This is a genomic window from Streptomyces sp. NPDC012466, assembly GCF_042955215.1.
GTDB lineage: Bacteria > Actinomycetota > Actinomycetes > Streptomycetales > Streptomycetaceae > Streptomyces.
Genome location: NZ_JBIBEQ010000001.1, coordinates 1480379 through 1595721, shown reverse-complemented (window position 1 = coordinate 1595721; position 115343 = coordinate 1480379). Strand labels below are relative to the sequence as shown.

The 115343-nt window shown below is 72.1% G+C and carries 101 protein-coding genes and 2 pseudogenes (2 of these 103 running past the window's edge); 64 read left to right on the top strand and 39 right to left on the bottom strand.

What is annotated here, in order from left to right; genetic code table 11:
• Positions 1–258 carry the 5' portion of an HPr family phosphocarrier protein gene (locus tag ACFY9E_RS07005; RefSeq protein WP_033308341.1) on the bottom strand. 24 nt of this gene lie to the left of the window's left edge, so the window shows 258 of its 282 coding nt (coding positions 1–258); it begins with the start codon at positions 256–258; its stop codon lies beyond the left edge, outside the window.
• Positions 259–436: 178 nt separating this feature from the next.
• Here ACFY9E_RS07005 and ACFY9E_RS07000 point away from each other — a divergent pair, with 178 nt between their 5' ends.
• From ACFY9E_RS07000 to ACFY9E_RS06985, 4 genes are read left to right on the top strand one after another with little or no spacing between them, the layout of a single operon-like run.
• On the top strand, positions 437–3439 hold the full coding sequence (locus ACFY9E_RS07000; RefSeq protein WP_390980055.1) for a GNAT family N-acetyltransferase: 3003 nt from the start codon (positions 437–439) through the stop codon (positions 3437–3439).
• Between the two features lie 51 nt (positions 3440–3490).
• Positions 3491–4078, top strand: coding sequence for a DUF5998 family protein (locus ACFY9E_RS06995; protein WP_390980053.1), 588 nt, complete (start codon positions 3491–3493; stop codon positions 4076–4078).
• A complete protein-coding gene (locus tag ACFY9E_RS06990; RefSeq protein ID WP_390980051.1) occupies positions 4078–5274 on the top strand; it encodes an alkaline phosphatase family protein in 1197 nt (398 codons plus the stop codon). The genes ACFY9E_RS06995 and ACFY9E_RS06990 overlap by 1 nt, the downstream gene beginning before the upstream one ends.
• Before the next feature lie 47 nt (positions 5275–5321).
• Positions 5322–5972: a thymidine kinase gene (locus ACFY9E_RS06985; RefSeq protein ID WP_388247745.1), complete on the top strand. Its 651-nt coding sequence runs from the start codon at positions 5322–5324 to the stop codon at positions 5970–5972.
• Between the two features lie 18 nt (positions 5973–5990).
• Here ACFY9E_RS06985 and ACFY9E_RS06980 read toward each other — a convergent pair whose 3' ends face one another.
• Positions 5991–6794 carry a VOC family protein gene (locus tag ACFY9E_RS06980; protein ID WP_390980049.1) on the bottom strand — a complete coding sequence of 268 codons (804 nt, stop codon included), beginning with the start codon at positions 6792–6794 and terminating at the stop codon, positions 5991–5993.
• A 266-nt stretch (positions 6795–7060) separates the two neighbouring features.
• Between ACFY9E_RS06980 and ACFY9E_RS06975 the strand changes: the two genes are divergently transcribed.
• Entirely contained in the window at positions 7061–7912 is an 852-nt protein-coding gene (locus tag ACFY9E_RS06975) for a rhodanese-like domain-containing protein (RefSeq protein WP_390980047.1), read from the top strand.
• A gap of 61 nt (positions 7913–7973) precedes the next feature.
• On the opposite strand, the gene sepH is transcribed toward ACFY9E_RS06975, so the two are convergent.
• From sepH to ACFY9E_RS06960, 3 genes are all read right to left on the bottom strand, one after another.
• Positions 7974–9008 carry a septation protein SepH gene (gene sepH / locus ACFY9E_RS06970; protein WP_390980045.1) on the bottom strand — a complete coding sequence of 345 codons (1035 nt, stop codon included), beginning with the start codon at positions 9006–9008 and terminating at the stop codon, positions 7974–7976.
• A gap of 664 nt (positions 9009–9672) precedes the next feature.
• The gene (locus tag ACFY9E_RS06965; RefSeq protein ID WP_390980043.1) at positions 9673–10992 is read right to left on the bottom strand and encodes a D-arabinono-1,4-lactone oxidase; all 1320 of its coding nucleotides are present in this window, start codon (positions 10990–10992) and stop codon (positions 9673–9675) included.
• Entirely contained in the window at positions 10952–12190 is a 1239-nt protein-coding gene (locus ACFY9E_RS06960; RefSeq protein WP_390980041.1) for an MFS transporter, read from the bottom strand. Before ACFY9E_RS06960 ends, ACFY9E_RS06965 begins: the two co-directional genes overlap by 41 nt.
• A 168-nt stretch (positions 12191–12358) precedes the next feature.
• Between ACFY9E_RS06960 and ACFY9E_RS06955 the strand changes: the two genes are divergently transcribed.
• Together ACFY9E_RS06955 and ACFY9E_RS06950 are read left to right on the top strand one after the other, a co-directional pair.
• Positions 12359–13486, top strand: coding sequence for a ferrochelatase (locus ACFY9E_RS06955; RefSeq protein WP_390980039.1), 1128 nt, complete (start codon positions 12359–12361; stop codon positions 13484–13486).
• A gap of 8 nt (positions 13487–13494) precedes the next feature.
• On the top strand, positions 13495–14310 hold the full coding sequence (locus ACFY9E_RS06950) for an inositol monophosphatase family protein (protein WP_390980037.1): 816 nt from the start codon (positions 13495–13497) through the stop codon (positions 14308–14310).
• A 123-nt stretch (positions 14311–14433) separates the two neighbouring features.
• On the opposite strand, the gene ACFY9E_RS06945 is transcribed toward ACFY9E_RS06950, so the two are convergent.
• Positions 14434–14607 (bottom strand): hypothetical protein, encoded by a 174-nt coding sequence (locus ACFY9E_RS06945; protein ID WP_390980035.1) that lies wholly within the window; start codon positions 14605–14607, stop codon positions 14434–14436.
• A 415-nt stretch (positions 14608–15022) separates the two neighbouring features.
• Here ACFY9E_RS06945 and ACFY9E_RS06940 point away from each other — a divergent pair, with 415 nt between their 5' ends.
• The 4 genes from ACFY9E_RS06940 (at position 15023) to ACFY9E_RS06925 (ending at position 18602) form a co-directional block, all read left to right on the top strand.
• Positions 15023–15676 (top strand): response regulator transcription factor, encoded by a 654-nt coding sequence (locus ACFY9E_RS06940; protein ID WP_003993508.1) that lies wholly within the window; start codon positions 15023–15025, stop codon positions 15674–15676.
• Between the two features lie 6 nt (positions 15677–15682).
• Positions 15683–16915, top strand: coding sequence for an ATP-binding protein (locus ACFY9E_RS06935; RefSeq protein WP_390980034.1), 1233 nt, complete (start codon positions 15683–15685; stop codon positions 16913–16915).
• A gap of 405 nt (positions 16916–17320) precedes the next feature.
• Complete coding sequence (locus ACFY9E_RS06930; RefSeq protein ID WP_003993510.1) at positions 17321–17617, top strand: DUF4193 domain-containing protein; 297 nt, start codon at positions 17321–17323, stop codon at positions 17615–17617.
• Between the two features lie 13 nt (positions 17618–17630).
• Complete coding sequence (locus tag ACFY9E_RS06925) at positions 17631–18602, top strand: hypothetical protein (RefSeq protein WP_390980033.1); 972 nt, start codon at positions 17631–17633, stop codon at positions 18600–18602.
• A 45-nt stretch (positions 18603–18647) separates the two neighbouring features.
• Here ACFY9E_RS06925 and ACFY9E_RS06920 read toward each other — a convergent pair whose 3' ends face one another.
• A complete protein-coding gene (locus tag ACFY9E_RS06920) occupies positions 18648–19106 on the bottom strand; it encodes a DUF3093 family protein (RefSeq protein ID WP_390980031.1) in 459 nt (152 codons plus the stop codon).
• Positions 19107–19164: 58 nt separating this feature from the next.
• On the opposite strand from ACFY9E_RS06920, the gene ACFY9E_RS06915 reads away from it, so the two are divergent.
• The 6 genes from ACFY9E_RS06915 to ACFY9E_RS06890 all read left to right on the top strand — a co-directional run bounded on the left by ACFY9E_RS06915 (position 19165) and on the right by ACFY9E_RS06890 (position 23954).
• Positions 19165–19749, top strand: coding sequence for a hotdog domain-containing protein (locus ACFY9E_RS06915; protein WP_390980029.1), 585 nt, complete (start codon positions 19165–19167; stop codon positions 19747–19749).
• Between the two features lie 59 nt (positions 19750–19808).
• The gene (gene dut, locus ACFY9E_RS06910) at positions 19809–20360 is read left to right on the top strand and encodes a dUTP diphosphatase (protein ID WP_390980027.1); all 552 of its coding nucleotides are present in this window, start codon (positions 19809–19811) and stop codon (positions 20358–20360) included.
• 1 nt (position 20361) lies between these two features.
• The gene (locus ACFY9E_RS06905) at positions 20362–21114 is read left to right on the top strand and encodes a DUF3710 domain-containing protein (protein ID WP_184565594.1); all 753 of its coding nucleotides are present in this window, start codon (positions 20362–20364) and stop codon (positions 21112–21114) included.
• 158 nt (positions 21115–21272) lie between these two features.
• Entirely contained in the window at positions 21273–22466 is a 1194-nt protein-coding gene (locus ACFY9E_RS06900; protein WP_390980025.1) for an alginate lyase family protein, read from the top strand.
• Between the two features lie 354 nt (positions 22467–22820).
• A complete protein-coding gene (locus tag ACFY9E_RS06895) occupies positions 22821–23219 on the top strand; it encodes an OB-fold nucleic acid binding domain-containing protein (protein WP_363090172.1) in 399 nt (132 codons plus the stop codon).
• 3 nt (positions 23220–23222) lie between these two features.
• Positions 23223–23954, top strand: coding sequence for a DUF3159 domain-containing protein (locus ACFY9E_RS06890; protein ID WP_390980023.1), 732 nt, complete (start codon positions 23223–23225; stop codon positions 23952–23954).
• Positions 23955–24037: 83 nt separating this feature from the next.
• On the opposite strand, the gene ACFY9E_RS06885 is transcribed toward ACFY9E_RS06890, so the two are convergent.
• Both ACFY9E_RS06885 and ACFY9E_RS06880 read right to left on the bottom strand, forming a co-directional pair.
• A complete protein-coding gene (locus tag ACFY9E_RS06885) occupies positions 24038–24712 on the bottom strand; it encodes a TrkA family potassium uptake protein (RefSeq protein WP_142158687.1) in 675 nt (224 codons plus the stop codon).
• A complete protein-coding gene (locus tag ACFY9E_RS06880; RefSeq protein WP_033308364.1) occupies positions 24712–25383 on the bottom strand; it encodes a TrkA family potassium uptake protein in 672 nt (223 codons plus the stop codon). The genes ACFY9E_RS06885 and ACFY9E_RS06880 overlap by 1 nt, the downstream gene beginning before the upstream one ends.
• 248 nt (positions 25384–25631) lie before the next feature.
• On the opposite strand from ACFY9E_RS06880, the gene ACFY9E_RS06875 reads away from it, so the two are divergent.
• The 4 genes from ACFY9E_RS06875 (at position 25632) to ACFY9E_RS06860 (ending at position 30802) form a co-directional block, all read left to right on the top strand.
• Positions 25632–26570, top strand: coding sequence for a PfkB family carbohydrate kinase (locus tag ACFY9E_RS06875; RefSeq protein ID WP_390980021.1), 939 nt, complete (start codon positions 25632–25634; stop codon positions 26568–26570).
• A gap of 299 nt (positions 26571–26869) precedes the next feature.
• Positions 26870–28921, top strand: a complete 2052-nt coding sequence (locus ACFY9E_RS06870) for an amino acid permease (RefSeq protein ID WP_390980019.1) — start codon at positions 26870–26872, stop codon at positions 28919–28921.
• A 144-nt stretch (positions 28922–29065) separates the two neighbouring features.
• Entirely contained in the window at positions 29066–30394 is a 1329-nt protein-coding gene (locus ACFY9E_RS06865) for a TRAM domain-containing protein (RefSeq protein WP_390980017.1), read from the top strand.
• A 138-nt stretch (positions 30395–30532) separates the two neighbouring features.
• Positions 30533–30802: a hypothetical protein gene (locus ACFY9E_RS06860; RefSeq protein WP_390980323.1), complete on the top strand. Its 270-nt coding sequence runs from the start codon at positions 30533–30535 to the stop codon at positions 30800–30802.
• Between the two features lie 200 nt (positions 30803–31002).
• Here ACFY9E_RS06860 and ACFY9E_RS06855 read toward each other — a convergent pair whose 3' ends face one another.
• On the bottom strand, positions 31003–35514 hold the full coding sequence (locus tag ACFY9E_RS06855) for a DUF6531 domain-containing protein (protein WP_390980015.1): 4512 nt from the start codon (positions 35512–35514) through the stop codon (positions 31003–31005).
• 82 nt (positions 35515–35596) lie between these two features.
• Between ACFY9E_RS06855 and ACFY9E_RS06850 the strand changes: the two genes are divergently transcribed.
• The 3 genes from ACFY9E_RS06850 to ACFY9E_RS06840 all read left to right on the top strand — a co-directional run bounded on the left by ACFY9E_RS06850 (position 35597) and on the right by ACFY9E_RS06840 (position 37876).
• Positions 35597–36781: a DUF6183 family protein gene (locus ACFY9E_RS06850; RefSeq protein ID WP_390980013.1), complete on the top strand. Its 1185-nt coding sequence runs from the start codon at positions 35597–35599 to the stop codon at positions 36779–36781.
• Between the two features lie 194 nt (positions 36782–36975).
• Entirely contained in the window at positions 36976–37206 is a 231-nt protein-coding gene (locus ACFY9E_RS06845; protein ID WP_390980011.1) for a hypothetical protein, read from the top strand.
• A gap of 103 nt (positions 37207–37309) precedes the next feature.
• Positions 37310–37876 (top strand): isochorismatase family protein, encoded by a 567-nt coding sequence (locus ACFY9E_RS06840; protein WP_390980009.1) that lies wholly within the window; start codon positions 37310–37312, stop codon positions 37874–37876.
• A gap of 37 nt (positions 37877–37913) precedes the next feature.
• Here the strand turns inward: ACFY9E_RS06840 and ACFY9E_RS06835 are convergent, their stop codons facing one another.
• The 4 genes from ACFY9E_RS06835 to ACFY9E_RS06820 form a co-directional block, all read right to left on the bottom strand.
• Entirely contained in the window at positions 37914–38945 is a 1032-nt protein-coding gene (locus tag ACFY9E_RS06835) for a substrate-binding domain-containing protein (protein WP_390980007.1), read from the bottom strand.
• A gap of 64 nt (positions 38946–39009) precedes the next feature.
• The gene (locus ACFY9E_RS06830; protein WP_390980005.1) at positions 39010–39837 is read right to left on the bottom strand and encodes an ATP-binding cassette domain-containing protein; all 828 of its coding nucleotides are present in this window, start codon (positions 39835–39837) and stop codon (positions 39010–39012) included.
• Positions 39834–40847 (bottom strand): ABC transporter permease, encoded by a 1014-nt coding sequence (locus ACFY9E_RS06825; protein WP_390980003.1) that lies wholly within the window; start codon positions 40845–40847, stop codon positions 39834–39836. Before ACFY9E_RS06825 ends, ACFY9E_RS06830 begins: the two co-directional genes overlap by 4 nt.
• Before the next feature lie 181 nt (positions 40848–41028).
• Positions 41029–42063: a substrate-binding domain-containing protein gene (locus ACFY9E_RS06820; RefSeq protein WP_390980001.1), complete on the bottom strand. Its 1035-nt coding sequence runs from the start codon at positions 42061–42063 to the stop codon at positions 41029–41031.
• 282 nt (positions 42064–42345) lie between these two features.
• Between ACFY9E_RS06820 and ACFY9E_RS06815 the strand changes: the two genes are divergently transcribed.
• The 4 genes from ACFY9E_RS06815 (at position 42346) to ACFY9E_RS06800 (ending at position 46746) form a co-directional block, all read left to right on the top strand.
• Positions 42346–43308, top strand: a complete 963-nt coding sequence (locus ACFY9E_RS06815) for a PfkB family carbohydrate kinase (protein WP_390979999.1) — start codon at positions 42346–42348, stop codon at positions 43306–43308.
• A 221-nt stretch (positions 43309–43529) separates the two neighbouring features.
• Positions 43530–46091: a GH32 C-terminal domain-containing protein gene (locus ACFY9E_RS06810; protein ID WP_390979997.1), complete on the top strand. Its 2562-nt coding sequence runs from the start codon at positions 43530–43532 to the stop codon at positions 46089–46091.
• A 14-nt stretch (positions 46092–46105) separates the two neighbouring features.
• The gene (locus ACFY9E_RS06805) at positions 46106–46405 is read left to right on the top strand and encodes an antibiotic biosynthesis monooxygenase (RefSeq protein ID WP_390979995.1); all 300 of its coding nucleotides are present in this window, start codon (positions 46106–46108) and stop codon (positions 46403–46405) included.
• Between the two features lie 203 nt (positions 46406–46608).
• A complete protein-coding gene (locus ACFY9E_RS06800) occupies positions 46609–46746 on the top strand; it encodes a hypothetical protein (protein ID WP_390979993.1) in 138 nt (45 codons plus the stop codon).
• A 31-nt stretch (positions 46747–46777) separates the two neighbouring features.
• Here the strand turns inward: ACFY9E_RS06800 and ACFY9E_RS06795 are convergent, their stop codons facing one another.
• The gene (locus ACFY9E_RS06795) at positions 46778–47572 is read right to left on the bottom strand and encodes an ATP-binding cassette domain-containing protein (protein WP_390979991.1); all 795 of its coding nucleotides are present in this window, start codon (positions 47570–47572) and stop codon (positions 46778–46780) included.
• Between the two features lie 97 nt (positions 47573–47669).
• Positions 47670–48131 (bottom strand): annotated as a pseudogene (locus ACFY9E_RS06790) (ATP-binding cassette domain-containing protein); the annotation flags it as partial.
• A 211-nt stretch (positions 48132–48342) separates the two neighbouring features.
• On the opposite strand from ACFY9E_RS06790, the gene ACFY9E_RS06785 reads away from it, so the two are divergent.
• Positions 48343–49176 (top strand): SDR family oxidoreductase, encoded by an 834-nt coding sequence (locus ACFY9E_RS06785; RefSeq protein ID WP_390979989.1) that lies wholly within the window; start codon positions 48343–48345, stop codon positions 49174–49176.
• Positions 49177–49213: 37 nt separating this feature from the next.
• On the opposite strand, the gene ACFY9E_RS06780 is transcribed toward ACFY9E_RS06785, so the two are convergent.
• The gene (locus ACFY9E_RS06780) at positions 49214–49609 is read right to left on the bottom strand and encodes a hypothetical protein (protein WP_390979987.1); all 396 of its coding nucleotides are present in this window, start codon (positions 49607–49609) and stop codon (positions 49214–49216) included.
• Here ACFY9E_RS06780 and ACFY9E_RS06775 point away from each other — a divergent pair.
• On the top strand, positions 49602–49769 hold the full coding sequence (locus ACFY9E_RS06775) for an ArsR family transcriptional regulator (RefSeq protein WP_390979985.1): 168 nt from the start codon (positions 49602–49604) through the stop codon (positions 49767–49769). The two genes, ACFY9E_RS06780 and ACFY9E_RS06775, sit on opposite strands and share 8 nt — an antisense overlap.
• Positions 49770–49810: 41 nt before the next feature.
• Here the strand turns inward: ACFY9E_RS06775 and ACFY9E_RS06770 are convergent, their stop codons facing one another.
• Positions 49811–53047, bottom strand: a complete 3237-nt coding sequence (locus ACFY9E_RS06770; protein WP_390979983.1) for a BTAD domain-containing putative transcriptional regulator — start codon at positions 53045–53047, stop codon at positions 49811–49813.
• A 174-nt stretch (positions 53048–53221) separates the two neighbouring features.
• Between ACFY9E_RS06770 and ACFY9E_RS06765 the strand changes: the two genes are divergently transcribed.
• The 5 genes from ACFY9E_RS06765 (at position 53222) to ACFY9E_RS06745 (ending at position 57125) form a co-directional block, all read left to right on the top strand.
• Complete coding sequence (locus ACFY9E_RS06765) at positions 53222–53764, top strand: NAD(P)H-dependent oxidoreductase (protein WP_390979981.1); 543 nt, start codon at positions 53222–53224, stop codon at positions 53762–53764.
• Between the two features lie 84 nt (positions 53765–53848).
• Complete coding sequence (locus tag ACFY9E_RS06760) at positions 53849–54736, top strand: NAD(P)-binding domain-containing protein (protein ID WP_390979979.1); 888 nt, start codon at positions 53849–53851, stop codon at positions 54734–54736.
• A 507-nt stretch (positions 54737–55243) separates the two neighbouring features.
• Positions 55244–56305, top strand: coding sequence for an N-acetylmuramoyl-L-alanine amidase (locus tag ACFY9E_RS06755; protein ID WP_390979977.1), 1062 nt, complete (start codon positions 55244–55246; stop codon positions 56303–56305).
• A gap of 247 nt (positions 56306–56552) precedes the next feature.
• Positions 56553–56783 (top strand): HVA1 family protein, encoded by a 231-nt coding sequence (locus ACFY9E_RS06750; RefSeq protein WP_390979975.1) that lies wholly within the window; start codon positions 56553–56555, stop codon positions 56781–56783.
• A gap of 6 nt (positions 56784–56789) precedes the next feature.
• A complete protein-coding gene (locus tag ACFY9E_RS06745) occupies positions 56790–57125 on the top strand; it encodes a DUF3140 domain-containing protein (RefSeq protein WP_390979973.1) in 336 nt (111 codons plus the stop codon).
• A gap of 54 nt (positions 57126–57179) precedes the next feature.
• On the opposite strand, the gene ACFY9E_RS06740 is transcribed toward ACFY9E_RS06745, so the two are convergent.
• The 7 genes and pseudogenes from ACFY9E_RS06740 to ACFY9E_RS06710 form a co-directional block, all read right to left on the bottom strand.
• A complete protein-coding gene (locus tag ACFY9E_RS06740; protein ID WP_390979971.1) occupies positions 57180–57350 on the bottom strand; it encodes a hypothetical protein in 171 nt (56 codons plus the stop codon).
• A 212-nt stretch (positions 57351–57562) separates the two neighbouring features.
• Positions 57563–57793 (bottom strand): hypothetical protein, encoded by a 231-nt coding sequence (locus ACFY9E_RS06735; protein WP_390979969.1) that lies wholly within the window; start codon positions 57791–57793, stop codon positions 57563–57565.
• 388 nt (positions 57794–58181) lie between these two features.
• Positions 58182–59204: a CNNM domain-containing protein gene (locus tag ACFY9E_RS06730; protein ID WP_390979967.1), complete on the bottom strand. Its 1023-nt coding sequence runs from the start codon at positions 59202–59204 to the stop codon at positions 58182–58184.
• Positions 59201–60544: a CNNM domain-containing protein gene (locus tag ACFY9E_RS06725; protein ID WP_390979965.1), complete on the bottom strand. Its 1344-nt coding sequence runs from the start codon at positions 60542–60544 to the stop codon at positions 59201–59203. Before ACFY9E_RS06725 ends, ACFY9E_RS06730 begins: the two co-directional genes overlap by 4 nt.
• Before the next feature lie 263 nt (positions 60545–60807).
• A pseudogene (locus ACFY9E_RS06720) lies at positions 60808–61135 on the bottom strand (MarR family winged helix-turn-helix transcriptional regulator); the annotation flags it as partial.
• The gene (locus ACFY9E_RS06715) at positions 61134–62843 is read right to left on the bottom strand and encodes a hypothetical protein (RefSeq protein WP_390980321.1); all 1710 of its coding nucleotides are present in this window, start codon (positions 62841–62843) and stop codon (positions 61134–61136) included. The gene ACFY9E_RS06715 and the pseudogene ACFY9E_RS06720, both read right to left, overlap by 2 nt.
• 121 nt (positions 62844–62964) lie before the next feature.
• Positions 62965–66987, bottom strand: coding sequence for a molybdopterin-dependent oxidoreductase (locus ACFY9E_RS06710; protein WP_390979963.1), 4023 nt, complete (start codon positions 66985–66987; stop codon positions 62965–62967).
• 193 nt (positions 66988–67180) lie between these two features.
• Here ACFY9E_RS06710 and ACFY9E_RS06705 point away from each other — a divergent pair, with 193 nt between their 5' ends.
• The 4 genes from ACFY9E_RS06705 to ACFY9E_RS06690 all read left to right on the top strand — a co-directional run bounded on the left by ACFY9E_RS06705 (position 67181) and on the right by ACFY9E_RS06690 (position 69802).
• Positions 67181–67576, top strand: a complete 396-nt coding sequence (locus tag ACFY9E_RS06705; RefSeq protein WP_390979961.1) for a cell division protein SepF — start codon at positions 67181–67183, stop codon at positions 67574–67576.
• Between the two features lie 71 nt (positions 67577–67647).
• Positions 67648–68781, top strand: coding sequence for an ATP-binding protein (locus ACFY9E_RS06700; RefSeq protein WP_390979959.1), 1134 nt, complete (start codon positions 67648–67650; stop codon positions 68779–68781).
• Complete coding sequence (locus tag ACFY9E_RS06695) at positions 68774–69133, top strand: MazG-like family protein (RefSeq protein ID WP_390979957.1); 360 nt, start codon at positions 68774–68776, stop codon at positions 69131–69133. The genes ACFY9E_RS06700 and ACFY9E_RS06695 overlap by 8 nt, the downstream gene beginning before the upstream one ends.
• A gap of 198 nt (positions 69134–69331) precedes the next feature.
• Positions 69332–69802 (top strand): DUF6099 family protein, encoded by a 471-nt coding sequence (locus ACFY9E_RS06690; protein ID WP_390979955.1) that lies wholly within the window; start codon positions 69332–69334, stop codon positions 69800–69802.
• A 50-nt stretch (positions 69803–69852) separates the two neighbouring features.
• Here ACFY9E_RS06690 and ACFY9E_RS06685 read toward each other — a convergent pair whose 3' ends face one another.
• A complete protein-coding gene (locus ACFY9E_RS06685) occupies positions 69853–70026 on the bottom strand; it encodes a hypothetical protein (protein ID WP_390979953.1) in 174 nt (57 codons plus the stop codon).
• Positions 70027–70266: 240 nt separating this feature from the next.
• Here ACFY9E_RS06685 and ACFY9E_RS06680 point away from each other — a divergent pair, with 240 nt between their 5' ends.
• From ACFY9E_RS06680 to fxsT, 6 genes are all read left to right on the top strand, one after another.
• A complete protein-coding gene (locus ACFY9E_RS06680; RefSeq protein WP_390979951.1) occupies positions 70267–71190 on the top strand; it encodes a TIGR03560 family F420-dependent LLM class oxidoreductase in 924 nt (307 codons plus the stop codon).
• Positions 71191–71346: 156 nt separating this feature from the next.
• Positions 71347–72810, top strand: a complete 1464-nt coding sequence (locus ACFY9E_RS06675; protein WP_390979949.1) for a 3' terminal RNA ribose 2'-O-methyltransferase Hen1 — start codon at positions 71347–71349, stop codon at positions 72808–72810.
• Positions 72807–75383 (top strand): polynucleotide kinase-phosphatase, encoded by a 2577-nt coding sequence (locus tag ACFY9E_RS06670; protein ID WP_390979947.1) that lies wholly within the window; start codon positions 72807–72809, stop codon positions 75381–75383. Before ACFY9E_RS06675 ends, ACFY9E_RS06670 begins: the two co-directional genes overlap by 4 nt.
• 156 nt (positions 75384–75539) lie before the next feature.
• Entirely contained in the window at positions 75540–77090 is a 1551-nt protein-coding gene (locus ACFY9E_RS06665; RefSeq protein ID WP_390979946.1) for a hypothetical protein, read from the top strand.
• Positions 77087–78184 (top strand): AAA family ATPase, encoded by a 1098-nt coding sequence (locus ACFY9E_RS06660; RefSeq protein WP_390979945.1) that lies wholly within the window; start codon positions 77087–77089, stop codon positions 78182–78184. The genes ACFY9E_RS06665 and ACFY9E_RS06660 overlap by 4 nt, the downstream gene beginning before the upstream one ends.
• A complete protein-coding gene (fxsT, locus tag ACFY9E_RS06655) occupies positions 78185–82756 on the top strand; it encodes an FxSxx-COOH system tetratricopeptide repeat protein (protein WP_390979944.1) in 4572 nt (1523 codons plus the stop codon).
• Positions 82757–82799: 43 nt separating this feature from the next.
• Here fxsT and ACFY9E_RS06650 read toward each other — a convergent pair whose 3' ends face one another.
• Positions 82800–84128 carry a cation:proton antiporter gene (locus tag ACFY9E_RS06650; RefSeq protein WP_390979943.1) on the bottom strand — a complete coding sequence of 443 codons (1329 nt, stop codon included), beginning with the start codon at positions 84126–84128 and terminating at the stop codon, positions 82800–82802.
• Between the two features lie 151 nt (positions 84129–84279).
• Here ACFY9E_RS06650 and ACFY9E_RS06645 point away from each other — a divergent pair, with 151 nt between their 5' ends.
• From ACFY9E_RS06645 to ACFY9E_RS06615, 7 genes are all read left to right on the top strand, one after another.
• Positions 84280–85446, top strand: a complete 1167-nt coding sequence (locus ACFY9E_RS06645; protein ID WP_390979941.1) for a hypothetical protein — start codon at positions 84280–84282, stop codon at positions 85444–85446.
• Positions 85443–86549, top strand: a complete 1107-nt coding sequence (locus tag ACFY9E_RS06640) for a caspase family protein (RefSeq protein ID WP_390979939.1) — start codon at positions 85443–85445, stop codon at positions 86547–86549. The genes ACFY9E_RS06645 and ACFY9E_RS06640 overlap by 4 nt, the downstream gene beginning before the upstream one ends.
• Before the next feature lie 104 nt (positions 86550–86653).
• On the top strand, positions 86654–86881 hold the full coding sequence (locus ACFY9E_RS06635) for a hypothetical protein (RefSeq protein WP_390979937.1): 228 nt from the start codon (positions 86654–86656) through the stop codon (positions 86879–86881).
• 84 nt (positions 86882–86965) lie between these two features.
• On the top strand, positions 86966–88666 hold the full coding sequence (locus ACFY9E_RS06630) for an aKG-HExxH-type peptide beta-hydroxylase (protein ID WP_390979935.1): 1701 nt from the start codon (positions 86966–86968) through the stop codon (positions 88664–88666).
• A gap of 102 nt (positions 88667–88768) precedes the next feature.
• Entirely contained in the window at positions 88769–89992 is a 1224-nt protein-coding gene (locus ACFY9E_RS06625; RefSeq protein WP_390979933.1) for an arginine deiminase, read from the top strand.
• An 88-nt stretch (positions 89993–90080) separates the two neighbouring features.
• The gene (gene argF, locus ACFY9E_RS06620) at positions 90081–91088 is read left to right on the top strand and encodes an ornithine carbamoyltransferase (RefSeq protein WP_390979931.1); all 1008 of its coding nucleotides are present in this window, start codon (positions 90081–90083) and stop codon (positions 91086–91088) included.
• A gap of 103 nt (positions 91089–91191) precedes the next feature.
• Positions 91192–92631: an amino acid permease gene (locus ACFY9E_RS06615; protein ID WP_390979929.1), complete on the top strand. Its 1440-nt coding sequence runs from the start codon at positions 91192–91194 to the stop codon at positions 92629–92631.
• Here ACFY9E_RS06615 and ACFY9E_RS06610 read toward each other — a convergent pair.
• A complete protein-coding gene (locus tag ACFY9E_RS06610; RefSeq protein ID WP_390979927.1) occupies positions 92585–93043 on the bottom strand; it encodes an ATP-binding protein in 459 nt (152 codons plus the stop codon). The genes ACFY9E_RS06615 and ACFY9E_RS06610 overlap by 47 nt on opposite strands.
• Before the next feature lie 320 nt (positions 93044–93363).
• Between ACFY9E_RS06610 and ACFY9E_RS06605 the strand changes: the two genes are divergently transcribed.
• The 4 genes from ACFY9E_RS06605 to ACFY9E_RS06590 all read left to right on the top strand — a co-directional run bounded on the left by ACFY9E_RS06605 (position 93364) and on the right by ACFY9E_RS06590 (position 98862).
• Positions 93364–94191 carry an enoyl-CoA hydratase family protein gene (locus ACFY9E_RS06605; RefSeq protein WP_390979925.1) on the top strand — a complete coding sequence of 276 codons (828 nt, stop codon included), beginning with the start codon at positions 93364–93366 and terminating at the stop codon, positions 94189–94191.
• Complete coding sequence (locus ACFY9E_RS06600; RefSeq protein WP_390979923.1) at positions 94176–96578, top strand: bifunctional salicylyl-CoA 5-hydroxylase/oxidoreductase; 2403 nt, start codon at positions 94176–94178, stop codon at positions 96576–96578. The genes ACFY9E_RS06605 and ACFY9E_RS06600 overlap by 16 nt, the downstream gene beginning before the upstream one ends.
• A gap of 10 nt (positions 96579–96588) precedes the next feature.
• Positions 96589–97539 (top strand): RNA polymerase sigma-70 factor, encoded by a 951-nt coding sequence (locus ACFY9E_RS06595; RefSeq protein WP_390979921.1) that lies wholly within the window; start codon positions 96589–96591, stop codon positions 97537–97539.
• 114 nt (positions 97540–97653) lie between these two features.
• Entirely contained in the window at positions 97654–98862 is a 1209-nt protein-coding gene (locus ACFY9E_RS06590; protein WP_390979919.1) for an FAD-dependent oxidoreductase, read from the top strand.
• A 21-nt stretch (positions 98863–98883) separates the two neighbouring features.
• On the opposite strand, the gene ACFY9E_RS06585 is transcribed toward ACFY9E_RS06590, so the two are convergent.
• From ACFY9E_RS06585 to ACFY9E_RS06560, 6 genes are all read right to left on the bottom strand, one after another.
• Positions 98884–99966, bottom strand: a complete 1083-nt coding sequence (locus ACFY9E_RS06585; protein WP_390979917.1) for an ATP-binding cassette domain-containing protein — start codon at positions 99964–99966, stop codon at positions 98884–98886.
• The gene (gene modB, locus ACFY9E_RS06580; RefSeq protein WP_390979915.1) at positions 99963–100814 is read right to left on the bottom strand and encodes a molybdate ABC transporter permease subunit; all 852 of its coding nucleotides are present in this window, start codon (positions 100812–100814) and stop codon (positions 99963–99965) included. The genes ACFY9E_RS06585 and modB overlap by 4 nt, the downstream gene beginning before the upstream one ends.
• Positions 100811–101617: a molybdate ABC transporter substrate-binding protein gene (gene modA / locus ACFY9E_RS06575; RefSeq protein WP_390979913.1), complete on the bottom strand. Its 807-nt coding sequence runs from the start codon at positions 101615–101617 to the stop codon at positions 100811–100813. Before modA ends, modB begins: the two co-directional genes overlap by 4 nt.
• Before the next feature lie 143 nt (positions 101618–101760).
• Positions 101761–102531 carry a ribonuclease BN gene (locus tag ACFY9E_RS06570; protein ID WP_390980320.1) on the bottom strand — a complete coding sequence of 257 codons (771 nt, stop codon included), beginning with the start codon at positions 102529–102531 and terminating at the stop codon, positions 101761–101763.
• 175 nt (positions 102532–102706) lie between these two features.
• On the bottom strand, positions 102707–103519 hold the full coding sequence (locus ACFY9E_RS06565) for a PaaX family transcriptional regulator C-terminal domain-containing protein (protein WP_390979911.1): 813 nt from the start codon (positions 103517–103519) through the stop codon (positions 102707–102709).
• A 15-nt stretch (positions 103520–103534) separates the two neighbouring features.
• Entirely contained in the window at positions 103535–105145 is a 1611-nt protein-coding gene (locus ACFY9E_RS06560; protein ID WP_390979909.1) for an AMP-binding protein, read from the bottom strand.
• Between the two features lie 127 nt (positions 105146–105272).
• Here ACFY9E_RS06560 and ACFY9E_RS06555 point away from each other — a divergent pair, with 127 nt between their 5' ends.
• Positions 105273–106454: an acyl-CoA dehydrogenase family protein gene (locus tag ACFY9E_RS06555; protein ID WP_390979907.1), complete on the top strand. Its 1182-nt coding sequence runs from the start codon at positions 105273–105275 to the stop codon at positions 106452–106454.
• Positions 106451–106849 carry a Rid family hydrolase gene (locus ACFY9E_RS06550; protein ID WP_390979905.1) on the top strand — a complete coding sequence of 133 codons (399 nt, stop codon included), beginning with the start codon at positions 106451–106453 and terminating at the stop codon, positions 106847–106849. Before ACFY9E_RS06555 ends, ACFY9E_RS06550 begins: the two co-directional genes overlap by 4 nt.
• A 34-nt stretch (positions 106850–106883) precedes the next feature.
• On the opposite strand, the gene ACFY9E_RS06545 is transcribed toward ACFY9E_RS06550, so the two are convergent.
• On the bottom strand, positions 106884–107078 hold the full coding sequence (locus ACFY9E_RS06545; RefSeq protein ID WP_390979903.1) for a DUF5999 family protein: 195 nt from the start codon (positions 107076–107078) through the stop codon (positions 106884–106886).
• A gap of 244 nt (positions 107079–107322) precedes the next feature.
• Here ACFY9E_RS06545 and ACFY9E_RS06540 point away from each other — a divergent pair, with 244 nt between their 5' ends.
• From ACFY9E_RS06540 to ACFY9E_RS06515, 6 genes are all read left to right on the top strand, one after another.
• Entirely contained in the window at positions 107323–107763 is a 441-nt protein-coding gene (locus tag ACFY9E_RS06540; protein WP_390979901.1) for a DUF6299 family protein, read from the top strand.
• Positions 107764–107876: 113 nt separating this feature from the next.
• Positions 107877–109466, top strand: coding sequence for an ABC transporter substrate-binding protein (locus tag ACFY9E_RS06535; protein WP_390979899.1), 1590 nt, complete (start codon positions 107877–107879; stop codon positions 109464–109466).
• Positions 109467–109486: 20 nt separating this feature from the next.
• A complete protein-coding gene (locus ACFY9E_RS06530) occupies positions 109487–110455 on the top strand; it encodes an ABC transporter permease subunit (RefSeq protein WP_390979898.1) in 969 nt (322 codons plus the stop codon).
• Complete coding sequence (locus ACFY9E_RS06525) at positions 110445–111344, top strand: ABC transporter permease subunit (protein ID WP_390979896.1); 900 nt, start codon at positions 110445–110447, stop codon at positions 111342–111344. The genes ACFY9E_RS06530 and ACFY9E_RS06525 overlap by 11 nt, the downstream gene beginning before the upstream one ends.
• On the top strand, positions 111341–112330 hold the full coding sequence (locus tag ACFY9E_RS06520) for an oligopeptide/dipeptide ABC transporter ATP-binding protein (RefSeq protein ID WP_390979894.1): 990 nt from the start codon (positions 111341–111343) through the stop codon (positions 112328–112330). Before ACFY9E_RS06525 ends, ACFY9E_RS06520 begins: the two co-directional genes overlap by 4 nt.
• Positions 112323–112976: an ATP-binding cassette domain-containing protein gene (locus tag ACFY9E_RS06515; protein ID WP_390979892.1), complete on the top strand. Its 654-nt coding sequence runs from the start codon at positions 112323–112325 to the stop codon at positions 112974–112976. The genes ACFY9E_RS06520 and ACFY9E_RS06515 overlap by 8 nt, the downstream gene beginning before the upstream one ends.
• 6 nt (positions 112977–112982) lie before the next feature.
• On the opposite strand, the gene ACFY9E_RS06510 is transcribed toward ACFY9E_RS06515, so the two are convergent.
• From ACFY9E_RS06510 to ACFY9E_RS06495, 4 genes are all read right to left on the bottom strand, one after another.
• Positions 112983–113294, bottom strand: a complete 312-nt coding sequence (locus tag ACFY9E_RS06510; RefSeq protein WP_390979890.1) for a metalloregulator ArsR/SmtB family transcription factor — start codon at positions 113292–113294, stop codon at positions 112983–112985.
• A gap of 65 nt (positions 113295–113359) precedes the next feature.
• A complete protein-coding gene (locus ACFY9E_RS06505; RefSeq protein ID WP_390979888.1) occupies positions 113360–113659 on the bottom strand; it encodes a hypothetical protein in 300 nt (99 codons plus the stop codon).
• A gap of 148 nt (positions 113660–113807) precedes the next feature.
• Positions 113808–114572 carry a methyltransferase domain-containing protein gene (locus ACFY9E_RS06500; protein WP_390979886.1) on the bottom strand — a complete coding sequence of 255 codons (765 nt, stop codon included), beginning with the start codon at positions 114570–114572 and terminating at the stop codon, positions 113808–113810.
• Between the two features lie 91 nt (positions 114573–114663).
• Positions 114664–115343, bottom strand: the 3' portion of a protein-coding gene (locus ACFY9E_RS06495; protein ID WP_390979884.1) for an aminotransferase class V-fold PLP-dependent enzyme. The gene runs 517 nt beyond the window's last position; 680 of the gene's 1197 nt are visible here — the last part of the coding sequence; its start codon lies off the right edge, out of view; it ends in the stop codon at positions 114664–114666.

Here is a 115343-nt window from a genome sequence, read left to right as displayed (position 1 = left end):
GAGACCCTCGGAGACCAGCTTGGCCAGCCGGTCCAGGGCGGCGTCCGCGCCCTCGGCGTCGGAGGCGAGGACGATCTCCTCGCCGCCCTGGGCGCCGAGGCCCAGGACGGCCAGCATCGAGGCCGCGTTGACGGGCTTGCCGTCTGCCTTGGCGATCGTCACCGGGACGCCTGCGGCCGTGGCGGCTCGGACGAAGATGGAGGCGGGGCGGGCGTGGAGACCCTCGGCCCAGCCGACGTTGACGCGGCGCTCAGCCATGTGTTGCTGCCCTTCGCTTTTCAGGGTTGTCTAGACCAGTTTCCCATACGTGAAGCTGCGCCGGGAGCGGTCCTGAAGGACCGCCCCGGGGTGCCGTCGGATCGCGGCCTCGACCCGACTGACGCCCTCCACAGACTGCCTCGCGCCGCTGTCGGACGCTAGCCGTACTCTGGGGCCCATGCAGACCTCGCCGGACCGGCACGAGTATCCCGCCCACTGGGAAGCCGACGTGGTGCTGCGCGACGGGGGTACCGCGCGCATCCGGCCCATCACCGTCGATGACGCCGATCGCCTGGTCAGCTTCTACGAGCAGGTCTCCGACGAGTCGAAGTACTACCGCTTCTTCGCGCCGTACCCTCGCCTGTCCGCCAAGGACGTCCACCGCTTCACGCACCACGACTTTGTGGACCGGGTGGGACTCGCGGCCACGGTCGGCGGCGAGTTCATCGCCACCGTACGCTACGACCGCATCGGCGCTGACGGAACGCCCGCGTCCGCACCCGCCGACGAGGCCGAGGTCGCCTTCCTCGTGCAGGACGCCCACCAGGGCCGCGGAGTCGCCTCCGCCCTGCTCGAACACATCGCCGCCGTCGCCCGCGAGCGCGGCATCCGCCGCTTCGCCGCCGAGGTGCTGCCCGCCAACAACAAGATGATCAAGGTGTTCACGGACGCCGGCTACACCCAGAAGCGCAGCTTCGAGGACGGCGTCGTCCGTCTGGAGTTCGACCTCGAACCCACCGACCGCTCCCTCGCCGTGCAGTACGCGCGCGAGCACCGCGCCGAGGCGCGCTCCGTGCAGCGGCTGCTCGCCCCCGGCTCGGTCGCCGTCATCGGCGCCGGGCGCACGCCGGGCGGCGTGGGCCGCAGCGTCCTCGGCAACATCCGGGACGCCGGGTACTGCGGACGCCTCTACGCGGTGAACAAGGCCCTCCCCGAGGGGCGGAAGGAGCTCGACGGGGTGCCGGCGCACCGCTCGGTGCGGGACATCGACGGCCCGGTCGACCTCGCCGTCGTCGCCGTACCGGCCGAGCACGTCCCCGAGGTTGTCACCGAGTGCGGCGAACACGGCGTACAGGGGCTGGTCGTGGTCTCCGCCGGGTACGCAGAGAGCGGCCCCGAGGGGCGCGAACGCCAGCGCGCACTCGTACGGCAGGCGCGTACGTACGGGATGCGGATCATCGGCCCGAACGCCTTCGGCATCATCAACACCTCCCCGCGGGTACGGCTCAACGCCTCCCTGGCCCCCGAGGTGCCGCGCCCGGGCCGGATCGGCCTGTTCGCCCAGTCCGGCGCCATCGGCATCGCCCTGCTGTCCCGGCTGCACCGGCGCGGCGGCGGCGTCACGGGCGTGACCGGCGTCTCCACCTTCGTCTCCTCCGGCAACCGCGCCGACGTCTCCGGCAACGATGTCCTGCAGTACTGGTACGAGGACCCCGACACCGACGTCGTCCTCATGTACCTGGAGTCCATCGGCAACCCCCGCAAGTTCACCCGCCTCGCCCGCCGGACCGCCGCCGCCAAGCCCCTGGTCGTCGTCCAGGGTGCCCGGCACGGCGCCGCGCCCCAGGGACACGCCGTCCGGGCGACCCGGCTGCCGCACGCGACCGTCTCGGCGCTGCTGCGGCAGGCCGGTGTGATCAGGGTCGACACCATCACCGAGCTGGTGGACGCGGGCCTGCTGCTGGCCCGCCAGCCCCTGCCCGCCGGGCCCCGGGTGGCGATCCTCGGCAACTCCGAGTCGCTCGGCCTGCTCACGTACGACGCGTGCCTGGCCGAGGGCCTGCGACCGCACCCCCCGCAGGACCTCACCACCGCGGCCTCCGCGGCGGACTTCCACGCGGCCCTGTCCCGGGCGCTGGCCGACGACCGGTGCGACGCGGTCGTCGTCACCGCCATACCGGCGGTGGGGGAGGGCTCGGTCGGCGACGCGTCCCTCGCGCAGGCGCTGCGCTCGGCGGCGGCCGCGGCTCCGGCCAAACCGGTCCTGGTGGTCCACGTGGAGCTCGGCGGCCTGGCGGAGGCCCTGTCGGCGGCGGCGAGCACGGCGCCCCAGGCCGCGGCGGACCACGACGACGCCCCGCGCCCGGCGCCCCGGGCCGCGGCGGACCACGACGACGCCCCGCGCCCGGCGCCCCGGGCCGCGGCGGACCACGACGGCAACCCGCGCACGGCACGCCAGGCCGCGGCGGACCACGACGACAACCCGCGCACGGCACTCCAGGCCGCAGCGGAGCACGACGACGCCCCGCGCCCGGCACCCACCGGACAGCGCCCCCCGGCCCCGGAGGTCCAAGGAACCGCCGAGGCCCTCGAAGGCGCCCACCTCATCCCTGCCTACCCCGCCGCCGAGCGTGCCGTCCGCGCTCTCGGCCAGGCCTTCACCTACGCGCAGTGGCGGCGCGACGCCGTCGACCCCGGCAGGGTGCCCGAGTACGACGACATCGACGAGAAGGGCGCCGCCGCCCTGATCGGCGGCCTGCTCGCGCGCGGGCAGGGACTCACGCTCGGCACGGACGAGACCTGCGACCTGCTCGGCCACTACGGCGTCCAGGTCCACCGCGCCCTGCACGCCCCGACCCCCGACGCCGCCGCCGAAGCCGCCCGCGCCCTGGGCTACCCCGTCGCCCTCAAGGCCACCGCGCCGCACCTCAGGCACCGCGCCGACCTGGGCGGCGTCCGCCTCGACCTCGCGGACGAGGACCAACTGCGCCGCTCGTACGCCGAGTTGACCGAGCTGTTCGGTGCGCCGGAGGAGCTGCGGCCGGTGGTGCAGCGGATGGCGCCGCGCGGCGTGGACGTCGTCGTACGGGCCGTGATCGACCCCGCGGCCGGGGCCGTGCTCTCCTTCGGGCTCGCCGGGGCCGCCTCGCAGCTGCTCGGGGACACCGCGCACCGGCTGATCCCGGTCACCGACCGGGAGGCGGCCTCGCTGGTGCGCTCGATCCGCACGGCCCCCCTGCTGTTCGGCTGGCGCGGCTCCGCACCGGCCGACACCCGCGCCCTGGAGGAGCTGCTGCTGCGGGTGTCCCGGCTGGTCGACGACCACCCCGAGGTCGTCGCGGTCACCCTGGAGCCGGTCGTCGTGGCCGCGCACGGCCTGAGCGTCCTGGGGGCCTCCGTCCGCCTCGCACCCCCGCCCGCCCGCGACGACCTCGGCCCGCGCACCCTCCCCGCGTACTGACAGGGGGCGAGCTGTCCCTCGCAGTCAGTGGTCCCCCGTAGGATGGGCGTCATGGCCAAGACCAGTACGACGACCCAGGGGCTGCGGGCGGCGATCGAGCGCAGCGGCTACTACCCGGCCCTCGTGGCCGAGGCGGTGGAGGCCGCCGTGGGCGGCGAGCCCATCCGGTCGTACCTGGTCCACCAGGAGACGACGTTCGACCAGAACGAGGTGCGCCGGCACGTCACGGTGCTCATCCTCACCGACAACCGCTTCATCGTCAGCCACACCGACGAGCAGGCCGCCGACAGCACCTCCCCGACGCCGTACGCCACGACGTCGACGGAGTCCGTGAAGATCGGCCGCATCTCGTCGATCGTGGTCAGCCGTGTGGTCGCCAACCCCGAGTCGTACAAGCCGGGCACCCTGCCCCGTGAGGTCGTCCTCACCATCGGCTGGGGTGCCGTCTCCCGCATCGACCTGGAACCGGCCGCCTGCGGCGATCCCAACTGTGAGGCGGACCACGGCTACACCGGCAACTCGACGGCGGACGACCTCAGTCTGCGCGTCAGCGAGGCCGGGGACGGACCGGAGACCGTGCGCGAGGCGCTCGCCTTCGCACAGGCCCTCTCCGAGGCGACCGCGGACACGACCCGCTGATGGCACAGCCCAAGATGGTCTGGGACGACCACCCCGAACCGCTCACCGTCGCCTCCGCACCGGTACCCGAATACGGCAGTGGGTCGCTCGCCGACCTCCTGCCCACCCTCGCCGCCGGCCTGGGCGTACCGGACATGAGCGCCACGATCACCGAGCTGACCCCCGCCGACCGGAACTGCGTGTTCCTCATCGACGGCCTCGGCTGGGAGCAGCTGAGGGCGCATCCCGAGGACGCCCCCTTCATGACGTCCCTGCTCGCCACCTCCCGCGGCGGCACCGGGCGTCCGCTCACCGCCGGCTACCCGGCGACCACGGCGACCTCCCTCGCCTCCGTCGGCACCGGTCTGCCGCCCGGCGCGCACGGCCTGCCCGGCTACACCGTCCGCAACCCCGACACCGGCGAGCTGATGAACCAGCTGCGCTGGCAGCCGTGGACCCCGCCGGGCCCCTGGCAGCCGTACCCCACGGTCTTCCAGCTGGCGCACGCGGCCGGGGTGCACGCCGCGCAGGTGTCCTCCCCGACCTTCGAGAACACCCCGCTGACCAAGGTCGCGCTCAGTGGAGGAACGTTCCTCGGGCGGCTGTCCGGCGAGGACCGCATGGACCTGGCGGCCAAGCAACTGGCCGCGGGCGACCGCTCCCTGGTGTACACGTACTTCGCCGAGGTCGACGGCGCCGGCCACCGCTTCGGCGTCGACTCCGACGCCTGGCGCGGCCAGCTCATGTACGCCGACCGCCTGGTCCAGCGCCTGGCCGAGCAACTGCCGCCCCGCAGCGCCCTCTACGTCACCGCCGACCACGGCATGATCGACGTGCCCTTCGACGAGCAGCACCGCATCGACTTCGACGAGGACTGGGAGCTGAGCGCCGGAGTGGCCCTGCTCGGCGGTGAGGGCCGCGCCCGGCACGTCTACGCGGTGCCCGGCGCCGCGAACGACGTGCTGACCTGCTGGCGCGAGGTGCTCGGCGAGCAGTTCTGGGTGGCCTCGCGCGACGAGGCCATCGCGGCGGGCTGGTTCGGCCCGCGGATCGACGAACGGGTGTACGGCCGGATCGGTGACGTGGTCGCCGCGGCCCGGGACGACGTCCTGCTCATCGCCTCCGAGCGGGAGCCGAAGGAGTCGGCGATGGTCGGCAACCACGGTTCGATGACCCCCGCCGAGCAGCTGGTACCCCTGCTCGAAGTACGCTCCTGAAACGTGCCCCGCTCCGACCTGCCACGCCGAAAGGTGCTCATCTCCCCATGCCCGAGCTGGTGTTCTTCTGCGGAACGATGGACTGCGGGAAATCGACGCTGGCTCTCCAGATCGAGCACAACCGCTCGGCGCGCGGCCTGCAGGGCATGATCTTCTCGCGCGACGACCGCGCAGGCGAGGGCAAGCTGTCCTCGCGCCTGGGCCTGGTCACGGACGCGGTGGAGGTCGGGGACGGGCAGGACCTGTACGGCTACCTCGTCGACCACCTCTCGCAGGGTGGCCGTGCCGACTACGTGATCGCCGACGAGGCGCAGTTCCTCGCCCCGGAGCAGATCGACCAACTCGCGCGCGTGGTCGACGACCTGAGCCTCGACGTCTACGCCTTCGGCATCACGACCGACTTCCGCTCCAAGCTGTTCCCCGGCTCGCAGCGGCTGGTGGAACTGGCCGACCGGGTCGAGGTGCTCCAGGTCGAGGCGCTGTGCTGGTGCGGAGCCCGCGCCACGCACAACGCCCGCACGATAGGCGGGGTGATGGTGGTCGAGGGGGCCCAGGTGGTCGTCGGCGACGTCACCCACTCCGCCGACGAGGTCGGTTATGAGGTCCTGTGCCGCCGTCACCACCGCCGCCGGATGACCGCGGCGACGGCCCACGCCGCTGCCCTGTCGCCGGACGTGCTGCCGGTGACGTCCGCCTGAACCGCGGCTCGCCAGCCGTCAGCCCGGCTGCTGGAGCAGCGCGAACCGCGCCCCTTCCGGATCCGCCACCCTCGCCACCCGCCCCTGGGCGGTGTCGTGCACCGGCTTGAGGACGTGCCCGCCGAGGTGGACGAGATGGTCCAGTGCGTCGTCGACGTCGGCGACCTGGAAGTACGTGACCCAGTGCGGTCCCTGGTCGCGGGGCAGGGCGCGCCCCAGGCCGTGGATGCCGGCGACGGGCCCACCGCCCAGGTGCAGGGTCACGTAGTCGAAGTCGGCGGAGACCACCGGCTCCTCCTCGTAGCCGAACACCGTGCGGTAGAACTTGGCGACGCTCGCCGACTCGAAGGTCAGCAGCTCGTTCCAGGCGGGTGTGCCGGGAACGCCCGAGACGGCGGTGCCGAGGTGGGCGGCGGCCTGCCAGATGCCGAAGACCGCGCCCGAGGGGTCGGAGCCGATCGCCAGGCGGCCGGCGTCGGCGGCGTCCAGCGGACCCACGCCGATCGTGCCGCCACGGCTGCGTACCGTCTCGGCCGTCAGGTCCACGTCCTCCGAGGCGAAGTAGGGCGTCCACGCGATGGGCAGATGGCGGTCCGGCGGCAGCCGGCCGATGCCGGCCACCTCGCGTCCGTCGAGCAGCGCGCGCACATACGGGCCGAGCTGCTGGGGGCCCGGCTGGAACTCCCAGCCGAACAGCGCTCCGTAGAACTCCGCGGTCGCGGCCGGGCCGTGCACCATCAGGCTCACCCAGCAGGGCGTGCCGGGCGTGTGCCGAGCGGGTGTGTCACTGTTCGGTCCGGCGGACCCCCGTGCGTCGGTCATCGTCACTCTCTTCTCGGCCTCGCGGCGGCCGTGCTCTCCGCAGCCCTGGTGGGGGCAGCCTTGGTGGGGGCGGCCCTGTGGGGCGTCCCTTGTCCGGGAGAATGCCCGATGTGCGGGCCCCTGTCCCTCGCGGCGCGCTTGTCGGCGTATGTCGTTCAGCTGTACAGCATGTGCTTGTTCCCGTACGCCGTGTGATCGTCCCGCTTCGGCCGAGCAGAGTAGCCGGACACGGACGGCTCGGCCACCCCGTGCGCGAGGATGGGACCATGAACGCGATCATCTCCGCATCCGACCTCGCGAGGGACCTCGCGGGCGTCCACCCGCCGGTCCTGCTCGACGTCCGCTGGCAGCTCACCGCGGCCAAAGCGGCCGGCGAGCCGCCGTTCGACGGCCGGGCCGCGTACGAGGCAGGGCACCTTCCCGGGGCCGTCTTCGTCGACCTGGACCGGGAGTTGGCCTCCGCGCCGGGGGAGGGTGGCCGGCATCCGCTGCCGGACCTCGCGCACTTCGGTGCCGCGATGCGCCGGTCGGGCGTGTCGTCCCGGACACCGGTGGTGGTCTACGACGGCGGCCAGGGGTGGGCGGCGGCCCGGGCGTGGTGGCTGCTGCGCTGGACGGGTCACCCGGACGTGCGAGTCCTCGACGGCGGGTTGCCGTCCTGGGAGGGGCCGTTGGAGAAGTCCGTGCCGGCTCCGGCGGAGGGAGACTTCGTGCCCGAACCGGGTGCGACCGGACTGCTCGACGCCGACGCCGCCGCGGAGTTGGCGCGGTCCGGGGTGCTGCTGGACGCGCGGGCGGGGGAGCGCTACCGGGGCGAGGTGGAGCCGATCGACCCGGTGGCCGGGCACATCCCGGGCGCGGTGTCGGCGCCCACCACGGAGAACGTGGGGGCCGACGGGCGCTTCCTGCCCGCCGGGGAACTGAGGGCGCGGTTCGAGGCGCTCGGCGTGACCGAGGGGTCGAGGGTCGGCGTGTACTGCGGGTCGGGCGTCTCGGCCGCCCACGAGGTCCTGGCGCTGGCGGCCGCGGGCATTCCGGCCGAGCTGTACGTGGGGTCGTGGTCGGAGTGGTCCTCGGACTCGGACCGGCCGGTCGCCGTCGGGCCGGACCCCCGGTGACGTGACACGAGGAGAGGGCGCGCCCACAAGGCGCGGCCCTCGTCACTCGTCAGCCGTGCGGCTACTCCTGCTTCTTGCGCCGTGTGCCGAACACGATCTCGTCCCAGCTCGGGACGGCCGCTCTGCGGCCCGGGCGCACGCCGTCCGCCTCGGCCTGGCGGTCGGTGGCACCGATGAGCCGGTCGCGGTGGCTGCCCACGGACCGCGGCATGAGGACGTCCGCATAGGCGGAACCGGCCGAGGCCGCGGGAGCGGGGGGCTCCTCCTCCTCGACCTCGGCGACGACGGGCTCCTCCTCGGGCTCCGCCGGGGGGAGTTCCGGAACCACCAGGTCGCCGCGGAAGCTCGGCACCGCCTCCAGCAGGCTGGTCAGCGAGTCGCGCTCGCCCGTGGTCTCCTCGACCGGTTCGGACGCCTGCGCGGGCAGGCTGGGCCGCTCGCGCTCGGGGCGGTCCAGCGGTCTGTCGCGCGGCAGCCGTGCGATGCGGGGGACGAACGGGAAGCTGGGCTCGGGCGCGGCCAGGTCGTCGGACTCGCCGATCAGTGAGCGCGCCTCGTCGTCGACGGCCTGGACGAGCCGCCGGGGCGGGTCGTACGTCCAGCTCGCCGAGTGCGGCTCGCCCGCGACGCAGTAGACCAGCAGGACCTCCCACGTGCCGTCGTCGCGACGCCACGAATCCCACTGGACGGTGTCCTTGTCGGCGCCGCGCAGCAGCAGCCGCTCCTGTACGGCCTCGCCCAGCGGCGGACCGGAGTTCTCACCGGGGCGGCGGACGGGGGTCTTGCGAGCCCGCTCGGCCATGAAGGCACGTTCGGCGAGCACGGGGCCCTCGAAGCGGCGCACCCGGTCGACGGGGATGCCGGCCATCTGCGCGACCTCTTCCGCGGTCGCGCCCGCACGTATACGTGCCTGGATGTCGCGGGGGCGGAGGTGGCTCTCCACCTCGATCTCGATCTGGCCGAGGCGCGGACGGTCGCCGCGCACGGCGGCGCGCAGGCGTTCGTCGATCGGAAGCGTGTACTCCGTAGAATCGGCAGCCTTCAGCACCAGCCGTGTGCCGTCATTCGAGACGGCCACGACACGCAGTTCGGGCATGGGGACCTCCCGGGTGGTGCCTGCCGACGTCACGTGCGTCGCTGCTTCCGCTAGTCGAGTGTGGCCTGCCCGGGTGCAGCCTGCCACAACCTTGCCGAGTTGCCCGGCGTGTCGGGCACGGGCCCTGGATCGCCGTTATGGCACGGTTACCTATTCGCAACGCTAAGTGACGAACCCTGTCACCCTGTGCAACTAGCCCCCTCCCGGCGGTCCTCAAGGTCCTGTACACCCTCACGGGAGACCGGACCCAGGGCTCGCCACAGTACTCCATTTGGGCCACGTGCGTGGATTGGCGCGCCGTCCAACTTCTCGCAAGAGGGGGGACTTGGCCGCCTCTTGCCCCCGTTCCGCGATCTTGAACGTGGGGAACTTCACGTAATCGCCGGAATCGGAACGAAGGGCTTCGGACGCACGCCCCCTTCTTGTGCAGTTGAACGGCCGTGTACGGCAAAGGACCGCTCGCCCCGGCGAGTTCACCGAGGCCACCGTCCACCGTGTCGCGGGCCGCACGGTGGCCGGTGTGCGTGGCGGCCGTCGTCTTCGGTCTGACGATGGCCGGAATCATCACCTGCGAGCCGGCTTCGGGCCACACCCTCGGCGGGCCCGGCCCCCCGCCGAGCGCACCGGGAGCGAGGGCACCGGGAACACCGCCCCGGCGCGTCGCCTACGCCCCCAGAACCCTCCGCAAGTAGTCGTTCTGGAACCGCCGGTCGGGATCGAGGCGATCCCGCAGCGCCGTGAACTCGCCGAAGCGCGGATACACCCGGGAGAAGTACTCGGCGTCCCGCGTGTGGATCTTTCCCCAGTGCGGACGGCCCTCGTGGGCGGTGAAGATGCGCTCGGCCGCGGTGAAGTACCGCTGGTAGGGCGTGCCCTGGAACATGTGGACGGCGATGTACGCGCTGTCCCGGCCGGAGGCGGTGGACAGCGTGATGTCGTCGGCGGGGGCGGTGCGCACCTCGACGGGGAAGCTCACCCGGAGGCCGGAGCGGTCGACCATCGCCTTCAGCTCGCGCAGCGTCTCGACCACCGCCGCACGCGGAACGGCGTACTCCATCTCCACGAAGCGCACTCGGCGCGGGGACGTGAAGACCTTGTACGGGATGTCCGTGTAGGTCCGCGCGGACAGGGCCTTGCTGGAGATCTGGGCGATCGCGGGGATGGTGGCGGGCACCGCGCGGCCGACCCAGTTGGCCACCTGGAAGACGCCGTTGGAGAGGAACTCGTCCTCGAACCAGCTCTGGAGCTGCGGCACCGGCTTCTCCGGACCGGCGCTGCGGTTGTTGCGCTTGGTGTTGGTGCTGCCCGTGTGCGGGAACCAGTAGAACTCGAAGTGCTCGTTCTCGGCCCAGAGTTCCTCGAAGTCCGCAAGGACCCTGTCGAACGGCATCGGCTCCTCGCGGGCCGTGAGCAGGAACACCGGTTCGACGGCGAAGGTGATCGCGGTGACGATGCCCAGGGCGCCGAGGCCGATGCGGGCGGCGGCGAAGACCTCCGGGTTCTCCTCGTCGGAGCAGCTGAGGACCGAGCCGTCGGCCGTGACCAGCTCCAGGCCCTTGATCTGGGCGGCGATCGAGCCGGAGTCACGCCCCGTGCCGTGCGTGCCGGTGCTGGTGGCCCCGGAGACCGTCTGCTCCATGATGTCGCCCATGTTCGTGAGCGACAGACCCTCGCGCGCCAGGGCCATGTTGAGCCTCTTGAGCGGGGTGCCGGCCTCCACCGTGACCGTCATGTTCTCGCGATCGATGCCGCGGATGCCGGTCAGCAGATGAGGACGGATCAGCACTCCGTCCGTCGCGGCTATGGACGTGAAGGAGTGCCCGGCACCGACGGCCTTCACCTTCAGGCCGTCCTCGGCGGCCCGCCGCACGGCGGCGGTCAGCTCGTCGACGGAGGCAGGGGCGACTTCGCGCGCGGGACGCGCGGAGACGTTGCGGCCCCAATTACGCCACGTGCCGTTCTTTCCGTTCGCTGTGCTGCTCAACGGAGCCTCCCCGACCCGGTGCCGGTCGCTTGAGCCGGCGGAACCCGAGGAAACCCACCGCGACCGCGACGGCCCCGGCCACCGCCGGAACCCCGTACCCGGCACGCGCCCCGGCCGCGTCGATCACCCAGCCGGCCGCGGAGGAGCCGAGTGCGACCCCCACCGCGAGACCGGTGCTCACCCAGGTCATTCCTTCGGTGAGCTGCGCGCGTGGTACGTGCTCTTCGATGAGGGACATGGTCGTGATCATCGTGGGAGCGATGGACAGACCCGCAACGAACAGCGCCACGGCCAGAAACGGCAAGTTTCCGACCAGTAGGAGGGGGATCATACTCACGGCCATGGCACATACGCCCAGCAGCCACCGTCGTTCCGGTGCCCCGGCGAAGTGCAACAGCCCATAGACCATGCCCGCCACACACGAGCCCGCCGCGTACACGGCGAGGACGATGCTCGCCGCGGCCTTGTGGCCCTCCTCGTCGGCGAAGGCCACCGTGACCACGTCGACCGCCCCGAAGATCGCCCCGGTGGCGACGAAGGTGGCCACCAATACCTGAAGGCCCGGCGCGCGCATCGCGCTGCCGCCGCCCTTCCGCTCGCGCGGGTGCGGCTCGGGCTCGGTGGCGCGCTGCGCGGTCAGCCAGAACACGCCGACGGCCAGGAAGCAGGCGGCGAGCAGCGGGCCGGCCTCCGGGAACCAGGCCGTGGACAGGCCGATGGAGATGATGGGCCCGAAGATGAAGCACACCTCGTCCACCACGGACTCGAAGGAGTACGCGGTGTGCAGCTGCGGGGTGCCCCGGTACAGCGCCGCCCAGCGGGCCCGGATCATCGCGCCGACGCTCGGCACACAGCCGATGCCGGCGCAGGCCGCGAACAGCACCCAGTCCGGCCACCCGTAGTGCGCGGCGACCAGCAGGACGGCCGCCGCCGCGAGCGAGATCAGCGTGGCCGGGCGCAGCACCCGCCGCTGCCCGTACTGGTCCACCAGACGCGAGACCTGCGGCCCGGCCACCGCGGCGGCCAGGGCGATGGTCGCCGACAGACCACCGGCCAGTCCGTAGCGCCCGGTGAGCTGCGAGACCATCGTGACCACGCCGATGCCCATCATCGACAGCGGCATCCGGCCGAGAAAGCCCGCGGTGGAGAAACCCTTGGAGCCTGGGGCTGCGAACAGGGCGCGGTAGGGGCTGGGCACGGGTTCTCCGGAAGGCTCAGTAAGCTGCGAACGCAGTCGACACAGCTTACGGCCCGGAACGCCCCGACGCACCCGTCCGGCCCAGCCTCGGATCGCCCCGGGCCCGCATGGCACGCGGGTGTCCCCCGCCGTTTCCCGGCTGTCAGTGCAGGGTGGCAGGATCGACTCATGCCAGACGCGCGCGATGTCAGCCCCTACGACGCCCTGCTCCTGCTCTCGTTCGGCGGCCCGGAAGGCCCGGACGACGTCGTCCCGTTCCTGGAGAACGTGACGCGTGGGCGCGGCATCCCCAAGGAACGCCTCAAGGAAGTCGGGCAGCACTATTTCCTGTTCGGCGGGGTCAGCCCGATCAACGACCAGAACCGTGCCCTGCTGGACGCCCTGCGCAAGGACTTCGCCGACCACGGCCTGGACCTGCCGGTCTACTGGGGCAACCGCAACTGGGCGCCGTACCTGACGGACACGCTGCGCGAGATGGTCCGCGACGGCCGCCGCCGCATCCTGGTCCTCGCCACCAGCGCCTACGCCTCGTACTCGGGCTGCCGCCAGTACCGCGAGAACCTCGCCGACTCGCTCGCGGCCCTGGAGGCGGAAGGCCTGGAGCTGCCCGAGGTCGACAAGCTCCGGCACTACTTCAACCACCCGGGCTTCCTGGAGCCCATGATCGACGGGGTGCTCCGGTCCCTCGCCGATCTTCCCGAGGACGTCCGGGACGGGGCGCACCTCGCCTTCTCGACGCACTCGATCCCGACGGCGTCCGCCGACACCTCCGGCCCCGCCGAGGAGCACGGCGACGGCGGCGCGTACGTGAAGCAGCACCTGGACGTGGCGCAGCTGATCGCCGACGCGGTCCGCGAGCGCACCGGCGTCGACCACCCCTGGCAGCTCGTCTACCAGTCCCGCTCCGGCGCCCCGCACATCCCGTGGCTGGAACCCGACATCTGCGACCACCTCGACGAGCGGCACGCGGCCGGTGTCCCGGCCGTCGTCATCGCCCCCATCGGTTTCGTCTCCGACCACATGGAGGTCCTCTACGACCTCGACACGGAGGCCAAGGCCAAGGCCGAGGAGCTCGGGCTGCCGATGCGGCGCTCGGCCACCGTCGGCGCGGACCCGAGGTTCGCCGCAGCGATCCGCGAGCTCGTCGTGGAGCGCGCCGCCGCCGAGCGCGGGCAGGCCGTGACGCCGTGCGCCCTGGGCGCCCTGGGGGCGAGCCACAACCTCTGTCCGGTCGGCTGCTGCCCGGCCCGCGCCCCCCGGCCCGCCGCCGCGGGCGCCGACAGCACCTACGCGTGAGGAGCCCTGTGACCGACCCCCTGCACACGGACCTGCTCGACCTCGCCCAGGAGGCCGCCCGCCGCGCCGGCGCGCTGCTGCGAGACGGACGCCCGGCCGACCTCGCGGTCGCCGCGACCAAGTCCAGCCCGATCGACGTCGTCACCGAGATGGACATCGCGGCGGAGAAGCTGATCACGGGCCTGATCGCCGAGCACCGCCCGGACGACGGCGTCCTCGGCGAGGAGGGCGCCGCCACGGAGGGCACGAGCGGCGTCCGCTGGGTGATCGACCCGCTCGACGGCACGGTCAACTACCTGTACGGGCTGCCCACCTGGGCCGTCTCCATCGCCGCCGAGCAGGACGGCGAGACCGTCGTCGGAGTGGTCACGGCACCGATGCGCGGCGAGACCTTCCACGCCGTGCGCGGCCGGGGAGCGTGGGCCACCGGCGCCTGGGACGGCGAGCGCAGGCTGGCCTGCCGCCCGGCGCCGCCCCTGGAGCAGGCGCTGGTCTCGACGGGATTCAACTACGTCGCCGACGTCCGCGCCCACCAGGCCGACGTGGCCCAACGGCTCATCCCGCTGCTGCGCGACATCCGGCGCGGCGGTTCGGCCGCGGTCGACCTGTGCGACGTGGCCGCGGGACGCCTCGACGGCTACTACGAGCGGGGTCTGCACCCCTGGGACCTCGCGGCGGGGGACCTGATCGCCCGGGAGGCGGGCGCGCTGACCGGTGGACGCCCCGGAGAGCGCCCGTCAGGCGATCTGGCAGTGGCGGGTACTCCCGGCGTCTTCGAGCCCCTCCAGCGCCTCCTGGAGGACTTCGGCGCCTGGCACGACTGAGGAGACCGAAGCTCCCGGGCGACGGCCGGCCGACGGCGTGCCGGACCCCAGGTGAACACGCCCTCGCGAACAACGCAGCGGGCCCCGGCGCTGGATTCGCCGGGGCCCGCTCCGTACGGCCTGTCAGACGCTCGTGGCTCCGACCTGCACACCGTGCTCGGCGGCGAGACGGCGCAGGTCGTCGAGCTCGCCCTGCTCCACGTCGACGAGGAACTCGTCGCCCTCGTCGCGAGCCCGGGACAGATCGGTTTCGGTCGCCCTTATGCGCTGCAGAAGTCCTGCGGTGAAAGCGTCCATGCTGCGCCCCCTCGTCCTGGGTCGTGGGTCGATGGCACGGGGGTGTGCCGTTCGGAAGGGACGATCACGCCGCCTGTGGATGCCCAGCGCCGCTCGGCCGGGCGGCGACGGTGCCGGACACCCACGCCCGCCCTGCGCAAAAGCGGATTGATGCGCACCGCATGGTGGTGCGGCGCCAGCAGAGCGTGATCGTGGGATGTAAAGCCGTCCTCCCCAAGCTCCCTTCCGAGGAAACCTAACCGGACGAGAAAATCTCGTATTCCCCACGGGATCACCGCCCTCTCACCCGCCTTACCTCCGACTTATGACCGAAAAGGGCAGGATGGAGAGCACCACACCACGACACCGTCGAAGACCCCTGCCCGCGTGCGCCCAGTGAGGGCTGCGCGGGTGGACATCAGGAAGGACCAGGAACGTGCGCGTACTCGTCGTCGAGGACGAGCAACTGCTCGCCGATGCGGTGGCCACCGGACTGCGCCGGGAGGCCATGGCCGTCGACGTCGTGTACGACGGCGCGGCCGCCCTGGAGCGCATCGGCGTCAACGACTACGACGTGGTCGTCCTCGACCGGGACCTCCCGCTCGTGCACGGCGACGACGTCTGCCGCAAGATCGTCGAGCTCGGCATGCCCACCCGCGTGCTGATGCTCACCGCCTCCGGCGACGTCAGCGATCGCGTCGAGGGACTGGAGATCGGCGCCGACGACTACCTGCCCAAGCCGTTCGCGTTCAGTGAGCTCATCGCGCGCGTGCGCGCTCTGGGCCGGCGCACCAGCGTGCCTCTGCCACCCGTCCTGGAGCGCGCCGGGATCAAGCTCGACCCCAACCGCCGCGAGGTCTTCCGCGACGGCAAGGAGGTCCAGCTCGCGCCCAAGGAGTTCGCCGTCCTGGAGGTGCTGATGCGCAGCGAGGGCGCCGTCGTGTCGGCGGAGCAGCTCCTGGAGAAGGCCTGGGACGAGAACACCGACCCGTTCACGAACGTCGTGCGCGTGACGGTCATGACCCTGCGCCGCAAGCTGGGCGAGCCGCCCGTCATCGTCACCGTCCCCGGCTCCGGCTACCGGATCTGATACCCCGTGGCGACGACTCCCGCGCCCCCGCAGGCGCCCCCCAAGCCGACCTGGGACCCCAGGAGGCCCGTGCCGCCCTTCCCGTGGCTGCGCCCGACCATCCGCATAAGGCTCACGCTGCTCTACGGCGGCATGTTCCTGATCGCCGGCATCCTGCTTCTGTCGATCATCTATCTGCTGGCCGCCCAGGCCCTGAACGTGGGCAGCGTCCTGCCGTTCAAGATCGTCGAGGGCAAGGTCACCAGCGACATCTGCAACCTGCCCGACCAGGCCTCGCCCGCCGAGTTCAACAACGCCATGAACCATTGCGTCAACGAGCAGCGGCAGAACGCCCTGGACAACCTGCTCAGCCGCTCGCTCCTGGCCCTGCTGGGGCTCGCGGTCATCGCCTTCGCCTTCGGTTACGCGATGGCCGGCCGCGTCCTCTCCCCGCTGGGCCGGATCACCCGCACGGCCCGTGCGGTGGCGGGCTCCGACCTGTCGCGCCGGATCGAGCTGGACGGCCCGGACGACGAGCTCAAGGAGCTGGCGGACACCTTCGACGACATGCTGGAGCGGCTCCAGCGTGCCTTCACGGCCCAGCAGCGCTTCGTCGGCAACGCCTCGCACGAGCTGAGAACGCCGCTGGCGATCAACCGCACACTCCTCGAGGTGCATCTGTCCGACCCGAACGCGCCCATGGAACTCCAGCAGCTCGGCAAGACACTGCTGGCCACCAACGAGCGCAGCGAGCAGCTCGTGGAGGGACTGCTGCTGCTCGCCCGCAGCGACAACCAGGTCGTCGAGCGGGGGCCCGTGGACTTGGCCGAGGTCGCCTCCCGGGCCATCGACCAGGTGCACGGCGAGGCGGAGGGCAAGGGCGTGCTGATCCGTGGCGAGCAGAAGCCCGCGGTCGTCCAGGGCAACGGGGTGCTGCTGGAGCGGATCGCGCTCAACCTGGTGCAGAACGCCGTGCGCTACAACGTCGCGGAGGACGGCTGGGTCGAGGTCACCACCGAGGTCCAGCACGGCCAGGCGGTCCTGGTCGTCGCCAACACGGGCCCGGTCGTGCCGGCGTACGAGATCGACAACCTCTTCGAGCCGTTCCGGCGGCTGCGTACGGAGCGGACGGGCAGCGACAAGGGTGTCGGGCTGGGCCTGTCCATCGTCCGGTCCGTGGCCCGGGCGCACGGCGGGCACATCTACGCCCAGCCGCGTGAGGGAGGAGGACTCGTGATGCGAGTCATGCTGCCCATCTGAGATCATGTCGCCGATCAACTCGCGGCACACGGGGATGTTCGCTTTGCGCGGAATTTTTGAAACCGCGCCGGGCGTGTCCCATGTGTGATCGATCACAGAGACTTCTTTCCGGTCATTTACGTTCCGTGATCATGCACGCTGTCGGAAAGCCGGGAAAATCCCGGTTTCCGGGGGTCTTGATCACGGGAAGTACACGGTGAGACGCCTTTGTAGTGCGGCATTCGGACCGTGTACGGTCCCCATCGCCATCCCAGCCGATCACTCGTGAGGAGTCCGGTTGGGTGTCGATTGAGTAACAGACCTTGATGTGAGGCAAAATCTCCGCCTCAGGTCGGGCACAAGTCCGGCCTCTCACGCGTTACGTGCGCTGGAGACACCGCAGACACCCAGAGGGGGAGAGCGACCATGGCAACCGATTACGACACTCCACGCAAGACCGACGACGACGTCGACTCGGACAGTCTCGAAGAGCTGAAGGCTCGGAGGAACGACAAGTCGGCCTCCGCCGTGGACGTCGACGAGTTCGAGGCCGCAGAGGGCCTCGAGCTGCCCGGAGCCGACCTCTCGAACGAGGAACTGGCAGTCCGGGTGCTCCCGAAGCAGCAGGACGAGTTCACCTGCATGAGCTGCTTCCTGGTGCACCACCGCAGCCAGCTGGCCCGGGAGAAGAACGGTCAGCCGATCTGCCGCGACTGCGACTGAGGAGGGGTCGGCCGTGACTGGCTCGACCCCTCCCTGGAAGCGCCGCTTCTCCAAACGGAAAGCGGACGAAGGGCCGACGGACGGCCCGCGGTACGGCGCGCGTGAGGACGAGCGGGGCCCCACCGGTACGGGGGCGGCCTCGCTCGAGCCTGCAGCGGACCGGGGTGACCTCCCGGCATCCGTGGACGTCCCCGCACCCGTCGCGAGACGGCGGGCGGGGGCGATCCGGGAGCGGGCCAGGGAAGGCGCCCGCAAGGGCGGCGACCGGGCCCGGGCCGGGCTCGCCTACCTCGCCGACCGGATCATCGAACTGGCCCCGCGCGTCCCCGTACGGGACCTGGCGACGCTGCGCAGACAGTTCCCGGGCCTCGGGCCCGAGGAGCTGGCGGACAAGCTCGTGGCGGGCGCCGCGAACGCGACGGCGACCGTAGGCGCGGGTATCGGCGCGGCCGCGATGCTGCCCATCCCCCCGGCGATGCCGACGGAACTGGCCGCCGAGGTCACCGGCGTCGCCGCGATCGAGCTGAAGATGATCGCCGAACTCCACGAGGTGTACGGCGCACGGCCGCCCGGCAACCTCAAACAGCGCAGCACCGCGTACCTCGACTCGTGGTCGGGGGAGCGCGGGATCGACGCGTCCAAGCCGTCGACGTTCAGCACGGCGCTGAACAGCCGCATGAAACGCGAACTGCGGCAGCGGATCATGAAGCGGATGGTCCGCAACATGCCGAACCTGATGCCGTTCCTGGTGGGCGCCGCCGTCGGCGCGGTCATGAACCGAGGCGAGACGAGAAAGCTCGCCGGCCGGATCCGCAGGGACCTGCGCAAGATCCAGGTGCCCTGGGACGCCCTGGAGGCGCTCCCCGCCCTGGACCGTCCGGCGGACGCCCTGGAGATGGGCGAGATCACGCACGACCCCCTGGGCCGCCACGAGGACGACCGGCGCGACGGCCGGGGCTACGGCAAGCAGGGCGACGGGCGCTGACTCCGGCCCGTCACAAGCGGCGGGGTGATGCCCCGCGCGGGTGTGCTACGCGGCCTTCGCTGTCCTCAGCGCCTCCGCAAGGCGCTCCGGCTCCCGCGTGGACAGGTACAGGTACGGCGTCGGGTCCTGCGGGTCCGTGACCTCCACGCGCAGGGCCGTGGGGATGTACGCGCGCAGCAGCAGGAAGGCGCGCGGGTCGGCCTTGTACGTGCGCCAGGCGCGGGCCCCCTCCGCGTCCAGCACCTCCGCCTCGCCCAGGGCAGCCACCGGGATCTTCGCCTCGCCCGCGATCAGGGAGTCGCCCACCACGCGGATGCGGACCGAGCCGTACGAGCTCGCGGCGACGGCCGCGACCGCGGTGCCCCCGGCCAGGCCGCCGAGCATCGGCAGCGTGCCGAACGGGAGCAGGATCAGGGCCATGGAGACGCCCACGAGGAACGAGATCAGCCACCAGGTCCGCGGGGCGGTGAGGCGTTCTTCGTAGGGGGCGGCGGAGAGCTGCATGGGGCCAAGCTTGACACGGTGTCCGTAAGGGGCCGACGCGCGGGTAAGGTCTCCCGCTGTGAGTGGTACTTCCGCAGCTCTTCAGCCTCCGGCCGACGCCGTGCGACCGGTGCGGCACCCGGACGCGCCCGCGCCCGGTGAGCTTCTCGGCGCGCACTACGGCGCGTGCTTCGGCTGTGGTGGCGACCAGCCGCACGGGCTGCATCTGGAGGCGCGGGCCGGTGAGGGCGTGTCGCTGACCGCCGAGTTCACCGTGCAGCCCGCCCACCAGGGCGCACCGGGCCTCGCACACGGGGGTGTGCTCGCCTCCGCCCTGGACGAGACCCTCGGCTCGCTGAACTGGCTGCTGCGCACGATCGCCGTGACCGGGCGGCTGGAGACCGACTTCGTACGGCCCGTGCCCGTCGGGACCACATTGCACCTGGAGGCGGAGGTGACGGCCGTCGCCGGGCGGAAGATCTACTCCACCGCGACCGGCCGCGTCGGCGGCCCCGACGGGCCCGTCGCCGTGCGCGCCGACGCGCTCTTCATCGAGGTGAAGGTCGACCACTTCGTCGACCACGGCCGCCGGGAAGAGATCCAGGCGGCCATGAACGACCCGGACCAGGTCCGGCGCGCCCGTGCCTTCGAGGTGAACCCGTGATCCCGGAAAGCTCCCTGGGCGCGGTCGGCCCCACGGGTCCCGACAGCCCCACCAGCCCCGTGAGCCGGCAGCCGCTGGACGTGCTGATCCGGCGCATCGATCCGGACGTACCGCTTCCGTCGTATGCGCAGCCCGGGGACGCCGGGGCCGATCTGCGGACGACCGAGGCGTGCCAACTGGAGCCGGGTGAGCGGGCGGTACTGCCCACGGGGGTGTCTGTGGCGTTGCCGGAGGGGTACGCGGCCTTCGTGCACCCGCGATCCGGCCTGGCCGCTCGCTGCGGCGTCGCCCTCGTGAATGCCCCGGGGACGGTTGATGCCGGGTACCGTGGGGAGATCAAGGTGATCGTGGTGAATCTCGACCCGCGCGAGGCCGTGCGGTTCGAGCGCTTCGACCGGATTGCCCAACTGGTGGTCCAGCAGGTCGAGAGGGTCCGCTTCCAGGAGGTGGCGGAACTTCCCGGCTCCGCGCGGGCCGAAGGGGGCTTCGGGTCCACCGGAGGCCATGCCGCGGTGGACGGGACGAGCGGCACAAGCGGTCAGGCCGCCCTGGGCGGTCAGGCGGGTGGGAATCGATACGCTTCGGTCGTATCCGACCGGGAAGGACAGTGACGTGTTCGGACGTCGCAAGAAGAGGGATGCCGCCGAGGACGCGGCCGGCGAGGCCGAGCAGGTCGTCGACGGTGTCGACACTGAGGCGGACGAAGAGCGCGAGCGCCTGAGGCTCGAACCGGCGCCGCGCCCCGACGGACCCTGGGACAGCTCCGAGGTCCGTGACCCGAGCGAAGGCCGGGTCGACCTGGGCGGTCTGTTCGTGCCGGGCGTCGACGGCATGGAGCTCAGGGTCGAGGTCGCGGGCGACGCGATCGTGGCGGCCACGGTCGTGCTGCGCGACAGCGCCATCCAGCTCCAGGGCTTCGCCGCCCCCAAGCGCGAGGGCATCTGGGGCGAGGTGCGCGAGGAGATCGGCACCGGCATCACCCAGCAGGGCGGTATCGTCGACGAGGTCGAGGGGCCGCTGGGCTGGGAGCTGCGCGCTCAAGTGCCCGTTCAGCTGCCGGACGGCACCGGCGGCTTCCAGGTGGTGCGGTTCGTCGGCGTGGACGGCCCCCGCTGGTTCCTGCGCGGGGTCATCTCGGGCCAGGGCGCGGTGCAGCCGCAGGCCGCCGGGCTGCTCGAGCAGATCTTCCGGGACACCGTCGTGGTGCGCGGTGAGGGCCCGATGGCGCCCCGCGACCCGATCGTCCTGAAGCTGCCGAACGACGCTCAGATGGTCCCCGAGGGGGTCCAGCAGGAGGAGGGCTCCCGTTTCGCGGGCGGAATGGGCCAGCTCCAGCGCGGACCGGAGATCACCGAGGTCCGCTGACCCCACAGAGACACCAGGGCCGTACCCCACCGGGGGTGCGGCCCTTTCTCGTGCGCGGAACCTTGACGGCGTATTGGTCTGTACCTACGGTCTCCGTTCAACGCGTCTGTTCATAAAGGCGCTTCGCGTTCACATACGAGAACGGAAGGCCCCCACACATGCGCAGCACCGCACTCTTCGCCGCCTCCGCCGCCCTCGTCGTCGGTGTTCTCGCCCGGCCCGCCGACGCCGCAACCCCCGCTCCCCGCGCTCTCAGCGCCCCCGCTGCCTTCGTCCACCCCGGAGTGACCGTCTCCCAAGGTCAGTTGGACTTCACCCGGTCCAAGGTCGACGTCGGGGCACAGCCCTGGAAGGGCGCCTTCGACCAGATGATGGCGAGCAAATACGCCGACCTGAACCGCACGCCCAGGCCCCGGGCGGTCGTCGAGTGCGGCTCGTACTCCAACCCCAACCACGGCTGCACGGACGAGCGCGAGGACGCGATCGCCGCGTACACCCAGGCGCTCGCCTGGTACATCACCCGCGACGAACGGCACGCCCGCAAGGCGATCGAGCTGATGGACGCCTGGTCCGCCGTGATCAGGGACCACACCAACAGCAACGCGCCCCTGCAGACCGGCTGGGCCGGCTCCTCCTGGCCCAGGGCCGCCGAGATCATCAAGTACACGTACACCGGGAACTGGGCGAACTCCGGCCGTTTCGCCACCATGCTCCGCACCGTCTACCTGCCCGAGATCGTCAACGGCTCCAACTCCAACGGCAACTGGGAGCTGTCGATGATGGAGGCAGCCGTCGGCATCTCGGTCTTCCTGGAGGACAAGACGTCGTACGACAAGGCCATGGCGAAGTTCCGCACGCGCACGGCCGCCTACGTCTACCTGGAGTCCGACGGGGCGCTGCCGAAGACCGTGCCGAGCCAGAACCTGAACACCCGGGAGAAGATCGTCACCTACTGGCAGGGACAGTCGACCTTCGTCAACGGACTCAGCCAGGAGACCTGCCGCGACTTCACCCACACCGGCTACGGACTCTCCGCCATCTCGCACGTCGCCGAGACCAGCCGCATCCAGGGGCAGGACCTCTACGGCACCGACGTGGGCGAGCGGCTGCGGCACGGGCTCGGCTTCCACGCCAAGTACCAGCTCGGCGCCGGTGCGGAGAGCCGGCTGTGCGGCGGTTCGCTGAAGCTGGGGCTCGGACCGGTATCCGAGGTCGGCCACAACGCCCTGGCCAACCGTCTCGGGCACGCCATGACCAACACCGAGACGCTGACCCTGCGGGGCCGCCCCGCCGGCAGCAACAACCTCTTCGTCGCCTGGGAGACCCTCACCCACGCCGACAACCCCGCGTGACCCACTGACCGGCCGGGCGCCCGGGGCGGGGACCCCGGCGCCCGGTCCGCCCGGTGCCCCGGCGAGGCCGAAGGCCACGAAGCGGACGGCGATGTGATCGTCGGCCACCGGTGAGTCCACCGCCGAGTCGGCCGCGAATGAGGCCGAACGGGCCGGCAGGGACGTACGGCCGGCTCCCACCGAGTGGCATCCGCCGGAGGCGCTCGCGGGCGAGAGCGGCAGCCTGCCGTCGTGCGGCACCGAGAAGGACGCCTACGTCGCCGGAGACTGCTGCATCACCTTCCCGGGGACGGGGCATCGCTTCGGGAAACAGGCTCTTCGCTCTTCGTCACCACCCCCCGGTACGCTTCAGACATGAGTGCTGTTCCTCGTTCCGAAAAGCCGGTGGGCCGATTCCGGCGCATGCTCGACCGGCTCTCCTCGTCACAGGAGGACCTGGAGTCCGAGGAGCTGCGCGAGGACGCCGAGACGGCCGGCTGTACCCGGATCGGAGACTGCCAGGACCGCCAGATAGTGACGGTTACTGGTACCTTGCGCACGGTCACCCTTCGGCCGCGCGCCGGAGTCCCGGCCCTGGAGGCCGAGCTGTTCGACGGCTCCGCCGCGCTGGACGTGGTGTGGCTCGGCAGGCGCTCCATCGTGGGGATAGAGCCGGGGCGCAAGCTGATCGCATCGGGCCGGATCTCGATGAGCCGGGGCCGCCGGGTGCTGTTCAATCCCAAGTACGAACTGAGACCCCTCGGACGGGAGTAGCCGGTGACGTCGCTCGACAAGCCGACCGAAGAGACATCTGCGGACGACGCCCGGGCGGTGACCGAGGCCGCCCTGTTCGAGGCGTTCGGCGGCGTGCGGGGCATGGTGGAGACGGTGGTTCCCGGCCTCCTCTTCGTCACCATCTACACGATCAACAAGGACCTGCACCTGTCGGCGATCGCCGCACTGGCCGTGTCGCTGGTGCTGGTCGTGGTCCGGCTGGTGATGAAGGACACCGTCAAGCACGCCTTCAGCGGTGTCTTCGGCGTGGCCTTCGGTGTCGTCTTCGCGATGATGACCGGCAACGCCAAGGACTTCTACCTGCCCGGCATGCTCTACACGCTCGGTCTGGGCCTCGCCTACATCATCACCACCCTGTGCGGGGTGCCCCTGATCGGGCTGATCCTCGGCCCGGTCTTCAAGGAGAACCTCTCCTGGCGCACGCGGAACCCCGGCCGCAAGAAGGCCTACGCGAAGGCCAGCTACGCCTGGGGCGCGATCCTGCTCGCCAAGTGCGCGATCCTCTTCCCGCTGTACTGGTGGGCCGACACCACGCAGCTGGGCTGGGTCCTGGTCGCCCTGAAGATCCCGCCGTTCCTGCTCGCGGTGTACCTGACGTGGGTGTTCCTGGCGAAGGCGCCCGCGCCGATCGACGTGTTCGCGGAGATGGAGGCCGAGGAGAAGGCGGCCGAGGAGCGGGAGCGGCAGGCCGCCGCGGGATCCGCCGAGCAGTGACCCTCCGCACCTGACAGAAGGGGCGTCCCGGACACTCGGGACGCCCCTTCCGCTTGTTCTGCTCGTTCCCCGCGGGGACGTGCTCAGCTCGCCGCGTTCCGGCGTACCGACAGCAGGTCCTCCAGCTGCTCCTCGCGGGCCTGGGCGGCCACGAAGAGGAGTTCGTCGCCGGCCTCCAGGGAGTCCTCCCGGGAGGGCGTCAGCACGCGGTTGCCGCGGATGATCGTCACCAGGGACGTGTCCTGCGGCCACTCGACGTCGCCGACCTGCGTGCCGGCCAGGGCCGACTCCTCGGGCAGGGTCAGCTCGACCAGGTTGGCGTCACCGTGGCTGAAGCGCAGCAGACGGACCAGGTCGCCGACGCTCACCGCCTCCTCGACCAGGGCCGACATCAGACGAGGGGTGGAGACGGCGACGTCCACGCCCCAGGACTCGTTGAACAACCACTCGTTCTTGGGGTTGTTCACCCGGGCGACGACGCGCGGGACGCCGTACTCCGTCTTGGCGAGGAGCGAGACGACCAGGTTCACCTTGTCGTCACCGGTCGCGGCGATCACGACGTTGCAGCGCTGGAGGGCCGCCTCGTCCAGGGACGTGATCTCGCAGGCGTCGGCGAGCAGCCACTCGGCCTGCGGGACGCGTTCGACCGAGATGGCGGTCGGCGCCTTGTCGATCAGCAGGACCTCGTGGCCGTTCTCCAGCAGTTCGCCCGCGATCGAGCGGCCGACGGCGCCGGCTCCGGCAATGGCGACCCTCATCAGTGACCGCCCTCCTCTTCGGGACCCTTGGCGAACGCCGCCTCGACCTTGTCGACCTCGTCGGTGCGCATCATCACGTGCACCAGGTCGCCCTCCTGCAGCACCGTCTGCGAGGTGGGCAGGACCGCCTCGCCGAGCCGGGTCAGGAACGCGACGCGTACGCCCGTCTCCTCCTGGATCCGGCTGATCTTGTGGCCGACCCAGGCGGTCGAGGTGTGCACCTCGGCGAGCTGGACGCCGCCGGTGGGGTCGCGCCACAGCGGCTCGGCGCCGGAGGGGAGCAGACGGCGCAGCATCTGGTCGGCCGTCCAGCGGACGGTCGCGACGGTGGGGATGCCCAGGCGCTGGTAGACCTCGGCGCGGCGCGGGTCGTAGATGCGGGCGGCGACGTTCTCGATGCCGAACATCTCACGGGCCACGCGCGCGGCGATGATGTTGGAGTTGTCACCGCTGGAGACGGCGGCGAAAGCGCCGGCCTCCTCGATGCCCGCCTCGCGCAGGGTGTCCTGGTCGAAGCCGACGCCGGTGACCCGGCGGCCGCCGAACCCCGAGCCCAGCCGGCGGAAGGCGGTGGGGTCCTGGTCGACCACGGCGACCGTGTGCCCCTGTTGCTCCAGGTTCTGGGCCAGTGCGGAACCCACCCTTCCGCACCCCATGATGACAATGTGCATCGCGTCACACCGCGCTTCCTGCAGGCCCTCTGGCCCTCATGAATGTCGTGCTCATGTCTCTCTTTCGGCTCGCCGGGCATCACATCGCGGCCTGCGTGCGGGCCGCCGGGCAACATCATGCCGGTGGAATCACGTCATGATGCCCTCCGGGGGCGGTGCCGCGTTCGACTGCCGACTCCAACGTATCCGCAAAGTCGAGGGGGTTGCCCAGGGCCCTGCCGGGCCGTGGGCCGGGGGAGGAACCTGCCATGAGTACCGAGATCGACGTCCTCGTGCTGGGCGGCGCGGGTGTGGACACCATCGTCCACGTGCCCGAGCTGCCCGTGCCGTTCGCGGACAGCCACATGATCCGGCCCGGGATCGTGACCCGGGCGGGCCAGAGCGGGGACTTCGTGGCCCTCGGGACGAGCGCGCTGGGTCTGCGCACCCACCACCTCGACCTGCTCGGCGACGACCCCGAGGGCGACCTCGTCCGCGCGCTGCACCGGGAGCACGGCATCGGACTCACCGCCGTCCCGCAGCCGCTCGGCACCAAACGCGCGGTCAACCTCGTCGGCCCCGACGGCAGACGGTCCTCCCTCTACGACGCCACCCGGGCCGCCGACACCGACCGGCTGCCCGAGGCCACGGTGCGCGCGCTCGCGGCCGTCAGCCGGCACGCCCACGTCGTCATCACCCAGCCGTGCGCCCACACGCTGCCCGCCCTGCGCGCTTCAGGCCTCACGATCTCCACCGACCTGCACGACTGGGACGGCGACAACCCCTACCACGAGCCCTTCGCCCACCAGGCCGACCTGGTCTTCCTGTCCACCACCGCCCTCACCGACCCGGAACGGACCATGCGGCGGATCACCGACCGGGGCAGGGCCCGGATCGTCGTCGCCACCGCCGGGGCGGACGGGGCGTACCTGCTGGCCGACGGGGAGCTCACCCACGTGCCCGCCGCCGTGCCCCCGGCCCCCGTCGTCGACTCCAACGGCGCGGGCGACGCCTTCGCCGCCGCGTTCCTCTACGCCTGGCTGAACGGCACCCCACCCCTGCGCAGCGCCCTGCACGGCACTGTGGCCGGCGCCTACGCCTGCACGATCCCGTCGACCCGGGCCGCCGGCATCGGGCGGGAGGAACTGAGCGCGGGAGTGGCGGGGCTGGAGCGGTCCGGGCGGCCGGGCGCCTCCCCGTCCTCCTAGCGCGCCCCCGGTGACACGTCCTTGCGGCGGCTGATGCTGCGGACGCTCGCGAGCGTCAGGATTCCGAGGGCGACGAGGGTGGCCGCGGCGCCGATCAGCTGGGCGGGCGTGTGCATGGGACCTCCAGGGGCGGCAACGGCCGGGAGACGGACGGGGCTTAGTCATATAGGCATGGGAAGCAAGTGACCTGCGGAATCCGCAGCCGCACAGCCCTGTGAATTCACTCGGAGAGCAGACGGGACGCCGATGAGGGGTGGCGGGTGGGCGACCCCGCAATCGAAGGCCTACGATCCTCTGTTGTGTCCAAACTGACCGACGTGCCCAAACGGATCCTGATCGGGCGCGCACTGCGCAGCGACCGGCTGGGTGAAACGCTCCTGCCGAAGCGCATCGCACTCCCCGTCTTCGCCTCCGACCCGCTGTCCTCCGTGGCGTACGCGCCCGGCGAGGTGCTGCTGGTCCTGTCGATCGCGGGCGTGACGGCGTACCACTTCAGCCCGTGGATCGCCGTCGCGGTCGTCGTGCTGATGTTCACCGTGGTGGCCTCGTACCGGCAGAACGTGCACGCCTACCCCAGCGGCGGCGGCGACTACGAGGTGGCGAACACCAACCTCGGTCCCAAGGCCGGCCTGACGGTCGCGAGCGCGCTGCTCGTCGACTACGTCCTCACCGTCGCGGTGTCGATCTCCTCCGGCATCGAGAACCTCGGCTCCGCGATCCCCTTCGTGGTGGAGCACAAAGTGCTCTGCGCGATCGGCGTGATCGTGCTGCTGACCCTGATGAACCTGCGCGGGGTGAAGGAGTCGGGCTCGCTGTTCGCGATTCCGACGTACATCTTCGTCGCGGGCGTCTTCACCATGATCGCCTGGGGCGCCTTCCGCGGCCTGGTCCTGGACGACACCATGCGGGCCCCCACGGCGGACTACGCCATCAAGCCCGAGCACGGAGGCTTGGCCGGCTTCGCCCTGGTCTTCCTGCTGCTGCGCGCCTTCTCCTCCGGCTGCGCCGCCCTCACCGGCGTCGAGGCCATCTCCAACGGCGTCCCGGCCTTCCGCAAGCCCAAGTCGAAGAACGCCGCGACCACCCTCGCCGCGATGGGCCTGCTGGCCGTCACCATGTTCTGCGGCATCATCGCGCTGGCCGCCGCGACCGACGTCCGCATGGCCGAGAACCCGGCCAAGGACCTCGTCCACAACGGTGTGCCGCTCGGTCCGGACTACGTCCAGAACCCGGTGATCTCCCAGGTCGCCGAGGCCGTCTTCGGCAAGGGCAGCCTCCTGTTCATCGTGCTGGCCGCGGCCACCGCGCTCGTGCTCTTCCTCGCCGCCAACACCGCCTACAACGGCTTCCCGCTGCTCGGCTCGATCCTCGCCCAGGACCGCTACCTGCCGCGCCAGCTGCACACCCGTGGCGACCGCCTTGCCTTCTCCAACGGCATCGTGCTCCTCGCCGGCGCCGCCGGACTGCTGGTCGGCATCTACGGCGCCGACTCCACCCGCCTGATCCAGCTGTACATCGTCGGCGTGTTCGTGTCCTTCACACTCAGCCAGACCGGCATGGTCCGGCACTGGAACCGCCACCTGGCCACGGAGAAGGACCAGGCCAAGCGCCGCCACATGATCCGCTCCCGCGCCATCAACGCCTTCGGCGCCTTCTTCACCGGCCTGGTGCTGGTCGTCGTCCTCCTCACCAAGTTCACCCACGGCGCCTGGGTCGCCCTGCTCGGCATGGTGATCTTCTACGCGACGATGACGGCCATCCGTAAGCACTACGACCGCGTCGCCGCCGAGATCGCCGCCCCCGAGGGCCCGAGCGACGACAGCGTACGGCCCTCCCGGGTCCACTCGGTCGTCCTGATCTCCAAGATCCACCGCCCGACGCTGCGCGCCCTGGCCTACGCCAAGCTGATGCGCTCGGACACCCTGGAGGCGCTGAGCGTCAACGTCGACCCGGCGGAGACCAAGGCCCTGCGCGAGGAGTGGGAGCGGCGCGGCATCGACGTACCGCTGAAGGTCCTCGACTCGCCCTACCGCGAGATCACGCGGCCGATCATCGAGTACGTCAAGAGCCTGCGCAAGGAGTCGCCGCGCGACGCGGTGTCCGTGATCATCCCCGAGTACGTCGTCGGCCACTGGTACGAGCACCTGCTGCACAACCAGAGCGCCCTGCGGCTGAAGGGCCGGCTGCTGTTCACACCCGGGATCATGGTGACCTCGGTGCCCTACCAGCTGCAGTCCTCCGAGGCGGCCAAGCGGCGGGCCCGCAGGCAGCAGGACTGGAACGCGCCGGGGTCGGTGCGGCGCGGTCCCGCGCAGGTGCGGTCGAAGGAGTCCACCGAGCACAAGTCGTGAGACGACGGCTCCTGCGACGAGTGCGATCCGTGTGACGGAAGGCTCGTGTGAAACGGCCGGGCGGCAGCCACGTAGACTGGTGGGCTGTTGTCCGGCCGTTTCCGTTCGGCCCTTTCCCCTCACGCGTTATGGAGTCACCCCGCCATGCAGGCAGAACCGAGGAAGTCGCTGGTGGGGGAGGAGTACGAGGTCGAGGTAGGCCCCGTCGCCCACGGCGGACACTGCATCGCCCGCACGTCCGAGGGCCAGGTGCTGTTCGTACGGCACGCGCTGCCCGGTGAGCGGGTCGTGGCGCGGGTGACGGAGGGCGAGCAGGGCGCACGGTTCCTGCGCGCGGACGCCGTGACGGTGCTCGACGCCTCCAAGGACCGGATCGACGAGCCCTGCCCGTTCGCCGGCCCCGGCCGCTGCGGCGGCTGCGACTGGCAGCACGCCAAGCCGGGCGCGCAGCGCCGCCTGAAGGCCGACGTCATCGCCGAACAGCTCCAGCACCTCGCCGGACTCACCCCGGAGGAGGCCGGCTGGGACGGCACGGTGCTGCCCGCCGAGGGCGACAAGGTGCCCGCGGGCCAGGTCCCCGCGTGGCGCACCCGCGTCCAGTACGCCGTCACCGCCGACGGCCGGGCGGGCCTGCGCCGGCACCGCTCGCACGAGGTGGAGCCGATCGACCACTGCATGATCGCCGCGGAGGGCGTGAGCGAGCTGGGCATCGAGAAGCGGGTCTGGACGGGCATGGACTCCGTCGAGGCGATCGCGGCGACGGGCTCCCAGGACCGCCAGGTGATCCTCACGCCGAAGCCGGGCGCACGCCTGCCGCTGGTCGAACTCGACCGCCCGGTCTCCGTCCTGCGCGTGGACGAGCGCTCCGGCGGTGTCCACCGCGTCCACGGCCGCCCCTTCGTCCGCGAGCGCGCGGACGGCCGCACGCACCGCGTCGGCAACGGCGGTTTCTGGCAGGTCCACCCGAAGGCCGCGGACACCCTGGTGACCGCGGTCATGCAGGGTCTGCTGCCCCGCAAGGGCGACATGGCCCTCGACCTGTACTGCGGCGTCGGCCTCTTCGCCGGCGCCCTCGCCGACCGCGTCGGCGACCAGGGCGCGGTCCTCGGCATCGAGTCCGGCAAGCGGGCGGTGGAGGACGCGCGGCACAACCTCGCCGAGTTCGACCGCGTCCGCATCGAACAGGGCAAGGTCGAGAGCGTGTTGCCGCGCACGGGCATCGAGGAGGTCGACCTGATCGTCCTCGACCCGCCGCGGGCGGGGGCCGGCCGCAAGACGGTTCAGCACCTGGCCTCGCTGGGCGCGCGGCGGATCGCGTACGTGGCGTGCGACCCGGCGGCGCTGGCGCGGGATCTGGGGTACTTCCGGGACGGGGGGTATCGGGTGCGGACGCTTCGGGCGTTCGATCTGTTTCCGATGACGTCGCATGTGGAGTGCGTCGCCATTCTGGAGCCAGTCCGAGAGACCGTCTGACCTGCGGGTCTAAGGGAATGACCGTCGGTTCGAAACGGATTTCGAGTTCAGCACGGACATCGCCGAGAACCGCATTCTGCGCGCCGCGGTGGAACGCCTCCTACGCGTGCGCGGCGTGCCCGGAGCCGCGCTCTCCGCCTGGCGGGACTTGGACTGGACAACGCTTCTGTCGCACATCTGCCGTGCGGGGTGCGGATGAACGGCTTCCTTTTCGATATGAACACGGTCTTCGAGGACTTCGTCTGCGTCGGGCTCCGGGAGGCCTTGAGTGTGTACGGGGGGCACGCCGCGCTGCAGGCCAGGAATGTCTACCTGGATGAAGCCGAGCTCATCCGGATGCGACCGGACCTCGCACGCGGGCCATATGGTGAGACACTCAGGGATCGCACTGCATCAGCATGCACTTGATCTTGACCGGCCCTCGTCGATGCCATAAGAGACATCCATGCACTGGCCGCACGCATGGTGCGACCTGGACTGGCCTGAGCTCGGTCGCGCCGGTATGTGCGGTTCAGGCGTACCACGTCACCGTAACTCCCGGCTTCTTGAGAGCTTGCCCTGAAGGTGCTCCTGTCTGCGGTCTGCATATCCGTCACCGACCGGCCCTCTCAGACCGGATACGCCGTGTGGATATGGCCGTCGCGGACGACGACTTCCACGTCTCTGGTCTCCCGCCCGCTGCCGTTGATGCCCACGGGCTCGCCGTGTTCGAAGCGGTGCAGGTGGCTGTCCTGCCCGGCCCTGGCACGCGGGTTGGGTATGGCCGGGGTGCCGTCGACGCCCTCGCGGAGCCGGCGACCCAGGACGAAGTCGTCGCCCTCCCAGAAGAAGTCCTCGTAGAACTCACCTGGCAGCGAGGGTTCGGGCCCCGTGGGATCGGCATTGTCCCGCACGCGGTCCTGGGCGCCGGGGCCGTGCTGGCCCTCGATATGAGCCTCGCGTTCCTCCGTGATGCCGTGCCTGCTGCTCTCGCAGCTCACCAGCCCCCACGGGTCCGTCCAGCGAAGGGGGTCGGGGACGTACGCGTGGTGGTTCGGTGCGGGAGCGAGGCCCAGAGGGTCGGGGCTGATGTAGCGGGCGTTCTCGGGGTCGTAGTAGCGGCGGAAGTTGTAATGGAGGCCGGTTTCCGGGTCGTGGTACTGACCCGGGAAGCGCAGAGGGCAGTCGACTGCATTCTCTGAGCCGCCTACCGGCGTGCCCCACAGCGTCGTGCGTGCCCGCCAGGCGATCCGGCCCTCCTCGTCGACCAGTTCGGTGGGGGTGCCGATCAAGTCGGTGACGATGGCGTAGAAGCGCCGGTCGACCTCGTCCTGGTCGACCTGCAGCAGCGCACGGTTGGTGCCGGGAGCCCATTCCCAGTTTTTGGTGGGGCCGCCGGCGGAGCCGCTCTGCTCCACCAGATGGGAGCCGTCCCAGGTGAAGAGGGTCTCCTCGACGGGTCGGCCAGAGTCGGACAGCAGGCGCTTGGCGACTCGACGGCCGAGGGCGTCGTAGACGTACGCCCAGCGACGCCCGTCCGGGGTCGTGACCTGAGTGAGCCGGTCCTCGGCGTCCCACGCGTAGGTCCACTCCCGCGTTCCCCCGGACAGCAACTTGCGCGTCTGCCGGACCAGGCGCCCCTGTGCGTCGTGGACGTAGGTGATGTGGCCGGTCCTGCGGATGAGTGTGCCGTCGTGGACCCGTTCCCCCTGAGGGCCTTCCGGCACGTCCGCCCGGCTGACGTTGCCCGCCGCGTCGTAGGCGTAGCGCTCGGACCACCCGGTGGCGGAGACCGCTTCCACCCGGCCGAGACGGTCACGGCTGAACCGGCGAGTGCCGTGGGTCTGGTCCTCGATGGCGGTCAGGCCGCCGTCCTGTCCGTACGTGTACGAGCGGTGCAGCAGGGACCCGTCCGGCGAACTCGTGTCGGAGGCGCCTCGGCCCAGAACCCTCTGCTCGGCCAGACGGTGGCCGGCGTCCCACTCCTGCGTCAGCACCGCAGTCTCGCCGAGCCGCCGCTCGGTCTCGTGGCCCGAGGTTCCGTAGGTGAAGGACAGCGCGTTGTCGGCGAGTCGGACCCGGGTGGGCCGGTTGTTCGCGTCCCATTCCCAACGGCTGACGGCGCCCGACGGAGTTCGGCGTTCCGTCCGCCGGCCGAGTACGTCGTACGACGTGCGGACCGCGCGGCCGTTGCACTCTTCGGAGACGACACGGCCCACCACGTCGCGTGCGAACGTGAGCGTCGTCTCGGGGGTGACCGCTGTGATCAGTCGGCCGGAGGAGTCGTAGGCGAAGGTGGCGATCGCCTCGCCGGAGCGTCGCTCCACGACCCGGCCGCACGCGTCCCGCGAGTATGCGGTGATCTCGCCCGCGCCGTTGGTGCGCTGGATCAGACGGCCCGCCGCGTCGTAGGCGTAGGCGACGGCGCGGCCGTTGAAGTCCACTTCGCCAACGAGGCGGCCCGCCGCGTCGTACGTGTACGACCACACCGCACCCGACGCGCTCGTCACGGACGTGAGCCGCAGTTCGGTGTCGTACGCGAACAGCGTCGTCGAGCCGTCCGCCTCCGTCCTGGAGCGAAGCCGGTCGAAGTGGGTGAAGGCGTGGGTCGTGGTCCGGCCGTCGAGGCCGGTGTAGCGGACGATGTTGCCCTCACCGTCGTAGGACCAGCTCTCGCTGCTGCCGTCGGCCATGATCCGCTCAGCGGGGTAGCCCTCCACCGTCCAGGTGGTGCGCGTCGTCGCACCGGCGGCGTCGACGGTGCCGACGATGCGGCCGAAGGCGTCGCGAGTGACATGGGACGTACCGCCCATTGGCGCGGTGACGGAGTCGGGCAGCCCCAGTGGCCCCGGGTGGACGCGGTGGGTCGCTCCCAGGGCGTTGGTGACGCCGAGCAGGCCACCGGAGGGTTCATAGGCGTAGGTGGTGACGGCACCATCGGCGTCGACGGTCGCTGTCGGGTGGCCGTGCTCGTCGTACGCGTAGCCACGTCTGCCGCCGTTCGGCAGAGTGATCCACAGGGGGCGGTCGGAGGAGTCGTACTCGCAGGTGGTGGCCGTGCCGTCAGGGCGGACCACGGAGATGAGGTTGCCGCGCTCGTCGTAGCTGAAACGGGACGTGTGGCCCAGCGGATTCGTGCGCGAGAGCAGCCGGTTGTACGCGTCCCACTCGGCGTGGGTGGTGTTGCCGAGGGGGTCGGTCTGGGCGACGACCTGCCGGCGCTCGTTGTACCGGTAGGTCGTGGTGTGGCCCAGAGAGTCGGTGTACCGGGTCTCCCGGTTTGCCGGGTCGTATGCGATGGAGCAGGACAGGAACCCGTCGGCGCCTTCACCGCGTATGCACCGGTCCTGGTCGTCGTAGGTGAAGCGGTACCAGGTGTCGTTGCGGTCGCTCCAGGATGTGATGCGTCCCTGGATGTCGTAGGCGTACCGGAGGGGGAGGCCGCTGGAGTTGTGGATCTCGGTGAGGTGACCCTCGGGGCTGTAGCCGTAGCGCCGCAGGGTCGTGCCGTCCGGCCCGGCCTCCTCGTCGCGCAGCCGCAGGCCGACTATGCGGTCGCCCTCGGTGTCGATGTGCACGTGGCGGCCGCCGGAGTCGTGAACGGCGGTGGGGGTGCCGGTCTCGTCCCGGTCGATGCCGATGCGCCGTCCACCGCGGTCGGTCACCGCGGCCAGGGGAAGGGTGAAAGCCTCCTGCGCGGCGACAGATCCGGCGAGCGGGGCGAAGTGGCGGGTGCGTCCGGAGGCCGGGTCGGTGATGCGGATGGGGGTGTCGGGGGAGCCGTCCCAGTCCAGCGGCCAGCGCGGGCCCTCCGTCGGCATGACCGACTCACCGGGGGCGGGCACGGGATACACGAGGATCATGCCGTCTTCAGCGGCGAAGACGACGCCTTCCCCGTCCAGTTCGAGACGCTCGTCGAACGTCGAGGCCCAGGACGGACCGAACCACTGGCCCCAGGTGTACGTCGAGAGATGCGTGCGCCGCAGCACGAGCGGAAGGAGCCCGGGCAGCTCCACGTCGGTCTCCTCCACGAGCATCTCGCCGGAGACCATGTCGACGGGATCGCCGTTCTTGCACCGCCCCTTGGCCGGCTTGCTCTTGCCGACCGCGTCGTCGGCTCCCTTGCGCAGGCCTCGTCCCAGGCCCTTGGCCATCGCTTTGAGGCCACCCTTGCCCAGGGCTTTCGCGCCCGTCGCGAGCTTGCCGAGCGTGGTGATGCCCTTGCCGCCGGGTATGCAGTCCAGGGCCGCGAATCCCACGTCCCACAGGGACGCTTGGCCTTTGCGATATTTGTCGAGCGTGTCGGCGAGGACGACGAGGGCGGCCACGACGACGATCGCGGCCAGGATCGGCCCGCCGATGATCATCGCGATGACGCCGACGACCGTGACGACGACCTTGCAGACTGCAACGATGGTGTCCCAGTTGTCGGTGAACCAGTCGCCGATGTCCTCCCACCACGACCGGTTCTGGATGCCGGCGTCGGACGCCTCGTCGATCTTGTTCTTGGCCTCGCGGGCGGCGTCCTCGCGCATCTTGCGGGCGTCTTCGGCCATCTTCTTCGCCGCGTCCAGGGCACTCTGGGCGTCATCGACGGCCGACTGAGCGTTCGTCTGCGCCGTCTTGGCGTGCTGGACGTCCCGGGTGGCGGCCCGCACCCTGGCCTCGTCCGGTTTGTCGGCGTCCGACTTGCTGCCGGTCGGGTCGTCCTGGTACTTGTCGGCCTCCTTGGACGCCCGGGTCACCCAGGAGTCGGCCGACGAGAGCCTCGACTGCGCCGAGGAGAGGTCCGTGCGGGCCTCGCGCGCCTTCACCAGCGCCTTGTCCGCCAGCGCCTGGGCGCGCTCCAGCTTCGGCCAGAAGTCCGCGAGGGCGTCGCCGCACATCCCGTAGGACTTCTCCAGCTTCTTCAAGTTCTTCGGGACGCCCGAGAACTCCTCCTTGAAGACCGTGGCCGACTTGCCCGCCCACTCCGCCAGGGTGCTCTCGCCCGCCATGCCCTTGACCAGACGCAACGCGTCGGACACGTCGTCGGCGAAGTCGTGCAGGACCTTGGCGAGCTTGCGCACCCGTTGCGGATCGCCGGGGGTCGGATCCTTGTCCAGATCCAGGACATGCCAATCCGTTGGCCGGTTTTCCACGTTCTTCCCCCGTCGCCTGGCTCCCTCAAGGCACGTGTGCCTCCGCAAAGTTACTTGATCTGCTGCTCGTAGACTCGGGGGCGTGAGCCACAACGAAGAGACGCCCGGCGACAGCCCTTCCGATCGCCATCGCCGGGAGCGGCCCGGGCCGGAGTCGCAGCATCTGGCTGAGCTCGGACCGGAAGGAATGTACGAAGCGGCGGAGCGGCTGTGCCGGACGGCGGCCGGCGACGGGCCCCGTGGAGCCTCCGTGGCGCGGACCGTCGGGCGGATCGCCGAGACCCTCGCCGACACGCGTTCGCGGGACTGTGTGACGTTTGCTGTGGACCTCGTGAGTCGGCTGCTGCCCGAAGGGGCCATGTCCCCCGGCGAAGGCGATCGACTGCTGCGTTCTGTGGCCGCGAAGCTGGTCAAGGCTCAGCATCTGCGGGACATCGAGCCTCTGTTCGGCGAGTTGCCGGACGGGGTCCTGGGTCCGGCGGTCGAGCTGCGCGCCTGTCTCCTCGGAGAGCTGGCGCTGATCGGCTCGGGGACCGGTCGGCGCTCCCTGGACGCGTACGCCGAGAAGCTGCGTGAGCTGGAGCACCCGCTGGCCCGGCTACCCAGGACGCGACTGGACATCGAACACCGGTTCACCGTGCGTGTCCGGGGACTGGGGCCGATCAAGACCGCGAAGCAGCTCCGGTCGCGTTTCCCGGAGGCTCCCTCGACCGACGGCGGTGCGGTCGCCGGTCGCGGTGCCGGGGACGCTCGGAACGACGGACGGGCGAACGCGGTCGCCCGGCCTTTCAGGGCCGGCGGATGGGCCCGTGAGCCCGAAGCACGGTTCTTCACGCTGCCGAGCCCGCTCAGCCCCGACGACTTCGGCATCTCCTTCCTCAAGGAACTGCCCCTGCGCTGCCTGGAAGGTGAGGGCAGCCGCCGGGGAAGCGCGCTCGCCTGCGCGACGACACCCGACGATGTTCTCAACGAACTCTTCTCGGCGTCGTACGTCGGCGGGGTGAGCGGCCAGGGGCAGGGCGGTGCGTACGCGCGGCTGTATGCCTGGGAGAGTCTCTGCGGGCTCATGGGGTTGCCCACCGGGGTACCTCTCCTGGAAGCGGTGCGGCGCGCCGCGGATCACCGGTGGCTGCGGTTCATGGCGTTCACGGACTGGTTCCACCACGACACGTCGGACGTGGCCTTCGCCGCACTCGATCCCACCCGGACCCGGGTCGCGGTGCTGGCGGCGACCGATACCGATGTCGATCGCGACGTTCTTGAGTAGCCACCGGCGGATAGGGTTCTCCGGTTCGGCGCCGTAACCAGGCAGGGTTGTTTGCCTGCGCGTCGGCCGGCTCGCGGCACCGCCGGAGATCATCGCCTCGCGGGCCGCCCCCGCCGCTCTGGGCGACACCGGCACACCCGTCGAGGCGGTCCGCGACTACTGGCGCCGGGGCGCGCTACTCCATCTTCGAGTCCATGGTCGACCTCCCCGACCACGGCAAGCTGCTCGACCGGTACCTCGCGCTCCCCGCGCCGAAGATGTTCGTGTACGGCGAGCAGAACGACTCGCTGTCCCACCTCCCGGCGCTGGCCGAAGGCGGTGTCGAGCTCGCCGGGATCAGCCGCTGCGCGCATGTCCCGATGTACTCCAACGCACCGCAGAGGTGGGCCCGCATCATTGGCCTCGTCTCACGCGCCGACGCCTGATCTTGCCGGCTCTCGGGCCCCACCATCGTGCCCGGGGCCCGTAGGATCCGACCAGCGGAACCCGGCCCGTTCCACCACCGAACGACTGTGTCCTGGAGGCGACTTGAGCAGCGCACTTCTCGTGATGGACGTCCAGCGGGCCATCGTGGACATCGCCGACGACGGCTCCGGATACCTGCCGCGACTGCGCAGGGCCATCGACGGCGCCCGGGCGGCGGACATCCCCGTGATCTACGTGGTGATCGCGCTGCGTCCCGGCTTCCCGGAGGTCGGGACGCGCAACAGGGCTCTCACGGCCATCGCGCAGGCCGGCCTCTACGTCGAGGGCGCTCCGGGCACCGAGATCCACCCCGAGGTCGCGCCCCGGCCGGGTGACGTGGTGGTCACCAAGAGGCGGGCGAGCGCGTTCTCCGGCAGCGATCTCGACGTGGTGCTGCGGGCGCGCGGTGTCGACAGCCTCGTGCTCACCGGCATCGCCACCAGCGCCGTGGTGCTGTCCACCCTGTGCCGGGCGAACGACCTGGACTTCGGGCTCACCGTCCTCTCCGACGCCTGCCTGGACACCGACCCGGAGGTGCACCGGGTCCTCATCGAGCGACTGTTCCCGCAGTGGGCGGATGTCGTCACCGTCGACGAGTGGGTCGAGTCGGTGTCCCGCCCGGCCGCATGACCGGGGTGGATGTCGCGCTCCGACGGAGACGGCCCGCTCATGCGTCCCGCGTGCCGGGCGCCCGCTGTTCGCCCGAGCCTCGGACGATCAGGCGGGTGGGGACGGTGACGGTCCGTGCCCGGGACCGGTCGCCGTCGAGGCGGGCGAGGGCGGTCGCCGCCGCGGTCCTGCCGATTTCCCCGGGGTCCTGGGCCACGACGGTCAGCGCCGGTTCGAGGGCTTCGGCGAGCGAGACGTCGTCGAAGGCCACGAAGGCGACGTCCTTGCGCTTGCTGCGGGCGAGTTCGGCCACTATCCCCAGCGCCATGATGTTGTTGCCCGCGTACAGGGCCGTGGGCGGATCGGCCAGGTCGAGCAGTTTCGCGGTCGCCGCCTCGGCGCCCTGCTGGTCGTGTGCGCTGACGACGAGTGAGCGGTCGTAGGAGATATCGGCTTGCTGAAGGGCCGCGCGGTAGCCGGCCAGGCGTTCGCGGCGGGTGTAGAGCTTGGTGGGCAGGTCGCCGATGAAGCCGATGCGCCGGTGTCCATGGGCGATCAGGTGGGCGACGCCCTCGTGGGAGCCGTCCCGGTTGGAGCTGACGACACTGTCCGTGGCCAGGCCCGCGCCGGGACGGTCGATGAAGACCACGGGCAGTCCCGCGGTGCGGTGGGCCTTGAGATGGGAGTGGTCGGCGCCGACGGACGGTACGACCATGAGGATGCTGACGCGGCGGGCGAGGAACTTGTCGGTCAACGAGCGCTCACGGTCGGGATCGTCCGCGGAGGAGCCCACGAGCAGGGTCAGGCCACGGTCGCGGACCGTGTCCTCGATACTCCTGGCCACGGCCCCGAAAAAGGGGTTGGCCAGGTCGGGGACCACCAGTCCGATCGTGGTGTCTGGCCCTCCCACCCGGATGTTGCGGGCCATGAGGTTCGGCTGAAAGCCGAGTTTGGCAACGGCGGCGAGAACCTGTTCCCTGGTCTGTTCGGAGGTGTACCCGTCCTCGTTGAGAACCCGGGAGACGGTCTTGGCGCTGACGCCCACTTCTCGGGCGACGTCTGCCATGGTCGGGCGGCGGTTCGCTGCCATGGAGGAAACAGTCTCCTGTGCTCGTCGGTCCCGGCCGCGGCCTCGGCCGGTACCTGTGAGTGCTTCAGTTGGCCTGGACTCCCGCGGCCTTCGCCGCCGCGGAATCCGCTACGACAGTATCCCCGGCCGCGTCGACGGTGAGTGCGCCGGTCATGATGGCCACGACCTCCGCCATGGAGTAGTCGGTCGGCTTGATCACGGCGGCGCGCCGGCCCAGCCGGTGGACGTGGATCCGGTCGGCGATCTCGAAGACGTGCGGCATGTTGTGGCTGATCAGAACCACCGGCATGCCCTTGTCGCGGACCCGGCGGATGAGGTCGAGGACCTGTCCGGACTCCTTGACGCCGAGGGCGGCGGTGGGCTCGTCCATGACGACGACACTGCGGGCCCAGGCGACGGAACGGGCGACCGCGACGGCCTGCCGCTGTCCGCCGGAGAGCGTCTCGACCGACTGGGTCAGCGAGCGCAGGCCGATCTTCAGGTCGGCCATGTGCTCGGCGGCCTCCTGGCGCATGCGCTTCTTGTCCAGCATGCGGAAGACACTGCCGAGGACACCGGGGCGGCGGAGTTCACGCCCGAGGAACATGTTCGAGGCGATGTCCATGGACGCGGCCACGGCCAGGTCCTGATAGACCGTCTCGATGCCGTGGGCGCGGGCACTCTGCGGCCCGGAGAACTGGATCGGCTCGCCGTTGAGGCGGATCTCGCCCTCGTCCGGGACCACCGCACCGGTGAGTGCCTTGATCAGGCTGGTCTTGCCCGCTCCGTTGTCCCCGATGACGGCGAGGACCTCGCCGGGCATCAGGTCGAAGTCGGCGCCGTCGATGGCGGTGACATGGCCGTAGCGCTTGACCAGACCGCGGGCCTGAAGGACGGGAGTGGGGGAGGTCATCGGGCCTTCTTCCGGGAGATCTGGTCGACGGTCACCGCGAGGATCACCAGGACGCCGGTGATCAGGGTCTGGTAGATGGAGGCGACGCCCATCAGCTGAAGTCCGTTGCGGAAGACACCGACGATGAGGACGCCGATGAAGGTGCCCAGCACCGAACCGCGTCCGCCGAAGAGGCTGGTGCCGCCGAGGACCACGGCGGTGATGCTGTCGAGGTTGTCGGTCTGCCCCGCCTGGGGGTCGCCGACTCCGGTGCGGGAGATGAGCAGCAGGGCGGCGATGCCGTAGAGCAGGCCGGCCGTGGTGTAGACGCCGATGGTCAGGCGGGAGGTGCGGATGCCGTTGAGCCGCGCCGCTTCCTGGCTGTTGCCCAGGGCGTAGACGTGACGGCCCCAGCCGGTGCTGCTCAGCGCGTAGGCGAGGAGCAGGAACAGGGCGATGGTGACCAGGGAGCCGTAGGTGATGTCGGTGTGGCCGAGCGGGAAGGTCTGCCCGAGGGCCGTCAGCGGGCCGGGCAGGTTGGTGACCGTCTGCTCCTCGGAGTAGATGTGGGTCAGCGCGAACGCCACGTTGAGCATGCCGAGGGTGACGATGAACGGCGGCAGCGGGATCTTCTGCACCAACAGCCCGTTGAGCAGCCCGAATCCGCCGCAGACGCCGATGCCCACGGCGATGGCGACGAGCGGGGGCAGCGAGCCCTCGGCGGCCATCTTGGCGATCATGATGCTGCCGAACGCCATCACCGCACCGCACGACAGGTCGATGCCCGCCGTGAGGATGATCAAGGTCTGGCCGATGGCGAGGGTGCCGACGACCATGACCTGCTGCACGATCAGCGAGAAGTTGCCGCCCGTGAGGAACTGCTCGGTCGAGAAGGAGAAGAAGGCGCAGGCCAGGAGGAGGGCGGCCAGGGGGCCGGTGGTGGGTGCCGTGAGCAGCCGGCGGGCCGTGGTCGGCGCTTTGAGCCCGGCGTACGGCGAGGACGTGCTCGGAGGCGTGGACGTGGCGGTCATGCGAAGTCCTTGTCGGAAGACAGAGTCCTTGTCCGTCCCCGTCCGCCCTCGGCGGAGGAGCCGGAGGAAGCGGAGAAGCCGGAGGACAAGGGAACGAGGGGGCGGCCGTCCCCTCGGTCGGGGAGGAGGGGCCGGCCGCCCCGAGGGCAGCGAGGCGGCGTCGTGGGGTCGTCGGGTCGGCTCAGCCCCAGCAGTTCTCCAAGCCGTAGCCGGTGTCCTTGGACGCGACCCCGTCCTGCGCCTTGTCGGTGATCAGCGTGACGCCCGTGTCGGTGTAACCGGACGCCTTCTTGCCGTCCTTGGCGAACGTCACGACGGCCTTGACGCCCTCGGCGGCCATCTTCAGCGGGTACTGCTGCGAGGTCGCGGCGATCTTGCCGTCCTTGACCGCCTGGGTGCCGGTGCAGCCGCCGTCGACGGAGACGATCAGCACGTCCTTCTCCCGGCCCTTGGCCTTGAGCGCGGTGTACGCGCCCAGGGCGGCCGGTTCGTTGATCGTGTAGACGACGTTGATGCCGGGTTCCTTCTGGAGGCAGTTCTCCATGGCGGTCTGGCCCTTGGCCTGGTCGCCTCCGGTGTCCTGGGCGCAGGCGACGTCCTTGTCGGTGGCGCCGAAGCCCTTGAGGAAGCCGTTGTGCCGCTGGACGCCGACGGAGACGCCCGGCGCCAGGTCGAGGGTGGCGATCTTGGCGGACTTGCCCTTCATGGCGGCCTTGGCGTATTCGCCGATCAGCTCGCCCGCCTTGAGGTTGTCGGTGGCGAAGAGGGCGTCGACCGCGCTCTCCGGGTCGGTCGGGGTGTCCAGGGCGATGACCAGAACACCCTTGGCCTTGGCCTTCTCGATCGCGGGCACGATCGCCTTCGAGTCGCTCGGAGTGATCAGGATGCCCTTCACACCGGCGGCGACCATGTTCTCCAGGGCGGTGACCTGACCGGCGTTGTCCCCGTCGAACTTGCCTGCGGCGGTGGACAGTTCGGCGCCGTTCTCCTTGGCGGCCTTCTCCGCGCCCTCCTTCATCTTCACGAAGAACGGGTTGGTGTCGGTCTTGGTGATCAGGCCGACCTTGACGCTGCCCGAGCCGGAGCCCGAGGAGCCCGAGGAGCCCGAGGAGCCCGAACCGGAGCCGGATCCGCAGGCCGTCAGAGTGAGGGCCGCGACACCCGCGACGGCGGCCGCTCTGAGGAGGGAGGAGGACAGACGAGTGGTGCGAGGCATGTTCGACTCCTGAGGTGTGGCGAGCGGCAGGGGGCTGTCGTCAGAGCTGGCCGCCCGGGGTGTCATCGTTGACTTATGTCATCGTTGACACCGCATGGCGAGGATGATGGACTCCGTCTCCCGGAAACGTCAATGCCCTGCGTTCGTCACAAATCGGCAAACACCTCGGGACCTCCCCGCAGTGATGGCGGCGGACACCGCGGCCGCCCCCACCGACGCCCCCCGTCAGTAGCGCCACGACGCGCCCGGTGCGCCCGTACGTCCGTCAGAGAAGAGCAGCCCATGAGCCCGCGCCAGATCACCGTCCTGGGAGAGTGCGTCGCGGACGCGTTCGCCGAGCCCGCAAGCGCCTCCAACGAACTCGCCCTGCGGGTGCTGCCCGGCGGCGGACCTGCGAACACGGCCGTGTCACTGGCCCGGCTCGGCACCCCGGCCCGCTTCCTCGCGCGGCTGTCGGACGACGTCTTCGGCCGCCTGTTCCGTGCCCACCTGGAGACGTCCGGGGTGGACCTGTCGAGCGCCGTGCAGGCCGCGGAACCCAGCACCCTGGCCGTGGCGGAGCTGGACGCCCAGGGGCGGGCCGCGTTCTCCTTCCACGCGCAGAGCACGGCCGACTGGCAGTGGACGGCGGAGGAACTGGCGCGGGTGGACCTCTCCACGACCGCCTGCGTGCACACCGGGTCCCTGGCCCTGGTCCAGCAGCCCGGTGCGGCGGTGGTGGAGGACTTCCTGGCGGCGGCCGCCCCTCACGCGACCATCAGCATCGACCCCAACGTCCGGCCGCTGCTCGTCCACCCCGACGTCTACCGCGCCCGGCTGACGCACTGGTGCGGCCTCGCCGACGTGCTGCGGCTGAGCGAGGACGACCTGGACCTGTTGCTGCCGGGCACGCCGCCCGAGGAGGCGTGCGACATCTGGCACGCGGCCGGTGCGCGGCTCGTGGTGATCACGCGGGGCGGCGACGGCGCCCTGGCCTCGCTCGCCGGCGAACGGGTGGAGGTGCCTGCCGTGGAGACGAGTGTCGTCGACACGGTCGGGGCGGGAGACTCCTTCACGGCCGGGCTGCTGCACCACCTCGGCGTCCGTGGCCTCCTCGGTGGCCGTCTGACGGAGACCCGTCTCGGCGACATCGCGGAAGCCTGCCGATTCGCCACCCGGGTCGCGGCCCTGACCTGCTCGGTCGCCGGCCCGAACCCCCCGTGGCACGGCCAGTTGGAGCAGTTCGCCACAGCCGATCACGCATGACGGACAGGCGACTCGCGCAGCGGGCGTCACGGCAGAACCGTTGACGCGTCGGCCGCATTGCGTCCATCATCGGGCCACTCGATGTCATCGATGACACAAGTCAACGATGACATCCCTTCTCGGTGCGGTGGACGCCGGCGCCGGGAGGGCGTCACTCTCTGGCCGGTTCCGCCGCGGGCATCAAGCTCCGCCGTGCGGACGGCCGCAGCACAGGAGACACGATGAGCTCAGGACGTGCATCCCGGCAGGCCCGTATACGGATGATCGCCGCTGCGGCGACCGTCTGCGCCCTGTCCGCAGCCGTACCGGCCCCCCAGGCGGTCGCTGCCGACACCCCGCCGTACTCCGAGACGTACCGGCCCCAGTTCCACTTCACCCCGGAGAAGAACTGGATGAACGACCCCAACGGCCTTGTGTACTACAAGGGCGAGTACCACCTCTTCTACCAGTACAACCCGAACGGCGACGCGTGGGGTGACATGTCCTGGGGCCACGCGGTGAGCACCGATCTCGTGCACTGGAAGGAGCTGCCGCTCGCCCTGTCGCACGACGACGAGGAGATGGTGTTCTCCGGCAGCGCGGTCGTCGACTGGAACAACACCACCGGGTTCGGTACCAGGAAGAACCCGCCCATGGTGGCGATCTACACCAGCCTTGACAAGGACACGGGCATCCAGGCCCAGTCGCTCGCCTACAGCACCGACCGCGGCCGCACCTGGACCAAGTACCAGGGCAATCCGGTCATCGACATCGGCTCCAAGGAGTTCCGCGACCCCAAGGTCCAGTGGTACGAGCCGACCAAGAGCTGGCTGATGACGGTGTCACTGTCCACCGAGCACAAGGTGCGCTTCTACTCGTCGAAGAACCTCAAGGACTGGGACCTGCTCAGCGACTTCGGGCCGGCCGGCGCGACGGGCGGCGTGTGGGAGTGCCCCGACCTGTTCCCCCTCGCGGTCGACGGGGACAAGGACAACATCAAGTGGGTCCTCGTGGTCAACATCAACCCCGGCGGCATCGCGGGCGGTTCGGCCGCCCAGTACTTCCTCGGCGACTTCGACGGCAAGAAGTTCACCGCCGAGGACAAGGGCACCTACACCCCGCCCACCGGCACGGTGATGCAGGACTTCGAGAACACCGACTTCGGTGCGTGGACGACCACCGGTACCGCGTTCGGCGCCGGACCGGCGGCCGGGGCGGTGGCCGGACAGGGGACCGTCGACGGTTTCGACGGCAAGGGCCTCGCCAACAGCTTCCACGGCGGTGACGCGACCACCGGCATCCTCACCTCGCCCGAGTTCACCGTCGACAGCCGCTACCTGAACTTCAAGGTCGGTGGCGGACGGCACCCGCACGAGTCCGGAACGCTCCTGGAGCAGGGAGATCCGCCCGCGGGAACGGTCCTGGCCGACTTCGAAGGCGGCAGCTACGGCGACTGGACGACGACCGGCCAGGCCTTCGGCTCGGCACCGGCCACCGGCACCCTCCCCGGCCAGCAGGAAGTCTCCGGATTCCGGGGCGGCGGCCTGGTCAACAGCTTCCTGAACGGCGACTCCACCACCGGCACCCTCACCTCGCCGGAATTCACCCTCGACAAGGACTACGTCAACTTCCTCATCGGCGGCGGCAACCACCCCACCGGCTCCGACCACCCCACCGCCGTCGAACTCCTCGTCGACGGCCAGGTGGTGCGCAGCACGACCGGAAAGGACGGCGAGGCGCTCAACTGGGCCTCCTGGAACGTCAAGGACCTCGCCGGCAGGAAGGCGCGGATCCAGATCGTCGACGACAACACCGGCGGCTGGGGCCACATCAACGTCGACCACATCATGCTGTCCGACGCCGCGGCGCAGCCCGTCTCCCAGGAGACGTCCGTCAACCTGGTCGTCGACGGCCGGATCGTCCGCAGCGCCACCGGCGCCAACAGCGAGAGCCTGGACTGGGCCTCCTTCGACCTGCGTCCCTACGCCGGCAAGAAGGCACGGATCCAGATCGTCGACCTGAACACCGCCGGCTGGGGCCACATCCTGGCCGACCGGTTCACCGCCGCCGACGCCCCCGCCAAGTCCGCCGTACAGCGCGCCGACTGGGCCGACTACGGCAAGGACTACTACGCGGCCGTGTCCTGGGAGAACGCGCCGGGCGGCAAGCGCTACATGATCGGCTGGATGAACAACTGGGACTACAGCGGCGCCATCCCCACCTCACCCTGGCGCGGCGCGCAGAGCATTCCCCGGGAGATGGCCCTGCGCACGATCGACGGCCGGATCCGGCTGACCAGCAAGCCGGTGGGCAGCCTGGAGTCCCTCCGGCAGAGCGGGCCGCCGACGGCGTCCGGCGTCACCGTGGCGAGCACCACCCAGCCGCTGATCGGCCCCGCGGCCGAGGGCAAGGCACTCGACATCGAGGCGACCTTCTCCCTCAAGGACGCCGAACGCTTCGGTCTGAAGGTGCGCACCGGCGCCGGAGGCGAGGAGACCGTCATCGGCTACGACACCACGACCCAGGAGCTGTACGTCGACCGCACCCGCTCCGGTGCCGTGGACTTCAACAGCACCTTCCCCGGTGTCCAGACCGCGCCGTTGAAGGCCGAGAACGGCAAGGTGAGGCTGCGGATCCTCGTCGACTGGTCGTCCGTCGAGGTCTTCGGCGGCAGCGGCGAGGCCGTGATCACCGACCAGATCTTCCCCGACCCCGCCGCCCGGGGAGTGCAGGTCTTCGCCGAGAACGGCTCGGTGAGGCTGGACCGGGCCCGCGTCTGGCACCTCGACTCCGCCCACGACTGACAAGGACACCACCCATGAAGAAGACCCTGTTCGCCGAGTTCACCGCCCGTGAGGGAGCCGAGGCCGAGGTCGCCCGCATGATCGGGGACTACGCCCTGAAGGTGCGCGAGGAGGAAGGCAACCTCGCCTTCGACGTCTACACCAAGGCAGCCCACCCGCGCGCCTTCTGGATCTTCGAGGTGTACCGGGACGAGGACGCCTTTCAGGCGCACCTGAACGCCCCGTACGGCGGCCCGTTCAACGCCGCCCTCACCCCGCTGATCGAGGAGGACGCCTCGGTGCTGACCTTCCTCGACCCGGTTTCGGCCCCTTGATGCGGCAACAGCCGGGCGCGCCATGGAGCCCGGTTGCACGGCGAGGGTCTACAACGCCTACAAGGAGACGCTCCACGACCAGCTGACGGCGGACCCCGAGGTGCAGGCCCTCCTGCCGTCGGACAAGAGCAGGTTCGGCGTGATGAACGACTTCCGCCTCCAGATCACCGCTGGACAGCGTACGAGCCGTACCGGTGCCGTCGGTGAGCGTCACCGACGGGCTGCCGGCCCGCGGCGACGTCGGCACCGCCCAGGTCGCGGCCAGGGCCGCGGCGGACGTGCCGATCAGTGCCACGCCGAGAGCGAGTGCCACGAACGTACCGGCGAACGGGGCCCAGTAGTGCCGCACCGAGTACAGGGAGATCCGCCACATCACCGCTCCCACATGCTCAGCCGGCGGGCGACCGCGTCGGCCGTGGGGTGATCGAGCCGTCCCGCGACCTTGCCGTCGGAGAGGAAGACCACCCGGTCCGCGCACGCCGCCACCGCAGGGTCGTGCGTCACCATGACCACCGTGCGCCCCGCCCGGTCGACCACGGCGCGCAGCAACTCCATGATCTGCCGGCCGCTGTGCCGGTCCAGGGAACCGGTCGGCTCGTCGGCGAAGACGATCTCCGGCTCGGCCACCAGCGTCCGCGCGATCGCGACCCGCTGCTGCCGGCCACCGGACAACTGCGCGGGCCGGCGATCGGCCTTGTCCGCCAGACCCACCTCGCGCAACGCCTCCATGACCCGGTCCCGCTTCACCGACCGGCGCCGCAGTCGCAGGGGCAGGGCCACGTTCTCGTACGCGGTCAGCATCGGCAGCAGGTTGAACTGCTGGAAGACGAAGCCGATCCGGCCGCGGCGCACCGCCGTGAGCTCCCGCTCGTCGCAGACGGCGAGGTCCGTGTCTCCGAGGAGGACCTTGCCGATGCCGGGCCTGTCCAGGCCGGCCGCGCAGTTCAGCAGCGTCGTCTTGCCGGAGCCGGACGGTCCCATCACAGCGGTCAGCGCCCGCTGCGAAAAGCCCAGACTGACCTCGCGCAGCACCGGGACCCGGTCTGCGGCCCCCGGGTAGCTCTTGGAGACGGCGGCCAGCTGGACGGCCGGCAGTCGCCGCCGCCGGATCGCGTGTGGCCATGACGACGGTACGCCCGGCCTGCTGCACCAAGGCGTGCAGCACATCCATGATCCGGCGTCCACCGGCGTGGTCGAGTGAATCCGTCGGTTCGTCGATGAAAAGGATCCCGGGGCCCGCCGGCAGGGTTCTGGCGATGGCGAGGCGCTTGCGCTGCTCGGCCGAGAGTCCGTCCACATTCCGCCCGGCCTCCTCCTCCAGACCCACGTGGCGCAGCGCTTCCAACGCGGCCGCCCGCCGGGCCCTGCGGCCGGTGGCACGGGACGCCCGGGCCACGTTCTGGTATGCGGTGAGCGCCGGGAGCAACTCGGGCTGCCGCGGAACGAAGAGACCTCGGAGTTCCGTGAGTTCCTGATCGTCCATGGCGTCCAGTTCCCGAAAGCCCCTGAAGACCTTGCCCTGGTTCGGCCGCTCCAGCCCCGAGGCGCAACGGAGAAGAGTGCTCTTGCCCGCACCGGAAGGACCCACGACCGCAGTCAGGGTGCGCTCCGGGAAGCCCACACTGGCTTCCTGGAGGGCCTGCCCAGGACCGGCGGCGTCGCGGTGGTCGACGCAGACTCTGACCAACTGGACAACGGGTAGGCGGACATCGGTTAACTGCGACATGTCGGGCAGCCCTCGTCTGGATCGGGATCTGAGGGTCTCAGTGCAGCAGTGCGGCCGAGGGGGAGGCAGTAGACCTGACAGGAGAGTCAGGGGGCGGGTTTCCCCCACCCATGGGGCGGCGTTCTCGACTCATGTCTCAAAGTCATCAGCAAGGGACCAGCGGGTTCTAGGCTCGGATGCGCCTTGTGATCACGGAGGAGCCAGAACAGCAGTGACTGACGAGCGTGTTGTCGTCGTGACCGGTGGAGGTTCGGGCATCGGGGAGGCCACCGCCCGGCTGCTCCGCGAAGAAAGCCATCATGTGGTCGTCTCGGGCCGGCGGAGCGAGCCGTTGCGACGTCTCGAAGAAGAGATCGGGGTACTCGCGCACCCCTCCGATGTGAGGGACCCCGAGGCCGCCGACGGTCTCGTCCAGGCAGCCCTGGACGCGTACGGACGACTCGACGGGCTTGTGCTCAACGCGGGCATCGGGCGCGGTGGGACCGTGGGCGACCTGTCGCTGGAGGACTGGGACGAGGTGATGCGCACCAACGTCACCGGTCCGCTGCTGCTTCTGCGTGCGGCGATTCCGCACTTGCTTCAGGCGAGAGGGGCGGTGGTCGCTGTCGCCTCGGTGTCCGCCCTGCGCAACGGTACGAGCAACGCCCCGTACGCCACGTCCAAGGCAGCCCTGCTCCAGCTCTGCCGTTCCGTCGCCGTCGACTACGGGCGTCGGGGAGTGCGGGCCAACATCGTGTGTCCGAGCTGGGTGAGAAGCGAGATGGCCGACCGCCGCATGGCGCGCTTCGCGGCGGAGGCGGACCTGCGGGGTGAGGGCGTGGACGGCGCCTATGAGGAGGTGACCGGACTTCTTCCCCTGGGGCGTCCGGGTGAGCCGCGTGAGATTGCGGAAACCATCAGCTGGCTGCTGTCCCCGGCAGCGTCCTATGTGAACGGTGCCGTGCTCACCGTCGACGGCGGGGCGACGGCCCTGGACCCCGGGACGCTGGCGTTCGACTTCCGGGTCGCGCCCCGCCACGACGAGGTGCCCGACCCTCCCCGATGAACGGCCCGGACCTGCAACTGCCGTGCCGCCTGCCCGGTTACTCGCTGTGGGTCGGGGCCACGGTGTCGATGGGCCGGCCGTGGCAGGGCAGTGCACCGGCGGTGTGGAAAGCCTCCTCAACGAGCTGCATCCCTCCATCAGCTGGCACGCGCCCCTGCTCCAGGTGGACAACGAACAGGAAGGGCAGCGAGCCGACCCGCTCGGGGAGGGCCTGGTCATCGCTCCGTCGTTGTTCGCGCCCGGGCCGATGGTCCTCGACGCGGAGACGGGCGGCCAGGGCGCGCCCGTCCTGGTCTACAACGTCACGCCCACCACCGACACCGCCGCCGGCCTCTGGCAGCAGCATCAGGAGGACAGGGCGGCTGCTCTGAGCGACGTCCTCGGGCACACCCGCGCGAACGTCCTGGAAATCCTTACGGTCGCCCGTGTCCATCAGCGAGATATCCCGCCGTCTCGACCTCTCCCACCCCTCCGTCAGCAGGCATCTGGCTGTCCTGCGCAGGTCCGGGATGGTCGCGGCCGAGCGCCGGGACAACCTGACCCTGCACCGCCTGACCCATCTCGGTGAGGCAGTACTCGGCCGGAGGGACTGATCGGCCCCGACAACGGCCGGGACGGCCTGACCGTTCGGGCCTCATGGTGCCTGCGGGTGGGTTTCCGCCAGGGCTTCCGCCTCGTGGTCGCGTCGGGTGCCGGCGGTGAACTCGCGGTCGTACGTGGCCTCGTCGATCGTGGCGCGCAGGCGGGCCGCGATGCGCTCCACGTCTCCCCGCTCCGCCGGGGGGTGCGGGGCGCCGGCCCGTTCCCGGGTCGCTGCCGCCGTGCCGAGGAGGCGGGCCGCGCGTTCCGGGGCGCCTGCCAGGGAGTAGGCGCCTGCCAGGCCTTCGAGGGCCAGGGCGACCGAGCGGGGGTCCTTGGTCGTGGCGGCGGCGGCGAGGCCGTCCCGGTGATGGGCCAGGGCCCGGCCGGCGTCGCCGCGTTGTTCGGCGATGAAGCCCAGCTCGGCCAGGACCAGTGCGAGGCCCGGGCCGTCGCCGCGGCGGCGGTTCCAGGCGAGCCAGGGGCGCAGCCACTCCTCGGCGGCGTCGAGGCGGCCCTGGCGGCGGGCGCTGAGGGCGAGGCCCAGTGCGGCGAACTGCTCGGCCGGCTGGTTGCCCTGCCCGACCGCGATCCGCAGGGCCCGTGTGTGCAGGTCGTCTGCCTCGTCGTAGCGCTGGGTGAGCAGGGCGATCCTGCCGAGGCCCGACAGCTTCGTCGACATCTCCGGCCATGTCTCCAGGGCCTGGGCGATCCGCAGGCTCTCCCGGTGCAGTTGGGCCGCCAGGTCGTAGTCGCCGTTGATCTCGGCGAGCCTGCCGAGCACATCGGTCGTCTTCAAACGGCCCCACAGATCGCCCAGTTCCGCGAAATGGGCGCGGGCTTCCTCGGCGTTGCCGCGCAGCGACTCCAGGTCCCCACGGGCCAGGGCGAAACACGCGCGCGTCGTCAGCGCGGCGGCCGTTCCCCACGCGTCGCGCAGGGTACGGAAGCGGACCAGGACGCGCTCGACCCGCTGCTCGCCCTTGACCAGCGCCCCCACCGTCCACTGCGCGTGCGCCAGGAACCACTGCGCCCTGGTCGACTCCAGGGTCGACTCGGGCGGGTACTCCTCCAGGGCGTCGCACTCCCGCTCGTGCTCCCCGAGCAGCAGACGGATGCCCGTGTACCAGAACACCGTCTCCACGCGCTCCTCGGGCGCGGCCTCGCCCGGCGTGTCCAGGGCCGTCGCCAGCGCCCTGCGGGCCTCGCCCAGACGGCCACGGACATACCAGTACCAGGTCAGCGAGTTGACCAGGCGCAGCGCCTCCTGCGCGGCCCCGGCCCGGTCGGCCTCCGCCAGCGCACGCTGCACGTTGGCCGCCTCCAGGTCCAGGTACTGGAACCAGCGGGACTGCTCCCGCTCGTGCAGATGCGGCCGGGCCCGCTCGGCGAGCCGGACGCAGTGACGCAGGTGCCGGGCGGCGGTCTCGGCGTGCTCACCGGACTCGGCGAGCTTGTCACGCGCGTAGACCGCGACCGACTCCAGCAGCCGGTAGCGCGGGCCCTGCGGGCCCTCGGTGCGGACGGCCAGGGAGCGTTCCACGAGCAGACTCAGCGCGTCGAGGACGTCGGCGGGGGACACGCCGCCGCCGGAGCACACGTCCTCGGCGGCCCGCAGAGCGCACCCCTCGGCGAACACCGACAGCCTGCGCAGCACGGTCCGTTCGCGGTCGTCGAGCAGGCTCCAGCTCCAGTCGAGGGTGGCCTGCAGCGTCCGGTGGCGCGAAGGGGCGTCGCGGTAGCCGCTGTTGAGCACCTTGAAGCGGTCGTCGAGCCGGTCGTGCAGTTCCCTGATGCCCAGCGACCGCACACGCGTGGCGGCCAGTTCCAGGGCGAGCGGGATGCCGTCGAGGCGCCGGCACACATCGGCGACCAGGGGGGCGGTGGTGGTGTCGAGCACGAACTCCGGGTCCGTCGCCCTGGTCCGGTCCACGAAGAGGCGTACGGCCCCCGCGCTCGTCAGCGCGTCGAGGTCCGGGTGGTCCTCCGGGGGCAGTGACAGGGGCACCACCGGGTACACCGTCTCGTCCCGGGTGCGCAGGGGTTCCTGACTGGTCGTCAGGATGTGCAGGTGGGCGGCCCGGCTCAGCAGCAGGCCGGCCAGTCGCGCGACGGCCTCCACGACGTGTTCGCAGTTGTCCAGCACGAGCAGCAGCCGCCGGCCCGCCAGCGCGTTCGCCAGGCGGTCGGCCGGACCCTTGGCATCGTCGTCCGAGGTGCTCTCCCGGATGCCCAGCGTCGCCATCACCTGCTCGGCCAGCGCCTCCGCGCCGGCGAACCGTTCCAGGCCCCCGGCGTCCGCGAGCTCCACCAGCCAGGTGCCCTCGCCGAACGCGCCCGCCAGACTCTCCGCCGTGGCCTGGGCGAGACGGGTCTTGCCGACCCCGCCCGGGCCGGTGAGCGTCACCAGGCGGCGTCGTAAGAGCAGCGTCCGGATCGCCCGTACGTCCTGCTCGCGGCCCACCAGGGGCGAGGCCGAACCGGTCGGGCCCGGCCCCGCCTGCACCCCCGCGGCGGACGACGCGGGCGGCTCCGGCCGGGCCAGAACCGGGTCGTGGCGCAGGATGGACCGCTGCAGCGCCTCCAGGGACGGTCCGGGCGTCAGCCCCAGCTCCTCGTCGAGCCGGCGCCGCAGATCGTTGAAGCAGTCGAGCGCGTCGGAGGAGCGCCCCGCCTGGTACAGCGCCCACATCAGCGCGCCCCGCAGCCCCTCGCGCAGCGGATGCTGCTCCACCAGCTCCGTCAGCTCGCCCACCAGCAGGCTGTGCTCGCCCAACTCCAGTCGCACCGAGGCGTGTTCCTCCACCGCCGTCAGGCGCTCCTCCTCAAGGCTCGCCGCCGTCGGCCGTACGGACGGCTGGTCGGCGAACTCGGCGAAGGCGGGGCCGCGCCACAGCGCCAGGGCCTCGGTGTACAGCGCCGCGCGCGTCACCGGGTCCTCACCGGAGCGGGCCCGGGCGACCAGTTCGCGGAACCGCCCGGCGTCGAGCGCTCCGGCCGGGACGTCCAGGACGTATCCGGGCGGCCGGTGCGCGACCAGTTCGCGGCCGCCCGCCTCCGCGTCCTGCAACGCACGCCGCAACTGGGAGACCTTGGCCTGGAGCGACGCCGTCGGCCGTGCCGTGAACGTCGAGCCGCCCCACAGGTCCTCGATGAGCCGCGCCGCCGGGACGACCTGCCCGTGGTGGGCGAGCAGATCGGCGAGGAGCATGCGCACCTTGACTTCGGGTACCCGCACGACACGACTCTCGTCCGTGCGCACCTCCAGCGGCCCCAGCACCCCGAATTCCATGATCTCAGCGTAACCGGCCGACGACAGGCGCGACGGGCGACGAAAAGGGCTCGGCCACCGTCCCGAAGGGCGTCCCCGCAGCGTTTCCGAAGTCGTCCGAAGCGAATCCGAAGGGGCATATGCCAGGGTTCCCCGAGGAATGCGGTTCGGCGCTGGTGCGGAAGGCGGGGGCAGGTGGCCGAGAATGAACGACTGCGGCTGGCGATCATCATCGGCAGCATCAGGAAGGGCCGGTTCGGGCACGTCGCGGCGGAATGGCTGGCCTCACGGGCCCGGTTGCGGCCCGACTTCGACGTGGACGTCATAGACCTCGCCACGGCCTGGCTGCCCGACGTGATGTCCGCCGACCCGTCGGCGCCCCGGCCCCAGGCCGTCAAGGACCTCGCGCCCTGGCTGGAGGCGGCCGACGCGTTCGTGGTGGTCACGCCCGAGCACCACCAGACGTTCCCGGCGTCCTTGAAGAACGCGATCGACTGGTACGACGAGGAGTGGCACGCCAAGCCCGTCGGATTCCTCTCCTACGGCGGATCCTCCAGCGGGTTGTGCGCGGTGGCGGCCCTTCGTCAGGTCTTCGGAGATGTCCACGCCGTCCCGCCGCACGCTTCCACCGCGACATCCAGGGGCTTCTCCCTGCACGCCCACGCCCACACCGACGTCGACCTCGAACTCCGAGGCCGGGTCCTGGTCGGCCTGGAGCCAGGAACCGTCTTCCGCTGAGTCGACGCCGAGGACGTCTTTTCACCGGCGCGCCCCCGTGCCGGACCGTACAGCACACCACTTTCGAACTGGAGGAACACATTCATGGGTGACAACCACACCTCGGTGTCGGTGCTCGGCCTCGGCCTGATGGGGCAGGCCCTGGCCGCCGCCTTCCTGAAGGCGGGTCACGCCACGACCGTGTGGAACCGCTCGGCGGACAAGGCCGACGCCCTCGTCACGGACGGCGCGGTCCTCGCCGCGAACCCCGCCGACGCCGTCGCCGCGAGCGACCTCGTGGTCGTGTGCGTGTCGACCTACGACGTCGTGCACGACGTCATCGGATCGCTCGGCGACGCCCTGAGCGGCAAGACCGTCGTCAACCTGACCACCGGCTCCTCCGAGCAGGCCCGGCAGACCGCCGAGTGGGCGGAGAAGAACGGCGCGCAGTACCTCGACGGCTCCATCATGATCACCCCGCCCGGCATCGGCGCTGCGACCTCCGTCCTCTTCTACGCCGGTGACCCGGCCGTCTTCGATGCCCACGAGCCCGTGCTGAAGCTCCTCGGCGGCGGCACCACCTACCTCGGCCCCGACCACGGCAAGCCCGCCCTGTTCGACGTGTCGTTGCTCGGCCTGATGTGGGGTGCCCTCAACAGCTTCCTGCACGGCGTGGCCATCGTGGAGACCGGCGGCGTCAAGGCCCAGGAGTTCCTGCCCTGGGCCCACATGTGGCTCGACGCCATCAAGATGTTCACGGCCGACTACGCCGCCCAGATCGACGCGGGCGACGAGAAGTTCCCGGCCAACGACGCCACCCTGGAGACGCACCTCGGCGCGCTCAAGCACCTCGTGGAGGAGAGCGAGGCGCTCGGCGTCGACACCGAACTGCCCAAGTACTCCGAGGCGCTGATGGAGGGCATCATCGCCCAGGGCCACGCCAAGAACAGCTACGCCAGCGTCGTGAAGGCGTACCGTCGCCCGAACCGGTGAGCACCGGGCCCGGTATTCGCTTCACCCCCTGATGAAGGGGCCGGTGCCGGATCCCCCGTCGGAACCGGCCTCTTGCCCCTGCCCGGAACCCCGGCGCCCATAACAGAGAACGGCGACAGCACGAGCCCTCCCGCCTGCGCCGAACCCTTGACCCCCTCCGCATCGCCGGCGTCCTGTCCTTCGCCCAGCACCGGCCGACGTCGCCCTCCCAGATGCCGCAGCGTCGTAATCGCGCCGATTTCACGGACGTTGCGTACGGCGAGGTGAGCGATGGGGCGAGCGGCGCGAGAATGGGGGAGCCTGACCCACGCTCCCCCATCAGGCTCGCTCCGATATCGGCATGCTTTGCGAATCGGCACGCTCCGAGATCGGCACCTTCCGAGATCGGCATGCTCCGCGAATCGGCACCACTCCCGGATCGGGCACGCCGCGCGAACAGGCGCGCTCCCCAGATGTGATCGGACCGTCTTCGACCGGCCCCCACACGCCGGAACGGAGGACTGACTCATGGCCACCCCACTCACCGCCGCCCGGCTCGTCGCCGCGTTGAAGGCCGAGGGCTGCGCCGTTCACGAGGTCGCCGGCTGGCGCACCAACAACCGCAACCACAAAGGCCCTTGGGGCCCCGTGCACGGTGTGGTGATCCACCACACCGTCACCGGCCCCGGCACGGACGTCGTCAGACTGATCTTCCAGGGCCACAGCGCCCTGCCCGGCCCGCTCGCCACCGGGTGCATCACCAAGGACGGCGTCGTGCACCTCGTCGGCAACGGCCGGGCCAACCACGCCGGCGGCGGCGACGACGACGTGCTCAACGCCGTCATCGGCGAGTCGTACGGCACGTATCCGCCCCCGACGCACGAGCACGACGGGTCGGCAGGCGCGGTCGACGGCAACGCCCGCTTCTACGGCTGGGAGTGCGAGAACAAGGGCGACGGCAAGGACCCGTGGCCGCCCGCCCAGTACCTCGCGATGGTCAAGGCCACCGCCGCGATCTGCCGCGCACACGGCTGGGGCCCCAAAAGCGCCATCGGCCACCTGGAATGGAGCGACTGGAAGGTCGATCCGCGCGGATTCGACATGGCCGGCTTCCGCCGTGACGTCGCCGACGCCCTGGCCCGTCCGGCGGGCTGGTGGGAAGGAGAGGACCCCATGCCCCAGTACGTCAACCTCGGTGCCGCCGCGCAGTATCGACTCGCGCCCGGCGCCTGGGACTCGGTCGAGTTCACCGCGGAGTGGACCGACGAGACCGGCGACCACGCCACCGGCGGAAGCGTCTTCGTCCGCGGCCCGGCCCGCTTCAGCGGAACCCTCAGCCTCCACCTCGACGGCCTGCCGCCCGGCGCGGTCGTCCAGGCGCGCATGTCGGAGTACGAGGGCGACCAGCTCCGCGCGGACCACCCGATCCACGAGATCGTCGGGACGGGCGGCGGCACCTACGCCGTCCTGCCGGTGGCGAAGCGGATCGCGTCGGGCCGAAGCATGCGGGTGCGGCTGCTCAACCAGGCCGCGGTGCCGGTCACCGTCGCGAGCGCCGTACTGACCGTGCTGGTGTGGAAGGAGCCGTGAGGCGCCGGCGCCACCTCGCCGCGTGCAGGCCGGGGCCCGTGCTCGTGGATCCCCGTCGTCGGCTCGCTGATCGGCGGTCTGCTGGGTGGCGTCATCCGCTCTCCGACGCCCTGCGGGAGACGATCGCCCACCGCGGCACGCACACCGGGCCACGAACCCGAGCGGGCCGGCGCATGCCGAGCTGCGCCCTGACCGCCGAGCCCGCACGCTGGAGGAACAGCACACTCCTGCGCGAGGGAGCACCGGCATGGCGAAGGGCCGCAGCGAGAGCGGGAAACCGAAGAAGGGCGACAAGGTCACCTGGAGCAGTCACGGCAGCCGTACCGAGGGCGAGGTGGAGAGGGAGATCACGGAGCGGACCGAGGCATCCGGCCGCACGGTCGACGCCTCGCCGGACGACCCGCAGTACGAGGTGCGCAGCGACAAGTCCGGCAGGACCGCGGTGCACAAACCGTCCGCCCTCAAGAAGAAGAAGTGAGGCGGTGTGGACGCCGAGGAACGCGAGGAGACCTGGAGCGACTTCCGTGAGCTGGTGAACATGACACCGGCCGGTCTGGAGAGGTGGCTGGCGTCCGACGCATCACAGAGCGCCGGGCAGCATCAGGACGGCGGCGAGTCCACCGGGCATGCCTCCGGCCGGCGGATCGTGGCGATCCTGCGGGCCGACAAGGGCGACCTCACCGACGACGACTACCGGCACATGCGCAAGGTCGTCGGCTATGTCCGCCGGCACCTGGCCCAGCGGCCCTCCGGCGACGTACGGGACACACGGTGGCGGTACTCCCTGATGAACTGGGGCCACGACCCGCTCGGCGGGTGAGGGCCCCGCGTGCGGGGAGCGTCCCCTCGGGGGAGACCCGGCGGCCCCCGGGGATCACTGCGCGCCGGACTCCTGCGGGGCCGGGGCGACGCCGTTCAGGGCCTGGCTCATCTGGTGCTGCGTCTCCTCGGCCACCACACGGGCCTCCTCGACGACATCACCTCGTTCGCGGATGAGGCTCTCGTAGATCGGCAGTTCTTCGGTCCGGGGCGAGTCGGGTATCACAGCGGTGTTCCTATCGCTTTGCAGTCGGGATCTGAAGGGTTCGAGTAAGTCTGCGTCACGGCCCCCCACCGCGTTACTCACCCCCGTGGTGTCCAGATTTCCTTCACGTGCTTCGCAAATCCCCCACGTCCGAGACCCGTGGCCGACGCCCGCCGCACGCACCCGAAAGGGCCCCGGGAATCGCTTCCCGGGGCCCTTCGGTGCGGATGTCGTCAGAGCGACGTCGTGTGGACGCCCGCGTTCGCGCCCGCGGCGGCGCCCTCCGGCGAGAGGGTCGCCTGCAGGGTGGCGCAGGCCTCGCCGGTCAGGGGGCCGACCAGGCCGGCGGAGAGGCCGCCCACGAGGCCCGCGGAGACACCGACGCCGCCCGCGTTGCCGCCGGCGACGGTGTCCAGGTCGGCGTCGGAGAGCTCGGCGGTGTCGACCCGAGAGGTGAGGTTCATGGGGGTGTTTCCCTTCGCGTGAATGTCTCGCAATGGCGGTGAGCGCGGGTGATGCCGGAATCCGGGGACTTGGATTCCGCCCCGGCCGCTCCCGCCGTGCGGAGGATCAAAGCACCCCCCGCGCAGGAGAGCCAACCGCCCGCCGGCGCTGCGCGGCCGGGTTCCGCGACCGCCTTCACCGCTGTGACCACGAGGTCACCGGATGCGCCCACTCCTTCACACAGCCCGTCGCCCGGACGGGCGCGGGAGGGTTGCGCCCCGATTCCCGAAGCGGGCACTTCCCCGCCAAGTTCCCATGCCGACGAGCGGATTCGGCGGCGGGCCGGGCACCCCGCCGCCTCCCGGTGCGCGGTGTGCAGATGTGCTGGAGGTTCGGGCCCCGTCCCCGTCAGGCCGCCGCGGCCGGCTGCATCAGACGGGCCAGCAGGTCGTCCAGGGTGACCAGGCCGGTGAGCCGGCCGGAGCCGTCGCGGACCACGGCCAGGGACGACCGGCGGCGGCGCAGCACCTCGATCGCGTCGGCGACCGTGGCGGTCTCCGCCAGTTCGGGCACCGGCCGGGCGAGGTCCCGCGCGGTCGTGGCCCGGCCCCGGGCCCGGGCCACCAGGGCGTCCCGGGCGTGAACCGAGCCGAGGACGACGCCGTTCTCCCGGACCAGCAGCCGGGTGCGGTCGTGTTCGGCGGCGAAGCGCAGCAGCGCGTCGAGATCCGCGCCGCCCTCGGCCCAGGTGATCTCGGCGGCCGGGATCCGCAGCGCGGCGACCGGTGTCTCCGGCTCGGTCAGGGAGCGGGTCAGCAGCTCCGAATCGGTCGCGCTGATCAGCCCCAGCCGCTCCGACTCCTCCACCAGGTGCGTCAGCTGCTCCCGGTTGTGCACCGAGGCCAGCTCGTCGCGCGGGGCCACCCGGCACAGCCGTACCAGGGCGTTGCTGACCCGGTCGAGCAGCCGGATCACGGGACGTACGGCCCGCACCACGGCACGGAAGGTGGGCGACAGCAGCATCGCCGAACGTTCGGGGTGGGCGATGGCCCAGGACTTGGGCGCCATCTCGCCGACCACCATGTGCAGGAACACCACCACGACCATGGCCACGGCGAAGGCGACGCCGTAGCTCAGGGCACTGGGCAGGCCCAGTGTGCGCAGCAGCGGGTCGAGTTCGTGCGAGATCGCCGGTTTGGACACCGAGCCCAGGCCCAGCGTGCACACGGTGATGCCCAGCTGGGCGCCGGCCAGCATCAGCGACAGCTCGCGCATCCCGGCCAGCGCGGCCCCGGCGCCGCGCCGCCCCTCGGCCGCCGCCTTCTCCATGCGGTGCCGCTTGGCGGCGACCAGCGCGAACTCGGCCGCCACGAAGAAGCCGCTGCCGGTCAGCAGCAGCACGGTCACGAAGACCGCCATCGGGAAACTCACGCGATCTCCTCGGCTTCCACGGCCTGCACGAGCGGGCTGATCCGGACGCGGTCGGCCACGTGCCGGTCCAGCGTGCGGACGTCGATCACGACCCGGCCGCCCCCGGGCAGTTCGACCGTGACCCGGTCGCCGACCGTCGGGAAGCGGCCGAGCCGGTCCACGACCAGGCCGGCCACGGTGTCGTAGTCGTCGTCCTCCGGCAGCCGGACACCGGTCGCCTCGGCCACCTCGTCGACCCGGCGGCCGGCGTCCACCAGCCAGCCGTCGCCGTCCGCGACGGCGAGCAGGGTGACATGGTCGGACTCGTCGGCGATGTCGCCGACCAGTTCCTCGGCGATGTCCTCGTACGTGACGATGCCCGCCACGCCGCCGTGCTCGTCGAGGACGACCGCGAACTCGTCGTCCTGCTCCCGCATCCGCGTCACCGCGTCGGGCAGGGCGAGCGTGTCCGGCAGCAGCAGCGGCCGCCGGGCCACCTCACCGGCCCGCGCACCGGCCAGGCGGGCGGCGGGCAGCGCCATCAGCTCGCGCACGCCCAGCACACCGACGATGTCGTCCGGGTGGTCGCCGAGCACCGGGTAGTTGGAGTGGCCGTGCCGGGCGATCAGGCCGACCGCCTCCTCGGCGCCGGCGTCCTTGCGGATGAACACGGCGTCGGCGCGCGGCACCATCACCTCGTCGAGGGCGCGCTCGGAGAACTCCAGCGCGTGGTCGAGCAGCGCGGCGGTGTCCTCGGGCAGTTCACCCCGCTCGTGGGACTCGCCGATGAGGTGGCCCAGCTCCTCCAGCGTGGCGCCGTGGTGCAGCTCCTCGACGGGCTCGATCCCGGCCTTGCGCAGCAGCCGGTCGGCCGCGCTGTCGAAGATCCTCACGACAGGGCCGACGACTTTCAGATACGCCAGGGTGGACGGGGCCAGCGCCTTCGCCAGCCGCTCGGGCACGGCGATCGCGAGGTTCTTCGGGGCGAGTTCGCCCAGCACCATCTGCACGACCGTGGCCAGCACGAAGGCGAGTACGACGGCGATGCCGCCGACGGCCGCGCCGGGCAGGCCGAGCCCCGACAGGGCGGGCCTGAGCAGCGCCGACACGGACGGTTCGGCGATGAAGCCGACCACCAGCCCGGTGACGGTGATGCCGAGCTGCGCGCCGGACAGCATGAACGACAGCCGCTCCAGCACCTTGAGGGCACGGGCGGCCCCGCGGTCCCCGGCTTCGGCCTCGCGCGCGAGGGTGAGCCGGTCCGCGGAGACGTAGGCGAACTCCTGGGCGACGAAGTAGCCGGTGCCGGCGGTCAGCACGAACACGGCGAGCAGGCCCAGCAAGGCCTCGGCGGCACTCATCGAACACCACCCCGCCGGGTGCCGCGGTCACTCATGTCGTGGCGGGATGGTCGGGGACTGTGCCCCGGAGGGTCCGTCGATCTGGCGGACAAGGACGTGCTCCTTATGTGTGGTGTGTCTCCGGTACAACGATCGTCGTCACGCCGGTGTTCCCGGATTCTACGGCCGTGTAGATGAAGCAGCCCGGGAGCGCGGGGGACCGCTGCTCGTTCGTGACGGGCGGACGCCGGGTCCCCCGGCGCGGCCCAGGTGAACCGCCCGGCTCACTCCGTGCGGGAGTCCCCCGCGAGTTCCGGCACCAGCCCCCGCAGCGCCGCGCACTGGTCCGGCCCCATGAAGCGGGCCAGGGACTCGGTGACCGTCTCGGCGAGTGGGGCGGAGGCGTCCTTCAGCAGGTCGCGCGCCTTGTCCGTCAGGGGTGACCTCGACGCCCCGCCTGTCCCCGCAGACCGACCTGCGGGTGACGAGGCCGGCCTGCTGGAGGCAGGCGATCTGGTAGGTCGGGCGGGTCTGGCCCAGGAGCTCCGCGACGCGGGGCATGCGCAAGCCGCCCTCGGGCTGCTCCGCGAGCAGGCACAGGACCAGGAGGTCAGCCCGCCCCGCGCACGGCGTCCTGCACATCCGTGCTCGACAGGGTCTGCGGCGACGCGGTGAACGCGCGCAGACGGATCCGGACACCCGGCCGGGGCAGGAGGAAGCGGCCCCCGGGCGCCCGGAGTTCGTAACGGGCGGTGCCGTGCGCGGGCAGGGTGCGCGGGCCCCGGACGACCCGCCAGTACGGGTCCATGCCCTGGCCCGTGGTCAGGGTGAAGTGCGGGGCGAGGGCCGTGTCGCCGACGTTGGTGACCTGGAGGGCGAGGCGGGAGACGGCCGCCGCGGTGGGATGCCGGACCGCCGCGACCCGCATCCGCAGGGGTGGTGTGCCCGTCGCCGCCACGGCCGCGCAGGCCAGCGCGGGCGCGAGCAGCAGGGCGGTGGTGGCGATCCGGGCCGGGCGGCGGCCGGGCCCGGACAGCGGACGGGGGCGAGGCTGCCAGGCCCCGGCGAACGCCGACGCCGGAGCGGTCACCGCCGCCGCCAGCCACAGCGGCGTCATCAGCAGGTAGTAGCCGTCCTGCGACCGGGTCGCCAGGTAGAACGCGCACCAGGGCAGCACGGTCGCGGCCGGGCCGAGCCGCCGTACGAACAGCACCAGCAGCACGAGCAGTCCGGCGAGGAGCAGCAGGCTCGCGTGGGAGTACCAGTCGATCCGGTCGCTGCCGTTTGTCAGATACAGCGAGATGCCCACCACGCCCTGGCCGTGCAGCACCGCACCCTGGGTCAGCGGCAGGGCGATCCCCGTCAGCCAGCGCCCCGGCTCGCTCACGACGAAGTACGCGTTGACCAGCAGCCACACCCCGGCCACGGCCGCGGAGAACCGCAGCACCACCAGCGCCGCCGCCCGCCCGCCCGACTCGCCGCGCCGCACCGCGTAGATCCCGGCCAGCAGGAACGGCGCCAGGAACCAGGGGAGTTGCTGCGCCGCGCACGCCGCACCCAGACACGCGGCCCGCGCCAGGCCCGCCGCCCCGAGCCGCCCGCCCTCACCGGTCCGGGTCCAGCGCACCACCACCGGCACCAGCAGCGCCAGCGCCACGATCGCCGGGTAGCCGAGCCGCCCGTACGACGGCAGCATCCCGAATCCCAGACACACCAGGGTCGCCGCCGACCGCCACGGCGCCGGCAGCATCCACCACAGCGCGACGGTCCCGGCGATCAGGGCACCCGTGCTCACCGCCGTCGCCGGAGTGCCGCCGTGGCCCAGCCACAGCAGCGGCACGGTCAGCAGCGGCGCCAGGGGCGGATAGCCGTAGGTGAAGTCGTAGCCGCCGGTCACCGTCGGGGTGAGGGCCACACCGTGGCCGAAGAGCCAGGGCCACGGCTGCCCGTACACCAGGTGCCCCGCGGCCAGTTCGCGCGCCGCCTGGGTGGTGAGGAGGGCCTCGTCGGAGCCGTTGTGGAGCATGATCCACGAGCACAGGGTGAGCGTCACGCCCGTCACCAGCACACACAGGTCCACCCGGGCCAGCGACCGGGCCCGGCGGACGGCCAGGGCCAGCACCCCGCACGCCAGGATCGAGGCGTAACACAGCGAGATCACCGCGGCCACGGCCGGACGGTGACTCGCCGCCGACGTCCACACAGCACGCGTACCGATCAGCAGACCGACGTCGGCGAGCAGGGTCAGGACGCGGTGCCACTGGGCCGGGGGAGCCTCGGGCACGGGCGCCGCCGACTGCGTGCGCGGGCCGGGCACCACCAGCGTCGTTTCTGCCGAGTACACGCCGAAGGACGCTAATCGCCGCCGGTGAGCGGGGCCCGGACGGAGGTGAAGATTCCGGTGTGATCCGGGTAAGGGGCCCGTTCGGTCGGGACCCGCCTCAGTACACGTCCCGCACGTACCGCTTGTCCGAAGCGAGCTGCTTCACATACGCGGCGGCCTCCGCCTCGCCCAGCCCCCCGTGCGCCACCGCGATGTCCCGCAGCGCCCGGTCCACGTCCTTCGCCATCCGGGAGGCGTCGCCGCAGACGTAGAAGCGGGCCCCCTCGCACAGCCAGTGCCACAGCTCCGGCCCGTGCTCGCGCATCCGGTCCTGCACGTACACCTTGTTGCGCTGGTCCCGGGAGAAGGCGGTGTCCAGGCGCGTGAGGACGCCCTCGTCGCGCAGCGCCGTCAGCTCGTCCTCGTAGTAGAAGTCCGTCGCCCGGTGCTGCTCCCCGAAGAACAGCCAGTTGGGGGCCCGGTGGCCGAGCGCCCGCCGCTCCTCCAGGAAGCCGACGAAGGGCGCCACGCCGGTGCCCGGACCGACCATGACCATCGGCACCGAGGCGTCGGCCGGAGGCCGGAAGTGCGGCGAACGCTGCACGAACACCGGCACCTGGGTGTCCGGTTCGGCGTCCGCGAGGAACGGCGAGCAGACCCCGCCGCGCGCCCGTCCGCGCAGGTTCTCGTACCGCACCACGGACACCGTCAGGGCCACCCGGTGGGGATCGGCCAGCGGGCTGGACGATATGGAGTACAGCCGTGGCTGGAGCCTGCGCAGCACCCCGGCCCACTCCTCGGCGCTCGCCCGCACGGCGTACTCGGCGAGCACGTCCACGGCCTGCCGTCCCCAGCTCCACTGCGCCAGCCCGTCCCTGTTGTCGGGCCGCAGCAGCCTGCGCAACTCGTGCTTGTCCCGGGCGCGTTCGGCGACGAAACGCAGCAGGTCCGGGGTGATCCGGGTGATGTCGAGATGCCGGTGCAGCGCCTGGCCGAACGGCACCTCCCCGACACCGTCGACCGTCACGACCGCCTCCGAGTCCACCCCGGTCACCGCCAGCCACTCCTCCACGAGGGCGGACGCGTTGACCGGCCGCACCCCGAGCGCGTCCCCGGCCTCGTAGGCCAGGTCCGACCCGCTCGTGTCGAAGGTGAACCGCCGCACTTCCTTGCCCGCCCCGGCCCCGCTGAGCAGCCGGTTGCCGACGAGACGGGCGGTGGTGACGGGCTTGGGCCGTGCCCCGGCGGGTTTCCCGGCCGGGGCGGCGGCCTTCTCGCCCAGCGCCGACAGCACCTGGTCGAGCCACTCCCCGGCGGACGGCTCGAAGTCCGGCTCGCAGTCCGTGCGCGGGGCCAGCCGCACCCCGCCCAGCTCGCCGAGGCGCGCGTCCAGCCGTCGCCCGTGCCCGCAGAAGTCGTCGTACGAGGAGTCACCGAAGGCCAGCACCGCGTACCGCACCCCGTCCAGCCGCGGCGCCTGCTCGGCGGCGAGCGCGTCCCAGAAGCCGGAGCCGTTGTCGGGCGCGTCGCCGTCCCCGAAGGTGCTGGTGATGAAGAGCAGGTCCGCCGTGCGGGCGAGCGTGCCGACGTCGGCGTCGTCCATGCCGACGAGGGTCGCGCGGTGCCCGGTCGAGGTCAGCCGCTCGGCGGTGGCGGTGGCGAACTCCTCCGCGTTCCCGGTCTGCGAGGCCCACAGCACGACGACCTCCCGTCCGGGCCGCTCCTGCGGCACGGCCGCCCCGGTCCGTGAGTACATGCCGGCCAGGACCCCGTTCACCCACAGCGCGTGCTCGGGGGAGAAAGGCGCGTCGGGCGGCAGCACCGGCACCCCGGGGGCACCCGAGCCGAGCCCGGCGAGGAAACCGGTCAGGTACCGGCGCTCCTGGGCGGACAGCACCGGGGGAGGGGAGGGTTCCAGACCGAAGGGATTCGCGACGCCCGGTGTCACGGCCGTGGGCGTCAGGGCCGGCGCCTCCGGGGCGGGCGCCGCCACCTTCGCCAGCGACACCGCACAGACCTTGAACTCCGGCTGGAACGACAGCGGATCCACCGCGTCGCTCGTCACCGCGTTGATGCTCAGGTACTCGCCGAACAGGTCGTTCCAGTGGAACGGCGCGAAACAGCACCCGGGCCGCACCCGGTCCGTCACCACCGCGGGCAGCACGGCCCGCCCGCGCCGCGAGGCCACCTCGACGAGGTCGCCGTCGGCGATCCCGAGCGCCGGGGCGTCCTCCGGGTGGAGCTCCAGGAACGGCCCGGGATCCAGCTTGGTGAGCTTGGCCACCTTCCCGGTCTTGGTGAGCGTGTGCCACTGGTGCTGCACCCGCCCGGTGTTGAGCGTGAACGGATAGTCCTCGTCCGGCATCTCGGCGGCGGGCAGGTGCGGCCGCGCGAAGAAGACCGCCCGCCCCGAAGCCGTCGGAAAGCGCAGCCCCTCGTCCCCCACGTACCGGATCGGATTGCGCTCCGGCCCGTCCTCCCGCGCGGCCGGCCACTGCACGGGTGTCTCACGCAGCCGCTCGTACGTGACCCCGCTCAGATCCCACCCCGTCCTCGGGTTCCGGAACCGCCGGATCTCCTCGAAGACCTGCTCGGCACTGTCGTACGAGAACCCCTTCTCGTAGCCCATCGCGCACGCCACCCGCGCGATGATCCGCCAGTCGGCCATCGCCTCCCCGGGCGGGTCCGCGGCGGCGCGGGTCAGGGTGAGGCTGCGCTCGCTGTTGACGAAGACGCCCTCCGCCTCGGTCCACATCGCGCCCGGCAGGACGACATCGGCGTACGCGTTCGTCTCGGTCTCCGCGAACACGTCCTGCGTGACGACGAACTCGGCGGCCTCCAGGCCCTCGATGACCGTACGGCGGTTGGCGACCGAGGCGACCGGGTTGGTGCAGATGATCCAGCAGGCCTTGATCTCCCGGTCGGCCATCCGCCGGAACATCTCGACGGTGCCCTGCCCGGCCCCGTCGGCCCGCAGCGTCCCCGGCGGCAGTTCCCAGATCTCCTCGGTGAACGCCCGCTCCTCCTCGACGAGCACCGACCGCTGCCCCGGCAGTCCCGGCCCCATGTACCCCATCTCGCGCCCGCCCATGGCGTTGGGCTGCCCGGTCAGGGAGAACGGCCCGGCGCCCGGACGGCAGATCGCTCCCGTCGCCAGATGCAGGTTGACCAGGGCGTTGGTGTTCCAGGTGCCGTGGGTGGACTGGTTCAGGCCCATGGTCCAGCAGCTCATCCACCGCCGGCCCGCCGCACCGATGATCCGGGCGGCCTCGCGCAGGTCGTCCTCGGCGAGGCCGGTGATCTCGGCGACGGCCGCCGGGTGGTAGTCGGCGAGGAACCCGGGCAGGGCCTCCCAGCCCTCGGTGTGCGCGGCGACGAACTCCTCGTCCACCCGGCCGCTGTCGTGCAGCAGACGCAGCAGACCGTTCAGCAACGCGAGATCGGTCCCCGGCCTGACCTGGAGGAACAGGTCGGCCTTGGCGGCGGTGGCGGTCCGCCGGGGATCGACGACGATCAGCTTGGCGCCCGCCTTGACCCGCTCCATCATCCGCAGGTAGAGGATCGGATGGCAGTCGGCCATGTTCGACCCGATGACGAGAAAGGCGTCCGCCCGGTCGAAGTCCTCGTACGAGCCGGGCGGGCCGTCCGCGCCCAGCGACAGCTTGTAGCCGGTGCCCGCGCTCGCCATGCACAGCCGCGAGTTCGACTCGATCCGGTTCGTCCCCACGAACCCCTTGGCCAGCTTGTTCGCCAGGTACTGCGCCTCCAGGCTCATCTGCCCGGAGACGTAGAAGGCGACCGCGTCCGGCCCGTGCTCGTCGACGATCGCCCGCAGCCGCGCGGCCGTCTCGGCGATCGCGTCGGCCACCGGCGCCGGGGCCGCCTCCGCGCCCCGGTCGTCCCGCACCAGCGCGGTGGTCAGCCGCCCGGGCGCGGCCAGCATGTCGGCCGTGGTGGCGCCCTTGGTGCACAGCCGCCCCGCGTTCGCCGGATGCGCCTTGTCACCGGAGGCCTTCAGCACCGTGCGCCGCCCGTCCGGGCCCGTCCCCACGTCGAGGACGAGACCGCAGCCCACACCGCAGTACGAGCAGACGGTGCGCACCTGCCGCGTGTCCGGCCGGCTTCCGGGGGTCGTGGTCATGCCCCGACGGTACGAATCGCCCGTTACGCCTCTGTCACACGGCTTGATCATCAGGGGTTACGCCCGTCACACAACCGCCTTCAGGCCGTTGTGAGGTGCAATGAGGTCGCGGAGCGTGTCGCTGTTGGGCCGAACGGGTGACTCTGCGCAAGAATTGCCCGATGCAGACAGCGAGCGCGACCCAGGACGGAGCATGCCGGTGAACAGCCACGATGTCACCGACGAACAGTGGGAGGGGCTCGCCCAGGTCGTACCGCTGCGGGGCCGGGACGCCTGGCCGTCCGCCGTCGGCCACCGGTCCATACCCGAGGCCGAGACGCAGACCCGCCGCCGTTTCGTCGTCCTGCGCGTGAACGTCTTCGCCGACGCCCGCGACGTCGCCGAGCGGCTGATGGCGGGCGTCCCCGTCCTCCTCGACCTCACCGGCGCGGAGACGGAGGTCGCCAAGCGGGTCCTCGACTTCAGCACGGGCGTCGTCTTCGGTCTGGCGAGCGGAATGCACCGGGTGGACCGCAACGTCTTCCTGCTGACGCCGGCGGGGACCGAGGTGACCGGGCTGATGGAAGGAGCGGGGCTCCCCGGGATGTGACCGTAGCCCGATCGTAGGAAGCCCCCGGAGACGGAACGGTTCGTCCCGCCGACGGGGCCTACCGTCCGGCTATGACCCAGCCCGCCCTCCCCGACCGCCCCCGCATCACCGAACTGCGCCTGGCCGCCTTCGCCACCCACCGCCGCGCCGCGTTCCCGCTCGGGCCCCTCACCCTCCTCGCCGGTCCCAGCGGCTGCGGCAAGACCAGCGCGCTGCGGGCGTACGAGGCCCTCGCCCGGCTCGGGGGCGGCGCCGAGCTCGGCGAGGTGTTCCCCGACCCCGTCGCCTGCGTACCGGAACGCGCCCGGCCCGACGCGCAGCGCCGCCGCGGCTTCCGGATCGGCTGCACGGCCGACGGCCCCGCCGGGCCGGTCCGGCTCGACGTGGCCGTGCAGGCCGAGCCCGAACTGCGTGTCGTGGGCGAGCGGTTGACGGCCGACGGCCTGGTCCTGCTGGAGACCGCCCTGCGCGACCCCGGCAAGCGCGCCGTGCAGGCCGCCTGGCACACCGCCGGGCCCACGCCGGTGACCCGCGGGCCGCTCCCGGACGACCGGCTCGGCACCCCCCTGCTGCCGCTGCGCGTGGCCGGCAGGACACCCGGGCAGTGCAGGGTGCTGGCCGCCGCCGAGCAGATGGTCGTCGCCCTGCGCTCCGCCTTCGCCTGCGACCCCGAACCCGCCCGCATGCGCGGCCCCGTGGCGGCCGGCTCCGGCCGTCTGCTGGGCGGCTGCGGCAACCTCGCCGACGTGCTGTGGCGCACCCGCGCCGAGTGCGGGCGGCGGCACGCGCAGTTCGTGGCGGCGGTGCGGGCGGGATGCGCGGGACCGGTGGCGGACGTGCTGGCCCGGCTGGACGGCGCCGGATCGGTCACCGCCGCCGTCGACCGGGGCGACGGCTCCCGTACGGACCTGGGCCGGCTCGGCCACGGCGAACTGCGCTACCTCGCCCTCGCGTTGGTGCTCTTCACCGGACCCGGCGTGCTGGAGATCGACCCGGCCGGCGAGGTGCCGGCCGCCCTCCAGACGCTCACGATCCTCGCCGACGGCTTCGACCGGGGCCTGGACCCACGGCAGCGGCGGGAACTCCTGGGCATCGCGGCCCGGATGTGCGAACGGGGGCACATCCGGCTCGTCGGCTCGGTCAGCGACGGCTCCTGGGCCGCCGGGACGGACGGGGCCACGGTGGTACACCTGGACCGTGACTGATCCACTGGACGCACCGCAGCCCGGCCCCCGCCGCCAGCCCCTGGACGTGGCGGCACTGCAACGCCGGCTGGCCGAATTCGCTGCCGCGCGGAACTGGCAGCCGTACCACACCCCCAAGAACCTGGCCTCCGCCCTCAGCGTGGAGGCCTCCGAACTGGTCGAGATCTTCCAGTGGTTGACGCCCGAGGAGTCGGCCCGGGTCATGGCCGACCCGGACACCGCGCACCGCGTGAGCGACGAGGTCGCCGACGTGCTCGCGTACCTGCTCCAGCTGTGCGAGGTGCTCGGCATCGACCCGCTGGCGGCGCTGGACGCGAAGATCGACCGGAACGAACGGAGGTTCCCGATCTAGCGACACGACCCCGCCCCTGGGAGCCGAACAGTCCACTTGTACGCTGCGTAGTCAAAATGCGGCCCGAATCCGAATTGTTGTCCGCAGATTTCCGTCTTCCTCTGGCTTTTCGTCTCACTCACCCTCACTCTGGGTAGTGAACAAGGGAGTTCGGGCAGACAGACGCGCACGGCGCGTCGGACAAGACGGGGGCAGCGCATGGACGCGGTGCGGCTCATCGTGACGAGCAGGCGGTCCCTGGCGGCGGGCGGCGACGTGCGGGAGACCCTGGCCGAGGTGTGGCAGGCGCAGGCCCTCGCGCAGGCCATAGGAAGCCGTCTCGCGGTCGCCGGGCCGCCCGAACTGCGCGGGGAGGCACTGGGGCTGACGGAACTGGCGGGCCGCGGCTGCGGTGTTCTCGACCCGCCCGAGCTGGCCCCCGGCGAGCTGCGGGCGGGCCAGCTCACCGAGTTGGGCGAGGCCCGCCACACCCTGATGCACCTCGGCGATCTCCTCGGCGAGGTCGGCATCGCCCTCGTCGCCCTGGCCAGCGCCGCCGACGACGAGGGTGCGTACTGGCAGTGCATGGAGGCCATCGACGCGGCCGACGAGTCCCGCGACCGCGTCCTGGAGATGCTCCGCAGACTCGCCGACCGGGAAGCGACCCTGCCGGAGAGGGAGGCGGGGTAGAGCCCCGAGGGCGTGCGGGCGTCGGGAGCCGGGCGGGACGGTGCGGACCCCTAGCCCGCCTGCCCCTCCTCGACGGCCGTGCGCTCGGCGTTCCCCGCCGCCTGAAGATCCGCGTCCAACGCCGACAGATCCGCGTTCAACGCCGCCATCAGCTCCTCCATCTGCTGCAACAGCCCTTTCGGCTGCCCGGTCCCGCCCTGCTGCGGCACGGTCTCTTCGGACATGACGGCCTCCTCGGCCCCCGGCCCCCGGGGAGGCCGACGCGGGTGACGCCCCGGCGGTCCACCCCCGGCGCGGAAGCCGGGGGCTCCGGCTCCGCCCGAGCCAACGATCACCACCGGGGCCGGTCACTGGCCCGGTCGTCCGGCCCCCGCGGTATGGAGGTAATTTCACCCGACCGGGGACCGGCGCGGACGGGGGACCGATCTCGTGACCGCCCGTTCCGGAGGTGCAGGATGGAGGGCATGGATCTCCGCATCTTCACCGAGCCCCAGCAGGGGGCCACCTACGACACTCTGCTCACCGTCGCCAAGGCCACCGAGGACCTCGGCTTCGACGCCTTCTTCCGCTCCGACCACTACCTCCGCATGGGCAACGTGGACGGCCTGCCCGGCCCCACCGACGCCTGGATCACCCTGGCCGGACTCGCCCGCGAGACCAAGCGCATCCGGCTCGGCACCCTGATGACCGCCGGCACCTTCCGGCTGCCCGGCGTGCTCGCCATCCAGGTCGCCCAGGTCGACCAGATGTCCGGCGGCCGCGTCGAGCTGGGCCTCGGTGCCGGCTGGTTCGAGGAGGAGCACAAGGCCTACGGCATCCCCTTCCCCAAGGAGAAGTTCGCCCGCCTCGAGGAGCAGCTGGAGATCGTCACCGGCCTGTGGGCGACGGACCCCGGCAAGACCTTCGACTTCCACGGCACCTACTACGACCTCGCGGACTCTCCCGCGCTGCCCAAGCCCGCGCAGCGCAAGATCCCCGTGCTCGTCGGCGGCCACGGCCCGTCCCGCACCCCGCGGCTGGCCGCCAAGTACGCCGACGAGTTCAACATGCCCTTCGCCTCCGTCGAGGACAGCGCGCGCCAGTTCGGCCGGGTGCGCGCCGCCGCCGAGGAGGCGGGCCGCGGCGGCGACGAGCTGACGTACTCCAACGCCCTCGTGGTCTGCGTCGGCCGGGACGAGGCGGAGGTCGCACGCCGGGCCGCCGCGATCGGCCGCGAGGTGGACGAGCTGAAGCTCAACGGTCTGGCCGGCTCCCCGGCCGAGGTCGTCGACAAGATCGGCCGCTACGCCGAGATCGGCTCCCGCCGCCTCTACCTCCAGGTCCTCGACCTCGACGACCTCGACCACCTGGAGCTGATCTCCGCGCAGGTGCTCTCGCAGCTGTCGTAGGGGGCCCGCCGAGCCGCCCTCGATAAACGAAGGCGCTGGTGGGCACAGGTGTGCGAAGCTGTGGGCGTCGTCCTGCCGAGCCCCCAGGATCACCCTCCTGGGGGCTCTCGCACGTACGGCACCCACACCGTCCACCCGGCCGGAGAGGCCCTCCGCATGTTCCTGACGATCAGCACCACCGGCACCCCAGAGCGCCCCGCCACCGACCTCGGCTACCTGCTGCACAAGCATCCCGACAAGGCGCAGGCGTTCTCGACCTCCTACGGCACGGCTCACGTCCTCTACCCCGAGGCGGAAGCCCAGCGCTGCACGGCGGCGCTGCTGCTGGAGGTCGACACGGTGGCACTGGTCAGGCGCGGCAAGGGCAAGGGCCGCGGCGGCGCCCCGGACGCCACCCTCGCGCAGTACGTCAACGACCGCCCCTACGCGGCCTCCTCCCTGCTCGCCGTGGCGCTGAGCAGCGTCTTCTCCAGCGCGATGAAGGGCGTCTGCAAAGCCCGGCCGGAGCTCCCCGGCCAGGCCAGGCCGCTGCGCGTCGAGGTGCCCGCGCTGCCCGCCCGCGGCGGCCCCGACCTCGTACGAAAGCTCTTCGAGCCGCTCGGCTGGGCCGTCACCGTCGAGCCCGTGGCGCTGGACACCGAGTTCCCCGCGTGGGGCGACTCGCGGTACGTGAGCCTCGTCCTGGAATCGGACGCGCTCACCCTCGCCGAGGCCCTGCGCCACCTCTACGTCCTGCTCCCCGTCCTCGACGACGCCAAGCACTACTGGGTCGCCCCCGACGAGGTCGACAAGCTGCTGCGCGTCGGTGAGGGCTGGCTGCCCGGCCACCCGGAGCAGCGGCTGATCACCAGCCGCTACCTCTCGCGCCGCTGGGCGCTGACCCGGCAGGCCACCGAGCGCCTGGAGCTGGTGCGGCTCGCCGAGGCCGACGACAGCGAGGTCGAGGAGATCGACAACGCCGTCGAGGCGGAGACCGAGGCCGAGGAGAAGCCGGCCCCGCTGGCCGTGCAGCGCCGCGAGGCGATCGTCACGGCGCTGCGGCAGTCCAAAGCCGCCCGGGTCCTCGATCTCGGCTGCGGTCAGGGCCAGTTGGTGCAGGCGCTGCTCAAGGACCCGGCGTTCACCGAGATCGTGGGCGTGGACGTGTCGATGCGCGCGCTCACCATCGCCTCCCGGCGGCTGAAGCTGGACCGCATGGGCGAGCGGCAGGCCTCCCGCGTCCAGCTCTTCCAGGGCTCCCTCGCCTACACCGACGTCCGGCTCAAGGGCTACGACGCCGCCGTGCTCAGCGAGGTCATCGAGCACCTCGATCTGCCCCGGCTGCCCGCCCTGGAGTACGCCGTGTTCGGCTCCGCACGTCCGAGGACGGTCCTCGTGACCACGCCGAACGTCGAGTACAACGTGCGCTGGGAATCCCTCCCGGCCGGCCACGTCCGGCACGGCGACCACCGCTTCGAGTGGACCCGAGCGGAGTTCCGCGCCTGGGCCGAGTCGGTGGCCGAACGGCACGGCTACGGCGTCGCGTTCGAACCCGTGGGACCCGACGACCCGGAGGTGGGGCCGCCCACCCAGATGGCCGTATTCACCCTGATTACGCCGAAGGAGGCGAAGGCGGCATGACCGACACACAGCAGGGGCGCGTGCTGCCCGTCACCGACCTGTCCCTGGTGGTGCTGGTCGGGGCCACCGGCTCCGGCAAGTCCACCTTCGCCCGCCGGCACTTCAAGCCCACCGAGGTCATCTCGTCCGACTTCTGCCGCGGCCTGGTCTCGGACGACGAGAACGACCAGAGCGCCACCAAGGACGCCTTCGACGTCCTGCACTACATCGCGGGCAAGCGCCTCGCGGCCGGCCGCCGCACCGTCGTGGACGCGACCAGCGTGCAGTCCGACGCCCGCCGTCAGCTGATCGACCTGGCCAAGCAGTACGACGTGCTGCCGATCGCGATCGTGCTCGACGTGCCCGAGGAGGTGTGCGCCGAGCGCAACGCGGCCCGCACCGACCGCGCCGACATGCCCCGCCGGGTCATCACCCGCCACACCCGCGAACTCCGCCGCTCCCTCAGGCACCTGGAGCGCGAGGGCTTCCGCAAGGTGCACGTCCTGCGCGGCGTCGACGAGGTCGAGCACGCCACGGTCGTCACCGAGAAGCGCTTCAACGACCTGACCCACCTCACCGGCCCGTTCGACATCATCGGCGACATCCACGGCTGCTCCGCCGAACTGGAGTCGCTGCTCGGCAAGCTGGGCTACGTCGACGGGGTCCACCCGGAGGGCCGTACGGCCGTCTTCGTCGGCGACCTGGTCGACCGCGGCCCCGACAGCCCGGGCGTACTGCGCCGCGTGATGGCGATGGTGAAGTCCGGCAACGCCCTGTGCGTGCCCGGCAACCACGAGAACAAGTACGGCCGCTACCTGCGCGGCCGCAAGGTCCAGCACACCCACGGCCTCGCCGAGACCATCGAGCAGATGGCGGGCGAGAGCGAGGAGTTCATCGCCGAGGTACGGGAGTTCCTCGACGGCCTCGTCAGCCACTACGTCCTCGACGGCGGCCGGCTGGTCGTCTGCCACGCCGGTCTGCCCGAGAAGTACCACGGCCGCACCTCCGGCCGGGTCCGCAGCCACGCCCTGTACGGCGACACGACCGGGGAGACCGACGAGTTCGGCCTGCCCGTGCGCTACCCGTGGGCCGAGGACTACCGGGGCCGGGCGGCGGTCGTCTACGGCCACACCCCGGTGCCGGAGGCCACCTGGCTCAACAACACCATCTGCCTGGACACCGGCGCGGTCTTCGGCGGCAAGCTCACCGCGCTGCGCTGGCCGGAGCGCGAGCTGGCCGACGTCCCGGCGGAGCAGGTCTGGTACGAGCCGACGAAGCCGCTGCGCAGCGAGGCGCCCGGCGGGCAGGACGGCCGTCCGCTGGACCTGGCGGACGTGCGGGGCCGCAGGGTCGTGGAGACCAGGCACCAGGGCCGCGTCTCGATCCGCGAGGAGAACGCGGCCGCCGCCCTGGAGGTCATGAGCCGCTTCGCCGTGGACCCGCGGCTGCTGCCGTACCTCCCGCCGACCATGGCTCCGACGGCCACGAGCCACGTCGAGGGCTACCTGGAGCACCCGGCCGAGGCCTTCGCCCAGTACGCGGCGGACGGTGTCGCGCGGGTCGTGTGCGAGGAGAAGCACATGGGCTCGCGGGCGGTGGCCCTGGTGTGCCGGGACGCGGAGGCGGCCCGCAAGCGCTTCGGCGTCGGGGGCACCTCCCGCTCGGGCGCAGCCGAGAGCGGGGGAGGGCCCACCGGTTCGCTCTACACCCGCACCGGCCGCCCCTTCCTCGATGACGAGGCCCTCACCGAGGAGATCCTCGACCGGGTGCGCACGGCGGCCGACGAGGCCGGTCTCTGGGAGGAGCTGGAGACGGACTGGCTGCTGCTGGACGCCGAGTTGATGCCCTGGTCGCTGAAGGCGTCCGGGCTGCTGCGCTCGCAGTACGCCGCCGTGGGCGCCGCGTCCGGCGCCGTGCTCCCGCAGGCGCTGGCCGCGCTGCAGGGCGCGGCGGCACGCGGCGTGGACGTGGCCGGCCTGCTGTCCCGCACCGGTGAACGCGCCGCCGACGCCGCCGCGTTCACCGAGGCCTACCGCCGCTACTGCTGGACCACGGACGGCTTGGAGGGCGTGCGCCTGGCACCGTTCCAGATCCTCGCGGTCCAGGGACGCAGCCTCGCCGGCCTGCCGCACGACGAGCAGCTCGCCCTGCTCGACCGGCTCGTCGAGCACGACGGCAGCGGCCTGCTCCAGACCACCCGGCGCCTCTACGTCGACACCGCCGACCCGGAGTCGGTGCGGGCCGGCGTCGACTGGTGGCTGGAGATGACCGGCCGCGGCGGCGAGGGCATGGTCGTCAAGCCGGTGGGCGCGGTGGTCCGCGACGGCCAGGGCCGCCTGGTGCAGCCCGGCATCAAGTGCCGCGGCCGCGAGTACCTGCGGATCATCTACGGCCCGGAGTACACGCGCCCGGAGAACCTCGCCCGCCTGCGCTCGCGATTCCTCAACCACAAGCGGTCCCTGGCGATCCGCGAGTACGCCCTGGGCCTGGAGGCCCTGGACCGGCTGGCCGAGGGCGAGCCGCTGTGGCGGGTGCACGAGGCGGTGTTCGGGGTGCTGGCGCTGGAGTCGGAGCCGGTCGACCCGAGGCTGTGAGCCGGAGGCCACACGATTCCGGCCAGGCTTGTCCCGCCTGGGACGCTCCTGGCCGGACGTCGCCCTTCCGTTCCCATTCGTCCCTGGTTAACCGTTGGTTGCCGTGCTAACTTCGCTGGTCGGTCAGGCAGGTGTACCGGCTCAGGGGGAAAGTCGGTGGAGACACACGCGGGGTTCGGCGAACCCGAGGGCGGGTCCGGGCGTGCGGACGGTTTACGGCTGCTGCTGGGGCTGACCAACGCCCTGTGCGGCCTCGGCTGCATGGAGGACGCGCAGGGGCGGCTGCACTTCGGCGTCGTCCTCGGAGACCTGCTGGGGCGTCAGATCGACCTGCGTGGCGTCAAGTTGCGCGAGGACGTGGTGCTGCTGGTGCGCGCCGCGCTGAACATGCCCGGTGGCGAGCGCGTACTGGTCGAGGTCGTGCGGATCCTCGAAGGTGACCTGGCGGGCGACGAGCTCGACCAGCTGCTCGCCCAGTGGCTCGCGCCCGCCCCACCCCCCGCCCTGCGAGGCCCCCTCACCCGTGACGACGAGACCGGCGCCCGCGCCCTCCTCGCCCAGGGGGACCTGCCCGCGGCCCGGTTGCGCGACGCCCTCGTCGAGGAGCTCAACGGACTCGACCTGCCCACCGGACTCACCCCGGAACAACTCCTCGCCCACGTCCTCGACTGGAACGTCCAGCCGGACGGGCTGCCCCCGGCCGTCCTCCTGGTCGATCACGCCGCCCGGCTCGCCGCCACCCCCGCGCACCGCACCGCGCTCGCCGGCTGGGCCGAGAACTGGGCCCGGCGCGCCGGGCTGACCGGGGCGATGGAGGAACGCCGACGGGCGCGCGACGCGGTGACGAGCGATCCGGACATCCCGCGCTGTCTGGTCGTCGCCGTCGAACCGACCCGGGACGGCACCGGCGAGATCGTCGTCCGCCCCTGGCTCAACACCGTCCCGGGGCAGTGGAACCCGCAGCCCGGTGAACCCGCCACGACCACCCTCGACGAACTGGGCACGGCGGTCCAGCGCGCGTTACGGCAGGGCGCCCGCCTCTGGTCGGCGCCCCGCGACCCCGACCCGAGTGGACGCCGGCAGCCACCGCCGTACATCGAGTTCGTCCTCCCGTACGACCTCCTCAACCACGATGTGGCGGGTCTGACCTTCCGGATCGGCGACGGGCAGCCGCTCCCGCTCAGCCTGAAGTACGGCGTGCACCTCCGCAGTCTGGAGCGGATGCGCACGGACGACGCGCTCGTGCGGGACCAGTGGCGGGAACGCTGGCGAACCCTGCGCGAGGACGGCGTCCTGGTGCACGGCTGGCGCGCACCGGACGGCGGCCGGCTCGGCGCGTGGCAGTCCGGCCTCGCCGGGGAATCACGGCATACGGCGGTGGTGCTCGACGCCCCCACCGACGTCCTGGCACTCGAGGCCCTCAAGGCCGCCATCGCCGAGGGGATAGGGATCGCGATCTGGGACCGCAGAGGTGTCTTCCGCGAAGAGCGCCGCGAGGTGGTGACCGCCCTGTTCGCCGCGGCACCCACCCCGGCGAGGATCCCGGTGGCCGTCCACCTCCTGCGCAGGAACGCCGAGAGCGAGGGCAGGGGGCCCGGAGAGCTCCTCGGGAGACATATCGGTTTTCTATGGGACGATCCGACGCGTCCCGTCGACTTTCAGCCCACCGACCCAGGCGATCTCGCCAGCGAGGAGGCACCGGCATGAGCGCGCAGGAGCAGACGGCCCCGAACGGCTGGCGGGTCTTCCACGGCACGGGCAGCGCCCCCGCCGAACCACCCGCCCTGCCCGCGCCGCCGCCCTGGCGCCGCTTCCGCGGCGGCCCGCCCCGGCCCGTCCCGCCGGCCGACCCGCAGGCGGCGCTGCGCCGGATGGGTCCGGGTGACGTCACCCCGCAGCTGGGCGAGGAGGAGATCGACATCGTCAACGCGGCCCTGCTGCTGCGCCGGCCCCTGCTGATCACCGGCCCGCCCGGCGTCGGCAAGTCGACCCTCGCCTACCTCATCTCCCGTGAGCTGGACCTCGGCCGGGTCCTGGAGTGGAACATCGTCAGCCGCACCACCCTGCGCGACGGCCTCTACGCCCACGACGCCATGGGCCGGGCCCAGGCCATCGCCGCATGGCGGGCCGGACTGCGGCACGCGGCGGCGTGGGAGCCGGATCCCGGCGATGCCGGCGCAGCCGCGGACGTCAACACGGCGCTTCCTCAAAAACCTCGTCAACTTCCCCCGGTTCTAGGTGACTTCATCACGCTGGGCCCCCTGGGGACCGCGCTGCTGCCCTACGATCGTCCCCGGGTGCTTCTCGTCGACGAGCTCGACAAGAGCGACATCGACCTGCCGAACGACCTGTTGCACGTCCTGGAGAACGGAAGCTATGACGTCCCCGAGCTGGTGCGCGACGCCGCGGACACCGCGAGCGTCCACACCAGTGACCCCGGGGGCCGCGCCGATGTCGGCGACGGGCGGGTCGAGTGCCGGGAGTTCCCGGTCGTGGTGATCACCAGCAACGGGGAACGGGAATTTCCCGCGGCCTTCCGCCGGCGCTGTCTGCCGCTGGAGATGCGCACCCCCACCCGGGAGCAGCTCCTGGCCATGGTCGAAGGGCACCTCGGAAGCCGTCCGCAGGGCACGGAAGACCTGGTCGACCTGTTCGTCCAGCGGGTCCAGTCCGGCGGAACCCACTCCCTGGACCAGCTACTCAGCGCTGTCCATATGACTACCACGGGTGGTTTCCAGGCGGATGGTGACGGGCGTAAGCTCGTGGAAATGCTCCTGCGCGACCTCGCGAAGGGCCGCTGAATGAAGGGCTATCCCAGGGAGCACGCATCCGGGCTCGGCGACGGATTTCCCGTTTCGGGGTCGTCGCCCCCTTCGGCGTTCCCCGAGTCCGCCGACCAGGCGGCAGAGCACGGAGCGACGGTCCCGGACGCCCCGGAGACGCCCGCCCCGCGCTGGCAGGACATCGCCGACGCGGTCTGGCTCGCCGCGTACTGGAACCGTCACGGCGGACCCGCCCCCTCCGGCCCGGAGCTCCTGCCGGGCCGTGAGACACCCCCGGCCTCGCCTCCGGTACCTCCCCGGGAAGCGGAGGACCCGGACCGCGCGGGCCGACCGGACCCGCCCCCGACCGCCGGGCCCGGCCCCGCCGGCCCGGACCCCGACGCCGTACGCCCCCCGCAGACGCCCGTCGTCCCCGCCGCCCCGGCTCCCTCGGACGAACCCGGCGACCGCCCGCAGACACGGGCCGCCCATCCCGCCCTGCCCGCAGAACCGGCCGGTGAGGCCCGCCTGTTACCCGACGCCGAGGGCCGTTTCACCCTGCGCCTCGGACAGCCGCTGCTGCCCGCCGACGACCGAACCGGGCAGGCCCCGGGGCGTACCACCGCCCTGTTCGCCCGCGCCCTGCACCAGCTGGCCCGGCGCGTGCCCTCCCGCGAAGCGCTGGAGCTCGACGAGGAGACCACCGCCGAGCAGGGGGTCGTCGACGGCATGTGGATGCCCTTCCTGAGGCCCGCCCGGACGGCCGCCTTCGATCTGGTCGTCCTCGTCGACGACGCGCCGACCCTGCGCATCTGGGAGGAGTCCACCGCCCGTCTCGCCCAGGCCGCCGAGCAAAGCGGCGCCTTCCGGGCCGTCCGCACGGTTCGCTTGCATCTGCCGCGCACCGGGACCGCCACCCTGCGCTGGACCACCGGCCGGGCCGCCGCCGACCCGGCCGAACTGCTCGACGGACGCGGCGACCGCCTCTTCCTCGTCGTCACCGACGGACTCGCCCACGGCTGGGCCGCGCCCGCCGCCGACGACCTGCTCGGCCGGCTCGCCCACGCCGGCCCCACGGCCCTGGTGCACCTCCTGCCGCCGCATCTGCGCCACCGCACCTCGCTCTACCCCCACCCGGCCGTTCTGGAAGCGGGCGGATTCGGCGTCGCCAACGACGGACTCGAACACTGGGCGCCGCCCGGTGGCCCCGACCCCCTGCGACCGCTGCCCGACGCGGGTGACGGCTTCGTGCCGGTGCCGGTGCTCTCCCTGAAGCCCGGCTCCCTCACCGCCTGGGCCGATCTCGTCACGGGGGAGCGCGGTGTGCGCCGCGCCCTGCCGGTCGTCCTGGCCGGCACCCTCACCAAGGGCTCGCCCGCGCCCGGACTGCGGGCCCCGCGCTTCCCTCGCGCCGCCAAGGCCGCCGTGCGTCGCTTCTTCACGCTCGCCACCCCGGCGGCCCGGCGGCTGGCCACCCAACTGGCCGCGATCCCTTTCGACTTCGACCTCGTGGAGCAGCTGCGACGGCGCACCATGCCGGAGACCGGTCCGGACCACCTCGCCGAGATCCTGATGGGCGGGCTGATCGACTGGGACAGCGACGGCGAGGGGCGCCCCGAGTTCGCCGACGGGGTCCGTGAGGAACTGCTCGCCACCACCACCCGCAGTCAACTCGCCCACACCGTCAGCGTGGTGGGCGAGCTTCCCGCCGCGGGCGCCCGGGGCGTCGCGCTGCGCGCCGCACTGCGCGACCCGATGGGGGCGACGCTGCCGGACGCGGCCGAGCGGGGCTGGGTGCGCAGCGAGCTGGCCGTGATGCGCGCGCTCTCCGGGCCGTACTCCGAGCGGGCCCGCCGGATCGAGCCCGGACCGACCCGGGCCCGCGGGCCCGGTGCCACCGAACGAGTGAGTCCGGGAATGTCCGAGACTGCACTCTCTGAGGTGAACCACGCGGATCGTGGGGGATTGTCCGACGGATCGGGAAGTCTGCCACCGTCGAACGACCCCAACGAACCTGGAGAACCCCCCGTGCCACCCCTGGTATCCGACGTCACCCCTCAAGAACCCCCGGAGGCTGAGCCCCCCATGCCGAGCACCATGACGACCTCGTCAGCGCCCGCCCTCCTGGTGAACGTTCCCCTGCGGAACACCTCGTTCGTCGGCCGGCAGGCGCTGCTGAGTGCCGTGGAGGAGCAGCTCGGGGCGCAGGACACGGCGGCGGTGCTGCCCAACGCCCTGCACGGGCTCGGCGGCGTCGGCAAGTCACAGCTGGCACTGGAGTACGTCTACACCCACCAGCACGACTACCGGGTGATCTGCTGGATCCCCGCCGAGCGCGAGAGCCTCATCCTCGCCGCACTGGCCCAGCTGGCGGCGCAGCTGGGCGTGGCTCCCACGGGGCAGGACCTCGGCGCCCCCGCCGCCAACACCGCCGTGCCGGCCGTGCTGGAGGCCCTGCGCACCGGGGCGCCCTACGACAACTGGCTGCTGGTCTTCGACAACGCCGAAGACGTCGAGGCGGTCCGCCGGTTCTTCCCGACCAACGGCCCGGGCAAGGTCATCGTCACCTCCCGCAACCGTGCGTGGGAGAGGGTGGCCACGTCATTGCCCGTCAACGTGTTCGAGCGCGAGGAATCGGTCGAACTCCTCCAGAAGCGGTCTCCCGACCTGTCCGTCGAGGACGCCGACCGGCTCGCGGAGGCGCTGGGCGACCTGCCGCTCGCGGTGGAGCAGGCGGGAGCGTGGCGAGCGGTCACGGGCATGCAGGTCGACGAGTACCTCGAACTGCTCGCGGAACGCAGCCCCGAGATCCTCGAACTCGACCCGGCTCCCGACTACCCGGTCTCCGTCGCGGCCGCCTGGGACATCTCGCTGGAGCGGATCAAGGAGAACAACCCGGGCGCGCGGCAACTGCTCGACATCTGCGCCAGCATGGCGCCCGAGCCCATTCCCCGGGCGATGCTGCGCGGCAGCCGCGGCGTCAACGTCACGCCCGAGGTCGACCCCCTGCTGCGCGAGTCGATCAAACTGAACCGCGCCGTCCGTGACCTCAGCCAGTTCTCCCTGGTCAAGGTCGACCCACGGTCCGACACCCTCCAGATGCACCGTCTGCTCCAGACCGTGCTCCTGGCCAAGCTGAGTGCCGAGGAACGGGAGCGGATGCGGGACGCCGCGCATCAGCTCCTCTCGGCCGCCAAGCCGGGCCCCTACGGCTCGTCGCTGGAATGGCGCGCCTACCAGGCGCTGTTGCCGCACGTGCTCACCTCCCAGGCCGTGAGCAGCACCGACACCTATGTGCGGGAGCTGGTCTTCGACACCGTGTGGTTCCTCTACTACTGGGGAGACCACGTGGGCGCCGCCGACTTCGCCCGCCAGGCCTGGAGCGCCTGGATCGCGGCGTCGGGCGAGGAGGACGTCAACGTCCTGCGGATGATGAAGAGCCTCGGGTTCCTGCTGCGGCAGATCGGCGAGGTCCCCGAGTCCATCCCGCTCACCGAGAAGGCCCTGGAGATCTCTCGCAGGACCGAGGTCGACCCGGAGAACCTGATCGACTCGCTGTGCGAGATGGCCGACGCCCACGGCTACCAGGGCCGGTTCGAGGAAGCCCGGGCCCTGACGCAGGAGGCCACCGAGCTGGCCCGGTCCCTGTTCGGGCCGGACGATCCGATGACACTGCGCGCCACCCACGCCTGGGGCGTGGCCCTGCGGCTGTGCGGCCGGTTCAAGGAGGCGCTGCCGCTCGACCAGGAGAACGCCCAGCAGCGTGAGCTGCTGTTCGGCCCGGCCAGCTTCTTCACGCTCAACACCCTCAACGCGCTCTCCATCGACATGCGCGAGAGCGGTGACTACCCCGGGGCCCGTGACTTCCAGGAGGACGCGTACCGCAGGGCGCGCAGCGAACTCGGCGAGGAGCACCCGCTGACCCTGCGTGTCGCCAGAAACCTCGCGGTCTGCCGGCGCCGTGACGGGGCACACGCGGAGGCGGCCAAACTCGCGGAGGAGACCCTGCGGCGCTTCATCGCCCGCTACGGTCCGGACCACTTCGACGCCATGTCGTCGGCCACCAACGTGTCCGTCGACCAGCGGCTGGCCGGTGATCTCGACAGCTCCCGCCAGCTGGCGGAGGTGACGCTGCGCCGGTTCGAGCAGCGGCTCGGTCCGGACCACGCGTACACCTTGCTGACCAAGGCGAATCTGGCCGCCACGCTGCGCGCGCAGGACGCCCTGGAGCAGGCCCAGGAGCTGGAGGACGACGCCGCGAGCCGGCTGGCCGGACAGGTGGGATCCCGGCACGTCACCACCCTGACGGTGGCCATCGGGCAGGCCAACACGGCCTATGCGCGTGTCGACTTCGAACGGGCGCACGAGATCGATCAGGCCAATCTGGCGCTGCTCGCCGAGGTCGCGGGCGAGGAGCACCCGCTGACGTTGTCCTGCACGGCGAACCTCGGTCTCGACCTGCGGGGTCTGGGACGCGGAGCGGAGGCCGACGAGCTCCAGCGCAAGGCGACGGACGGGTTCGCCCGCGTGGTGCGAGCCGACCACCCGTGGCTGCTCGCGGCCCGCCAGCGCCGTCGGATCGAGTGCGACATGGCGCCGATGCCGCTGTAGCGGGCGTTTTCGCCGGGGTGGCGCTCGCGCCACCCCGGACCGGTCAGCCCGCGTCCACCACCGGCGTGGTGGGGGCGCCGTCAGCCGGGCTAGGGCTGTGCGCGGGGGCCGCTTCGGCGCGTCCCGGGGCGCGGGTCGGCCCGTCATCCGAAAGGTGGCGGACCAGGTGCAGCAGGGGCTGGGTGAGCAGTGTTGTGGCCAGGGCCATGAAGACCAGCACCGTGTAGAGCGGCTTGCTCAGCAGGCCCGCCTGGAAACCCGCGTTGAGCGCGATCAGTTCCGTCAGCCCGCGAGCGCTGAGCAGGACGCCGACCGTGCGTGAGTCGTCCCGGTCCAGCCCGCCCAGCCGGGCCGCCACCGTGCCGCTGCCGACCTTCGTGAGGACCGCCAGCACCGTCACCACCAGCAGGGTGAGCCACCCGGTGGTGTTCATGTTGTTCAGCGTGACGGACTGCCCCGAGAAGACGAAGAAGTACGGCACCAGCAGTGAGCTGACGACGTGCAGCGGCGTCAGCAGATCCGGGTCGAGGGTGCCGTCGTCCTCACGCGGGCAGACGATGCCGGCGAGGAGCGCACCGCAGATGGCGTGCAGCCCGAGGAACTGTGTCACGGACGCCGAGGCGCAGGCGAAGCCGATGAGCAGGGCCAGCCGCAGGGAGGGCTCCATCCGGGTGCGCCACAGCAGCCGGCGCAGCACCGGCCGGGCCGCCAGCAGCATCAGCACCACGAATCCTGCCGCGACGAGCGCCCGCCCCTGCCAGCCCAGGGCGTGCTCACCGGTGTCGCTGTCCAGCATCGTCCCGGCCAGCACCGTCCACCCGATCACATCGAGCAGCCCGGCCGCGGACACCGCGAGGATCCCCGGCACCGTGTCGGCCAGGTTGTTCTCCCGCACGATGGCCGTCAGCACGGGTACGGCCGTTATCGACAGGGCGACCCCGGCGAACAGGACCATGCCGACCGTCAGCTCGGGCATGTCCAGTTCGCGCAACTGCTGCTGGAACAGCAGCGCACAGCCGCTGCCCACCGCCATCGGCACCACGAACGACGCCACGGCCACCGTCACCACCGTGCGCGCCCGGTCGCCCAGGATCGTCAGATCCAGCTCGTACCCCACCGCGAACAGGAAGACCACCAGGGCGAACTGCGCGAGCCCGGTCAGCGCGGTACTGATCTCCCGGGGGAACAGCACGGTGTAGGCGTCCGGCGCCGTGCTGCCGAGCAGCGAGGGGCCGAGGGCGATGCCCGCTGCCAGCTGCCCCACGATGTACGGCTGCTTCAGCCGCTGGGCCAGCCAGCCGGCGCCATGGCCGACCGCCAGGATCAGGGCGGAGGCGAACAGGAAATGCGTGACCACCGTTTCAGGGCTCACAGCGTCCCCCCGTGTCCAGTTGTCGTGGCCTGCACCGCGGCCGCGGACGGGTCGCCACACCTCTGCGCGGCCCCAACCTCCCTATGATAGGGGTGACTTGACGGCACATCGGAAGCCGTACACAACACTGCACCGGTGTCACGGGGGGCACATGGCGACGGTCGTCTTCATCCATGGGACAGGGGTGCGCGAACCAGGCTTCTCGAAGCTTGCGGGGCGCGTGGCGGCCGGACTGACCGCCCTGCGCGGGGAACTCCGCATCGTGCCGTACTACTGGGGCGACACGCACGGCGCCACGCTCGCGGCGGGTGGCGCCAGTCTTCCCGCCGCGCCGGGCGGCGCGTCCCGGGGCCCGGCCGGACCGGACCCCGAGGAGGAGACGGCCGCCGTCTGGGCCGCCCTCTACACCGACCCGTACGCAGAACTCGCCCTCGCGGCGGCCGGCGCTCCGCGGGCCGCCGAGCGAGCACCCGGATCCCTGCCCCCGGACCAGGCGATACGCGCACGGCTGGCGGCCCTCGCGGCGAGAGGGGACGAACCCGCAGCGGAGTTGGGGCCCGGCCTCACCCGCGCCGCCACCGACCTCGCCGCCCACTCCCTTCTCGCACCGGCCGCGGCTGCTCTCACCCCCGACGACCTCGCGCACCTCGTTGCCCGCGGCCTGACCGCCCGGGTGATCGCGGACGCCCTGGACTCGGACGCCCCCCTCGTACCGGTCGGCGACAGCCGTGACACCGTCGCCGAGCGGCTGGCCGTGGCACTCGGTGCAGCACCCCGGGGCACGGAACGCGGAGTGCGCTCCCTGGTGCTGCGGGTGGCGGGCCCGATGGCATCCCGTGCCGTCGTGCGCCGCCGGCGCGCCCTCACCGAGGCCGCTCATCCGGCCGCGGCCGACATCCTGCGCTACCTCAGTCGCGGCGAGGCGGTCCGCGCCGACCTGAGCGAGCTGGTCGAGGGCCTGGAACCGCCCGTCACCGTCGTCGGCCACAGTCTGGGCGGCATCATCGCCCTGGACACCCTGATCTCCACCCCGCTGCCCCAGGTCCGGCTCCTGGTGACGGTGGGCTCCCAGGGTCCCTTCCTCTACGAGTCCGGATCCCTGCCCTCCCTCGAACACCCGTCGCCGCTCCCGCCGCACATGCCCGACTGGCTGAACCTCTACGACCCGCGCGACCTGCTCTCCTACCTCGGCGCGGGCCTGTTCCCGGGCCGCGTCACGGACGTCCGGGTGGACAGCCGCCAGCCCTTCCCGGCCTCCCACAGCGCCTACTGGACCAACCCCGAGGTGTACCGGCACATCGTGGACCGGCTGCCGTGAACCCCGCCCGTGTGCACGCGCTGATCGTCGGCATCGAGCGCTACGACGCCGGACCCGGCTGGAACCTGCCCGGTCCGGCCCGCGACGCGGTCGCCTTCCACCGGCTGCTGCGCGAAGCCGGGGTGCCGGAGGAGCGACTGCGGCTCCACCTCGCCCCCCTGCCGTCCTACGCCCCCGGGGTCGCCCATCGGCCCGCCGACCACGCCACCCTGCGCCGCGTCCTCGTCCGGGAACTGCCCCTGGAGCAGGGCGACGTCCTGTGGGTCTGGTGGGGCGGGCACGGAGTGCTCGACCGGGCCGGGCACCTGCGGTTGTTCTGCTCCGACGCCAGCACCGCCGACAAGCTGGGCATCGACCTGGACAGCGCGCTCGACCGGTTCGCGGGGGACGCCGTACCGGCCTTCGGGGAACAGTTGTGGATCGTGGACGCCTGCGAGACCTTCGAGGAAGAGCTCGCCTTCCGGGAACCACTGCCGCCGGCCGCCCTGCCGGTGGGGCGGCGCAACCACGCCCACCGGCAGACGCTGCTGCAGGCCGCCGGGCGCGGGCGGGCCGCCGCCAACGACCCCGAGCGCGGGACGGGTCTGTTCTCCGAGATCCTGCTCGGGCTGCTGGCCGACCGGGCCGCCGTCCTTCCCGCACCACCCGATCCGGAGGGACTGTTTCCGGCCGTGCGGGCACGTATCGCGGCCCTCAGGGAAGCGGGACGTACTCTGCAGTATCCGGAGATTCGGCTGCGCAGCCCGGAGCGCACCGAGATCGTGGCTCCGGCGGAGCGGGGCCCCGAGGGGCGGCCGGTCCCACCGCTGCAGCGGGCCGTGAACGCTCTCCTCGCCTACCCCCTGATGCAGGACCCCGCCGAACGGCAGGCGCTCATCGCCTCGTTGGACCCCCGTGTCACAGCCACGCTGGCCCGCCACAGCAAGGCGCGCACCGATGTCGTCAGCATCCTCAACGGTATGGCCCGGCGCCGGCCGGAGGTGCTGTGGGAGTTGTTCGACGCCGTGGTCTCCCTCGACGACACACCGGAACTGAGGGGTGAACTGGGCGCGGCACTGACCGAGTTCGCGGCGTCGGCGCGACGCCCGGGCGATCGGAAATGATCGGGTGGCGTGATCGTACGGTTTTCGACCCGGGCAGGAATGGCCATGATGGAAAAGAACGGGCACGGGGCATCGCGTGCCACCGTGCGAGAAGGGGGAGCATCTTGGACCAGCAGCCCGCTCTGTGCCACGCCGAAGTCGCCGTCCGCGAGCCGGCCGCGGCTGCTGGTACCGCCGTGTGGGAGTCGGATCTCGCCGACCTGACGGAGCTGCCCCTGACCGCGGTGGACGGTCTCGCCCCTCTCCCTGACTCCGCCCGTCTCCTCGGTGAGGTCCTGCGGGCACGCGGCAGCATCAGAGGGGGCAGCGAGGGGAGCGCCCGGGCCGAATAGGTCTCCAGCCCCCGGCAGGCGGCCCGCCCGTGGCCTCGACGCTGCGCCGGGGCCCACCCCCGCACCCGCGACCGGAGGTCCCGCATGCCCAGCGAGCCGCGCCACGCCCCGTTCCGCATGCCCGAGCGCATCCTGGCGGAACTGGCGGCGGGGGGCGGCTCCGCGGAGGCCGTCGCCTTCCTCGAACGGGCCGAGCGGGCACGGCGACTGCTGCTCCTGCGGACCCTGCTGGACCGGCTCGACGCGCTGAGCACGCCGTTGAGCTCCGCCGCCGAGGCCTGGGGCGTCCTGAAAGAGGCCGCCGCGGCGGCGCCCGGCCCGGTCGACCGGCTGCTGCTCGCCCCGGCGACGGGCGGCTGGATCGCCCATCTCCTGCGCCGGCTGCACGGCACCGCGTCGGGCCCGCCGCTGTGGGCCGAGGCCGGGCATCTGTGCGCCCTGGCCGTCGCCGCGTCCCTGCGTGCCGGTACGCGGGCCGACCTCCGGGTGCCCCTCACCGACGGCGCGCTGCCGCTGCCGGGCCTGGGTCTGGCCCGACTCGCCGCGGCGGAGGAGGGACTCACGGTCGGCCGGGCTCGTACGGGGGAGGGCGAGCTGCTGCTGTCCGGGCCCGGCCGCGCGGGCGCCCCCGTGGCCTCGACGGTCCGCCCGGCGACGCGGCCGCTGTCGGCACCACCGGAGGAAACCCCCGCCTGGCTGCCGCTGCGCACCCTCACCCATCACACCCCCGACGGCCCGGTCGGCATCCCCCTCGAAGACCTGGACCCCTACCGCGACTTGGACGATCCCCTCCCGCCCGCACGGCTCGACCCCGACGAAGCCCAGACCTGGCAGCGGCTGTTCGAGGAGGCCGCGGCGCTGCTCGCCGTTCCGGGCGGTGACGGGCCCGGCCGGTTCGACGTCCGGGAGATCCGGGCCGTGGTGCCCTGGGGGCGTACCGGCACGCTGCCGCCCGCCCCGCCCACCGTGTCGGTGTCCGCCTCCAGCGGTGACTCCTTCGGGGCCATGGTGATCGCCCGCCCGTCGTGCGGCACGGCGCTCGCCGAGACGCTGGTGCACGAGTTCCAGCACAGCAAGCTGGCCGCCCTTCTGCACCTCTTCCCGCTGCTCGACGACGACCGCAAGGAGCGCTACTACGCCCCCTGGCGTCCGGACCCGCGCCATCTCACCGGGCTGCTGCACGGGGCGTACGCGTTCACCGGCGTCGCCGGGTTCTGGCGGGACCGCCTGGCCGAAGCGCGGGATGCCCGGGCGGCCGACCTGGCCGGCTACCACTTCGCGCTGCGCCGCCTGCAGAGCCGGCTGGTCGTGCGCACGCTGCTGGCGGAGAGCCGTCTCACCGCGCAGGGCCGGGTCCTCGTGAGGGGGCTCGCCCGGACCCTCGACGGCTGGCTGCGCGAGCCGGTCCCGTCCACCGCCCTCGGCCGCGCCCGCACCGCCGCCGCCCTGCACCGCACCGAATGGCGGCTGCGCAACGTCGTGCCCGCCCGGGCCGCCGGGCCGGCGGAGCTCCGCTTCCGCCGCGACCGGACCTCCTGGCCGGACGTGCGCACCCATGCCTTCGCCACCCGTCCCGCCGCCCCGCGCACCGCCGACGAGCACCTCGCCGCGGGGGACGCGGACGCCGCGCTCGCCCGGTACGCCGACGTCCTGGCCGACGCCCCGGCCGAACCGCACGCGCTCGCGGGCTGGATCGTCGCCCGGACGATCATCGAACCGGGGCGGGCCGCACGCCGGATGCTGGCGCGGCCGGAGGACCTGCTGGAGCCGTCGCCGCGCGTGTGAGCCCGGCCCCGTCGCGTCCGTCGCCGGCGCGACGAGAGCCGGTGGTCACGGAAAACGGCCGAGGAGCGCGTCAATACGCCCTCCGGTGGTCAGGATGGAGGCATGGCATACCACGTCCACTCCGAGGCCGGGCGGCTGCGCCGCGTCATCCTGCACCGGCCCGATCTCGAGCTCAAAAGGCTCACCCCCAGCAACAAGACCTCGCTGCTCTTCGACGACGTGCTGTGGGTGCGCAGGGCCCGCGCCGAGCACGACGGGTTCGCCGACGTGCTGCGCGACCGGGGCGTCGCCGTCCACCTCTTCGGTGACCTGCTGGCCGAGACGCTCGAGGTTCCGGCGGCCAGATCCCTCGTCCTGGAGCGGGTCTTCGACGAGAAGGAGTACGGCCCGCTGGCCACCGATCCGCTCAGAGCCGCCTTCGAGAACCTGCCCGCGCGGGACCTGGCCGAGGTCCTGATCGGCGGCATGACGAAACGCGAGTTCCTCGACGTGCACCCGGAGCCGACCTCCGTGCGCTTCCACGTCATGGAACTGGACGACTTCCTGCTCGGCCCGCTGCCCAACCACCTCTTCACCCGCGACACCTCCGCCTGGATCTACGACGGCGTGTCCATCAACGCCATGCGCTGGCCCGCCCGGCAGCGCGAGACCGTGCACTTCGAGGCCATCTACCGGCACCACCCGCTCTTCCGGGACGAGTCGTTCCAGGTGTGGTCGGAGGGGCAGGCCGACTATCCGTCCACCATCGAGGGCGGTGACGTGCTGGTCATCGGCAACGGGGCGGTGCTCATCGGCATGAGCGAGCGCACCACCCCGCAGGCCGTGGAGATGCTTGCGCACAAGCTGTTCGCCGCCGGGTCCGCCGAGACGATCGTGGCCCTCGACATGCCCAAACGGCGTGCCTTCATGCACCTCGACACCGTGATGACGATGGTCGACGGCGACACCTTCACCCAGTACGCGGGCCTCGGCATGCTCCGCTCGTACACCATCGAACCGGGCGTCGGCGAGAAGGAACTGAAGGTCACCGACCATCCGCCGGAGCACATGCACCGTGCGATCGCCGCCGCGCTCGGCCTGAACGAGATCCGTGTGCTGACCGCCACCCAGGACGTGCACGCGGCCGAACGCGAGCAGTGGGACGACGGCTGCAACGTCCTGGCCGTCGAGCCCGGCGTCGTGGTCGCCTACGAGCGGAACGCCACCACCAACACCCACCTGCGCAAACAGGGCATCGAGGTGATAGAGATCCCGGGCAGCGAGCTGGGCCGGGGGAGGGGCGGGCCGCGGTGCATGAGCTGCCCGGTCGAACGGGAGCCCGTGTAGGCGGGCCCGCGGGAGGTCTCCGTATAGACATGCTGAGCTTCGTATAGTATTCCAGAAGTCTGTGTCCCCGTATCCCTGGAGCGCCCCCATGGCGACTGTCCCGACCGCCCTCGCCGGCCGCCACCTCCTCAAGGAGCTGGACTTCACCGCGGAGGAGTTCCGTGCTCTGGTCGAGCTGGCCGCCGAGCTGAAGGCCGCCAAGAAGGCCGGGACCGAGACCCAGTACCTCCGGGGCCGCAACATCGCGCTGATCTTCGAGAAGACGTCCACCCGCACCCGCTGCGCGTTCGAGGTCGCGGCCGCCGACCAGGGCGCCTCGACCACGTACCTCGACCCCTCCGGCTCCCAGATCGGGCACAAGGAGTCGGTCAAGGACACCGCGCGGGTGCTGGGCCGGATGTACGACGCGATCGAGTACCGGGGCGACAGCCAGCGGAAGGTGGAGGAGATGGCGGCGCACGCCGGTGTCCCCGTCTACAACGGGCTCACCGACGACTGGCACCCCACCCAGATGCTCGCCGACGTGCTGACCATGACCGAGCACTGCGCCAAGCCGCTGACCGGGGTCGCCTTCGCCTACCTGGGCGACGCCCGTTTCAACATGGGCAACTCCTACCTGGTCACCGGCGCCCTGCTCGGCATGGACGTACGGCTCGTCGCGCCGAAGGAGTACTGGCCGGCCGAGGAGGTCGTCGACCGGGCCCGTGCGGTCGCCGAGGCCAGCGGTGCCCGCGTCACGCTCACCGAGACCGTGGACGAGGGCGTCCGGGGCGCCGACTTCGTCGCCACGGACGTCTGGGTCTCCATGGGCGAGCCGAAGGAGGTCTGGGCCGAGCGCATCACCGCCCTCGCCCCCTACGCCGTGACCATGGACGTGCTGCGCGCCACCGGCAACCCGGACGTGAAGTTCCTCCACTGCCTGCCCGCGTTCCACGACCTCGGCACCAAGGTCGGCCAGGAGATCCACGCGGCGCACGGCCTGGAGTACCTGGAGGTCTCCGACGAGGTCTTCGAGTCGGGCCACTCGGTCGTCTTCGACGAGGCGGAGAACCGGATGCACACCATCAAGGCGGTCTTGGTGGCAACCCTCGCCTGAACAGGCCTTATGCTGACCGGCGGCCCGGAACCACCCCTTCTCCGCGGCCGCCGCGCGACGAACCCGTCGCACTGCCGCACCACCAGAAACGAGCACCACCCGCATGCCCGCTCCCCGGATCAAGCCCCCCGCCCTTCTCGTGGCGGAATCCGGCGCCGACCGTGAAGGCCACGGCCTCAAGCGCACGATGGGCCTCTTCCAGCTCATCTGCTTCGGCGTCGGCGCGATCGTCGGCACCGGCATCTTCGTCGGCCTGTCCGACTCGGTCGCCCAGGCCGGCCCGGCCGTCGTCGTCTCCTTCCTGCTCGCCGCGATCACCTGCGTCTTCACCGCGTTCGCCTTCGCCGAGCTGGGCGGCGCGATCCCCGTCTCCGGCTCCTCGTACTCCTTCGCCTACGCCGGTCTCGGCGAGGGCACGGCCTTCCTCGTCGGCTGGTGCCTGCTGCTGGAGTACGGCGTGTCGGTGTCCGCGGTGGCGGTCGGCTGGAGCCAGTACGTCAACGAGCTCCTCGACAGCGTCATCGGACTGCACCTGCCCGCGGCCCTGTCGGCCGGACCCGGCGACGGCGGGGTGGTGAACCTCCCGGCCGTGATCGTCATCGCGATGGCCGCCGTGCTCCTGGTCCGCGGAGTGCGCGAGAGCGCCCGGGCCACCGCCGCGATGGCCGTGCTGAAGCTCGCCGTCCTGGTCGCGTTCCTCGTGATCGGCTTCACCGCCTTCGAGGACGGCAACCTCACCCCGTTCTCGCCGACGGGCCTCGCCGGCATCGGCGCGGGCACGACCGCCGCCTTCTTCTCGTACATCGGCTTCGACGCGATCACCACCGCCGGTGAGGAGGCGAAGAACCCGCGCCGGGACATCCCCGTGGCGATCCTCGTCTGCATCGGCCTGGTGACGGTGCTCTACTGCGCGGTCGCGCTCGCCGCGATCGGCGCCATCGGCGGTGACGCGGTCGGCGGCCGTCCGGCGGCACTCTCCTACGTCGTCAACCAGGTCACCGGCTCCACCGTCGGCGGCGCGGTGATCGCTTTCGGCGCGGTCGTCGCCATCGCCTCGGTCGTGCTCGCCGTGATGTACGGCCAGACCCGGATCCTGATGTCCATGTCCCGCGACGGGCTCATCCCGAGCGTCTTCGAGAAGGTGTCGCCGAAGACCTCCACGCCGGTCGCCGGCACGCTGATCGTGGCCGTCGTCTTCGCGCTCCCCGCGGCCTTCGCCCCGCTGGACGCGGTGGTCAACCTGTGCACCATCGGCACCCTCGCCACCATGGCCGTCGTGAACATCGCGGTCATCGCGCTGCGCCGCCGCGAGCCCGGCCTCGCCCGCAGCTTCCGGGTCCCGCTGTACCCCGTGACCCCGCTGCTCGGCGTCGGCTTCTGCCTGTACCTGATGTACGAGACGGGCGCGACGACCTGGATCCAGTTCGCGGCGTTCCTCGTGGCCGGGATCGCCCTGTACCTGCTCTACGGCCGACGCAACTCCCGGCTCGCCCGGGTCACGCCGGCGGACGCCGCCGCTGAGCCGGCAGTGCAGACAGCCTGAACCAGACCGCCTTGCCGGACTCGGTCGGCCGGTGACCACAGGAGGAGCTCAGGGCGCGGATCAGCAGCAGTCCGCGCCCGTGCTCCTGCCAGGGGTCGGGCGGGCCGCCGGCCGGACGGGTGAGGTCGCCGGGCGGGGCCGGGTCGGTGTCGTGCACCTCGACCTGGCAGCCCGACGGCATCAGCTCCACGACCAGCTCTATCGGTGTCTCGCCGGTGGTGTGCTCCACGGCGTTGGCCACCAGCTCCGCCGTGAGCAGCTCCGCGGTGTCGCAGTCCGCCGCGTGCTCCAGCTCGGCCAGCGCCGTACGGACCAGGGCGCGGGCCACGGGCACCGCCGCTGCGGTGTGCGGCAGCGCGATGCGCCAGGAGGCGGGAGCTGAGGGGAGTTCGTGCACGGCGGGTCCGTTCATGGAGCAGGACGTCCTGCTTTCAACCTGAGGAATGGTACGGCGCCGCTCTTCGGAGGAGTCCGAGGGGCACCGGCGGAGGCGCCGTCGCCTCCTTGCCGACGGCTTACCCAGGTGAACGCGGTGCCGCGCACAGCTGCTCCTGCCGTTACGCGGGTGTGGACGATCTGTGACGGATGTGACCGGCCCAGGCCACATCCGGTCCCACACCGAACTCCTACCCGGACGGTCTATCGCGCACTCATGACGACAGTCACGGATGAGTGATAGCTTCGTGGGGTAGAGCTCAGTGAGGCAGTGCCCGCCCGAGGAGGCCGCACGTCATGAGTCCCTTCACCGGCTCCGCCGCCCGCACCGCCGGCTGGGAGCATCTGCGCGTCGACGTCGCCGACGGCGTCGCGACCGTCACGCTGGCCCGTCCCGAGAAGCTCAACGCGCTCACCTTCGGCGCCTACGCCGACCTGCGCGACCTGCTCGCGGAGCTGTCCCGGGAGCGGTCCGTACGGGCCCTGGTGCTGGCCGGAGAGGGCCGCGGCTTCTGCTCCGGCGGCGACGTCGACGAGATCATCGGCGCGACCCTCGGCATGGACACCGCCCAGCTCCTCGACTTCAACCGGATGACGGGCCAGGTGGTCCGCGCCATCCGCGAGTGCCCGTTCCCGGTGATCGCGTCACTGCACGGCGTGGCCGCGGGAGCCGGAGCGGTGCTCGCCCTGGCCGCTGACTTCCGCGTCGCCGACCCCACCGCTCGCTTCGCCTTCCTCTTCACCCGCGTCGGGCTCTCCGGCGGCGACATGGGCGCGGCCTACCTCCTGCCCCGGGTCGTCGGCCTGGGGCACGCGACCCGCCTGCTGATGCTGGGCGACCCGGTCCGGGCCCTCGAGGCGGAGCGCATCGGGCTGATCAGCGAACTGACGGAGGAGGGCCGGGCGGACGAGACGTCCCAGCAGCTGGCCCACCGCCTGGCATCGGGCCCGGCCCTGGCCCACGCCCAGACGAAGGCGCTGCTCACGTCCGAACTGGACATGCCCCTGGCGGCCTCGATCGAACTGGACGCCTCGACCCAGGCCCTCCTGATGACAGGAGAGGACTACGCGGAATTCCACGCGGCCTTCACGGAGAAGCGCCCTCCCAAATGGAGCGGACGGTGAGCGCGGTGCCTCCGGGGACGCGGGACTGCGCCGAAGGTGCGGCTGCCGCCACGCGGGCGCGACCGGCCACAGACCGCCCGCACCCGCCCACCCCGCCCGGCGACCCCCTGCGCGTGGCGATCATCGGCGGCGGTCCCGGCGGCCTCTACGCCGCCGCCCTCCTCAAACGCCTGGATCCGCGACGGGAGATCACCGTCTGGGAACGCAACGCCCCGGACGACACCTTCGGCTTCGGCGTGGTCCTCTCCGACGAAACCCTCGGCGGCATAGAGCACGCCGACCCCCAGGTCTACGACGCCCTCCAGCGGCACTTCACCCGCTGGGACGACATCGACATCGTCCACCGCGGTGTACGCCACACCTCGGGCGGCCACGGATTCGCCGCCCTGGGCCGCAAGCGCCTGCTCGACATCCTCCACACCCGCTGCCGCGAACTCGGCGTCGACCTCCGCTTTCGCGCCGAGGCCCCGGAAGACCTCCCGCACACCCACGACCTGGTCATCGCCGCGGACGGCGTCCACAGCGCCACCCGCGAGACCTACGCCGGCACCTTCCGGCCCCGGGTGACGGCCCACCGCTGCCGCTACATCTGGCTCGCGGCCGACTTCCCCTTCGACTCCTTCCGCTTCGAGATCGCCGAGACCGAACACGGCGTGATGCAACTCCACGGCTACCCCTACGCGCCCGACGCGTCGACGGTGATCATCGAGATGCGCGAAGAGGTCTGGCACGCGGCCGGGTTCGACGAACTCGACGAAGCCGAGTCGATCGGGCGCTGCGCCAAGATCTTCGCGGAAGCCCTCCGCGGCCGCCCCCTGACATCGAACAACTCCACGTGGACGACGTTCCGCACGGTCGTCAACGACCGCTGGTCGCACGGCAACGTCGTCCTCCTCGGGGACGCCGCGCACACCGCCCACTTCTCCATCGGCTCCGGCACCAAGCTCGCCGTCGAGGACGCGCTGGCCCTGGCCGCCTGCCTGGAGGAGCGGGACTCGCTGCCCGAGGCCCTGACTGCGTACGAGGCCGAGCGGCGCCCCGTCGTCGCCTCCACACAGCGCGCGGCCCGGGCCAGCCTGGAGTGGTTCGAGAACCTCGGCCTGTACCTGGACCAGCCGCCCCGCCAGTTCGCCTTCAACCTGCTCACCCGCAGCCGCCGCGTCACGCACGACAATCTGCGGCTGCGCGACGCGCGCTTCACGCAGACGGTGGAGCGCGAGTTCGGCTGCCCGCCCGGCACGCCCCCGATGTTCACACCGTTCCGGCTGCGCGGCCTGACCCTGCGCAACCGGGTCGTCGTCTCGCCGATGGACATGTACTCGGCCGTCGACGGCGTGCCCGGCGACTTCCACCTCGTCCACCTGGGCGCGCGGGCGCTGGGCGGGGCAGGGCTGGTGATGACCGAGATGGTGTGCGTCAGCGAGCAGGGCCGGATCACGCCCGGCTGCGCCGGTCTCTACACCGGCCGGCAGGCCGAGGCCTGGAAGCGGATCACGAACTTCGTGCACGAGCGGGCCCCCGGCACCGCGATCGGCGTGCAGCTCGGCCACAGCGGCCGCAAGGGCTCCACGAAGCTGATGTGGGAGGGCATGGACGAGCCGCTGGAGGAGGGCAACTGGCCGCTCGTGGCCCCCTCGGCACTTCCGTACAAGGAGGCCGGCCAGACGCCGCGCGAGCTCTCCCGTGCCCAACTCACCGACATTCGCGAACAGTTCGCGGCAGCGGCGGTCCGCGCCGCCCGGGCCGGCTTCGACCTGCTCGAACTGCACTGCGCGCACGGCTATCTCCTGTCCGGCTTCCTCTCCCCGCTGACCAACCGGCGCACCGACGCCTACGGCGGCTCCCTGGAGAAGCGGCTCCGCTTCCCGCTGGAGGTCTTCGACGCCGTACGCAACGTGTGGCCGGGAGAGCGGCCCATGACCGTCCGCATCTCCGCCACCGACTGGGCCGAGGGCGGGACGACCGCCGAGGACGCCGTCGAGATCGCCCGGGCCTTCGCCGCGCACGGCGCCGACGCGATCGACGTGTCGACGGGGCAGGTCGTCGCGGACGAGCGGCCGGAGTTCGGGCGGTCGTACCAGACGCCGTTCGCGGACCGGATCCGCAACACCACCGGCATCCCGGTCATCGCGGTCGGCGCGATCTCCTCCTGGGACGATGTCAACTCCCTGATCCTGGCGGGCCGCACCGATCTCTGCGCGCTCGCCCGCCCCCACCTCTACGACCCCCACTGGACCCTGCACGCAGCGGCCGAGCAGGGCTACACGGGCCCGGGCGCCACCTGGCCGGCCCCGTACCGCGCGGGCAGCCGCCGTCCCCAGACGGGCCGCACCGACGCCCCGAAACCCCGGCTGAGTCTCGGAAGCGGTGACGCCCGGGGGCGTTAGGATCCGGGGCATGGTCATGACCATGGACGACGTGGACCGGTTCGAAGCCTTCAGGCCGCGCCTGGAGGCCGTCGCCTACCGGCTGCTCGGGTCGGCGAGCGAGGCCGAGGACGCCGTGCAGGAGACGTTCCTGCGCTGGCAGGGCGCCGACACCGACCGCATCGACGTCCCCGAGGCGTGGCTGACGAAGGTGCTCACCAACCTGTGCCTCAACCAGCTCACCTCGGCCCGTGCGCGGCGCGAGACCTACGTCGGCCAGTGGCTGCCCGAGCCGCTGCTCGCCGGGGACCGGATGCTCGGGCCCGCCGACACCGCAGAGCAGCGTGAATCGGTCTCGTACGCGGTTCTCGTCCTGCTGGAGCGCCTCTCGCCGAACGAGCGGGCGGTGTACGTGCTGCGGGAGGCCTTCGACTACCCGCACCGGGAGATCGCGGAGATCCTCGACATCACCGAGGCCGCCAGCCAGCAGATCTTCCACCGCGCGAAGAAGCACGTCGCGGACGGCAGGGCCCGCACGCGCGCCGAGATCGACGAGGCGGCAGCGCGGCGGGTCATCGACGAGTTCCTCGCGGCCGCCGCCAGCGGCCGGACCGAGCCGCTCGTGCAACTGCTCACCGGCGACGCCGTCGCGGTCGGCGACGGCGGGGGGAAGGTCCCGGCCCGGGCCAGGGCGTTCGAGGGCGCCCTCGCGGTCGCGAAGTTCATGCGGGGCCTGTTCAAGCCCAGCGCCGCCAAGCGCGCCCTGGTCGGCGGCTCGCCCGACGTCTACGCCTGGACCGCCAACGGCGACCCCGCCCTCGTGGTGGTTCTCGACGGCCGGGTCATCGGCGTCATGTGCCTGGAAGTCGCCGACGACGGCATCGCCGCGTTCCGCAACCAGGTCAACCCCGACAAGCTCGAACGCGCGACCCGGCTGTGGGCCGCCGGCGACCACGGAGACCCCCTGCTCACGGTCTTCTGACACGGCCGAGCGTGATGTGGCGTGCATCACATCGCATTCCTGTCAGGAAACGGCGGGCCCCCCGGTTCAAGGGGTGAATCCGCTGGAGACAGCCGTCATGACAGGAGCTACGCCATGCAGCACCGCATCGTCGTCCTCGGAGCCGGCTACACCGGAGCCACCGCCGCCGGGCGCCTCGCCAAGCGGCTGCACCGTGAAGACGTCGCCATCACCGTCGTCAACGCCGAGCCCGACTTCGTCGAGCGCGTCCGGATGCACCAGCTCGCGCTCGGCCAGGACCTCGCGCCCCGGCCGTTCAGCGAGATGTTCCAGGGCACCGGCGTCACCCTGAAGCAGGGGAAGGTCACCGCCGTCGACGTCGACCGCAGGACCGTCACCGTCTCCGCCTACGCCGACGAGGGGGCGACGGACGAGGAACTGCAGTACGACACCCTCGTGTACGCCCTCGGCAGCGGCTGGAACGACCAGGGGGTGCCCGGTACCGCCGAGCACGCCCACGAGATCGCGAGCCGCCCCGGAGCGCTCCGGCTGCGCGAGCGCCTGGCCGGCCTGGCCGCCGGAGAATCCGTGGTCGTGGTCGGGGGCGGTCTCACCGGCATCGAGGCGGCGACCGAGATCGCCGAGACCCGCCCGGACCTCGCCGTCGCCCTCGCCGCCCGCGGCGGCCTCGGCGACTGGCTCTCGGAGAAGGGCGCCGGGCACCTGCGCACGGTCGTCGACCGGCTCGGCATCACCGTGCACGAGCACACCGCCGTCACCGCCGTCGAGGCCGGTCACATCACCACCGCCGACGGCACGACCGTCCCGGCCGCGGTCACCGTCTGGACCACGGGCTTCGCCGTCCACCCGATCGCGCAGGCCACCACCCTGGAGGTCTCCGGCACCGGCCAGATCGTCGTCGACCGGACCATGCGCTCGGTGTCGCACCCGGACGTGTACGCCATCGGCGACGCGGCCCTGGCGATGGGCCCCGGGGACAAGCCGCTGCGGATGTCGTGCGCCTCGGGCGTCCCCGGCGCCTGGCAGGCCGCCGACGCCATCGCGGCCCGGTTGACCGGCGGGAAGGTCCCGACCGTGCCGGTGCGCTACTTCAACCAGTGCATCTCGCTGGGCCGCAGGGACGGCCTGATCCAGTACGTCACCGCCGACGACCGCGCCGTGTCGGCGGCCCTGACCGGCCGGCTCGCCGCGCTCTACAAGGAGATCATCTGCAAGGGCGCGGCCTGGAGCGTCGCCCACCCGACGCTCCTTCCGGTCCGGCGCCGCCGCGTCGTGCGGGAGGCCGTCGCCCCGGAGGGCGCGCCGGTCGGGACGGCGGCCTGAGCCGTGCGGATGTCGAACGCCTCAGACCGGGTAGGCGTGGGTCTGCGCCGCCTTCACCGTGGCCCAGACCCGCGCGCCCGGGTGGAGGCCGAGTTCGGCGGCGGCGACCGTCGTGAGGTCGGCGGCGAGGGGGAGTTCACCCGTGAGGTCGGCACGGATCTGGTCGCCGTGGGTCTCCAGACCGGCCACCTCGCAGCGCCACAGGTTGCGGGCGCTGGAGCCGGTCGGCCTCTCGCGGTGGAGGGTCACCGCGCCGGGCGGGAACGCCACGAAGACCGGGCCCGACAGGACCTCCGTGGTGGTGACGGGCGGGCCGCCGGCGAGACGGACGGTGTGGCCGTCGGCCTCGCCCCGGTAGAGGTTCAGTCCGACCAGCTGCGCGATGTAGTCCGTACGGGGGTGACGGGCGATGTCGGCCGGGGTGCCCTCCTGGACGACCCGGCCGTGCTCCACGACCACCAGACGGTCGGCCAGCACCATGGCGTCGAGCGGATCGTGGGTGACGAGCACGGCCACCGCCTCGAAGTCGGCCAGGTGGCGCCGGAGCTGGGCGCGGACCTCCAGGCGGGTGCGGGCGTCCAGGGCCGCCAGGGGCTCGTCGAGGAGCAGCAGCCGGGGCCGGGTCGCCAGGGCGCGGGCGAGGGCGACGCGCTGGGCCTGGCCACCCGAGAGCCTGCGCGGCTTGGCGCCGGTGTGCGCCCCGAGGCCCATGCGGTCGAGCCACTCGGCGGCCTGCGCACGGGCCTCCGCCTTGGTGGCGCCCTGGCAGCGGGGACCGAAGGCCACGTTGTCGAGGGCCGTCAGGTGCGGGAAGAGCAGGTAGTCCTGGAAGACGACGCCGACCGGGCGGGCCTCCGGCGGTGTGCGGTCCAGCTCCGTACCCTCGAGCCGCAGATGCCCGCCGGTCAGCGGGGTCAGGCCGGCCAGGGCGCGCAGCGCGGTGGTCTTGCCGGCGCCGTTCGGGCCGAGCAGGGCGACGACCTCACCCGGCGCGACGGTCAGCGTCACGTCGAGACGGAAGCCGCCGCGGTCCACGACGAGGCGGGCGTCCAGTCCCTCCGTCGCGGTGCCGGTGTGCGCGTCCTGCGCGGGGGGCCGTGTCATCCCGCACGCAACCAGCGGTCGCGCAACCCCGCAAGGACCGCGATCGACACCGCCAGCAGCACCAGGCTGAGGGCGATCGCGGCCTCGGGGTCGCTCTGCAGGGCCAGGTACACGGCCAGCGGCATGGTCTGGGTGCGGCCGGGGAAGTTGCCGGCGAAGGTGATCGTCGCGCCGAACTCGCCGAGCGCCCGCGCCCAGGCCAGGACCGCGCCCGCCGCGATGCCCGGCGCGATGAGCGGCAGCGTGACCCGGCGGAACGCGGTGAAGCGGGACGCGCCCAGGGTGGCGGCCGCCTCCTCGTAGCGGGGGTCGGCGGCCCGCAGGGTGCCCTCGACGCTGATGACGAGGAACGGCATGGCCACGAACGCCTCCGCGATCACGACTCCGGCGGTGGTGAAGGGCAGCGTGATCCCGAACCACGAGTCGAGCCACCGCCCGACGATGCCGTTGCGCCCGAGCGCCATCAGCAGCGCCACACCGCCGACGACCGGAGGCAGGACCAGGGGGAGGGTGACGAGGGCGCGTACGAGGCCGCGGCCGGGGAAGTCGACGCGGGCCAGCAGCCAGGCCAGCGGCACGCCGACGACCAGGCTCACCGCGGTGGCCGCCGAGGCGCACAGCAGGGACAGCCTGAGGGCCTGCCACACCTCCGCACTGGTCAGCTGCTGGGGCAGGCTGTGCCACGGGGTCCGCACCAGCAGGGCGATCAGCGGCACGGTCAGGAACGCCAGGCCGGCCAGCGCGGGGAGCAGCAGGGGCAACGGGACGCCCGTGCGCACGCGACGGCGCCGCGGACCGCCCCGGAGGCTGTCGGCCGCGAGACGAGACCGGCCGGCGGGGGGTGTCACGGCTTGAGGAACCCGGCCGCGCCCAGGACCTTCTGGCCCTCGGCGGAGCGCACCAGCGCGATGAACGCCTTGCCGGCCTCGGCGTTCCGCGCGTCCTTGAGCAGGGCGATCGGGTAGTCGTTGACGGCGTCGGCCGACTCGGGGAACTCCACGCCCTCCACCTTGTCACCCGCCGCGCGCACATCCGTCTTGTAGACGACGGCCGCGTCGGCCTCCTTCAGCTCGACCTTGGTCAGCGCGGCCTTGACGTCCTGCTCGTAGGACACGGGCGTGAGCGTGAGCCTGCGGGCGTCGAGGGCCTTCCGCGCGGCGGCGCCGCACGGCACCGCCCGGTCGCAGAGCACGACCTTCAGATCCGGCGCGGTGAGGTCCTCGAGGGAGGCGACCTTGTGCGGGTTGCCGGGCAGGGTGGCGATCTCCAGCTCGTTGCGGACGAAGGTCGCGGGCGGGCCCGAGGCGTCGTCGGCATCGGTGACGACCTTCATCGTCCTGGGGCTGGCCGAGGCGAAGACGTCCGCCGGAGCCCCGCCGGTGATGCTCGCGGCGAGGGAGTCGCTGCCGCCGAAGCTGAAGGTGACCTTCGTGCCGGGGTGCTCCTTCTCGAACTGCTCGCCCAGCGTCGTGAAGCTCTCCTTGAGTGAGGCCGCGGCGAAGACGGTCACCTCCCCGGAGACCCCGCCCGGCCCGCCCGGCCCGGCCGAGGAATCCGAGCCGGACGCACAGGCGCTCAGCGCCAGCAGTGCGGCGGCTCCCCCCGCGGCCGCCTGGAGCGGGCGGCGGGTCCGGTGCGCGGTACGGGTCATCACGGGTCTGCTCCCTCTGCTGGGCCTGCGCCGATGATAATGCCGCAGATGCGAGGGGAAATCCCCCTGTGGATTCGCATGAGCCGGGATGAGGATCGCTGGGGGTGGCATGTGCGTTCGCATGAAGGCCGGGGGAGCCGGGCCTACCCGTCGCGCTGCCGGTGCCCGTGGTGATCCAGCACCCAGCGGCCGAGGAGTGCCCCGCCGTAGACGACGTAGCCCACGCCGATGAGCCAGGACTCCACGACGAGGACGACGCCGACCGCTCCGTAGTTGATGGCGTTGGTGACGATGAGGGGGGTGAAGACGGAGTAGGAGAACATGCGCAGGCCGACCAGTCCGGCCATGGTGGCCACCGCCCCGGGGAGCAGATCGCTCCAGCGGACCTGCCCGCCCAGCAGGAAGCGCTGGCCCCACCAGAAGAACAGCACACCGGACGCCGAGCTCAGCGCGATCCGCTCCGGCCCCGAGGCGAGGCTGCGGGTCTGCACCTCCTGGTACAGGTACGCGGTCATCGCGATCATCCACACCGCCTGGCGCCAGACGCGATGCCACGGACCCGAGGGCAGTCCCCAGATCCGCTCGTAGCCGTTCTGCACGCTCCCGCCGAACGCGACACCGAAGACGGCGAGCGCGACCCCGCCGAGCACGCTCGTGGTGCCGATGACCTTGCGCGGCGGACTGATGATCTCCGTGAGCACCCGCGCGGACCGCCCGGACAGCCCCATGCCGTCGGCCAGCCACGAGGCGAATCCGCCCCGCCCCAGGGGGTCGGCGGCGGCGACCACGATCAGCAGCGGTGCCAGGGTGACCAGTGCGAGCGTGGCGAAGCCCATGGCCCGGTGCAGCAACTCCACGTCGCGGCCCTGCCGGACGAGGGTGTGCGCACCGGCCCGCTCCCACACGCCGCGCACCGAGCGCCCCCACCGCCTCACGGGAGCCGGTCCACGCGGGCGCCTGCCGTGCTCGCTGGTGTGGTGACGGTCATCCCTCGGTCCGCCTCCCGGTGCGCGCTCCGTCCAGTCGCGGACATCGATTGACCGTTCCACGGCGGAGCAAACGCGGCAAACCGGGCGGCGTCTGTGTGGGTCAGAGCCCCACGAAACCCGCCCCCGCGTCCCGCAGCCGCTCGTGGAGCCCCCGGAACACCGCCGACGAGCGGACCCCCGGCCAGTCCGCGGGCAGCAGCTCGGCCGGCAGGCCCGGGTCGGTGTAGGGGAGGTGGCGCCAGGAGTCCAGGGCGAGGAGGTAGTCCCGGTAGGCCTCCTCGGGCGGGGTGTCCTCGCGCTTCTCCCAGTCGTGCAGCACGCGCGCGTGGCGGTCGAGGAACGCCTCGTGCTCCTTGGCGATGGCCGCCAGGTCCCACCACCGGGCGACGGCCTCCGCGGTCGGGGCGAAGCCGAGGTGGTCGCCGCGGAAGAAGTCGACGTACGCGTCGAGCCGCAGCCGCTGGAGCGTGTGCCGGGTCTCCTCGTACAGCCGCGCGGGCGCGATCCACACGCCCGGAGCGGCCGTGCCGAAACCGAGCCCGGCCAGCCGGGAGCGCAGCACATGCCGCTTCTGCCGTTCCGACTCCGGCACGGAGAACACCGCGAGCACCCAGCCCTCGTCCTCGGGCGGAGCCGAGGCGTAGATGCGCCGGTCGCCGTCGTCGAGCAACTGGCGGGCGTCCGGGGACAGTTCGTACCCGGCCGCGCCCTGCGCGGTGCGGGCGGGCACGAGCAGTCCCCGTCTCTTGAGCCGCGACACCGAGGAGCGTACGGACGGAGCGTCCACGCCGGCCGCGGCCAGCAGCCGGATGAGTTCGGCTACCGGCACGGGGCCCGGCACGAAGCGGCCGTACGCGCCGTAGAGCGTGACGATGAGAGACCGTGGTGCATGCTGGTCGGACACGTTGATCATCTTAGGTCGTACGGATCAGTCCCGGTCGCCTTCCGGTACCCCCGGGGCCCGCAGTCTGAACCGCTGGAGCTTGCCGGTGGCCGTGCGCGGCAGCGCGTCCAGGAAGACGATCTCGCGCGGGCACTTGTACGGTGCCAGTTCGCTCATGACGAAGGCGCGCAGCGCCTCGGCGTCCCGACGGGCGCCCTCCTTGAGGACGGCGAAGGCCTGCACGACCTGTCCGCGGGCCTCGTCGGGCCGTCCCACGACCGCCGCCTCCACCACGTCCGGATGCCGCAGCAGCGCGTCCTCCACCTCGGGGCCGGCGATGTTGTACCCGGCCGAGATGATCATGTCGTCGGCGCGGGCGACGTAGCGGAAGTAGCCGTCGGGGTCGCGGACGTAGGTGTCGCCGGTGATGTTCCAGCCGTCGCGCACGTACTCCCGCTGCCGCGGGTCGGCGAGATACCGGCAGCCGACCGGTCCGCGCACGGCGAGCAGCCCCGGCTGCCCGTCGGGTACGGGCTCGCCGTCCGCGTCCTGCACGCGCGCGTGCCAGCCCGGGACGGGAACGCCCGTGGTCCCGGGCCGGATCCGGTCGTCGGCCGCGGAGATGAAGATGTGCAGCAGCTCGGTGGCGCCGATGCCGTTGATGACGCGCAGACCGGTGCGCTCGTGCCAGGCCCGCCAGGTGGCCGCCGGGAGGTTCTCTCCGGCCGAGACGCAGCGGCGCAGCGAGGAGACGTCGTGGCCGTCGAGCGCGTCGAGCATCGCGCGGTACGCCGTCGGGGCGGTGAACAGCACGGAGACCCGGTGGCGGGCGATGGCGGGCAGCAGTTGCCGGGGCCCCGCCTGTTCGAGCAGCAGCGCGCTCGCGCCGGCCCGCAGGGGGAAGACCACCAGCCCGCCGAGACCGAAGGTGAAGCCCAGCGGGGGACTGCCGGTGAACACGTCGTCCGGGCCGGGCCTGAGCACGTGCCGGGAGAACGTGTCGGCGATCGCCAGGACGTCCCGGTGGAGGTGCATACAGCCCTTGGGGCGGCCGGTGGTGCCGGAGGTGAAGGCGATCAGCGCGACGTCGTCGGCCGCCGTCGCGACGGCCTCGTAGGAGGCCGCGGGCGCCGGGCGGTTGAGGAGGTCGTCCGGGGCGTCACCGCCGTAGGTCGTGATCCGCAGGCCGGGGACCTCGGCCTTGGCGAGGTCGTCGACGGCCCGGATGTCGCACAGCGCGTGCCGCACCCGCGCGATCTCGCACATCGTGCTCAGTTCGTGCGGGCGCTGCTGGGCGAGCACCGTGACCGCCACGGCCCCCGCCTTCAGCACCGCCAGCCAGCAGGCCGCGAGCCAGGGGGTGGTGGGGCCGCGCAGCAGCACCCGGTTGCCGGGGACGACACCGAGTTCGCCGGTGAGCAGGTGTGCGACGCGGTCCACGCGGGCGCGCAGGTCGCCGTACGTCCACCGCTCGCCGGTGGCGGTGAGGAACGCCGGGCGGTCGCCGGGCGGGCCGTTCAGCAGCTCGGCGGCGCAGTTGAGCCGTTCGGGGTAGTGCAGCTCCGGCAGGTCGAAACGGAGCTCGGGCCATTGGTCCGGGGGTGGCAGATGGTCCCGGGCGAAGGTGTCGACGTGGGCTGTGCCCCGTGGATTCATACGGTTCGCCCCCTTGGCGTGGTGGGCTCGCTTCTGGAGCGTATCGTGTTGATGACGACAGTCAACGGTTCGCGATAGCCTCGGGGTGGCCCAGCCGGAACGCAGGGTGGCGGAGAAGGGACCGGCGATGACCGCATTCTCGCTCGAACCGGCACAACTCGCCTGGTGTGCCGAACTGCGCGCCCTGGCCGCGGATCGGTTCCGCCCACTGGCCGACAAGGGTGAACCGGGGCACGTGAACCGGCCCTTGGTCGCCGAACTCGGCAGTGCCGGCCTGCTCGGGCGCCTGTTCACCTCGGGCGCGCTCGATCTGTGCCTGATGCGCGAGTCCCTGGCCTACGCCTGCACGGAGGCCGAGACGGCCCTGGCCCTCCAGGGGTTGGGCGCCCATCCGGTGCACGCGTACGGCACGCAGGCGCAACGCGCCCGCTGGCTCCCCCGGGTCGCCGACGGCACGGCGGTCGCGGCCTTCGCCCTGAGCGAGCCGGGGGCCGGATCGGACGCGGCCGGGCTGGGGCTGCGGGCGGAGCCGGACACCCCGCCGGGCGGCGGTCCGTCGGCCGGTACGGCACTCACCGCCACCCCCGACGGCTCCGCCCGCTGGCGCCTGACCGGTGAGAAGTGCTGGATCTCCAACGCCCCGGAGGCCGACTTCTACACCGTCTTCGCCCGGACCACCCCGGGCGCCGGGGCCCGGGGCGTCACGGCGTTCCTCGTGCCCGCCGACCGCCCGGGCCTGACCGGCCGCGCTCTCGACATGCTCTCGCCGCACCCGATCGGCGCGCTCGGCTTCGACGCCGTGCCCGTGACGGCCGACGACGTGCTCGGCGAGGCCGACCACGGCTTCCGGGTCGCCATGGGGACCCTCAACCTCTTCCGGCCCAGCGTCGGCGCCTTCGCGGTCGGCATGGCGCAGGCGGCCCTCGACGCGACCCTCGCCCACACCGCCCGGCGGGACGCCTTCGGGGGCAAGCTGCGGGATCTGCAGGCCGTCTCGCACCAGGTCGCCGAGATGGCCCTGCGCACCGAGGCCGCCCGGCTGATGGTCCACGCGGCGGCCTCGGCGTACGACGCGGACTCCCCGGACGTGCCCCGGCGCTCCGCCATGGCGAAACTCCTCGCCACCGAGACCGCCCAGTACGTCGTCGACACGGCCGTCCAACTGCACGGCGCCCGGGCCCTGCAACGCGGCCACCTGCTCGAACACCTCTACCGCGAGGTGCGCGCGCCACGCATCTACGAGGGGGCCAGCGAGGTGCAACGCGGCATCATCGCCAAGGAGCTGTACGCCCGTCAGGAGGCCCGGTGAGCACCGAGCGCGTTAACCCGCCCGACCTGTCCCCGCCGGCCGGCTTCTCCCACGCCGTCGTGGCCCGCGGCTCGCGGGTGGTGTTCCTGGCGGGCCAGACGGCCCTCGACTCCGACGGCAAGGTGGTCGGACGGACGCTGCCCGAGCAGTTCGGCAAGGCCCTCGCCAACCTGCTGGCCGCCCTCGCCGCGGCCGGCGGCACACCGTCCGACCTGGCCCGCGTCACCGTCTACGCCACGGATGTCGAGGCGTACCGCGCGCACGCGCCCGAACTGGGCCGTCTGTGGCGCGAGTCGGCCGGACGCGACTACCCCGCCATGGCGGTCGTCCAGGTCGTCCGGCTGTGGGACGCGGAGGCGCTGGTCGAACTGGACGGCTTCGCGGTCCTGCCGTAGAGCGCCCCGCGTGCCGCGCGGGGTGGCGCTCCGGTCAGGCCGCGACGGCCAGTTCCTGCGCGGTCACCCGGCGCGGCTGCACCACGCGGCCGTCCGGCAGCAGTTCGCCGGTGTCGTCGAACACGACCGTCCCGTCGCACAGCAGGCTCCAGCCCTGCTCGGGGCGGGCCGCCACGACGTGCGCGGCGGGGGAGTCGGTCGCGGGGCACTGGGGCTGGTGGGCACACATGGCGCACCTCCACGTCGGTAGGGCCATCCGAAGGATTCGTATGACGCGTACAGACAGACCATCCTCCCGTCCCGAACTCACCGGAACGGCCCGGCGGGAAGCGTGACACGTCCAGGACATTCCCAGGACGGTTCCACGACGGCCGGCCCGGACTCGCCACCGAAGGGGTGAGGGTCACGGGTGCCGGCCCGCGAGGCCGGTACGAGTGGAGGCCGCCATTCCCTCATTCCGGGAGGTTTCCCCCATGCGTGTACGTCCCCTTCTCGGCGCGGCGGCCGGTGTCGCGCTGCTCCTGCTCACCGGCGCCGGCGCGGCGCCCGCCACCGCGTCCGTCCTCGCCCCGACCGGCTCCGTGACGGTCGACGCCGTGGGCCGGATCGCCGCCGACGGCACCGTCACCCTGTCCGGCACCTACCGCTGCGCGAGCTCCAGCGGCCCGGTCTTCGTCAGCTCGTCCCTGAGCCAGGGTGCCTCCACGGCCCGGCACGGCATCGGCGGGACCAGGGCCGTGTGCGACGGCGCCGAGCACCGCTGGGTGAACACGGGCCGGGCCGCGTTCGGCGCGTTCGTGGCCGGGGCGGCCCACGTCGAGGCCACCGTGATGGAGCTGCGCACCTTCAGCGGCCTGCCGCTGCCCACCTTCCACGCGGTCCGGGGGCAGGACATCACGCTGACCCAGGCCTGAGCCCCGCCGGTGAGCGGATCGGCGGGCGTTCCGGATCCGGGACACCCGCCGATCCTGTTTAATTGCGATGTCTTTGCAATAGCCTGGCTGAAGCAACAAGGGTGTGAGGTCACATGTCGACCCGTCGGATACGAGGGGCCGCCGTCACGGCGGCGCTGACCGCGGCGGTCACCGCCTGCTCGGCTCCCAGCGGCGGCGGCTCGGACGACGGCGAGTCCGCCGGGTCGGTCGTGTTTGGGGTGGCCTCCGAACCCGACACCCTCAGCCCGCTGCTCGGCTACGGCAAGGACGGCAACTCCAAGATCTTCGACGGGCTCCTCGCCCGCGACGCCGACCTGAAGCTGAAGCCCGCGCTGGCGGCCGAACTGCCGAAGATCACCGACGGCGGCCGCACGTACACCTACACCCTGCGCGCCGGGGTCGAGTTCAGCGACGGCGAACCCCTGACGGCCGCCGACGTCGTCTACACCTACCGGACCGTCCTCGACGCGAAGACCAACAACACGTTCAAGAGCGAGCTGGACGCCGTCAAGGAGGTCCGGGCGAGCGGCGACGACAAGGTCGTCTTCACGCTCGCGTACCCCTACGCCCCCTTCGCCGCCCGCACGGTGCTGCCCATCGTCCCCGAGCACATAGCCGGCGAGCAGGACCCCAACACCGGCTCCTTCAACACCGAGCCGGTCGGCACCGGTCCCTACGTCCTCAGCAACTGGAGCAAGGGCGAGAAGCTCACCTTCAAGGCCAACCCCCGCTACTGGGGCGGCGAGCCGAAGGTGAAGACCTTCACCATGGCGGTCATCGGCGACGACGACGTACGCGCCACCCGGCTGCGCTCCGGCGACCTCGACGGCGCGGTCCTCCCGCCCAACCTCGCCGCCACGTTCAAGGACGACGACGCCAAACGCACCTACGAGGCCCGCTCCAACGACTTCCGGGCCGTCACCCTCCCGACCGCCGGCGAAGTCACCGGCGACCGCGCGATCCGGCGGGCCCTGGACGCCGCCGTCGACCGCGAGGCCATGGTCGGCAAGATCCTCGACGGCGCGGGCCGCCCGGCGTACGGGCCGCTGCCCGTCGACGACCCCGCTTTCACCGAGGACATCGAACGCACCAAGGACCTCGCCGGGGCCCGGAGGATCCTGGACGAGGCCGGCTGGAAACCCGGCGAGGACGGCATCCGCGCCAAGGACGGACAGCGGGCGGCCTTCGACCTGCTCTACCCCTCCGGCGACAAGGTCCGCCAGGACCACGCCCTCGCCTACGCCTCCGACGCCAAGAAGGCAGGCATCGACGTGAAGGTGGAGAGCGCCACCTGGGAGGTCATCGAGCCGCGCATGAAGGACACGGCCGTCCTCGCGGGCTTCGGCAGCACCGGCGACCCCGACTTCGGCCTCTACACCCTGCTGCACTCCTCCCTCGCCGGAGACGGCTTCAACAACATGGCCCGCTACGACAACCCGGCCGTGGACCGGGCCCTCGACGACGGCCGCCGCAGCCAGGACCCGAAGACCCGCCGGGCCGCCTACGACAAGCTCCAGCGCGCCCTGGTGCGGGACCCCGGCTACACCTTCCTCACCCACATCGACCACCTCTACGTCCTGGCCGACCGCTGGGACGGCCTGAGCACCCAACGGGAGCCGCACGAACACGGCTTCGCCAGCGGCCCCTGGTGGAACATCGAGGACTGGCAGCCGAAGAAGTGACCCGCCCGCCCTGGGGAGCCATGGCGCGGCTGGCGGGGCGGCGGGCGCTGGTCGCCGTCCCCGTCCTGCTCGTCGTCACCTTCGGCGTGTTCGCGATCGCCGCCGCCTCCCCCTTCGACCCCGTCAAGGCCTACGCCGGCACCGCCGCGCTCGGCGCCGACCAGCAGACCCTGGACCGGCTGCGCGAGAACCTCGGCGTGGACCAGCCCTTCGCCGCCCGCTGGTGGCACTGGCTGACCTCCGCCCTCACCGGCGACCTCGGCCACTCCAGCGTCATGCGGCAGCCCGTCGCCCAGGTCATCGGCGAACGGCTGGTGTGGTCCGCGCTGCTCTGCGCGGTCGCCTTCGCCGCCGCCGTGCTTCTGGGCACGCTCCTCGGCGTGCTCGCCGCCCGCCGTCCCGGCTCGCTTATCGACCGGACCGTCACCTCCCTCGCCTACACCCTGGAGGCGGCACCGGTCTTCTGGATCGCGCTGCTCGCCGTCTGGCTGTTCGCCCTCCAGTGGGACGTCCTGCCGGCGGGCGGCCTGACCGACACCGGCAGCGAACAGGTCACGCCCGGACAGGTCACGAGCCATCTGGTCCTGCCCGCCGGGGTTCTCGCCGTGTCCCAGCTGCCGTGGTTCACCCTGTACGTGCGCCAGGGCGTCGGCGACGCCCTGGCGGAGGACCCCGTACGCGGCGCCCGGGCCCGCGGCCTGAGCGAACGCACCGTCCTGCTCGGGCACGCCCTGCGCTCCGGGCTCCTGCCGGTGCTCACGCTCATCGGCTCCCGCGTGCCCGAACTCATCACCGGGGCCCTGCTGGTGGAGAGCGTCTTCAGCTGGCCGGGGATCGCCGCCGCCACCGTCCAGGCGGCCACCGCCGTCGACTTCCCGCTGCTCGCCGCCCTGACGACCCTGGCCACCGCCGCCGTGCTCGCCGGCAACCTGCTCGCCGACCTGCTCTACGGACTGTTCGACCCGAGGGTGAAGCTCAGTGACATGTGACGCACCGGCGCCCGCCGCCGCCCCGGAGCAGACCGCATGGCGGTCGCACGGACCGCGGCGCCGCTCCACCCGCGCCCTGCGCGTGCGCACCTCCGCCGCGCTGGTGGCCGCGACCGTCCTGGCCGTGCTGCTCGTGCCGCCGCTGGTGCAACTCGACCAGCAGGCCGTCGATCTCGCCGCCAAGCTGCGGCCGCCGTCCTGGGCGCACCCCTTCGGCACCGACGACGTCGGCCGCGACCTGCTGCTGCGCTGCGTCTACGGCCTGCGGGTCTCGCTGCTCGTCGGCGTGGCGGCGGCGCTGACCGCGACCGTCGTCGGCACGGCCGTGGGCGCGGCGGCCGGGGCGCTGGGCGGCTGGGCCGACCGGGCCCTGATGCGGGTGGTCGACACGTTCTCGTCCGTGCCGCATCTGCTGCTCGGCATCTTCATCGTCGCCATGTTCCGGCCCGGGGTGTGGCCGGTGGTGATCTCGGTCGCGCTGACCCACTGGCTGTCCACGGCCCGGATCGTGCGCGCCGAGGTGCTGTCGCTGCGCACACGGCCGTACATCGACGCCGCCGTCTCCGGCGGGGCGTCCCGGTGGCGGGTGACCGTACGGCACCTCCTGCCCGCCGTCCTTCCCCAGGCCGCGCTCGCCGCCGTGCTGATGGTGCCGCACGCCATGTGGCACGAGTCGGCCCTGTCGTTCCTCGGCCTCGGGCTGCCCACGCACACGGCCAGCCTCGGCACGCTGATCCAGAGCGCCCGCGGCTCGCTCCTCGCCGGCCAGTGGTGGCCGACCCTCTTCCCGGGCCTCTTCCTCATCGTCCCGACCCTCGCCGTCGCCGGACTCGCCGGGGCCTGGCGGGAGCGGATCCATCCCCGTCACCGATCGGAGCTGATGCTGTGAGCGCCGACCTCGATGTCACACCCGTGCTGTCCGTCCGGGGCCTGTCCGTGCGGTTCCTCCTGCCCGGCGGGCGCCGTGTCGCCGCGGTCACCGACGCCCGGTTCGACGTGGCGCCCGGCGAGTGCCTGGCCCTGATCGGGGAGAGCGGCTGCGGCAAGTCCGTACTGGCCTCCGCCCTGCTCGGACTGCTCCCCGGCAACGCCCAGACGGCCGGCTCGGCCGTCCTCGGCGACCTGGACCTGCTCACGGCCGGTGAGCGGACCCTCGCCCGCACCGTACGAGGGCGGCTCGTCGGCCTCGTACCGCAGAGCCCGGCCGCCCACCTCACGCCGGTCCGTACCGTCCGCTCCCAACTGGAGGAGACGGTCGCCGCGTTGACCGCGACCCGGGGCCGTGCCGCCCTGCGCGCCGCCGCCGAGGCCGCCGCCGACCGGGCCGCGTTCCCGGCGGACCACCTCGACCGCCACCCCCACCAGCTGTCCGGCGGCCTCGCCCAGCGGGCCGCCACCGCCCTCGCCCTGGTCGGCGACGCGCCCCTGCTGCTCGCCGACGAACCGACCACCGGACTCGACCGTGACCTGGTGGACCGCACGGTCGACGAACTGCGGCGGCACGTCGACGGCCCGAGCGCGGCGAACGGCGGCGGGCGGGCCCTGCTGATGATCACCCACGACCTGGCAGCCGCCGAGCGCATCGCCGACCGGGTCGCGGTCATGTACGCGGGCCGCATCGTCGAACTCTCCGACGCCGCCGCCTTCTTCGGCTCGCCCGGGCCCCGTCACCCCTACAGCCGAGGCCTGCTCCAGGCCCTGCCCGACCGGGCCTTCGCCCCCGTCCCGGGCATGCCGCCCGAACTCGGCGACCTCCCGGCCGGCTGCGCCTTCGCCGCCCGCTGCGACCGGGCCACCGACACCTGCGCCACCGAGCCGCCCACCGGCACGGTCGCCTGCCACCACCCGCACGTGCCGGAGGACGTCCGTGCTTGAACTGCGCTCCATCACCGCCGGATACGTCAGGAACGCGCCGGTGGTCCGGGACGTCTCCCTGACCGTCGCGCCGGGCGAGTCCGTCGGCCTGCTCGGCCCGAGCGGCTGCGGCAAGTCCACCCTGGCCCGCGTCGCGGCCCTGCTGCACCGCCCCGACTCCGGCACCCTGCTCCTCGACGGCGAGGTCGTACGGCACTGGCGCCATCGCGCCCCACGCGCCCTGCGCACCGCCTTCGGCGTCGTCTTCCAGCAGGCCAGGCTCTCCGCGGACCCCCGGCTGTCGCTCACCGACCTGATCGCCGAGCCTCTGCGCGCCACCGGCCGCGGCAAGGAAGTCCCCGGCCGCGTGGCCGAGTTGGCCCCCGCCGTCGGCCTCACCCCCGACCTGCTGACCCGGCGGCCGCACGAGGTGAGCGACGGGCAGCTGCAACGGGCCTGCCTCGCCCGGGCTCTGGTGCTGCGCCCGCGCCTGCTGGTGTGCGACGAGATGACCGCGATGCTCGACGCCTCCACCGCCGCCGCCTTGGTCGCGGCCGTCGAGGACTACCGCGCTGCGACGGGCGCCGCCCTGCTGGCCGTCGGCCACGACCGCACCCTGCTGGAGCGCTGGTGCGACCGCACCGTCCACTGGGAGGCCCTGACCTGAGACGCGCTACTCCTGAACGTGCCGGATGGCGTCGAGCACGATGTGCGCCACATGGTCGTCGGTGAGGGTGTACCGCGTCTCGCGGGCCTGACGCCGGGCGGTGACGATCCGGGAGGTGCGCAGCACCCTCAGGTGCTGGGAGACCAGCGGCTGGCTCACGCCCAGGGCGGTCACCAGTTCATGGACGTACTTCCCGCCACCGGACAGTTCCCGCACGATGCCCAGCCGTACGGGCGAGGCCAGGGCGCGCAGCAGCTCGCTTGCCGCCTGCAGCGTCGGGTCCGGCTCGTCCGTCGGGGGAGAGGGCGTCGTTGTCATATGCGCACATTAGCATATGACAACGATTCCCAGTTCGTTCTCCGTCTTGCCGGAGACGACTCCCGTCAGTGGTCGTCCCAGTGTCCCTCGTGGGCGGCGTGGCGGTGGCCGTCGTGCACGTAGTCCGTGTGGTCGCCGTGCCGCACGGCCAAGTGGCCGCAGTCGTCGCCGTGCTGGTGGTCGTGGTTCTTGTGCACCGCGTGGCCGCCGTTCGCGCACTCGTCGGTGTGACCCTCGTGCGTCCGGTGGATGTGGCCGTCGTGGGCGTAGTCGGTGTGGTCGCCATGGGGGAAGGAGAGGTGACCGCAGTCGTCGCCGTGGGCGTGCGCGTGGTCCTCGTGGGTGATGTGCTCGGCGGTGGTCATGGTGGTGCTCCTCGTATGTGCTGGTGGCCGCCCGTGGTGCCTGGGCTCGGCCGACATGGCGACATTAACATATAGCGATTCCTGCATGTATTGTCCGGGCGCCCGCCGTCCGACGCCACCCGACGCGGGCGTACGGGTGAACCGACCGCTAGCGCACCGCCACGATCACGCAGCTGTCGCCGTACTGCCACACCGGCCCGGCCTTGGCGAAGCCCGCCTGGCGGAGCAGCTCCAGGTGGGTGGGGAGGGGGAGTTCGGCGGGGCGGCCGGTGCCGGGAGGCGCCGCGCGGCGGCGGCGCTCGGCGAGGAGGTCGCACAGCTCCGGGTCGTCGGCGACGGCGGCCCACCAGGAGCCCCAGTCCTCATGGGCGAACACCCGCTGCCGGCCGGCCCGGCAGCGCCCCACATGGGCGGCGATCCCGGCCGGGCCCGCCTCGCCCTGGGGGAGGTGGTCGCCGTTGACCAGGACGCCCCCGGGCCGCAGCAGCCCGGCGAGCTGCCGGTAGGTGCCGAGCAGGGTGTCGCGGTCGAGGTAGTGCAGGGCCGTCGTGGAGACCGCCGCGTCCAGGGGCCGGTCCAGGTCCAGGGCCCACACCCAGCCGGGCGCGCCGATCTCCGCGTCGACGTAGCGGGCCGCGTCCGGATGGTGGGTGCGGCCCAGCTCCAGCAGGAGGGGGTCCCGGTCCACGGCCACGATCTCGGCGTCGGGCAGCCGCCGGATCAGCCGCGCCGCCAGCGAGCCGGGCCCGCAGCCCAGGTCGACGACGAGGGGCGGGGCCGTGCACCCCGCCGTGACGTGCTCGACGACATCGGCGATCACCGTGAACCGCTCCTCGCGGTCCACCGCGTACCGCTGCTGCTGGAGCTCCCAGCGCTCCACCCATCGCTCCGCCGTCGCCAGACTCAGCCCCATCCGGTCGCGCCACCTCGCCGTCTCGCACCTGACTCGTTACCGGTCCGAGCCTACAGGTGGAAACGGTTCCCATTATGCATAGCCGGTGGTGTCACAGGAGTGAGGCGAGAACGGACAGCAGCCGGTCGATCTCCTCAACCGTGTTGTAGACATGCAGACTCACCCGCACCGAACCGGTCTTCTCGCCCGCGTCGCCCTGGCAGTGATGATCGGAGCGGACCATGAACCCGTGGCTGAACAGGATGAACCCCAGGTCGCCCGAGTCGATGGCCCGGTGCCGCAGCGTCACGATGCCCTGGCGGCGCTGCACGGCCGTGTCGGCGGCCAGACTGAGGGGACAGCCGAGGATCTCGTAGGCGTCCAGCCGGCGCAGCCCGTCGGTGAGCCGGGTCGCCAGGTCGGCCGTCCAGCGCTCGATGCGATCGACACCGGCCGCGTCCAGCCAGTCCAGGGCCGCTTCGAGCGAGGCGATGCCCACGGTGTTCGGCGTGCCGCTCCACCCGCCGGGCACGAACGCCGGGCCGCGCGCCTGCCGGGCCCACACGGCCCCGGAACCGGGCAGGGCCAGCGCCTTGTGCCCGGAGAAGACGACGAAGTCCACGTCCAACTCGGCCACGGAAACCGGCAGATGACCGACACTCTGCGCGGCGTCCAGGCAGATGACCGCGTCCGGGCCGACGGCCTGCCGGATGCGCCGCACGTTCATGTCGCCGCCGTAGACGTGGTGCACATGGGTAGTGGCGACGAACCGGGTGCGCGGCCCGGCCCGTT

Bases quoted from the DNA above. Each gene is read 5' to 3' on its own strand.
- ACFY9E_RS06830 (WP_390980005.1), bottom strand. From the start codon at position 39,837: ATGACCTCCCCCACTCCCGTCCTTCAGGCCCGCGGTCTGGTCAAGCGC.
- ACFY9E_RS06560 (WP_390979909.1), bottom strand. From the start codon at position 105,145: ATGAATCCACGGGGCACAGCCCACGTCGACACCTTCGCCCGGGACCAT.
- ACFY9E_RS06845 (WP_390980011.1), top strand. From the start codon at position 36,976: ATGGTCGACCTCCCCGACCACGGCAAGCTGCTCGACCGGTACCTCGCG.
- ACFY9E_RS07000 (WP_390980055.1), top strand. From the start codon at position 437: ATGCAGACCTCGCCGGACCGGCACGAGTATCCCGCCCACTGGGAAGCC.
- ACFY9E_RS06815 (WP_390979999.1), top strand. From the start codon at position 42,346: ATGAGCCCGCGCCAGATCACCGTCCTGGGAGAGTGCGTCGCGGACGCG.
- ACFY9E_RS06535 (WP_390979899.1), top strand. From the start codon at position 107,877: ATGTCGACCCGTCGGATACGAGGGGCCGCCGTCACGGCGGCGCTGACC.
- ACFY9E_RS06780 (WP_390979987.1), bottom strand. From the start codon at position 49,609: ATGGACACGGGCGACCGTAAGGATTTCCAGGACGTTCGCGCGGGTGTG.
- ACFY9E_RS06955 (WP_390980039.1), top strand. From the start codon at position 12,359: ATGCCAGACGCGCGCGATGTCAGCCCCTACGACGCCCTGCTCCTGCTC.
- ACFY9E_RS06680 (WP_390979951.1), top strand. From the start codon at position 70,267: ATGGATCTCCGCATCTTCACCGAGCCCCAGCAGGGGGCCACCTACGAC.
- modA (WP_390979913.1), bottom strand. From the start codon at position 101,617: ATGACCCGTACCGCGCACCGGACCCGCCGCCCGCTCCAGGCGGCCGCG.
- ACFY9E_RS06875 (WP_390980021.1), top strand. From the start codon at position 25,632: ATGAGTACCGAGATCGACGTCCTCGTGCTGGGCGGCGCGGGTGTGGAC.
- ACFY9E_RS06530 (WP_390979898.1), top strand. From the start codon at position 109,487: ATGGCGCGGCTGGCGGGGCGGCGGGCGCTGGTCGCCGTCCCCGTCCTG.
- ACFY9E_RS06900 (WP_390980025.1), top strand. From the start codon at position 21,273: ATGCGCAGCACCGCACTCTTCGCCGCCTCCGCCGCCCTCGTCGTCGGT.
- ACFY9E_RS06505 (WP_390979888.1), bottom strand. From the start codon at position 113,659: ATGACCACCGCCGAGCACATCACCCACGAGGACCACGCGCACGCCCAC.
- ACFY9E_RS06675 (WP_390979949.1), top strand. From the start codon at position 71,347: ATGTTCCTGACGATCAGCACCACCGGCACCCCAGAGCGCCCCGCCACC.
- sepH (WP_390980045.1), bottom strand. From the start codon at position 9,008: ATGCCCGAACTGCGTGTCGTGGCCGTCTCGAATGACGGCACACGGCTG.
- ACFY9E_RS06585 (WP_390979917.1), bottom strand. From the start codon at position 99,966: ATGACACGGCCCCCCGCGCAGGACGCGCACACCGGCACCGCGACGGAG.
- ACFY9E_RS06795 (WP_390979991.1), bottom strand. From the start codon at position 47,572: ATGTGCTGCACGCCTTGGTGCAGCAGGCCGGGCGTACCGTCGTCATGG.
- ACFY9E_RS06985 (WP_388247745.1), top strand. From the start codon at position 5,322: ATGCCCGAGCTGGTGTTCTTCTGCGGAACGATGGACTGCGGGAAATCG.
- ACFY9E_RS06735 (WP_390979969.1), bottom strand. From the start codon at position 57,793: ATGAACCTCACCTCTCGGGTCGACACCGCCGAGCTCTCCGACGCCGAC.
- ACFY9E_RS06865 (WP_390980017.1), top strand. From the start codon at position 29,066: ATGCAGGCAGAACCGAGGAAGTCGCTGGTGGGGGAGGAGTACGAGGTC.
- ACFY9E_RS06835 (WP_390980007.1), bottom strand. From the start codon at position 38,945: ATGGCAGCGAACCGCCGCCCGACCATGGCAGACGTCGCCCGAGAAGTG.
- ACFY9E_RS06705 (WP_390979961.1), top strand. From the start codon at position 67,181: ATGCCGGTGAACAGCCACGATGTCACCGACGAACAGTGGGAGGGGCTC.
- ACFY9E_RS06610 (WP_390979927.1), bottom strand. From the start codon at position 93,043: ATGAACGGACCCGCCGTGCACGAACTCCCCTCAGCTCCCGCCTCCTGG.
- ACFY9E_RS06805 (WP_390979995.1), top strand. From the start codon at position 46,106: ATGAAGAAGACCCTGTTCGCCGAGTTCACCGCCCGTGAGGGAGCCGAG.
- ACFY9E_RS06565 (WP_390979911.1), bottom strand. From the start codon at position 103,519: ATGATCAACGTGTCCGACCAGCATGCACCACGGTCTCTCATCGTCACG.
- ACFY9E_RS06500 (WP_390979886.1), bottom strand. From the start codon at position 114,572: ATGGGGCTGAGTCTGGCGACGGCGGAGCGATGGGTGGAGCGCTGGGAG.
- ACFY9E_RS06825 (WP_390980003.1), bottom strand. From the start codon at position 40,847: ATGACCGCCACGTCCACGCCTCCGAGCACGTCCTCGCCGTACGCCGGG.
- ACFY9E_RS06945 (WP_390980035.1), bottom strand. From the start codon at position 14,607: ATGGACGCTTTCACCGCAGGACTTCTGCAGCGCATAAGGGCGACCGAA.
- ACFY9E_RS06685 (WP_390979953.1), bottom strand. From the start codon at position 70,026: ATGTCCGAAGAGACCGTGCCGCAGCAGGGCGGGACCGGGCAGCCGAAA.
- ACFY9E_RS06555 (WP_390979907.1), top strand. From the start codon at position 105,273: ATGACCGCATTCTCGCTCGAACCGGCACAACTCGCCTGGTGTGCCGAA.
- ACFY9E_RS06605 (WP_390979925.1), top strand. From the start codon at position 93,364: ATGAGTCCCTTCACCGGCTCCGCCGCCCGCACCGCCGGCTGGGAGCAT.
- ACFY9E_RS06710 (WP_390979963.1), bottom strand. From the start codon at position 66,987: ATGACCACGACCCCCGGAAGCCGGCCGGACACGCGGCAGGTGCGCACC.
- ACFY9E_RS06700 (WP_390979959.1), top strand. From the start codon at position 67,648: ATGACCCAGCCCGCCCTCCCCGACCGCCCCCGCATCACCGAACTGCGC.
- ACFY9E_RS06600 (WP_390979923.1), top strand. From the start codon at position 94,176: ATGGAGCGGACGGTGAGCGCGGTGCCTCCGGGGACGCGGGACTGCGCC.
- ACFY9E_RS06545 (WP_390979903.1), bottom strand. From the start codon at position 107,078: ATGTGTGCCCACCAGCCCCAGTGCCCCGCGACCGACTCCCCCGCCGCG.
- ACFY9E_RS06645 (WP_390979941.1), top strand. From the start codon at position 84,280: ATGGCGACGGTCGTCTTCATCCATGGGACAGGGGTGCGCGAACCAGGC.
- ACFY9E_RS06750 (WP_390979975.1), top strand. From the start codon at position 56,553: ATGGCGAAGGGCCGCAGCGAGAGCGGGAAACCGAAGAAGGGCGACAAG.
- ACFY9E_RS06995 (WP_390980053.1), top strand. From the start codon at position 3,491: ATGGCCAAGACCAGTACGACGACCCAGGGGCTGCGGGCGGCGATCGAG.
- ACFY9E_RS06770 (WP_390979983.1), bottom strand. From the start codon at position 53,047: ATGGAATTCGGGGTGCTGGGGCCGCTGGAGGTGCGCACGGACGAGAGT.
- ACFY9E_RS06930 (WP_003993510.1), top strand. From the start codon at position 17,321: ATGGCAACCGATTACGACACTCCACGCAAGACCGACGACGACGTCGAC.
- ACFY9E_RS06820 (WP_390980001.1), bottom strand. From the start codon at position 42,063: ATGCCTCGCACCACTCGTCTGTCCTCCTCCCTCCTCAGAGCGGCCGCC.
- ACFY9E_RS06725 (WP_390979965.1), bottom strand. From the start codon at position 60,544: ATGAGTGCCGCCGAGGCCTTGCTGGGCCTGCTCGCCGTGTTCGTGCTG.
- ACFY9E_RS06670 (WP_390979947.1), top strand. From the start codon at position 72,807: ATGACCGACACACAGCAGGGGCGCGTGCTGCCCGTCACCGACCTGTCC.
- ACFY9E_RS06760 (WP_390979979.1), top strand. From the start codon at position 53,849: ATGGGTGACAACCACACCTCGGTGTCGGTGCTCGGCCTCGGCCTGATG.
- ACFY9E_RS06990 (WP_390980051.1), top strand. From the start codon at position 4,078: ATGGCACAGCCCAAGATGGTCTGGGACGACCACCCCGAACCGCTCACC.
- ACFY9E_RS06885 (WP_142158687.1), bottom strand. From the start codon at position 24,712: ATGAGGGTCGCCATTGCCGGAGCCGGCGCCGTCGGCCGCTCGATCGCG.
- ACFY9E_RS06660 (WP_390979945.1), top strand. From the start codon at position 77,087: ATGAGCGCGCAGGAGCAGACGGCCCCGAACGGCTGGCGGGTCTTCCAC.
- ACFY9E_RS06590 (WP_390979919.1), top strand. From the start codon at position 97,654: ATGCAGCACCGCATCGTCGTCCTCGGAGCCGGCTACACCGGAGCCACC.
- ACFY9E_RS06975 (WP_390980047.1), top strand. From the start codon at position 7,061: ATGAACGCGATCATCTCCGCATCCGACCTCGCGAGGGACCTCGCGGGC.
- ACFY9E_RS06755 (WP_390979977.1), top strand. From the start codon at position 55,244: ATGGCCACCCCACTCACCGCCGCCCGGCTCGTCGCCGCGTTGAAGGCC.
- ACFY9E_RS06920 (WP_390980031.1), bottom strand. From the start codon at position 19,106: ATGCAGCTCTCCGCCGCCCCCTACGAAGAACGCCTCACCGCCCCGCGG.
- ACFY9E_RS06540 (WP_390979901.1), top strand. From the start codon at position 107,323: ATGCGTGTACGTCCCCTTCTCGGCGCGGCGGCCGGTGTCGCGCTGCTC.
- ACFY9E_RS06690 (WP_390979955.1), top strand. From the start codon at position 69,332: ATGGACGCGGTGCGGCTCATCGTGACGAGCAGGCGGTCCCTGGCGGCG.
- argF (WP_390979931.1), top strand. From the start codon at position 90,081: ATGGCGACTGTCCCGACCGCCCTCGCCGGCCGCCACCTCCTCAAGGAG.
- ACFY9E_RS06810 (WP_390979997.1), top strand. From the start codon at position 43,530: ATGAGCTCAGGACGTGCATCCCGGCAGGCCCGTATACGGATGATCGCC.
- ACFY9E_RS06980 (WP_390980049.1), bottom strand. From the start codon at position 6,794: ATGACCGACGCACGGGGGTCCGCCGGACCGAACAGTGACACACCCGCT.
- ACFY9E_RS06895 (WP_363090172.1), top strand. From the start codon at position 22,821: ATGAGTGCTGTTCCTCGTTCCGAAAAGCCGGTGGGCCGATTCCGGCGC.
- ACFY9E_RS06615 (WP_390979929.1), top strand. From the start codon at position 91,192: ATGCCCGCTCCCCGGATCAAGCCCCCCGCCCTTCTCGTGGCGGAATCC.
- ACFY9E_RS06510 (WP_390979890.1), bottom strand. From the start codon at position 113,294: ATGACAACGACGCCCTCTCCCCCGACGGACGAGCCGGACCCGACGCTG.
- ACFY9E_RS06595 (WP_390979921.1), top strand. From the start codon at position 96,589: ATGGTCATGACCATGGACGACGTGGACCGGTTCGAAGCCTTCAGGCCG.
- ACFY9E_RS06625 (WP_390979933.1), top strand. From the start codon at position 88,769: ATGGCATACCACGTCCACTCCGAGGCCGGGCGGCTGCGCCGCGTCATC.
- fxsT (WP_390979944.1), top strand. From the start codon at position 78,185: ATGAAGGGCTATCCCAGGGAGCACGCATCCGGGCTCGGCGACGGATTT.
- ACFY9E_RS06630 (WP_390979935.1), top strand. From the start codon at position 86,966: ATGCCCAGCGAGCCGCGCCACGCCCCGTTCCGCATGCCCGAGCGCATC.
- ACFY9E_RS06880 (WP_033308364.1), bottom strand. From the start codon at position 25,383: ATGCACATTGTCATCATGGGGTGCGGAAGGGTGGGTTCCGCACTGGCC.